Genomic DNA, 115064 nt, shown 5'->3' with positions numbered 1-115064 from the left:
GTCGCGCATGCGGTTTTCGAGGTAGCGCGTGTAGGAGTCGCTCACGTACTGGGGCAGGTTGCAGAAGAAGGCAAACACCGGGTTGTGGGTGGGCAGCTGCGTCACGTACTTGATGCGTACCATCTTGCCCTTCGTGGACGGTGGCTGGTGCTCCTCAATCACCTTGAGCATCACCTCGTTCAGCTGGGAAGTCGGGATTTTCATGGTTTTGTTCTCGTACACCTGAATGGCCGTTTCAATGGCTTTGTGCACGCGCTGCTTGGTAACCACCGAAGTGAAGATGATGGGCGGATAGGCAATGGGCGCTATCTTCTCCAGAATCTGCTCCTCGATTTTCTTGGTGGTATTGGTTTCCTTGTCCTCCACCAGGTCCCACTTGTTCACCAGAATCACGATGCCTTTGCGGTTTTTGTCGGCCAGGGCAATGATGTTCACGTCCTGGGCCTCAATGCCGCGCGTGGCGTCGAGCATCACGATGCAGACGTCGGATTCTTCCATGGCCCGAATCGAGCGGAGCACGGAGTAGAATTCGATGTCCTCTTTCACCTTGGTCTTGCGGCGCAGGCCGGCGGTGTCAATCAGGATAAACTCGTTGCCGAAGGCGTTGTAGCGCGTCTTGATGGCGTCGCGGGTGGTACCGGCAATGTCGGTCACGATGGTACGCTCCTCGCCCAGCAACAGGTTTACCAGGCTCGACTTGCCCACGTTGGGGCGGCCGACCACGGCAATCTTGGGCAGGCCTTCGTCCTGCACCTCTTCCCACGGGTCTTCGAAGTGCGACACCACCGCGTCGAGCAGGTCGCCGGTTCCGGAGCCGCTCTGCGACGAGATGGTGAAGATGTCGCCGTCGCCCACGCCCAGGGCGTAGAACTCGCCGGCCGCGTGGGCCCGGGCGTTGGTATCGGCCTTGTTACCGACCAAGTAAATCGGCTTTTTGCCCTGGTAGCGGCGCAGGACGTTGGCAAACTCCTCATCGAGGCCGTGCATGCCCGCATCCACGTCGACCATGAACAGGATAACGTCGGCCTCATCAATAGCCAGCTTTACCTGGCGGCGGATGCTTTCCTCAAACACGTCGTCGGAGCCGTGCACGTAGCCGCCGGTATCAATGACGGTAAAGTGCTTGCCGATCCACTCGCCGTAGCCGTAGTGCCGGTCGCGGGTGACGCCGCTCTGGTTGTCCATGATAGCCTTGCGGTGACCCACGAGGCGGTTGAACAGGGTGGATTTGCCCACGTTGGGGCGGCCCACAATTGCAATGGTATTCTTCATGCGTCTGACTCCAGCCGCCGGCCCGACCAGTTTCGGCAGTGCCCGGAGTAGTTAAGTAAGTGTGAGGTCGGAAGATCTATGAGTTGGTGATTTAGTGATTTAAAGAGTTTGATGTTTGACCTGCGCCATTTGCGCGTTTAGAACGAAAAACTCACTAAATCACCAACTCATCTATTGGCTGTACCCAAAGCGGTTCAGGGCTTTGGGGTCGGTGCGCCAGTTTTCGTTGACTTTAACGTGGGTTTCGAGGAAGACCTTCTTCTGGAAGAACTTCTCCATTTCCTCCCGGGCCCAGGTGCCGACTTTTTTCAGCGCCTCGCCCTTGTTGCCGATGATGATGCCTTTCTGGCTGGCCCGCTCCACGTAGATGGTGGCCCGGATGCGGATAATGTCTTCTTCCTCCTTGAACTCCTCAATGCCGACTTCGCAGCTGTAGGGAACTTCTTTTTTGTAGAGCTTGAAGATTTTCTCCCGAATCATCTCGGCGGCGAAGAAACGCTCGGGCTTGTCGGTGAGTTCATCTTTGGGATAATAGGCCGGATGCTCAGGCAGGTAGCCCAGCACCAGATCCAGCAATTCACCGGTGCCGAACTTTTCCAAAGCCGAAATCGGCAGCACGCGGGCCGCATTGGGCAGCTGCTCGCGCCAGTACTCCACTTTGGCTTCTACCTCAGCCTGGTCGGCCTGGTCGATTTTGTTGACCAGCAGCAAAATAGGCGTGTTCACCATTTTACGCAGACGCTCCACTACCGGCTCCTCGTCGTGCTTCTCGTAGATATCCGTTACGAACAGGACGACGTCGGCGTCTTCCAGGGAGCTATACACGAACGACATCATGGCGTTGTGCAGCTCGTACTTGGGCTGAATGATACCGGGCGTATCGGAGTAGACCAGCTGGAAGTCGTCGCCGTTCAGAATGCCCAGGATGCGGTGACGCGTGGTCTGGGCCTTGCTCGTGACGATACTGAGCCGCTCACCCATCAGGGCGTTCATCAGCGTCGACTTGCCCACGTTGGGTTTGCCGATAATGCTCACAAAGCCAGCGCGGTGCGGTTTAGGTTCGGGATTCACAGTGTTTTCAAAATAAGTCTGCAAAGGTACCGCTTTATGGGCAGATGCGCACGGTATCTGGCAAAAGCAGGCAGGTGAGAGGCCTGAGAGCGGCGCAGATTTTCGTTTTCGGTCAATCAGATTGCGGAAATGGTCAGCAATGCGGGCCGCTACTACGCAGACCTTTGTGAGGTACTCAACCCACTTCACTTCCTAACCTCTACCGCAATGTTTATTGGTCACTACGGGCTGGCTTTCGGGGCCAAAGCCACCAAACCGCAACTCTCGCTGGGCCTCCTGTTTATGGCCGTGCAGCTGGCCGATTTGCTCTGGCCCACGCTGCTGTTGCTGGGCCTGGAACGAGTAGAGCTGCAGCCCAGTGCCGGGCAGGCAATTACCTTTTCGCACTACCCGATTTCGCACAGCCTGTTGATGAGCGTCGTGTGGAGCCTGCTACTGGGCCTGGGCTACTGGGTGCTGCGGCGCGACAAGCCGGCCGCCCTGCTACTGGCCTTCAGCGTGCTCAGCCACTGGCTGCTCGACGCGGTGGTGCACGGCCCCGACCTGCCACTCTACCCCGGCCACTCGCCGCTGGTCGGGCTGGGACTGTGGAATAATCTGCTGTTGAGCCAGGTTCTGGAAGTGCCGATTTTCGTGGCGGGGCTCTATATGTACCTGCGGCGGACCCAGGCCATAAACAAGACGGGCCGCTACGCGCTGTGGTCGTTGGTGGCGTTCCTGGTGCTGGTCCACTTTGGTAACTTCTTCAGCCCAACGCCCGGCAGCATCACCGAACTGGGTTGGGCAGGGCAGCTGATGTGGCTGCCGGTGCTCTGGGCCTACTGGGCCGACCGCAACCGCACCGTGCGCACAGCAGGGCTGGCTATTTCCGAAACGCGCCCGGCGTCTGCCCCGTCCATTTCTTAAAGGAGCGCACAAAGGCGCTGGGTTCGGAATACCCCAGCAGAAAGGCAATGTCGGTGGTGCTGAGCTGGGCATCGAGCAAGTGGCGCCGGGCCAGCTCGTGGCGCACGGCGTCGAGCAGCTGCTGGTAGGTATGGCCGGTTTCCTTGAGCTTGAGCTGTAGGGTACGCACGCCCATCGTGAGCCGGTCGGCCACGGTGGCCAGGGTGGGCTCGGCACCTTTGAGCAGCTCCACGATTTCGCGCTTCACCCGGTCGGGCAGGCTAGGTGTGCGCAGACGGGCCAGCAGCGCCGCCGCGTGCTGCTCAAACAGCGGAAACAGCACCGGATTGGCGTTGATAACCGGCAAGTCGAGTAGGGTTGCATCGAAGCCGATGCTGCTCTTAGTGGTGCCGAACACTAGCTGGGCCGGGGCAAAAACCCGCTCGTGCTCCTGGATATCGGCGGGCCGGGAATAAGCTAAATGAAGTATCCGCGGCACCAATGTCTGCCCCGTTAGCGCCCGGAAGGCGCTGAGGTAGGTCGAAAATTCGGAATTGATGACGTAATCCGGGTAAATAATGGCGGCGCTGGTAATTTCCATATCCAGCCAGCACAGGTCCGCTTCCCGGCGCAACGTGAGCTTTACGCCGGAGCACGCCACATCCTGGTAGCGCACTAGCTGGCTCAGGGCAGCGCCCAGCGTGGGGCAGTGTAGCAGCACGTAGCCCAGAATACCGATGGCCCCTAGATTTATTTTCTCGCCCAGGTGCAAGGCCAGGTGTGGGTCATTGGTGACCTGCACGGCTTCGCCCCACAGCTGCTGAATGGTAGCAATGGGTACCCGGGCGTCGGGGTCGGCCAGCTCGGCGGGGGTCACGCCCAGCTTCTGGCAGAGGTCGGCATAGTTGGCCCCGGCCTGGGTAGTAGCCCAGAGCATCACGTTGAGCATTCCCACGGACAGGGTGTCGGCGGGCGGGCCAGAAAGAGAGACAGTTGTCATCAGCGGAAAAATACGGGCTTCCACCCAAACCCAAGAGGCCCTACCTTTGTCTATGACGGACGACCGTTCTTTTTCTATGCCAACTCCTGCCTCCCCCCAGCGCCGTATCGGCGTGCTCCTCGTGAATCTGGGTACGCCCGACTCACCTCAAACGCCTGATGTACGCCGCTACCTCAACGAATTTCTCACCGACGGCCGGGTTATCGACATGCCCGCGGCGGTGCGCTATCCGCTGTTTCAGGGCCTGGTAGTGCCCTTGCGCGCGCCCAAGTCGGCCAAAATTTACCAGCAGCTCTGGACCGAACGGGGCTCTCCCCTGCTCTACCACGGCCTTGATTTGCAGAAGCTGGTGCAGGAAAAGCTCGGCAAAGATTACGTGGTGGCTTTCGGCATGCGCTACCAGAACCCCAGCATTGAAAAGGCGCTGGAGGAGCTGCGCGAAGCCGCCGTCGACCGTATTATCGTGCTGCCGTTGTTTCCGCAGTACGCGGCGGCCAGCACCGGCTCGGTGCAGGAAAAAGTGATGGAAATCGTGAGCAAGTGGTGGGTGGTACCTAGCATTTCGTTTATCAGCACCTTCACCGACGACCCGGGCTTTATCGGCACCTTCGTGACTCTGGGCAAGGAGGAAATGGCCAAGCACGACTACGACCACGTCGTGTTCAGCTACCACGGTATTCCGGAGCGCCACGTGCTCAAAGGCAGCCACAACAACTACTGCAAGCTGGGCACCTGCTGCAATAGCTACAACAAGAACAACCGCTACTGCTACCGCGCCCAGTGCTACGAAACCTCGCGGCAGCTGGCCGCCGGCCTGGGCCTAGCGCCCGACCAGTATACCACCACCTTTCAGAGCCGCCTGCAAAGCCGCCTGCGTGACCCGTGGCTGCAGCCCTACACCGACGAAGTGCTGAAGGAAATGCCCGCCAAAGGCATCAACAACGTGCTGGCCTTTAGCCCCGCTTTCGTCGCCGACTGCCTCGAAACCACCATTGAAGTGGGTACCGAGTTTAAGGAAATGTTTGAAGAAGCCGGTGGCAAGCACTGGCAGCTGGTGCCCAGCCTGAACTCGCACCCGCAGTGGGTGGAAGGCGTGGTAAACATGATTCACCGCAACTAACCTGTTTCAAGCAGCCAAATAGCATCCAAGTAAAAGGCCCGTGGAGATTTCCACGGGCCTTTTACTTGGATGCCTAGCCAATACGCCGGCGAAACGTGTCGTTGTCGGTGGCCCGCCGATTCTGGTAAAAGCGCTGCTCACTGTAGGAATCCTGGTCGTAGAAGCTGCCGGTGCCGGCTTCGGGCAGCGGCAGGCGCAGGCTGCGCAGCATGGCTTCCTCGTATTCGCGGGTAATCTGAATTTCCGCGTACGGCGGGTATTCCAGCACCGATTCCTTGGTTAGGGAAGGCACAAATACGTTGTCGCCATCTTCATCCAGAGCAGCTACGCCCACCGGAATCAGGATGTGGCGCTCGTGGCGGTTCACGTTCAGCGAAGCGTCCAGCTCGACATCGAGGTAGCGCACTTTCAGGGCTTCCTCTTCCACAATCAGCTCCGACACGTCGCCGAACTTGTGGCCGTCGCCGCCTCGCACGGCCCAGCCGCGCACGTCGGGGCTACCATCGGCTACTTCAAATTCGGTCAGGTCGCGCAGGCGGCGCAGGTGCATGCCCTCGGCGGAGGGAATCGGGGAGGAAGTCGGTTCCATAACAGAAGTAGAAGACAATTAGAGCAAACGGGCGGCGCAGCTTATCTATTTACGAGGCCGGCTCATTCAGCGTCCGCACGATTTCGGCGGCCCGGGTGAAAAACGCCTGCAGGGCGGGCTGGTCGGCGGCCGTGCTGCGCCCTGTTAGCTGCCGGGCCTGTTCGCTGAGTTCCGCCACCGGCTTTTCCAGGTTCGGATATGCTTTTTGCTGCATGGCCTGCAGCAGGCCGACCACGGCCACAAACCCGGGCCGCAGGCTGGCGTTGGGCTCCGAGGTGCGGCTGATGGCACTGGTCAAATCATTGCGCCGCTCACTGACGGTAGCATCGCGCAGGTCGGCGCGGTCAGCCAGCTCGCCCAAGGTGGCGCTGAGCATGTGCAGGCCGCGGCGGCCGTAGTCGGGGCTGTCGGCTTCGTTGGCGGCAAAGCTGGCCAGTTCCTCGGGGGTAGCAGGAGCTTCCTCGGCGGCCATGTCGGCTACGGCCGCATTGCTGCCCGTGCCATCGGCCGGGGGCGGGGTGGCGCGGGCCATGGCATCCGCTTCCGCATCCGATACCGGCGCCGCGCTGGTGGCCGGCAAGGCTGGTTGCGTAGCCTGATCATCCGGCGAAGGACGAAACAGAAAATAGCCGATGATGCCCAGCGCGAGCAGAGCGAGCAGGACCAGAATCCAGGGACTGGGGGAAGATTTTTTACGCTGAATATTGATGTCGGCCATACAAATCAGATGCGGTTTTGCCACTGAGTACGCAAGGCAAGCAAAATAGATAGGCCAAGTCTATATAGCAGCAGTTGAACCCTAAGGCGGACTTGGAAGCCGGTATATGCCGCCAGCGGCCTGCAGCACCATCCGGTACCTGGGCACAGGCAGATATCAACGGAAATGCTACGAAGCCCAAAAGCTCCGGCCCGGCGCCTCATTAAATGAGCACGCACTGGGCCGGAGCTTTATTCAGAGAGGAATCCGGCGTGCTTAAACCGTCACCTTGCGGTACATCTTAGCCAGTTGCTCTACGGCGTAATCCACTTCCTCGGCCGTGTTGTATTTGCTCATGGAGAAGCGAATCGCGCCGCGCTGCGGGTCGCAACCCAGCGCCTTGAGTACGTGCGAACCGGCATCGGCGCCGCTGCTGCAGGCTGAGCCCCCCGACACCGACACGCGGTTGATGTCGAGGTTGAAAAGCAGCATCTCACTGTTAGCCGAGGGCGGCAGGCTCACGCTCAGCACCGTGTAAAGGCTCTGATCGGCGTGGGCCGATAACCCGTTGAACTGTACGTCCTCAATCTCCGAGGTCAGGCGGGCAATGAACCGGTCTTTCAACCCCTGGATATGCTGGTGATGCGTGTCCATGTCCCGACAGGCAATTTCCAGAGCCTTGGCCAACCCCACGATGCCGTACACGTTTTCGGTACCGGCCCGCACGTTGCGCTCCTGCGACCCGCCGTGAATCAGGGGGCTTACCTGCTCGCCGGGCCGGCGGTAGAGGAAGCCCACACCCTTCGGACCATGAAACTTGTGCGCCGAACCCACCAGGAAGTGGTTTTTGAGCTGCTGCACGTCGTGCTTGTAGTGGCCCATCGTCTGCACCGTATCGGTGTGGAAAATGGCTTTATGCTCTTGGCAGATGTCGCCGATGGTGGCAATATCGTTCAGGTTGCCGATTTCATTGTTGGCGTGCATCAGGCTCACAAACGAGCGGCTGTTGGTTTTCAGCAGCTCCTCCAGATGCGCCAGATCTAGGCGGCCCTGCTCGTCGTGCTGCACGTAGCTCAGGGTGATGTCGCCGTTTTTTTCCAGCGCTTGCAGCGTGTGCAGCACCGCGTGGTGCTCCAGCTTGGACGTAATAGCGTGGCGCAACCCCAGCGTGCGGATGCTGCCGAAAGCGGCGTAGTTGTCGCCCTCGGTGCCCCCCGAAGTAAAGGAAATTTCGGCCGGGGCCGCGTTTATCAGGTGGGCAATGGTTTTGCGGGCATTCTCGATGGCGGCGCGCACCTTGCGGCCGTGGCCGTGAATGCTGCTGGGATTGCCGAAATGCTCGCGCATGAAGGGCAGCATCGCATCCAGAACGTCCGGATCGAGAGGCGTGGTCGCCGCATTGTCAAAATACACGGCCATGGGTGTGGCGGTGGATGCGTGCGAATCGGGGTGGAGAGGCATACGCGCAACTAAGGTGGAGAGGTGGATGGCTACGAGAGAGAATATAGCCACACAAAAATAAAGGATTCCAGCGTGGCAGCCGGAATCCTTTATAACTAAGCGTGAAAAAGGCGCTTAGCTCTTCACGGAGATAATCTCCTTAATGTCAGCAATGATCTTGTTGGCCAGATGGTCGGCCGTGGCATTGGAGTCCGATTCGGCATAGATGCGGATGATGGGCTCAGTGTTCGACTTGCGCAGGTGCACCCACTCCTTATCAAATTCGATTTTTACGCCGTCGATGGTATTTACCGGTTGCTTGGCGTAGCGCTCCTTCATCTGAACCAGTACTTGGTCGGTGTTGATTTCCGGGGTCAGCTCAATCTTGTTTTTCGAGATGAAGTAGCCCGGATACGAAGCCCGCAGGCGTGTCATCGTCAGGTTGGACTTGGCCAGGTGGCTCAGGAAAAGCGCAATGCCCACCAAAGAGTCGCGGCCGTAGTGCAGCTCGGGGTAGATGATACCGCCGTTGCCTTCCCCGCCGATAATGGCATTGGTTTCCTTCATCTTGGTCACCACGTTCACCTCGCCCACGGCGGCGGCGGCGTAGTTACCACCGTGCTTCTCGGTTACGTCGCGCAGGGCGCGGGTGCTGCTCAGGTTGCTCACCGTGTTGCCACCACCATTTTGCTGGAGCACGTAGTCGGCCACAGCTACCAGCGTGTATTCTTCGCCGAACATGGTGCCGTCCTCATTCACCAGGGCCAGGCGGTCCACGTCAGGGTCAACCACAATGCCGAGGTCGAAGGAGCCTTTTTCGAGCACCCGGGCAATGTCGCGCAGATTTTCGGGCAGGGGCTCGGGGTTGTGGGCAAAGTCGCCGGTTGGCTCGCAGAACAGCTTTTCCACTTTCTCCACACCCAACGCTTCGAGCAGCATCGGTACTACAATGCCGCCGGTCGAGTTCACGCAGTCGATAACTACCCGGAAGTTTTTGGCCTTGATAGCCTCCGCATCCACCAGCGGCAGGGCCAGAATGGCTTTGATATGCTTCTTAAAGAAGGAGTTGTCGGCCGTATACTGCCCCAGCTTGTTGACGGGGGCAAAATCAAAGGCTTCGTTATCGCCCAACGACAACACCTGCTGGCCTTCCTCGTCGGAAATAAACTCGCCCTTGTCGTTGAGCAGCTTCAGCGCATTCCACTGCTTGGGGTTATGCGAAGCAGTGAGAATAATGCCGCCACCCGCTTTTTTAGCCGGCACGGCTATTTCCACGGTGGGCGTCGTGCTCAGTCCCAGGTCGATGACGTTGATGCCCAAGCCGCGCAGGGTGCCTTCCACCAGCTTACTGACCATCTCACCCGAGATGCGTGCGTCGCGCCCGATTACAATCGTATTATTCTGCGTTTGCTGTAGTACCCAGGTGCCAAAAGCCGCCGCGTACTTCACTATGTCAATGGGGGTCAGGCCCTCGCCTGCGGCGCCGCCGATAGTACCCCGAATGCCGGAAATTGATTTGATCAGTGCCACGAGCAATGTTTGATTTGAGGTGCAAAAGTAGAGAAATGACCCTGCTTTTCTACGAAAGTATTTCCGAGTGGTGTAGGCGCCGCAGGGGCGGCCATGCTTACATACGTATAGCCCCGGCGGGTTGGGCACCGTATATTTGACCAAATGGAAACACAACCCACCCTGCCCCACCGGCGCGCCGAACAGCTGGCCGCCTTTGGTCGCCTCCTCGACGTGCTGGACCGCCTGCGGGCCGAATGCCCCTGGGACCGGAAACAAACCATGCAGAGTTTACGTCATCTTACTATTGAAGAAACGTACGAACTCTCCGATGCCATCCTGCGGGATGACCTAGCAGACGTGAAGAAGGAGCTCGGCGACGTGATGCTGCACCTCACGTTCTACGCCAAAATAGCCTCTGAGACGGGCCATTTTGATATTGCGGACGTCCTGAATGCCCAGTGCGAGAAACTCATCTTCCGTCATCCCCACATCTATGGCGACACCACCGTGACGAGTGAAGAAGAGGTGAAGCGCAACTGGGAGCAGCTGAAATTGCAGGAAAAAGGCAACTCCTCCGTGCTCGGAGGCGTACCAACGTCCCTACCGGCCCTGGTAAAGGCGATGCGCATTCAGGAAAAGGCGCGGGGCGCGGGCTTCGATTGGGAAAAACCCGAGCAGGTATGGGAGAAGGTACAGGAAGAGTTAGGAGAATTCGGAGTTGAGTATGCCCACACTAACCCCGAAAGCCGCAACCAGGAACGAGCGGCAGCCGAATTTGGCGACCTGCTTTTTTCTCTCGTCAACTTTGCCCGCTTCGCCGGCATCAACCCCGAAGAAGCCTTGGAGCGCACCAACCGGAAGTTCATTCAGCGCTTCCAATACCTCGAAACGGAGTCGGCCCGCGACGGGCATCGTTTAGCCGATTTGAACCTGACCCAAATGGACACCTACTGGGAACAGGCCAAAAAACTGAACTTAAACAAGCAAGAAAACGAAGACGCGAAATAGCCTTTTTTTAAGGCCCTACCCGTTTTAAAGCGTTTAAACGCATTTTTCATTTGGCAGCACGTAGGTTTTTATTTAGGTTTGCCAAGGATACTCTGATTTCCTAACGGCCCCGCGCACGAGCAGACCCACACTTTCCGTTGTCGAAACGGGCCCAGTGTGCGGGTGAGCGGGGCGCTGCTGTCTTTGGGGTATTCACGTTTAACATCTTCACTTTTTTACCTTCAAGTTCAACCTTTCACCACCAACCCACTAATTCTCCGGAACAATGGAACAAAAGAATGCCATGAATAAAAACGTGCGGCCCACCGCTCCCGCTGCTCCCAAGGGTGAAGCGAAAGGCGGTTCCGCGTTTGCCGCCATCGTGATTCCCCTGGCGTTGATCGTATCGATTATCATCTACAAATTTGTTTTTGGTAGCCCCGCTAACTTCCAGGGCGGCAATCCTGAGAATAACCCCCTGCCAGGTAACTACCTCGGCATCATTTACAAAGGTGGTGTCATCGTACCCATCCTGCTGACGCTGTTCCTGTTGGTAATCACCTTCTCGATCGAGCGTTTCCTGACCATCAGCAAGGCTAAAGGCACCAAGAGCATTGAAGCCTTCATCCGCAACGTCCGTCAGAAGCTGAACGTGAACGACATCACTGGCGCTCTGGCCGCCTGCGACCAGCAGAAAGGCTCGGTAGCTAGCGTAGTAAAAGCCGGCCTGGGCAAGTACCAGGAGATGGCCCGTGACCGTAGCCTCGACAAAGACCAGAAAATCTCGGCTATCCAGAAAGAAATCGAGGAATCGACGGCTCTGGAACTGCCTATGCTGGAAAAGAACCTCGTTATTCTGTCGACCATTGCTTCGGTAGCAACCCTGATTGGTCTGCTCGGTACGGTATTCGGTATGATCAACGCCTTCTCGGCTCTTGCTAACGCTGGTGCTCCTGACGCAGTAGGTCTGGCCAACGGTATTTCGGAAGCTCTGATCAACACGGCACTGGGTATCTTGACCTCGGCCCTGGCTATCATTGCCTACAACTTCTTCACCAGCAAAATTGACGAGCTGACTTACAGCATCGACGAAGCTGGTTTCAGCATCATTCAGACGTTTGCTTCGCAGCACGGCGAAAAAGAAACTTATACTGCTTAGTCTGCGGTTTACGCACTAAAGCAGCGTTTCTAAACGTTTCTGAATAAAGCTCTTTAACCACGCTCGCAATGCCAAAAGTAAAACCGCATAGAACGTCCCCGTCGTTGGATATGACTCCGATGGTGGACTTGGCATTCCTGCTGGTGACCTTCTTCATGCTCACCACCAAGTTTGCTCCCGAGGAAGCTGTGGTGGTGGACACGCCCTCATCTACTTCTGAAATTCGCCTGCCCGAAAGCCACGTTATTACGATTTCGGTGGATAAGGACAAGCGGGTATTCTTCGGTATGGATGACGCCAAACCCAAGCTGGACCTGTTGACCCGAGTAGGTGCTAAGTACGGAGTAAGCTTCACTGCTTCCCAGGCTAAGACCTTCTCCAACCTGTCGAGCTTTGGCGTACCGGTACAACAGCTTCCCGACTTCCTGAGCCGCGACAACGAGCAGCGCAAAGCCATCAAGCAGCCCGGCATTCCCGCCGACTCCTTGAACAACCAGTTTATCGACTGGGTGGTAGAAGCGCAGGCCGCCAGCCGCAAGGAGTTCGGTAAGCCCGCTTTCATCGCCATCAAAGGCGACGGCAACGCGGACGTACCAACCGTGAAGAGAGTCATCAAACTGCTGCAGGATAAGAACATCAACCGTTTCAACCTGATTACCGACTTGGAGTCTAAGCCGGTAGCCGGGAACTAACCGACGCAGAGAAATGGCAGAAATACAACAACAAGCCGACTCCGGTAAAGGAGGTAAGAAGCGGGCCAAAAAAATGTCGACCAAAATCGACATGACACCGATGGTGGACTTGGCCTTTTTGCTGCTGACCTTCTTTATGCTGACGACGACTTTCAGCAAGCCGACCGTAATGCAACTTACGATGCCGGTGAAGCCCAAACCAGACGATCCGCCCCAGGAGCTTAAGGCTTCGAATGCTTTCACCATCCTGATGGGTGAGAACAACAAGATTTACTATTATGAAGGCCTGCTGGCCGATGATGTAAAGCCTGAGTTGAAAGCATCCAGCTACGATGCGAATGGCATCCGGAAGACTTTGTTGGAGCGGCGCCAGCGCGACCCTAAAACGGTTGTTCTGATTAAGCCGGCCGATAAGTCGAATTACAAGAACATGGTTGACATCCTCGACGAGATGAATATCACAGACCAGAGAAAATATGCTCTGGTTGACATTTCGAAGGCGGATGAGGAACTGATTAAAACCTCAGGGCTATGATGGATAACACGCAACTGGCCAAAGCGACTTTCAACGACATCGTCTTTGAAGGTCGTAATAAGGCCTACGGAGCTTACGTGCTCCGGCGGTTGTACAACAAGCACGTTACCCGGGCTCTTCTCATTGCCGTTGCTCTCTTAGCTCTTCTAGTAAGCTTCCCGCTTATCGCGCGGATGTTTGCTAAGGACGAAGTAGTAAATACTGAGAAGAACCTGAAGGTGAACGAGCTGATGGAGGCACCGCCACTGGACGAAACCAAGCCCCCACCACCACCGCCACCACCGGAGGCACCACCACCGCCCCCACCGAAGCTCTCTACCATCAAGTTCACCCCGCCCGTCGTTAAGAAGGATGAGGAGATTAAGAAGGTAGAAGAGATTCCGGATCAGGAAGAACTGAAGGAGAAGGTAGTTGCTACCGAAACCGTAAAAGGCAATACTGATAACCCTGCCGACCTGACGGGTCTGGAAGGAACCGGTAACCAAGTGGTAGAAGAGGTAGTAGAGAATAAGGTCTACACGTACGTAGAACAGATGCCTACTCCTCCCGGCGGTATGGAAGGTTTGCTCTCTTACTTGGGCAAAACCATCAAGTACCCCCCACTGGCGCTGCGTAACCAGGTTGAAGGCAAGGTATTCATCAGCTTCGTGGTAGGCCCAACGGGCGGTATCACGGATGTGAAAGTGACCAAGGGCATTGGTGCGGGTTGCGACGAAGAAGCAATGCGCGTAATCAAAGCCATGCCAGCCTGGACTCCTGGTAAGCAGAACGGTCGTCCGGTAAGTGTTTCGTACACGGTTCCGGTAACCTTCGCTATCAAGTAGTAATGTTTACCTGATTTAGGTCAGGTCACAAGAGAAGCCCGAATTGAGCAGTTGCTCGGTTCGGGCTTTTTCGTGCAAAAAGAATTCGGCTTGCCGCATACTTTTCTATTCTGACTTGTCGTTTTGAAGTTGAAAGCCAGGAGGATGAAGCACTAGTGAAGGGTAATGGCTTGGGTAGTACGTGCCAGGGAATTCCGTTTCACCTTTAGCTTATACCGTACCCATGAACACCACCAACCTGCACACCGCCTCCTTCGACGACATCATCTTCGAAGGCCGCAACAAAGCCTATGGCGCCTTCGTCCTGCGTCAGCTCTACAACCGCCACCTGGCCCGGGCCCTGGCCATTACGGTGGCTTTGAGCCTGCTGCTGGTTAGCATTCCGCTGGTAATACAGCGCGTATGGCCAACGGTAGCTCCCGTTATTAAAGATCCGAATGAAGTCGTTGCAGAGCCCCAGGTGTACATTATGCCGCAACAGGAAGCTACTCCCGCGCAGCCCCCTGTCGCGCATCATCAGCCCGTAGTCGTAACGCCCCGTACGGACGTTGCTCCTATTGTGGTAAAAGACGAACTGGTAACGAAGCCGGTGCCAAATATTGAGGCCTCGTTACCGAATGACAATACCCTAACAAATGTGCAGCCCGGAGAAGGTGTAGCAGGTCCAGGAACAGTAAGCGGCCCAAGTACTCTAGGCAGCGACACCGGCGTAACCACGCCGGCGCCACCAGCCAAACCCTTTACGCACGTGGAGGTAATGCCCGAGTTTGCGGGTGGCATTGGTGCCCTGCGGCAGTACATGCAACGAAACCTGCGCTACCCCCGACAGGCTTTGTCGGCGGCCATATCGGGCAAAGTGTTCGTGTCATTTACCGTGCAGGCCGATGGCTCCATTGCCGACGTTCAGGTAATAAAGGGCCTGGGCTATGGTATGGATGAAGAAGCCGCCCGGGTAGTCAGCAAGATGCCTTCCTGGACGCCCGGCAAGCAGAACAGCCAAGCCGTGGCTGTACGCTATACTATGCCCATCACCTTTCAGTACGAATAAGCAGTGCCGATAAACGGCCTTACCTCCTCAGCTTGAGAACATTAGTAAAATACAGAGTTTATATATAGCCAAAAATCACCCGGTATACGTTATACCGGGTGATTTTTGGCTTTTTTTGTGGGTTGCCTCCTGCTTTCTGCGGCATGCGGCTAGCCTGAGCGAACGAGGGAGCGGTATTTTTTTGTTCTAACCGCAGACCTTTCTTCTTTGAATACCTATGCTGAACCGTTCAACCACCGACGAGCGTCTCAATACGAAGTCACCCCAACGACTTGTACAGTACTTTACGTTGATGATGGCCATCATCTATATGGGCCTGGGCGTGATGATGTGGCTACCGATGGCAAATGTGTTTGCCTTGCCCTCTACTGCCCGGCGCGTATTAGGAGCAGTTTTCATCTTTTACGGAATTATTAGATTTGCTCGCACATACCGTCAGCACTTCCAACGCAACAAAACCCATGATGCGCGCTAACATAAAAAACGTAGGTACGGTGCTGGCAGCCGGCAGCTTGCTACTGGCAGGTTGCAACCAATACCAGGGCCCACCCGATACCGCTACTGATACGCCTACCAGCGGAACGGTCAGTATCAGCGTTGATGAGACATTTGAGCCCATTCTGAAGTCCCAGGTCGATACGTTTCAGAAGCTGTATCCTGCGGCCCGCATCACGGCAACTTACAAGCCGGAGGAGGAAGTGATGCAGGATTTGATGACGAATAAAGTACGGGTAGCCGTGGTGTCGCGGCAGCTGAACGCGGCTGAGCAAGCTGAGTTCGACCGGCTGAAAATTGTACCCCGCACTGCCCGGCTTGCTGTCGACGGCCTGGCCATCGTCATTCACCCCAGCAATCCGGACTCTTTGCTTACCGTAGCCAAGCTGCAGGACATCTTCACGGGCAAAGCTCAGGAATGGGCGCAGGTGAGCGGTAAGAAGGGACTGGGCGCCATAAACGTAGTTTTTGACACCAACCATTCCAGCACAACCCGTTACGTTCAGGACTCTCTGACGAAGGGCGCGGCCCTGACCAAGCGAGTTTTTGCCGCCAAATCGAACCCTGCCTTATTGGATTACGTTGCTACTCATCCCAACGCTATTGGCATAATCGGCGTTAATTGGATCAGTGACCGGGACGATGCGGCAGTACAGAAATTTCTGAACAAAGTGCGGATTGTAGGCATCAGTGCTCAGCCCAACCCGCAGAAGCCAGATGACTATCTGCAACCTTACCAGGCCTACCTGGCCCTGAAAACATATCCCCTGCGCCGGGAGGTTTACCTGATCAGCCGGGAGGCCCGCGCTGGGCTTGGCACCGGTTTTGCATCCTTTGCCGCAGGGAATAAAGGTCAGCTGATTGTCCTCAAGTCTGGATTAGTACCGGCCACTGGCCAGATGCGAATCATCGACACGAATAAGCGCTAGCCTTCCTTTTGTCTTTCCATTAAACGCTTTCCACCAAATCTTTTGCTCATGAACTTCAAGCCCTGGAAGCTCTCGCTCCTCGCTGCCTTGTCTGTTTCCGGCTCTGCCGCTTTTGCTCAAACGACTCCTCAGAAATCGATTGAACTCGGACGCTACAACGAAGCCCGCGCGGCTTTGCTACGTCAAGGGGCTTCAAACGAAACTTCGTTCGAACTGGGCCGTCTGTATCAGATGCGGGAAATGCCCGACTCGGCAGCTTACTATTTCAACCGTATTTCGCTGAATTCCAAAGATGCTTCTACGATGGTAGCAGCAGGCCGTGCGGCGTTGGCCCAGGGCAAAACGGCGGAAGCTGAAATTCAATTCGACAACGCGGTGAAAGCCACCAAAGGCAAAGATGCTAAGGTGCTGACCATGATTGCTCAGGCGTATGCCGAATCCAACGTTAAGGACGTATCGAAAGCCCTTTCGTACGTGGAAGCCGCTCATAAGGCCAACAAGCTGAAGGACGAGCCGACCCTGATGATTGCCCGCGGCGACATCTACCTGAAGCAGGAAAATGGCGGTGGCGAAGCCATGAACAGCTACGACCGCGCGATTATGGCCGATGCCAACAACGTATTGGCTTACTACCGCAAGGGGCAGCTGAACGTACGCTCGCGCAACTACAACGAAGCCCGGACGGCGTTTGACAAGGCTATCAGCCTGGATGCCAACTACGCGCCGGCCTACAACGCCCTGGCCGAAACGTATTTCTACGCCGGTAAGTACGACGACGCTCTGAAGAACTTCCAGAAGTATACTTCCTTGGCGGAAAAATCGTCGGATACGGATGCCAAGTACGCTTCGTTCCTTTTCCTGACCAAGAAGTACCCCGAGGCGCTGACGGAAGTACAGAAAGTACTGGGCCGTGACCCCAACAACGTGACCATGAACCGTCTGCAGGCTTATACTTTGTATGAGACCGGCAAGAACGATGAGGCCATTGCCGCCATGGAGAAGTATATGAAGACCACTCCGGCCGACAAAGTCATCAAGGAGGACAACGTGTATTACGCCAAGATGCTGGCCAAAGGTGGCAAAGGCGAGCAGGGCATTGCCATGCTGCAAAAAGCCATTGCGGCTGACCCCACCAACGCGGATCTGCAGAACGACTTAGCTCAGGCTTACCTGTCGTCGAAAAACTACCCGATGGCCATTTCGACCTTCAAGACGAAGATGAAAGCCAAAGGCGGTGGAGAACTGACGGATCAGGTGCTGCTGGCCCGTGCTTACACGCTGAACAAGCAGTATACGCAAGCCGATAGCCTGTATAACATCGTACTGACGGCCCGCCCCAGCTACGTGCCCGGCTACCTGATGCGCGCACAGGCCAACTACGGCCTTGATCCAGACTCCAAGCAAGGATTGGCTAAGCCTTTCTATGAGAAGTATGTAGAAGTGGCCAAGGCTGACCCCGCCAAGTATAAGGATGGCCTGGTAGAAGCTAACAGCTACCTGGGCTACTACTATTACCAGAAAGGCGACAAGACGGCTGCCCTCCCCTATTACCAGCAAGTACTGGCTCTGGACCCAAACAACCAGAACGCCAAGTCGGTAGTGGATAGCATGACGGCCCGTCCTAAAACGGCTACCAAAGCTCCTGCCAAGAAGAAATAAGCTTCTTGACACCAATACAAAAAGGCCTGTCGTGTACACGACAGGCCTTTTTTTGCGGCATCCACAAGCAAGAGCTTATTCCTGTGGCGTAGCATATTGCTCCCACTTAGCTAAGGCAGCTTCAAAGTCAGCGGGCAGCTCAGCTTCAAAGTGCATGTGGTCGTGCGTCACGGGATGCACGAAGCCCAAGGACTTGGCATGTAAAGCCTGCCGGGGCATTACCTGAAAAGCCGCTTCTACAAAAGCCTTATAGGCGCCGGTGCGTTGGCCGTACAGCACTTTGTCGCCGCCGTAGGTGGCGTCGGAAAACAAGGGGTGGCCAATGTGCTTCATATGCGCCCGGATCTGGTGGGTGCGGCCCGTTTCCAGGTTGCACTGTAGCAGTGCTACGTGCTGAAACGTTTTGAGCACCTTATAATGCGTCACAGCGTGCTTGCCTTGGTCGCCCTCGGGAAATACTGCCTGCACCTTACGATCCTTCAGGCTACGGCCGATATGGCCTCGTATGGTGCCTTCTCTTTCCTTAGGAATACCCCACACAAGCGCCAAGTAAGTCCGCTCGATGGTATGGTGGAAAAACTGCTGGGACAAATGCGTCATGGCCCACTCCGTTTTACCAATTACCAGCAGGCCCGAAGTGTCCTTATCGATACGGTGCACGAGGCCAGGCCGAATCTCCCCGTTGCGGCCGGTAGGCAGGTTGCTCAGGTGATACGCTAGGCCATTGACTAGGGTGCCATTCCAGTTGCCGAAAGCCGGATGCACCACTAACCCGGCGGGCTTGTTGACGATGAGCAAGGACTCGTCCTCATAGCGAATGTCCAGGTCCATGGGCTCGGGCACCACTTTCACGTCGCGCGGTGGCTCGGGCAGCGTAATGGTAATGACGTCGAGCGGCTTGATGCGGTAGTTGGATTTCACCACCTTGTCGTTCACCTGCACCGCTTCAGCCCGAATAGCATTCTGGATCTTGGTCCGGGAGGCATTCGACAGCCGGTTCATCAGGAACTTGTCGAGCCGCAGCAGCTCCTGGCCCCGGTCGACGCGGATTCGGTGATGTTCGTAGAGTTCGTCGCCTTCCTCGTTGTCATCATCGGGCAGGTCGGGGTCGGGCAGCAAAGAGTCGGGAACAGAGGTCATGGCTGGCATCTGGTGTGGCGGAATGGAAATAAGAAAGCCGGAGCATAATGCTCCGGCTTTCTGTTTACGAAAAGCGGGGGTACCTACTTTTTCGTTTTAGTCTTGGTTTTGGTGGTGTTAGCCGGAGTAGCCGGCGTCGCAGCTGGGGCTACGGCTGGGCTGGCCTTGGCAGCAGCACCGGGCGTTACACCCATTTTCTTTAGCACCAAGTCCGAGATGTCGCCTTCTTTGGGACCGTGCAGTAGCACTGGGCTGGCACCATCCGAATTCAGCACGTACGTGTAGCCATTCTCTTCGGCTACCGCATCAATGGTCTTCTGCAGCTTGTCCAGAGCAGGCTTCAGCAGGGTCTGCTGCTTCTGCTGCAGGCTCTGGTCGGCGCTGCGCTGAAACTCCTGGATGGAGGTCTGCAGGCCAGTCAACTCTTTCTCTTTATCGGCGCGTACTACTTCCGTCATCGTCGAAGCACCTTTCTGGTACGCTTCTGCTTTGGCCTGATAGTCGGAATACTTGCTCTTCAACTGGGCCTCGAGCTGGGTGCTGTAAGCTTTCAGATCCGACTCGATCTGCTTGCTCTCGGGCATCTGGCTCAGCACGTACTCTACGCTGGTATAGCCGATTTTGAGAGGGGCTTGCGCCAGTGCCGTGGTAGCCGTGCTGAACGAGAGGACGGCCGCAGCCAGGGCAAGACGGATTTTGTTCATGATGTTCATTAAGGGGAAACTTTCAGAAAGTAGGGTTACAAAAGCAAAGTTAATTTTTTCGGCTAGCCGGACGCGTATTTGTTGGCTTAGCCGGCTGCCGGGTTTTGCTGGCCGGAGCAGCACCAGCATCCGTGTCGGTATCCGTGTCCGTATCACCGGTCGGCGTCTTGGGCGTCGTCACCGTGCGAGCGGCGCCTTTCTGCCCGGGCTGGTTCCGGTCTTCAGATGCTAAACCCAATTCTTCCAAGACAAATTCCGTGTAGTCGTGGGTTGGGTTGGTATAGAGCATCGTCAGGTCGCCGGCCTTATCGAATACGATGGCCAGCTGCTTTTTCTTGGCCACTTTTTCAATGGCTTCGAACACTTGGTCCTGCACAGGCTTGGTCAGCTCCTGGCGCTTTTTGAACAGTTGCCCTTCGTAACCAAAGATTTTGTTCTGGTAGGCTTTCACGTCCTGCTCCTTCTTCAAAATCTCATCCTGACGCTTCTTTTTCATTGGCTCGGTCAGGAGTACTTCTTCGGCCTGGTAGTTCCGATACAGCTTATCGAGGTCCTTTTTCTGGCTTTCAATTTCTTTCTGCCAAGTGCCCGAAAGCGTGTTCAACTCCTGCTGTGCCTGGGCAAATGCCGGCATCTTGCCCATTACGAACTCCGAATCGACGTACCCAAACTTCTGGGCCAGCGCGGCCGGCCCCGTGAGCAGCAGCAAAGCACCCAGCAGAAGAGAATGTAGCTTTTTCATGTCAAGTAGATAAAGTAGCTGGCGCAGCAGGCGCCGAACAATTAGCGGATCTGCTGACCAATGATGAAGTGGAACTGGCCTTTGTCCTGTTTCGCCTGAGTAGCCGAGTATTGCGGTACCGTATCGAAACCGTAGCCATAGTCGAAGCCAAGCAAACCGAATGCCGACATGAAAATACGAGCCCCAACACCGGCCGAGCGGTACAGTTTGTAGGGGTTGTACTCTTTGTAGCTTTCAAAGGCATTGCCGGCTTCAGCAAAGCCCAGCACGTAGACCGTAGCCGCTGGGTTCAGCGAAACCGGATAACGCATTTCCAGCACGTATTTATTGTAGGCTACCCCACCGCTGGAAGATGGGTTCTGCACCGCGTTGGCAGCATTGGGGTCCTCATAGCCCCGCAGGCCGATGTATTCGGTACCCACCAGGAAGTTAGACGAGCCCCCGTAGCCCAGACCAGCTCCCCCGAGCTTGAACCGCTCGAAAGGTCCGATTTCGCGGCTGGAGTTGTAGGTACCGATGAAGCCGAAGTGGGCCCGCGTGTTCAGTACCAGCTTGCCCACGATGGGCGTAAACCAGGAAGCATCGAACATCCACTTGTGGAATTCCACCCACTCGTTCACGTTCGGGTGCGCCCCTTTGAAGATGGAGTAAGGCGGGGTCAGGTTAACGCTCAACGCCAATGACGAGCCCCGGCGCGTGTAGGTCGGGTTGTCGATGCTGTTGCGCGACAGTGTAGTGTTGAAGGTAATGTTGGCCGCATTGCCGGTACCGTTGGCAAAACCCTGGATATAAGGGTAGTTTTTCAGCTTGTACTGGCTCACCGACAGCGAGTTGCTCAGGGTGAAGTAATCATCCGGCACGCGCAGGCGGCGACCCAGGCCAATAGTGGCGCTGTTCACCTTGATGGACTGGTCGTTGCTGGCGTCGAGGCTGGTACCGACGCGCTGAATGCTCTTATTCAGGCTAAACGACAGCGAGTTTGGCTTGCGGCCACCGAGCCAGGGCTCCGTAAACGAGAAGGAATACGCTTGGTACTGCAAGCCGTTGGCCTGCACGTTTAGCGCCAGGCGCTGGCCATCACCGGCCGGTACCGGCGTCCAGTTGCGGAAGCTGCCGGCTTTGCGCAACGAGAAGTTGTTAAATACCAGGCCCACCGTACCGATAAAGCCGGCGTAGCCACCCCAGCCGCCCGAAAGCGTGATTTGGTCAGATGGCTTCTCGACTACGGTGTAGTTGATGTCCACCGTACCCTCAGCCGGGTTGGGCACCGGGTTCAGACCAATTTTCTCCGGGTCAAAGTAGCCGAGCGTGGCAATCTGGCGCTGGGAGCGAATAAGCAGCTCCCGGTTGAATTTGTCGCCGGGCAGGGTCTGGAGTTCCCGCCGCAGCACATGGTCACTGGTTTTGGTGTTGCCGGCAATGTTAACCTCCTTGATGCGGGCCTGCACACCTTCGCTGATACGCATCTCAATGTCGATTGAGTCGCCTTCCACCTTGGTTTCTACCGGCTCGATGCTGAAGAACAGGTAGCCATCGTTCATGTAGAGCGACGTGATGTCCTGACCGGTTGGGTTGTAGTTCAGGCGCTTGTCAAGCGTTTCCTTACTATAGGTGCTGCCCTCCTTGATGGCTAGCACCGACGCCAGCGTCTTGTCATCGTAGAGGTAGTTGCCGTTCCAGGTAATGTTGCGGAAGTAGTACTTCGGACCTTCATCCACGGTAATGCGCAGCGCCAAACCGTCGTCGGTCCGCATCAGCGTGTCCGATACAATGGCCGCGTCGCGGTAACCCTGGGAGTTGTAGTACTCCAGCAAGGACTGCTTATCCTCTTCGTATTCGGCTTTCTGGAATTTGGCGGCCGTCAAAAACTTGTAGGGCTTGCGCTCCTTGGTTTTCTTCAGCTTGCCCTTCAGCTTCCGGTCACTGAAGGCTTGGTTACCTTCAAAGGCAATATCCTTAATCCGGATTTTGTCGCCTTTATCTACGTTGATGTTGAGTACCACGCTGTTCGGCAGGCTCGAATCCGGGGTTTGCACGATGGAAGCCTTGGCATCCAGAAAGCCCTTGTTGGTATAAAACTTCCGGACCTGCGCCTTCGTATTGTTGAGTAGCGCGTCGGTTACCACTTTGCCGCGAATGAGCTTGATCTTGTCTTTCAGATCGTCAGCCTGTCCCTTGCTGATACCCGAAAATTCAAACTTGGACAGGCGCGGCCGCTCTTTCAGGTTGAAGTCCAGGAAAATCTTATTGCCTTCCGTGCGCGTTATCGATACGCTTACGTCGCCCAGAATACCCTGGTCCCAGAGACGGCGAATGGCTTTGCCTATTTCTTCGCCGGGAACAGTAATTGGGTCGCCTATTTTCAGACCCGATAAGCCAATAAGCGTATTTGTATCCAGATACGTAGCACCACTTACCGTAATACCACCCAACTCATATCGTTGGGACTCGGTACCACTGGCAGCCTGGGCCCATGCCTCAGACGAGGACACACCGCCGGACAAAGCCAGTGCTGTTAGCAGCAGAAAAAATTTATTGCGGAAAGAAATCATTCGAAAGACTTACGAAACGGTTAGCTGCTCACTAGTTTTGCCAAAGCGCCGCTCACGGCGCTGATAGGCTTGGATGGCATCATAGAAATGCTCGCGCCGGAAGTCGGGCCAGAGTATTTCCGTAATGTAAAGTTCGGTGTAGGCTAACTGCCACAGCAGAAAGTTGCTGATGCGTTGCTCACCACTGGTCCGGATCAATAGCTCAGGGTCCGGCATGCCGGCTGTCGTCAGATAGCCCGCAAGGGTCTGCTCACTTACCTCCTCTGCCCGCAGCTTACCCGCTGCCACATCCGTGGCCAGGCGTTGCGCGGCCTGCGTCAGGTCCCACCGGCCACTGTAGCTCAGGGCCAGCACCAAGGTCATTCGGTTGCCCGCTTTGGTCAGCTCCATGGCCTCGCGCAGCTCCCGCTGGCAGGACGCGGGCAAATTTTCAATTTGTCCCACGGCTTCCAGCCGAATGCTGTTCTTCAGCAGCGTGGGCGTCTCCTGCCGAATCGTGTGCACCAGCAGCTGCATCAAGGCCATGACCTCGTGCTTGGGCCGGCCCCAGTTTTCGGTCGAAAAAGCGTACAGCGTCAGGTACTGAACGCCTAATTCAGCCGCTCCTTCCACCGTGTCTCGCACGGCGGTAATAGCGCTTTGGTGCCCAAAAATGCGCAGGCCGCCTTTCTGTTTTGCCCAACGGCCATTGCCATCCATAATGACGGCAACGTGGGCAGGTATATTCTGAGTGTCTAGTTCGGACCGGGCGGCCATCAGTACTTTTTGCGTAAAGAGGCTGCAAGTTACGCAAATGGTTGCATTAAGCCCGGCCCTATCCGACTTCTACCGCAGCAACTTAGGATTGGCCTTATAGGAATCGGGGCAATTAATTTTATAGAATGTATAAGAGATACTCAGCCCATTATAGAAATACCAGTCTTGGTCGTGGGTGTTCACGAGCAACGGGCTCTGGGTGCCTAAACGGTCCAGTTCGTCGGTGAAAGCTTTACGGGCTCCCACTTCCAGCCCCAGATTCCACCGGGGCGACAAGGCCAGCTTCATACCAATACCTGCCGGAATGGCAATACCCAGCGTACTCCCGCTCTGCTCTAACTGGTCCAGGCCAGCGTTGCTGATGGTGCGGGTACGGGCTAGAAAGCCAGCCAGCCCTACAAATACATAGGGCGTGAAGTGGACCTTCTCTTTGCGGTTGCGGTAGTCGAAGAAATTATACTCTACAGTGCCCGCCGCTTCCAGAATATTGCCTTTCACATTGGTTTGCCGGTAGGCATGCAGCGGGGCGGTGTTGCCATTCACGCCGGGCACGTTCGCATCGTCGGCCCGCACGAGCCCCCACAGGAAGCTGCCTCGTAGCGTGATGGGCGCGGAAATATCTTTGCGGTAAAAAATAGTGGCAGCCGGGCGGTTATTCTCAAACCGATAGGCCGGGGCAACTTCTCCTTTGTACACCATTCCTCCTACACCAATGCCCAGCTCACTGGTATTCTGGGCGGCAGCGGAGAAAGCAAAAAAAACACTCCCTGCTTGCACAAAGCAAACAAGGAGTGTTTTGAAGAGATTCGAATGCGTCATTAGACTAGCTGTAAGTGAAACTTGACAGCCAGCCCAGCTGGCTATCGGAATTTGGGGCTTTTAACGCGGGGAGCGAGAATGTAGTTTACATTGAGACCCGTAACGATGTACCAGTCTTTCTCATTGCCCTTGCCGCGCATTTCGCCGGGGTTTCTAAAGTTGATGAAGGTACCATCATCCGTACGGGTGATGCCGCCACCGAAGTATTTTGCCTCAGCCGTAGCCAGCGTAGCTGGGTCAACATATACGCCGCTTACGTCGTCCAGGTAGTCGGTGAACGTCTTGCGCCAGCCGATTTCCAGGCCAATATCAAAGCTTTTGTTGAGTTTGTAGCGAACACCGCCACCAAAAGGCAGAGAAAAATTGGTCAGTGCGTAGTCAACACCCTCGGTACGCAGGGGCTGCAGGTTCACGATAGAGCCCGAGGCCAGATCACCAACGGCACCGCCGCGTACTTCGCCTTTAGGGTTGTGGTGGAACACAGCAACACCGGCGAATACGTAGGGTACAAAGTCCGGACGCTTGATGTAGTTGTTACGGTTAGCAATCAGGTCGAATACACCCACGGCCGACAGTTCGAAGATGTCGTTGCGGAAGTTCATGTTCCGGTGGTAGCGGAAACGTGCATCCGGATCCGATTTATCAGCGGCTTTCTCATCATCGCCCGTGATACGGCCGTAGGCCAGTGCTACGCGGGCCGAGATGCGGGGAGCGAAGCGGTGCGTGGCGTTGAGGCCTACGTTGAGGCGGGTAGCGGCAAAACGCAAGCTTGGGATGCTCACTTTGGGCACGATGTCGCCAAAGTAGTTCATACCATTGATGCTGATGCCAACGGAGTTGTACTGCTTCCGCTTACTGAACTGTTGCGCATTTGCCTCCGAGGCAACTAGCGAAACCACTAGTAGCAGAGCCAAAATGTGGGTGAAGAATTGCTTCATATTGAGCGAGATTAAGGATATGCGAGGGTTAGGAGCGTCGTGAGACCAGTACGGGCACGAGTTCAGTTAGTGACAAAAGTAGAGGTTGCCGGGAACTTAAAAAAGAAATACAAGAAAAAGTCAATGTATTAGAGCGAGATACCGACCGGATTACGCTTGTCGAGCCCCCAATTCAACTTACTGCGTAACGTAGTCAGAAAGTTAACATGGTTGAGCTTAACCAGACGTACCGCAAAGTTTTCGCGGCGGACGGCAATCTGAATACCTGCGTCGACGGTAACCGAGCGTGAATCGAGGGAAAGCAGGAAGTTGTTGCTTCGGCCTTCAATCTCGAAGGAAATCACGCTACGGTCAGAGACGATGAGCGGGCGAACATTCAGATTGTGCGGACATACGGGAGCAATGATGAAATTGTTGGTTTGGGGCAACATAACTGGTCCGCCGCAGCTGAGTGAGTAGCCGGTAGAACCCGTGGGCGTAGCCACAATGAGCCCGTCAGCCCAGTACGAATTGAGGTATTCGCCGTCGATATACGTGTGCACCACAATCATGGAGGACGTATCGCGCTTCAAAATTGAAAATTCGTTGAGCCCAAAATTTATGCCATCGAATACTTCGGGGTCAGTGTCGACCCGAATCAGGCTGCGCTCTTCAAGCACGAAATGCCCTTTGAACAGGGCATCAATGGCCTGCGAGATCTTTTCGACGGTGATGGTGGCCAGAAAGCCCAGCCGGCCGGTGTTGATGCCCAGAATGGGAATCTGCAGGGCGCCTACGTAGGTTACGGTATCGAGCAGGGTACCGTCGCCGCCGATACTGAAGACGAACTGCACGCCGCGCAGGGAATCGCCGCGGCGGAAGGTACCGATGCCAGGGGGCAGGGTCAGGCGGTTATCGAGATAGGTGTGAAACGACTCGACAATGATGACTTCGGTCTGGCGCGCGACAAGGTCGTCGAGGAGGGCCTGCAGAAACGGGACGGTTTCTTCGTCGAAGGGTTTGCCGAGGATTGCGATTTTCATAGCAGAAATGTAGCCGGACGGGAAAAAGCCCGGATCAAATGGGGAATTCGGTACGCAGAAAAAAACCGCCCTGCCCGAGAGCGTTGCGGGTGTACTCCAGAGTAAAAACCCGGTCGTAATACGTGACAAGGTGCAAACCGATGCCTAGAGCAGCTTGCAGCTCGTTGGGCAGCCGGCTGCCACGCTCGGCGGCGCGGCTGGCCACGTAACCGGCATCGGCAAAGGTATTTAAATACAGCACCAGCGGAATACTGTTGATTTTCGGATTGCTGATTCCCCTCAGTTTAATCCGCCCGGCATCGAGCAGCCGGTAGGAAACGCCCTGCTGCAACAGCCCATAGTGGCGCCCATCGACGACGTAGGGGTCGTAGCCGCGCACCAGATAGGCATAGCCCAGGGCCCGGTTGTCGGCGTAGGCCAGGCGGCGGCTCACGCGCACCTGCCCTTGCAGGCCGGCACTGTAGTAGAAGCCCCCGCCCAGCGCCACATACTTGGCCATCTGCGCCCGGAACGTGGTAATGGGCGGAGCCGAGCCGGTAAAGACCCGCTGCACCACTCCTACCTGCAGGTAATGCCCGGTGAGCGGATAGGCAAACGTGTTGCGGTGGTTGAAGATGGTCGTCAGGGCCACATCGACGTAGCGGCGGCGGGCGGCCCCCAGGAAATAGTCGGGGTTGCGGCGCAGCACCGAGTCAGAAATGGCCTCGCGGTGGTAGGAAACATCCAGCAGCGTGCGACGCTGCACAGTGTAGCGCCAGCGCAGGCCGGCCGTCAGGTACTGCCGCTCGATGGGAAACCCGGTGTCATCCCGAAAGTTGACGAGCTTATCCTCTACGGTGGCGTAGTCGAGGGCGTGGCTGCGGTAGTAGGAGGCGCCCACGCCAAAGCCCAGCCGCCGCAGCCTGCCATAGCCGGGCGTGTCGTAGAACAGCTCGTACTTGCGGTTGAAGCCCAACTGCAGGTTGCCCCGGATTTCCTCGTTGCGGCCCCGAAAGTTTTTGCGCTCCACGTGCAGGCCGTAATCTACGCGGCGCCACCGGTCGGGCCGGTCGAGCCAGGAGCGGAAGTTACGGTCGGCCAACGACAGAATGGGAATGGGAAAAGTATACCAACGTTCCTGCACACTGAAGAGCACCGTAATTTCGCCGTTGCGGCACACCGTTTGGGTGAGCACGCCGTGGAAAAGCTGCAGGTTAAACATGCGCAGCCGGTTGGCTTCCAGGCGGCGCGCCAGGTTAACGGCCGTGATGGTGTCGCCTTCCCGAAAGTCCAGCTCGGCACGCAGAATTCGCTCCTTGGTGACTTCGTTACCCACAAACAGGATGGTAGCCACCCGCAGCACGGCGTACTCGGGACACTGGGCCCGCACGAGACTATCGAGCGGAGCGCGCCGGATGGAGTCGGGAGTAGTAGCAGCAGCGGACGCAGAGGCCGATGGCAGCCAGCCTAGCAGCAAAACGAGCAAGGAGGCAAGCACCGGGGCGTTGGAATTATAAGCTCAGGTATTTGAGCAGGCCATCGAAGCGCTCCTGCTCATTCTCCCCTACCTCGCCGGCCCCGCTGAACTGGGCCGTAATAACGTAGCCAAACCGCTCGAGCGTAGCCGTAATGCGGGCCATGTTGGGCGTGTTCAGCTTCAGGGTCAGCCGGATTTTGTAGGGGTCGTGCTCGTCCTGAGCCACGTGGGCGCTGAGGACTTTGGCGTTATTTTCCTCCACGTAGCGGCTGATCTGAGTCAGCGAATAGTCGCGCTCCTCCATCGACAGCACCAGAATACCGCCCTGACCGGCCGCAATAGGCAATTGGCCGAAAGCCGCCAGCGTATCACCCACCGTCACGACGCCCAGGTATTCCTGCTTGTCGTCGAGCACGGGCACCAGCTGCAGCTTATTCTGAATAGCCAGCTCCATAATGCTGTAAAAATGCTGGTCGCGCTGCACATGTACTTCCGCAAAGCCGAAAGCCACATTGGTCAGGGGTTCGTCGGGGTGTTCGTGGTCGAGCAGGTCGGCTTCGGTAATCAGGCCGCGGTAGAGGCGGTTTTCGAGCACGGGAAGCTGGCCAACGTGGAATTCTTCCAGCCATTTAGCCGCTTTCCCGGCAGAGTCCGACACCTTGAGGGGCGGAATCATTTGGTTGAGCAAGTCTTCAGCAATCATCGAATGCATGGGTGGAAAGAACTGAAAGCCAGAAATAAACTACGGGAAGTTGGGCGACCAATAAGCTCCCGCGGGCCTGATTTGTTTAAACACTTGCCGTAAGAGCCGGCTCCGGGGCCGTACGGCGCAGAAACTGACGCAGCAGGCGGTTGAAGTCCTGGGGCCGCTCCATCATGGGCACATGGCAGCAATGGTCGAGGAAGTGCAGCTCAGCGTTGGGCAGCAGCCGCTCAAACTCGTGGGCCACCACCGGCGGCGTAATCGTGTCGTTCAGGCCCCAGACCAGCAGCACGGGCACCGTAATCTTGGTTAGCTCCTTACCCAGGTTGTGGCGCTGGGCCGAGCGGGCAATGCTGATGATGCGCAGCACCTTGGTATTGGAGTTAGTGACGTTGAACACCTCATCCACCAGGTCTTTAGTGGCAATGGTGGGGTCGTAGAAGGTGTAAGCCACGCGCTCCTGCACGAAGGCGTAGTTACCGCGCTTGGGGAACGAGCCGCCCATCGAATCCTCGAACAGGCCGCTGCTGCCGGTAAGCACCAGGCGCTGCACCATCCGCGGGTTGCGCAGGGCATACACCAGGGCAATGTGGCCACCCAGGGAATTGCCGAGCACCGTCAGGGGCTCGTTGAGGCGCATCTGCTTGAGAAAGTCCTCCACGTAGTTGACTAAGCCCGGCACGCCGGCCTGGGTCAGAGGCATGTCGTAGATGGGCAGCAGGGGAATAATTACGTGGTGGTCGGTGCTGAATTCCTCAATGACGTCTTCCCAGTTGCTGAGGGCGCCAAACAACCCGTGCAGAAGCAGCAGCACCTTGCCGGAGCCGCCTTCCACATATTGAAAACCGTTCTGTTCCTTAATCTGCAATTCCATCTTCTCGGGAGATTTCGCGGCCGGCAAAGGCTGAATGACCATCCTTTGCAATGATACAACACTTGACCCAATTGCTGAGTAGGGCCAACCCGTGGGTAGTGAGCAGCGCTTCGGGATGAAACTGGACGCCATACACGGGGTAGGTACGGTGCCGGAATACCATCAGTTCGTGCGCAGCATCGGTGGTGTAAGCCAGCGGCTTTAAATCAGGGGGTAATAAATTGATAATCAGTGAATGGTAGCGCGTCACGAAAATCCGGGCCGGCAAACCGTCAAACAGTGGGTCGGCAGCTTCCGTGCAGGCCACCTCCGACACTTTGCCGTGCATGGGCCGCGCCGCCCGCTCCAGCCGGGCCCCGAAGAACTCGCCCAGAGCCTGGTGGCCCAAACACACGCCCAGCATCGGGACCCGCTGGTGATACTCCCGGATAATCTCCATCAGGCAACCCGCCTGCGCCGGCGTGCCGGGCCCGGGCGACAAAACGATGGCGTCGAACGAGTATTGCCGGAGGTCGGCCAGCGGCACGTCGTTGCGGACAACCTGCACAGTAGCGCCTAGCTGCTGGAAGTAGTCCAGCAGATTGAACGTGAAGGAGTCAAAGTTGTCGAGCAGCAACAGATGCATAGCAGCGTACTGAGCAGAATTTCTACGCAAAGGTTGGCAGCCTTACCGCGCGGCAAGGACTTTTGAGCGAGTAACTCAGGCGGCAGCTTCCGGCTGGGCTAGAATACGCCGCGCAGCTGCTCCAGCAACGTGGACGCAAACGGCATGATAAAGCCCACGATTTCCAGGGCAAACGGCGTGGCCTGCTGCACCACGGGCAGCACCTGCGAATCGGCCACGATGGCCGGCGAAATGAGCTTAAGGCCCGCAAAACCGATGCCGTGAAGCAGCAGGCTTATCCCCAGCACCCACTTCAGGGCCCCGGCCGCCCCGCCCAGCAGGTTGTCGAGCACGCCCAACGGGGTGAGGTGCACGGCGGTTTTGACGAAGCTGCCCGCCAAGTGCACGCCCCAGGTAATAAGCACGAACACCAGCAGAAACGACACAATGGGCAGCAGCCCAAACGCCTCGCCCACGTAGTTGCGCACCAGCGGAATAGCGTCGTTCAGCAGAGCCAGCCCACCGATAATGCCCAGCACGAAAGCCAAGAGCGAAGCTGCCTCCAGCACGAGGCCGCGCCGAAAGCCCTTTACCGCGCCCACGGCCAGCGGAATCAGCAGCAGAATATCAAAGCCGGACATATGTGAGGTGGTGAGCTAGCGACGTAGTGAGTTTTATGTTCCGTTTGCACAGACTCGCGCCATTCGCGCGGCCCGAACCACACTCACTAAATCACTAAGTCGCTAAATCACTGCTTAGACATTCGTGTTGTTGAGCAGGTTGCTGACGACCTGGGAAATCATGCGGCCGTCGGCTTGGCCTGATAGTTCCCGGGCCGCCAGGCCCATTACTTTGCCCAGGTCGGAAGGGCCGGTGGCGCCCACGCGCTGGATGATGTCGACGAGCTTTTCTACCAAATCGGCTTCGGAGAGCTGCTGGGGCAGGTACTCCTCGATGATAGCCAGCTCGGCCAGCTCGATTTCCTCCAGATCGGAGCGGAACTGCTTCTGGTACATCTCGGCGGCTTCGCGGCGCTGCTTGGCGGCTTTGGTCAGCAGCTTGATTTCGGCATCGTCGGTGAGGGCCGCACCGTGGGCACCTTCGGCCGTTTCGGCCAGCATGATCTGGGACTTGATGCTGCGCAGAGCCTGCAGCCGCACTTTGTCCTTGGCCAGCATAGCCTTTTTGATATCTGCGTCGATGGTTTCCTTCAGAGCCATAAGTTTGTAGTAGTAAATGTCTGGAACCCGTAGATTCCGACTGGCCGCGTATTGATGACCCACGCTGGCCGTTCTGGAGTCAGTTTTTCGCCTTCTCTCATGACGAAACTTAGCGTAAACATAAATAAAATCGCCACGCTGCGGAATGCCCGCGGCCACAACCGCCCCGACGTGCTGCAGGTAGCCCGTGACTGTGAGCGGTTTGGCGCCCAGGGCATCACGGTGCACCCGCGCCCCGATGAGCGCCATATCCGCTACCAAGACGTGCGCGACCTGCGTCAGATCGTAACCACTGAGCTGAATGTGGAGGGCAACCCGACCCCGGATTTCATGGACTTGGTGCGCGAGGTGCGGCCCAAGCAGGTGACCCTGGTGCCCGACGCGCCCGACGCCATTACCTCTAACGCCGGCTGGGACACCATCACTCACCAGATTTACCTGATTGGCGTGGTCACGGAGCTTAAATCCATCGGCTGCCGGGTGTCTATCTTCCTGGACCCCGACCCGGCCATGGTAAAAGCCGCCGTAGCCACCGGCACCGACCGAATTGAGCTCTACACCGAAGACTACGCCCGCCAGTACCCCCAGGACCCCGCCAAGGCCATTGCCCCCTACGCGGCGGCGGCGGCAATGGCCCAGCAGCTGGGCCTGGGCCTGAATGCCGGCCACGACCTCGACCTGGAAAACCTGGCCTACCTCAGGCAGAACTTACCCGGCCTGGAAGAGGTTAGCATCGGGCACGCTCTGGTGTGCGACGCGCTGTACTACGGGCTGGAAAACACGATTCAGCTCTACCGGCGTCAACTGGTGTGATGTAGCGACGTAGTGAGTTTGCTGTTCGGCTTGCGCCACTTGCGCGGTACTGGACATCAAACTCACTACGTCGCCACATCACCATCTCACCACCTCAACACTGCTCCTTTGCCCCGTATTCCGCTTCCCGAGTTTCTGGCCGGTCCCGCCGACATCCCCATCTTGGATGTTCGTGCGCCCATTGAGTATGCCCACGGCCATATTCCGGGGGCCCTGAACCTGCCGCTTTTCTCGGACGAGGAACGGGCCCGAATTGGCACGGCCTACAAGCAGGTCAGCCAGGACCGCGCCATTCACATCGGCCTCGACTTCTTCGGGCCCAAGATGAGCCGCATGGTGAAGCACGCCCAGAAGCTGGCTCCGAACAAGGAAGTGCGCCTGCACTGCTGGCGCGGCGGCATGCGCAGCGGCGCCGTGCACTGGCTCTTGGAGCTGGCCGGCTTCAAGGTGCATCTGCTCGACAAGGGCTACAAGGACTACCGCCGCTGGGCGCTGGCGCAGTTCACCGAGCCCCGGCCCATGCTCATTCTGGGCGGCCTCACGGGCTCGGGCAAAACCGATGTGCTGCACGAGCTGGCCCGCCGCGGCGAAACCATCGTGGACCTGGAGGGGCTGGCCAACCACAAGGGCTCGTCGTTTGGCGCTATTGGCCTGCCGCCCCAGCCCACGCCCGAGCAGTTCGAGAACAACCTGGCCTTGGTGCTCAACCAGCTGCCGACGGGCGTGACGCCGTGGCTAGAAGACGAAAGCCTGACCATCGGCCGCCTCACCATCCCCAAGCCGCTGTTTGAGCAGATGCGCGCGGCCCCGCTGCTGGTGCTCGACATTCCGCGGGCGGTGCGTACCCGCAAGCTGGCCGCCGAGTACGGTAAGGAAGATCCGCAGCAGCTCGCGGAAGCCATTCAGCGCATTAGCAAGCGCCTGGGTGGCCTGGCGACCAAGGAAGCGTTGGCCGCCATCGAAACCGGCGACATGGAAAGGATGGTGGATATTGCCCTCTCCTACTACGACAAAACCTACGGTTTCGGGCTCGACAACAAAGCCAACAGCCGCGTCATCCGGATTCCGTCCGATACCTGCGACCCGCAGGTGAATGCCGACCTGGTGCTGGTCGCCGCGCAGCGGGAAGGGTTACTCACCCCGGCTTCTAGCTCCTCGCTTCATGCTGGCACCTAAGCTGCGGGTGGCCCGCCCCACAAACCAGCTGCCGGCCCTGATTCACTTTTACAAAGACGGATTGGGGCTGAGCACCCTCTGCTCGTTTGAAAATCACAATGGTTTTGATGGCGTCATGCTGGGCCACCCGCAGGCGCCCTACCACCTCGAATTCACGACCCAGGCGGGTCATGTTGTTGAGCCAGGCCCAAACCCCGAGCATCTGCTCGTGTTTTACTTACCCGATAAGGTCCAATGGCAGGCAGCAGTGGACCGCCTCCGGCAACACGGCTACGTCTCATTACCCGCTTATAATCCTTACTGGGACCACCTGGGCCTTACCTTCAAAGACCCCGACGGCTACCACGTTGTTTTGCAGAACGCCGACTGGCAGTTCTAGTCCCATTTAGCCTAACGGCTTTTTCTTTGCCCTGATGAACACGAACGAAACCACCGCCACCGAGCCTATCCGCCTGACCCAGTACAGCCACGGCGCGGGCTGCGGCTGCAAAATCGCGCCCAAGGTGCTCGACCAGATTCTGCACACCAGCATTGCTCAGCCCCAGCACGACAAGCTGCTGGTGGGCAACAGCAGCCGCGACGACGCGGCCGTGTACGACATCGGGGGCGGGCAGGCCATCATCAGCACCACCGACTTCTTCATGCCCATCGTGGACGACGCCTACGACTTCGGGCGCATTGCCTCGGCCAATGCCATCAGCGACGTGTATGCCATGGGTGGGCGGCCCGTGATGGCCATTGCCGTGCTGGGCTGGCCCATCGACAAGCTGGCCCCCGAAGTGGCGCGCCGCGTGATTGAGGGCAGCCGCAGCATCTGCGCCGAAGCAGGGATTCCCTTGGCCGGCGGCCACAGCATCGACTCGCCCGAGCCAATTTTCGGCCTGGCCGTTACGGGCATGCTCGACATCAAGAATTTGAAGCAGAACGACACGGCTACGGCCGGCTGCGAGCTGTACCTGACCAAGCCCTTGGGCGTGGGCATGCTCACTACCTCGCAGAAGCGCGGCATCCTGCTGCCCGAGCACGAGCAGATTGCGCCCCAAAGCATGATGATGCTCAACAAAATTGGCTACGACCTGGGCCAGCTGGAAGCCGTGCGCGCCATGACCGACGTAACGGGCTTTGGCCTGCTGGGTCACCTGGCGGAAGTGTGCGAGGGCAGCAACCTGACGGCCGAAATAAAATTTAGCAAAGTGCCGCTGCTGCCCGAGGCCGAAATGTACCGCCAGCAAAAGGCCATTCCAGGCGGCACCGTGCGCAACTGGGACAGCTACGGCCACAAGGTCGGCCAGATTACCAACGAGCAGCGCCACTGGCTCTGCGACCCCCAGACGTCGGGGGGCCTGCTGGTGTGCGTGGAGCCCGGCGGCCGGGCCGCGGTGCAGGCCGTGTTCGAGCAGTATGGCCTGGCGCTGGAGCCGTTTGGTACGCTGCGGGCCCACGCGGCCGGGGAACCCTGGATTGAGGTGAAGTAAGCAGTGAAGCTGTTTCCTTTTTTGCGGCCCATTCTGGAAATTACGGTGGCTATCTGCGCCATCGTGTTTGGGCTGCGCTTCATCACCAGCTTCTTCACCCAGGCCAGCCGGGTGTATCGGCCCACGTTTCTGCGCCAGTTTTACCTGCTATTCTGGCCCTTGCTGTGCATGAGCGTGGGCCTGCCCTTCCTCATTTCCTTTTTCTACCTGGGCACGCTGTCGGGCTACGAGGTGGTGCTGCTGACGGCCATGGCGGCCGTAATTCTGAGCTTTTCGGTGCCCGCCCTGGTGCTCCACGCGCAGTACTACGCCCACAACCTGCACACCACCCTGGTATTCGATCCTAAGCAGAACAAGCTGGAAGTGTACGAGGGCCGCGTGCTGATTCCCTTTGCCCAGCGCGACCTAGTGCGGGTAGAATACGTGACCTGCCGCTCGAAGCGGGCTTTCTGGAGCAACTATAACTTTCTGCGGCTGCACCTGCGCTCCGGCCAGGTTCTGGTGCTGACCTCGCTGCTGACCAATCTGGAGCCGGTGGCGGAGTTTCTGCGCAATTCCAACCTGGAGCCGCAGCAGCGCTGGGCCTGCTTTCTGTAAATCAATTTTTGCTCAGCTTTTTCCAACGCTTTTTTCCAAAGCTATACCCATAGCTTATACTCAGCCGGTAGCCATTACTTTTGCGCTATACTTTCCTGTGCCTGACCTGATGCGGCGACTTTCCCTTTTTTGGCTGCTGACTTTCTTATTGGCCTCACCACTGCAAGCCCAGGAAAGGGCGGTAATACAAAGCCTGCAGCGGCAGTTGCCCCACTTGGCGCCCACTCCGCAGCGGGTACGGGTGCTCGACTCGCTGAGCTATGCCCTGCACGATATTGCCCCGGACACGGCCCGCCGCTACGGGGAGCAGGCCGTAGCCCTGGCCCGGCAATTGCGCGACCAACGCGGACTGATGCAGAGCCTGTGCACGCTGGGCAGCTGCTACGCCGTGCTGTCGGATGGCGCCCACGCCCTAGAGCTGTATTCCCGGTCGCAGCGCATTGCGCGCCAGTTCAACGATGCCGACGGCCTAGTGCGCAGCTACACCACCATGGCCGCCGTGCATCATGAGCGCAGCGACACGGTGAATGCCTGGCGGCACTACAAGCAGGCGTTGCAGCTGGCCCACCGCCGGGGCGTGCGCGTATCGACGCTGCTCAACCTCTACGGCAACCTCTCCAGCCTGTTCTTTCACTTGGGCCAGGATGCCAAAGCCCTGCGCTACACCGAGCTGGCCCTGCGCCTGGCACGTAGCAGCGGCAACCGCATGAATGAGTCCATTTATCTGGCTAACCTGGGCACATACTACTTCTACAAGCAGCGGTACGACCTGGCCGAAAAGCTGATCCGGCAGTCGTTGGCCATCACCCAGCAGGCCGCGCAGCCCCGCTACGAAGCCGGCAACCTGACCCTGCTCAGCATGGTGCTGCTGGCCACCGGCCGGCCCGAGGAAGCCGCCGACCTCGCCCAGCAGTCGTTGCGGCAGGCGCGCCGGGGTCACAGCCAGGAGCGGGTACTGGATGCCTACAGCATGCTGGCCGAAGTCAGCGCCCGCCGCAACCAATATCCGCAGGCTTACCAGTGGCAGGAGCATTACGTAGCCCTGAACGACTCGCTCAACAACGGCCGCCGCCTGGCGACGCTTACCGCCCTGCAAAGCCGCTACGACAGTGAGGACAAGGAAAAGCAGATTCAGCTGCTGACCCAGCAGGCCGACCTGCACCACATGCGCAACCGCCTGCTCTGGGGCGCTATTGCGGCCCTGGTGCTGGGCCTGGCGGGCTTTGGGCTGCTGTACTGGCAGCTGCGCCGTAGCCGGGCGGCCCTGGCGGCCAACAACGTGGCGCTGCAGGAAACCACCGCCGAGCTGCGCCAAGTGGCCGCTTCCAAAGACCGGCTCTACGCCATTGTAGCCCACGACCTGCGCGGCCCGGTCACGTCCTTCGTGGGCGTCACCGAGCTGATTGGCTTCTACCTCAAGCGCGGCGACGAGGAAGGCCTGCAGCGCCTGCCGGCCCTGGTGCGGCAGTCGGCCCAGAGCCTGAACAACCTGCTCGACAACCTGCTGAACTGGGCCGTGAGCCAGACCGGGGAGCTGGCCTACCGCCCCGAGCGGCTGGCCGTAGCCGACCTGTTTGCCGAAAACCGGGAGCTGTACCAAACCACGGCCGAGGCCAAGCAGATTACGCTCGAAGCCACCCACCCCGCCGACCTCACGCTGTGGGCTGATCAGAACATGGCGCGCACTATTCTGCGCAATCTGGTGGGCAATGCACTCAAGTTTACGCCCCCCGGCGGCACCGTGCGGTTTTCGGCCGTGCCCACGGCCCAAGCCACCGGCGTGCTGCTCACCGTCACGGATTCGGGCTATGGCATGCCGGCCAACCTGGTAGCCGAAGTACTAAGCGACAGTCCTCTGACGACTCCCACGGGGCCGCTCGGGCCGCGCACCGGCACGGGCCTGGGGCTCTTGCTGTGCAAGGCCTTCGTGCAGCGGCACGGCGGCACCCTCGACATTCAAAGTGTTCCGGGCGGCGGCACCAGCGTTATCGTCCAGCTCAACAACTAAAACCCAGCCCATCAGCGGCATGACTACTTGGAGAGGCAGCTGATGTCAGCTCATTAATTACGAGAGCCTGCTTGCGGAGGCAAAGCCTCAATGCTATACCTTTGACGCTGGCCTAAGCTGGCTCTAACAACTTATTCATGTTTATATCACTACCCTCTCTGCCCCGCCCGCTGGGCGTCTGGCTAACCTGTATGCTGTTGCTGCTCAGCGCCGGCAGCTTTGCCCAAACCTGGGAAATGGCGCAGTCCCTCGGCACCTCGGCCTATAACGGGCAAGCCTCCGCCCGCCATACCGTTGCCGATGGGGCCGGCAACCTATATATCAGCGGTATTATAGATGGTGAAATCAGCCTGGGCGGCCGCACTCTGAGCAGTCCCAGCAGTGAACCCAGCGGCTTCATTGCCAAAATAAACGCCAGCACGGGCCAGTGCCAGTGGGCCTTCGTTACCCCGGCCACCGTGCTCGACCTGGCCCTAGACGCCAGCGGCAACTTGCTGACCGCCGGCTACTTCACCGGCCGCAGCCTCACGCTGGGTGCTACCACGCTTACCAACAACGTACCTAACTTCTATGGCTCCGACCTGTTCGTGGCTAAGATTTCGGCGGCTGGCCAATGGCAGTGGGCATATCAGGCTAGCGGCCCTGGCAGCAAGCAAGCAACCAGCATTGCCTTCGACGCCAGCGGCAACGCCTACGTAGCCGGCACCTTCGGCGGCGGCAGCGCCACCTTCGGCACTACCACCCTCACTGCTGCCGGCAACGGCGTATTCGTGGCCAAGCTCTCGGCTACCGGCCAATGGCAGTGGGCCACCAATGCGGGCAGCGACAACGCCAACTCGGCCGCCGACCTGGCCCTCGATGCCAGTGGCAACGCCTACCTGACCGGCTACTTCAGCGGGGTCAGTGCCACCTTTGGCAGCTTTACGCTGAACAATACGTATCCTGTAGCAGGCAGCGGCCTGACTGATGCCTATGTGGCCAAGCTCTCGCCCGCCGGCCAATGGCTGTGGGCCAGCAAATCGGAGGGCCAGAACAGTGAGGAACCCAGCAGCCTGGCGCTCGACGCGGGCGGCAACGTGTACGTAGCCGGCGGCTTCAGAGGCTTTTCGGCCGGCTTTGGCACTACCCGGCTTACTAATTCGGGCAGTACCGATGTGTTCGTAGCCAAGCTCAGTACCAGCGGCCAGTGGCTGTGGGCTACCCAAGCTACCGGCGCAGTCAATGAAGACTTTGCGAGCCTGGCCGTAGATGCCGCCGGCAATGCCTACCTCACCGGCTCTACCAACAGTCCCCGCACCACGTTTGGCGGCATTATCCTGACCAACACATTCCGGGATAATTACGCCAGCGCCGTGTACGCGGCCAAGCTTAATAGCAGCGGCCAGTGGCAATGGGTAGCCCAGAGCAGCGGCCAAAGCGCCGTGTATCCCGGCACCCTGACCCTGGACGCATCCAACAACATCTTCCTGGCGGGCTTCTACCAGACGGGCAACCTCACGTTCGGCTCTACCACGCTCCGTAACAGTGGCGTTTCCGACCTGTATGTAGCCCGCCTGACCACGGCGGGCCAGTGGCAGTGGGCCATGAACAGCGACGGAGGCAGCCGGTCCAGTGTGAGCAACGTGGCCGTGGATGCGGCCGGCAACGTCTATAGCATCGGCATTTTCAGCGGCAGCCTCACGCTCGGCAGCACGACCCTGGTGGGCAATAACAACAACGACCTGTTTGTGGCCAAGCGCAGCCCGGCGGGCCAATGGCTGTGGGTAGCACAGCCTGCCGGCACGGCCCGTTTTGGCGGGGGCTACTTCGAATCAAAACCGAGTCTGGCACTTGATGCGGCGGGCAACGTGTACATAACCGGCTGCTTCAACGGAGCCGACGCCACTTTTGGCACCAACGTATTGAGCAGCACCGCCGGTGGCTACCTGGGCTACGATACTTTCGTGGCCAAGCTGAGCACCAGCGGCCAGTGGCAGTGGGCTACGGCTGGTGGTGGCGACGGCGACGATTACGGGTCCAGCATTGCGGTAGATGCCAGCGCCAATGCCTACGTCGCCGGCTCCTTCCAGAGCTCCACGCTCGGCCTCGGAGCTACCACCCTCACGAACTCGGGCAGCCTGGGCAGCTCGGAAATATTTGCCGCCAAGCTCAGCGCCAATGGCCAGTGGCAGTGGGCGGCCCGCGCCGGGGGCACCGGCGACGAGCAAGGCAGCGACCTGGCCCTGGATGCGGCGGGCAACGCCTACGTAGCTGGCAACTTCAGTGGTGGCAATGCCGCCTTTGGCAGCACCACACTCACCACTCCGGGGTACAACGCCTACGTGGCCAAGCTGAGCTCCACGGGCCAATGGCAGTGGGCTACGGCCGGTGGCTCGGGCTACGCCGGGGCCAGCGCTATTGCCGCCGATGCCACCGGCAACACGTACGTAACGGGTTTCTTTGGCGGCCCGGGCAGCTTTGGCAGCCTGACGTTGAACAGCACCGACAGCTCCGATGTGTTCGTGGGTAAGGTTACGCCGGCCGGCCAGTGGCAGTGGGTAGCGCAGGGCGGGCTGCGCGGGTCCAACTCGGCGTACGACGTGGCGGTGGATGGCACCGGTAGCGCCTACGTGACGGGTAGTTTCCGCAGTGCCGGGGCCATTTTCGGTACTACCACCCTGCCCTACAGCCGCCGCAGCTACTACGATACGTTCGTGGCCAGCCTCACGCCCACTGGCCAGTGGCAGTGGGCTACCAAATCTGCGGGCACCAACTTCACGCACACCCTTGCCCTGGGCGGCGGCGGCAGCATCTACGTCGGCGGCGAGTTTTCGGGGCCTTACGGGGATATCCGGGCGACTTTCGGGCCCCACACGCTGACCACGACGGGCCGGGTGCATCAGATAGGCTATCTGGCCCGCCTCTCCTTTGTCATTACGGCCAACCAACTGCCAAGCAAGACGCTGGCCATGGCCCAGGCCGTGCCCAACCCGTTTGCGGCGGCTCTGAGCCTGCATCTGCTTTCGGCCCAGCCCGGCCTCGTCGAGCTGACGGCCCACGATGCGACTGGCCGCCAGTGGCTGCGCAAACAGGTAACGGTGCAGGCCAACCAAGGGAGCTTGGAGCTGCCCGAAGCAGCGCAGTGGCCAGCGGGTCTCTACCTGCTCACGGTGCGGCAGGGCCAGCAGCAGCAGGTTCTGAAAGTGGTGCGCCAGTAGCTTTCTGCCGCGTTTCAGCCGGGCCAGCCTCTTTGCGGGGGCTGGCCCGTTGCATTTGCCGGCTTCTTCCGACCTTTGCCCTTATGCAACTCCACTACCGCGAACTGGGCGCGGGCAACCCGCTCGTTATCCTGCACGGCCTTTTCGGCACCTCCGACAACTGGCAAACTCTGGCGAAGCGCTGGGCCGAAACGCACCGCGTGATTGTGGTGGACCTGCGCAACCACGGCCGCTCGCCCCAAACGGCCGAGCACACCTATGAGCTGATGAGCCAGGACGTGCTGGAGCTATTCGACCAGCTGCAGCTGCAGCACGTGACCCTGATGGGCCACAGCATGGGCGGCAAGGTGGCCATGCGCTTCGCCCTCGACCACCCCACCCGCCTCGACAAGCTCATTGTGCTCGACATTGCCCCGCGCCTGTCGGATATGCGCCACCAGGACGATATTCTAGCCGGGCTGCACGCCGTAGATCTGGCTTCTATCGAGTCGCGGCAGCAGGCCGATGACGCCCTGGCCCAGCATATTCCGCAGCTGGGCGTGCGGCAGTTTCTGCTCAAGAATCTGTACCGGCGCGAAGACAACTCCTTTGCCTGGCGCCCCAACCTGGCGGCCCTCACAGAGCACATGCCCGCCATTGGCGCCGAAATCAGCAGCCCGGTGCCCTTCGTGAAGCCGGCCCTGTTTGTGCGCGGCGGCAAGTCGGACTACATCTCCACTGAAGACAAGCTCTACGGTATTCCGGCCCTGTTTCCCAACAGCCAGGTCGAAACCGTGGTGGATGCAGGCCACTGGTTGCATGCCGAAAAGCCCGACGAAATCTACGCTCTGGTCGAGGCCTTCGCGAAAAGCTAGTTGCCGTTTTTAGTTGTCAGTTGCTAGTTGTCAGTTACTAGCTGTGCTGTTACCTGCCCCTAACAACTGACAACCAGCAACTGACAACTATACATGAAGGGCACCCTCTATCTTATTCCCACCGTGCTGGCCGACGACACGGCCGCGCAGGTCTTGCCGGCCCAGGTGGCTACGCAGGTCGCGGCGCTGTCGTATTTCCTGGTGGAAAATGCCCGCACGGCCCGCCGCTTCATTAAAAGCGTGGCCCCGGCCCAGGTAATTGAGAGCCTGCGCATCAGCGTTATCGACAAGGACTCGACCGAAGCCCAGATTCAGGAGGCGCTGAAGGCCGTGGTGGCGGGGCAGGATGCGGGCGTCATTTCCGAAGCTGGCTGCCCCGGCGTGGCCGACCCCGGCGCCGAAGTAGCCCGGCTGGCGCATAAGCTCGGCATTCGGGTGGTGCCGCTGGTGGGGCCCTCGTCGCTCTTGTTGGCCCTGATGGGCTCGGGCATGAACGGGCAGAGCTTCGCCTTCCACGGCTACCTACCCATCGAGCGGACCCAGCGCATTGCAGCCATCAAAACCCTGGAAAAGCAGGCCCTGAGCCAGCACCAGACCCAGCTGTTTATCGAAACGCCCTACCGCAACATGCAGCTGCTGGAGGACCTGCTGGCCCAGCTGCAGCCCGCCACCCGCCTGTGCATAGCGGCCAACCTGACGGCACCCGACGAGCTGGTGCGCACCGACACGGTAGCCAACTGGAAAGGCAAGCTCCCCCAGATTCATAAGCAGCCCGCCGTATTCCTGATTGGAAGGTAAAAAACCCGTGTCATTGCGAGGTACGAAGCAATCCGTCCGCCGCAATGTACCCAGCCTTCTAAACTAAAAAGCCCTTTCCTGCTCGTGCGGGAAAGGGCTTTTTAGTTTAGAAGGCTGGGGCGTACTGCGCGGCGGACGGATTGCTTCGTACCTCGCAATGACAGGCTTTACTTGAACAGCTGGTACACAATCAGCGAAGACACGTAGGCCAGGCCCGTCATGTAGAAGAGCTGCATCAGGGGCCATTTCCAGCCTTTCGTTTCGCGGTATACTACGGCCAGGGTGCTCATGCACTGCATGGCAAACACGTAGAATACCAGTAGGGAAAAGGCCCGGGCCGGGGTAAAGAAGGGCTGGCCGTTTTCGTCTTTTTCGGCCGCCAGCTTCTGCTGCACCGTGCGCATATCCGCATCCTGGCCCACGCTGTAGATGGTGGAAATCGTGCCCACGAATACTTCCCGGGCCGCAAAGGAGGTAATCAGGGCAATGCCGATTTTCCAGTCGAAGCCCAGGGGGCGGATGGCGGGTTCCAGGGTGCGGCCAAACAAGCCGGCGTAGGAGTTCTCCAGCTTTTCGGAGGCAATCCGGATGTCGGTTTCCTCGGCCGACAGCTGCTGCTGCGCGGCCGTGGTCCGGGCGCGGGTTTCGGCCTGCTCCAGCGCGTTGCCGGGCCCGTACGAAGCCAGCACCCACAAAATCACGGATATGGCCACAATCACCTTACCGGCCTGAAACACGAAGGTTTTTACCTTCTCCACGATGGTAAGACCCACGTTTTTCCAGCGCGGCCAGCGGTACACCGGGAACTCCATGATGAAGTAGCTCTTGTTCTGGGTGCGCAGAATCAGCTTCAGGACCCAGGCCGAGAAAATAGCCGCGAAAAAGCCCAGCAGGTACAGGCCCATCAGCGCTATGCCCTGCAGATTAAAGATGCCCAGCACTTTCGTGGGGGGCACCACCAGGGCAATGAGCACCGTGTAGACCGGAATCCGGGCCGAGCAGCTCATCAGCGGCGTCACGAAGATGGTGATGATGCGGTCCTTCCAGTTTTCGATGGTGCGCGCGCTCATAATGGCCGGTACGGCGCAGGCCACGCCCGAAATCAGAGGTACGATGCTTTTCCCGTTCAGGCCAAACTTGCGCATGATGCGGTCCATCATGAACGTCACGCGGGCCATGTAGCCGGTTTCCTCCAGCACCGCAATAAAGGCGAAGAGCAGGGCAATCTGGGGAATGAAAATCAGCACGCCGCCCAGGCCGGCCAGCACGCCTTCGGTGAGCAGACTCACCAGCGGCCCGTCGAAGTTGGTTTGCACCAGCTGATTAATCCACGTCACGCCCTCGTCAATCAGCTCCATGGGGTAGCTGGCCCAGGCAAAAACGGCCTGGAACATCAGAAACAGGATGCCGAAGAAAATCAGGTAGCCCCACACCTTGTGGGTCAGCACCTTGTCGAGCTTGTTGCTGTAGGGCTCATTCTTTTCGGTGCGCACCACCGTCACGGTATTCAGCAGAATATCGTTGACGCGGGCATACCGGTCGATGGTTTCCTGGGCCTGCCGGGGCGTGGGCTGGAAATCGTACTTCTCCACCAGCTCGGCAATGTACGTCTTGTCGTCGGCCGTCAGGAAGCTGATCTGCCGGAACTGATGCGCGTAGTGCAGCGCCAGGTAGTCGTTGTGCAGGTTGAAATAGTAGCGGATCTGCCGGATCATGGGCAGCAGGTCCTCGCCGGGCTCGTAAAAGCTCTTCGTTGGCGCGCCCAGCTGCCGCGACATCACGATTTTAAGGGCCGCAATGCCCACGCCCTTGCGGGCATTCATCGGGATAATCGGCACGCCCAATTCCTGCTGCAGGGCCATGATGTCGATTTGCACCCCGTGCTGCTCGGCCACGTCCATCATGTTCAGGGCCAGCACGGCGGGCAGGCCCAGATCGGCCAGCTGGGTAAACAGCAGCAGGTTGCGCCGCAGATTCGAGGCGTCCACCGTCACCACCACGAAGTCCGGGTACTGGTCCGAAGCCTGGTCGTAGAGCAGGTCGGTTATCACCTTTTCGTCGAGGCTCTTGGGGTAGAGCGAGTAAGTGCCGGGCAGGTCGATGATTTCGGCCCGGTGCTGGGCCGTAAGCTGACTGATGCCCGTTTTACGGTCCACGGTGACGCCGGGAAAGTTGCCGACTTTCTGGTTCAGGCCGGTGAGCTGGTTGAACAAGGACGACTTACCTGAGTTGGGGTTACCAATCAGGGCAATGCGCGTCAGCTCGCGGTGACTGCGCGGCGGCACATCACGCAGGGCTTCCAGCGTCAGCGCCGAGGCGGCCGCTCCGGTAGGGTCGGATATGAGAGTTGCGCGGGCCATACGGCAGCGGCTAGTCTTTCAAAAGAATGGTGGCCGCCTCACTTACCCGCAACGACAACGTGTAGTCCTCATTGCCGACGACCAGCGTAATGGGGCAGCCCAGCGGGGCCCGGCTGTTGAGGCGCACTTCGGTACCGGGGATGCAGCCCATTTCCAGCAGCTTAAGCGCCATTTCGGGGTCCTGCAGGCAGCAGATCGTGCCGCTTTCGCCCAGGCGCAGGTCTTTCACGCTGCGGGGTGCATGGGGCTGGGCTTGGGCGGGACGAATGGACACGGGCAGGGGCGTTATTTAGATTCTGTTCAAACAAAGGTACTACCCATTTAGGTTTCGGCCAAAACGCAGATTATAGTATCTGCTCCGGTAAAGCCAAGCCCCGAAAAACATATAAGTATTTGATTTAGAATTATTCCGAAATGCAATTGCATATTTATAAATATTCAGGGAGGTATTGCTTTTCTTCGCCCTTTTCATTGTAGTTTTGGGATATAATTAAGAGTCTGCCTACCTATGCTCCAACGCTTACTTACTCTTTTCGCCTTCGTTCTGCTGTTTCCAGCGCTAGGCTTTGCCCAAGAAAATAAAATCTCGGGCCGCATCGTAGACCAGAAGACCAAGGAACCCATTCCTTTCGCGTCTATTGGCCTGAAAGAGGAACAAAGTGGTGCCCTCACCAACGAGTACGGCTTCTTCCAGATGCCGATGCCCGAGAAAAACGCCCAGGACTCCCTGGTTGTGTTGGCCCTGGGTTACTTCCGCAAGGCCATCCTTATTAAAAAAGGCACGAACGTGCAGGACCTCATCATCGAGGTACCCAAGCGCGTTATCGAGCTGAGCGAAGTGAAAGTGCAGGGCGGCAAGATCAAAGACCTGTCGCTGGGCTCGAAGGGCAGCACGCCCGGCGAGGGCATGATTCAGGGCTTGCCCGGTCAGCAGTACGCTTTCTTCGTGAAGAACGACAAGAGCAAGAAGCTCGGCAACGTGCGCTCCGTATCGTTTTACATCGGTGAGAACGGCTTTCCCCGCGAACCGTTCCGCGTGCGGCTCTACAAGGCCGACGGCAACTACAACTCGCCCAACACCGACATCCTGACCGACAACGTAGTGGTATCCGCTCCCAAAGGCGGCGAGTGGTACACCATCGACCTGACCCAATACAACGTGCCGGCCCCGGAAGAAGGCTTCTTCGTCGCCATGGAATGGATTGTGAGTGGTGATAAGTTCTACACCACCAACTTCATGGAAACCTACACGCCCTACGGTCAGATCATGCGTCCCACCTTCGAATTCAAGGAAAGCCGCACCTGGACCTACTCCATCGGCAAAGGCTGGAGCCTGATTACTTTGGCCAACAACGGCATGCGCTACAACGCCATGATCAAGGCCGAAGTAGATATGATCAAAGACTAAGCAAAATGCTTGAACACAAAAAAGGCCGCAACTCACGTTGCGGCCTTTTTTGTTGCAATAGAGGTGTAAAGCCGGAGTTTACTTGGTGCGGACGGCAATTTCGACGCGGCGGTTTTGCTGGCGTCCTTCGGCAGTAGCGTTGGAGGCGACCGGCTCACTTTCGCCCATGGGCTCCACGCTTACGCGCGAGGCATCGATTTTACCGTTCTGGCTCAGCCAGGCCTTCACCGCATTGGCCCGCTTCTCGCTCAGCTCGCGGTTGTAGCTTTTGTCGCCGCGGGAGTCGGCAAAGCCCATGATGTAGACCGGGCCGGTAGCGTAGCGCTGGCCGATAGAAGCCGAAATCTGCTCCAGGGCCTTGCTGGCGCCGGCTTTAATCTCGGCCTTGTCGGTATCGAACAGGACGGCTTCTTCCACACCGTACACGCTGTATTCCTCGTTGCCGCGCACCGACACGTCGGCCACGTTTACCTCGGGGTATTTCACGTCGGCCAGCTTCTGCTTGGCCAAGTCCCAGCCGCTGCCCACGGCATCGGTGGCGGCAGTAGCGGCGCCGGCGGCGGTTTCACCGTCCCGGTACACCACAGCAGTATCCTGGGTGGCTTCCTGGGGCTGGTCCTTGGTTTCGGGGTTCTTGAGATTATCGCAGGCCGTCAGGAGGGCAATGAGTGCTACGACGGAGAGAATATGCTTTTTCATGTGGCTGTGGAAAGGGAGGGATGGAAGCCCGCTTACGCAGAAACACTGCTCAGGTTTGTTTCTGGCCCTGCCGCCCACTTTTACTCGGCGAAGAAAATGCGCTTCACCCGCTCACTTACGTTGGTCAGCAGCTCGTAGGGAATCGTGCCGATGCGGGCGGCGGCTTCGCGCAGGGGCATTTCCTCGCCAAACACCACGGCCGAGTCGCCGGGCTGCACTCCGCTGATGTGCGTGACGTCGGCCATGCACATATCCATACACACGTTGCCTACAATCGGGGCCCGCCGCCCCCGGATGACCACCTCCCCTACCCCATTGCCGAAGCGCCGGTCGTAGCCGTCGGCGTAGCCAATGGCCAAGGTAGCAATGCGCCGCTCATAGTCCACCGGTCCGCCGCGGCGGCCGTAGCCCACCGTATGGCCCGGGGCCAGGGTTTTGATCTGGGAAATAGTGGTACGCAGGCTGCTGACCGGGCGCAGAGCATTGGGCTGCTGACCGCTGGCTTCCACCCCGTAGAGGCCAATACCGAGGCGCACCATGTCGTAGTGCGCCTCGGGGAAGCGCACGATGCCGGCCGAGTTCAGGGCGTGCTTGATAATGGAGTAGCCCAGCGCCGCTTCGACCTGCGGGGTCATGCGCTGAAACGCGGCCAGCTGCTGGCGCGAGAAATCGTTGTGCTGCTCTTCGTCGGCCCCGGCCAGGTGGGTAAGGGCGCTGGCCACGCGCAGGTGGGCGGCGTTGGCCTGCAACAACGCGCACAATTCGGGCAGGTCCTCTTCGGCGAAGCCCAGGCGGCGCATGCCGGTATCGAGCTTGAGGTGAATGGCGGGCATGGCCTGCTCCTGAGCGGCGCGCAGGTATTCCTGCAGCCGCTCGAAGGAGTAGATTTCGGGCTCCAGGTGGTACTGCCGCAGCTTCTGAAACGAATCCGGGGAGGGGTTCATCACCATCACGGGGAGACTAATGCCGTGCTGGCGCAGCTCCACGCCTTCGTCGGCGTAGGCTACGGCTAGGTAGTCGGCGCGGTGGAACTGCAGCAGATTAGCCACCTCGTAGGAGCCGCTGCCGTAGGCAAACGCCTTGACCATGACCATCAGGCGGGTACCGGGCTGCAGCCGGGCGCGGTAGAAGTTCAGGTTGTGGACCAGCGCGTCGAGGTTGACTTCGAGTACCGTACCGTGAATCTTCTGCTGGAAGGCCGCCACAATCCGCTCGAAACCGAAGCGCCGGGCGCCTTTTACCAGAATGGTTTCCTGGTGAAACTGCTCGGGCTGAAAAGCCGCCAGAAATGCTTCCGTGGATTCGTAGAATTCGGCTTGGGCCACGCTGAAGGCTGCCTGATGCGCACTGATTTCCGCCCCGATGCCGACCAGCCGCTCCACGCCGTGGGTGGGCAGCAGTGCAGCCACGTGGGCGTACAGCTCGGCAGCGGGCAACCCAGATTCGAGCACGTCGGACAAGATCAGGGTACGGCGGCCGCGGCGGGGTTGGCGGGCCAGCGCGTCGAGGGCCAGGCGCAGGCCGGCCAGGTCGTTATTATAGGTGTCGTCGAGTACGTAGCAGTCGTTCAGGGCCTGCTTCATTTCCAGGCGCATGGCCACGGGCAGCAGCCGGTCGAGGCGGCGCTGAATTTCCGGGGCCGGCACCTGCCGCCAGAGCAGCACCGCCAAGCCGTGCAGGGCATTTTCCACCGAGGGCTCATCGGCAAAGGGCAGCGTGAAGGTGTGCTCCTGCTTCAGGGGCCGCTCCAGCACCACGCGCACCACCGTGCGGCCCGCCGAAGCTTCCAGCACCGACACGGCCACGTGGGTATCGTAGCTGTGGTGGCGGCTCCAGGTGAAGGTACGGGCCGCCCCCAGCTGGGCCTGGGCTGCCGCGTGAATGGCCTCATGGTCGCGGCAGTAAAAGAGCGTGTCGACATCTTTAAACAGCTGCATCTTCTCGGCCACCTTTTCCGCCGGCGAGGCAAAGCCCGCGTCGTGGGCCGTGCCCAGATTGGTGAAGAGGCCCAGCGTGGGCTGAATAACGCGCTCCAGCCGTGCCATTTCGCCTTTCTCGGAAATACCGGCCTCGAAAATACCCAGCGTGTGCGAGGCATTCAGCTCCCACACGCTCAGCGGTACACCGACTTGGGAATTGTAGCTGCGCGGACTTTTGCACAGCAGCTCATCCGAGCTCAGCAGCTGGGCCAGCCACTCCTTGACGATGGTTTTGCCGTTGGAGCCGGTGATGCCGAACACCGGAATGCGGAACTGCCGCCGGTGCTGGGCCGCTATAGCCTGCAGGGCCGTCAGCGTGTCGTCAACCACCAAAAAGCCCGCTTCGGGAAAGGCCGCCGCGCCGCCCGCAATAGCCGCTGGATGGTCGACCACGAACTGGCGCACGCCCTGCCGGTAGAGGTCGGGCAGGTAGCGGTGCCCATCGTGCTGCGCGCCCCGGATGGCGAAGAACAGTGAGCCGGCAGGCTGCCCCACACGGCGGCTGTCGAGCAGCAGGTGCTGAATGCGGGCCCGGGAAGCCGGGGCCTGGAGCAGGGAGCCGCCGGTAAGGGCTGGCAGGTCGGAGAAAAGCAGCATAACGGAAGAGAAAACAGGGGCAAAGGTAGCAGGGTTTCGGGCCCTGCTTACGGGCCAGCCTCGCGCGGCGCGGCCAAGTAGCGTACCTTTGCGTTCTTTCTCAGCTCCCTATTACCTGTCTTGAAACTCTCCCCTCATCACCTGGCCGCGCTGGCCGCATTTCTCATCTGGGGCTTTTTCCCGATTCCGCTGCGCCTGATGGCTGGCTACAGCAGCGGGCAGATTCTCTTTTTTCGGGTCTTGCTTTCCCTGGCTTTGCTGCTGCTCATCAACCTGACGGCCCGCCGCGCCACGGTGCGCGCAACCTGGCAGCAGTGGCAGCGGGCCGGCGGTGTCGAGCGGCGGCGCGTGGCCTTCAGCACCGTGGTGGGCGGCGCCCTGCTCACCAGCAACTGGCTGCTGTTCATCTATGTCGTGAATAAGGTGAGCGTGCAGGCCGGCTCCTTTGCCTACCTCATCTGCCCCATCCTGACGGCCTTGCTGGGCTTCGTGGTGCTGGGCGAAAAGCTACGGCTAAACCAGTGGCTGGCCATCGGCCTCAGTGCCGTGAGCTGCGCCCTGCTGGGCACCGGCGCCTGGCAGAATGTGCTGATGAGCCTAGTGGTGGCCTTTACCTATGCTTCCTACCTCATTACCCAGCGCAAGCTGCAGGGCTACGACCGGCTGGTGCTGCTCACGGTGCAGCTGAGCCTGGCGGCCTTGGTGATTCTGCCTACGGCCCGCCTGCTGGGCGCCGACCCCGCGGCCGGCTTTCAGGACGGCTACCTGCTGCTGATGGCGGCGGTGCTGAGCGTGGGCTTCACGGTTATTCCCTTGTTTCTGAACCTATTTGCCCTTAACGCCCTACCGTCGGGCACGGTCGGCATCCTGATGTACCTGAACCCGGTCATCAGCTTTCTGCTGGCTTTTCTCTACTTCGGCGAGCAGGCCACGCTGCAGGAAGGCCTGGCTTACGGCGTGATTCTGCTGTCGGTGGTGCTGTATAACTCGGGCTGGAACGTAGGGCGGCGGGCAGCCTAGCCAGGCGCTACTCCCTACCCCGGCGCGCTTTTGTCCAATTTCACCCCCTTCCCTCCCGCCGCCGACTCCCTGTCTTGTCCAAACAAAGCCTAGAGGCAGCCTAGAAGCAGCCTAAAGGCAGTATGGCCCTACTCTCTATCTACCATCCGGGTATTATCCTACTTTGGTCCAGGCTGGCTGATCTGTGGAACCAGAGAGCCGCGGTGGGCTCCACCGGCCCTCTAGTAGCCACCTGGGGTTCCTGAAATAAAATAAACGGGCTACCTTCGGGCTACCTGACTGCCGGGTGCGGCAGGCGGGCCATTTTCCGACTCTTTTTTCGTCTGATGACTACTGTTTCTTCCCCGGCGGTGCCGCTGTGGCGCCGGCTGTTGCCCCATCTGCTGGCCGTCGTATTCTTTCTGGCGCTGGCCGCTCTCTACTTCTCGCCCATCCTGTTTGATGGCAAAACGCTGGCCCAGCACGACGTAGTGCAGTTCAACGGCGGGGCGCACGAGGCCCAGCTCTACCGCGAAGCAACCGGCAAGGAAGCCCTGTGGACCAACTCCATGTTTTCCGGCATGCCGACCTACCTGATCAGCACCCGCTTCCCCGGCGACCTGTCGATCTACCTGCACCAGATTTTCACGCTGAACCTGCCGGCCGTCGTCGCCAACCTGTTTCTGGCCCTGGTGTGCGGCTACGTGCTGTTTGTAGCCCTGGGGGTGCGGCCGCTACTGGCCACCATCGGTGCCGTGGCCCTGGGCTTCAGCAGCTACAACCTGATTATTCTGGCCGCCGGCCACAACACCAAGTCGCTGGCTTTGGCTTACGCGCCGCTGGTTCTGGGGGGCCTGCTGGTCACGTTCCGGCGCAACCGCTGGCTGGGCGCGGCCCTGTTTGCGCTGGGCCTGACGATGAACGTGCGCTCCAACCACCTGCAGATTACCTACTACTTGCTCCTTCTGGTCGTGGTGTTCGGCATCGTGGAGCTGATTGCCGCCTTGCGCGAAAAGCGCCTGTCCGACTTTCTGGGTCGCACGGCCCTGCTGGCCGCTGCCGCCGTGCTGGCCGTGGGTGTCAGCTTCGGCCGCCTCTACGTCACGGCTGAATACGGCAAGTACTCCATCCGGGGCAAGTCGGAACTGACCACGCCCGCCCCGACTGCCCCCGGCGCTCCGGCGGCGGCGGCCGGCGAAGACGGCATCGGCAACGGCCTCGACCGGGACTATGCCTTCGGCTGGAGCTACGGCGTGGGCGAAACCATTACCCTGCTGATTCCCAACTACTACGGCGGCGCCAGCGCGGGTTCCCTGAGCGAAAACTCGGCGACAGGCAAGGCTCTGGCCGGCCTGGGAGTACCGCCGGTGCAGCTGCGCGAGTACCTGCAGCAGCTGCCCCTCTACTGGGGTGCCCAGCCCGTCACGAGCGGTCCGGTGTACATCGGGGCCGTGGTGTGCTTCCTGTTTGTGCTGGGCTTGTTTGTGGCCGACCGCCGCACGCGCACCTGGCTGCTGGTGGGCACTATCCTGTCGATTCTGCTGGCCTGGGGTAAGAACTTCGAGACGTTCAACTACCTGATGTTCGACTACTTCCCGGGCTACAACAAGTTCCGCTCGGTGAGTATGGCCCTCGTTATTGCCCAACTGGCTATGCCGCTGCTGGCCGTGCTGGCCCTGGCCCGCATCCTGCGCCCGCAGGCCGCCGTGGTACCGACGGCCGGTGCCAGCACCCACCCGAGCCTGGCGGCCCTGAGCGGCCAGAGCACTACCTCACCCGAGTCGGCGGAGCTGAAACGCAAGCTGCTGTACGCCGTGGGCATCACGGCCGGCATCTGCGTGCTGGCCTGGCTGGCCGGCATGGGCGCCGACTTTGCCGCGCCGGTGGATGCGCAGATGCAGCAGCAGGGCTTCCCGCTGGATGCCCTGCGGGCCGACCGCGCCAGCCTGATGCACACCGACGTACTGCGCTCCATCGTCTTCATTCTGCTGGCCGGCGGCGTGCTGTATTTCTACCTGCAGCGCAAGCTCTCGGTTACCGTCGCGGCGTTGCTGATGGGTGCCCTTACCCTGGTTGACCTCTGGGGCGTGGACAAGCGCTACCTGAACGATAATAACTTCCAGCGCGAAACCATTGCCCAGCAGTTTGTACCCACCGCCGCCGACCAGCAGATTCTGCAGGACACGGACCTAAGCTACCGGGTGCTGAACCTGCAGAACCCGTTCAACGAGGCCAATACCTCCTATTTCCACAAAAGCATCGGGGGCTACCACGGGGCCAAGCTACGCCGCTACCAGGATCTGATTGAGCGCCAGATTTCGGCCAATAACCCGCAGGTGCTGGCGATGCTCAACACCCGCTACGTTATTACCGGCGACCCGAAGCAGCCCGTGCAGCGCAACCCCGGCGCCCTGGGCAATGCCTGGTTTGTGAGCGAAGTGCAGAAAGTGCAGAATCCCGACCAGGAAATTGCGGCCCTCACCAACCTGAACGTCGCCACCACGGCCGTCATCGACGCCTCGAAGTTCAAGCTCGATAAAACGGCCTACACCGCCGCCGGCTCCACCATTGCCCTGACCGGCTACCTGCCCGACGAAATGAACTACCGCGCTACGGCCGTGCAGGATGGCTTCGTGGTGTTCTCGGAAATCTACTACCAGGACGGCTGGAATGCCTACCTCGACGGCAAGCCGGTGCCGCACATGCGCGTGAACTACGTGCTGCGGGCCCTGCCCGTACCGGCTGGCACGCACACCATCAAGTTCAAGTTCGAGCCCAAGGAGTACGCCATCGGCAACACGATTTCGCTCGTGTCGTCGGGCCTGCTGATTCTGGCCCTGCTGGCTACCATCTTCTACGCCGTGAAGCGCAAGCCCACCGCGCCGGTAGAAGAAGTACGCATGGCTGCCTAGCGGGGCTTGGTTGCCTTAGCCTGTCCTTGCGAGGTGCAGGATATTCCGCACCTCAAGCGGCGGCAATCCATCCGCTGAAATGTAGAAAGCCGACTAAAATAAAAAGCCCTTTCCTGTTCGTGCGGGAAAGGGCTTTCTGCTAAAAGGTAATTACGTACTGCGCAGAGGACGGAGTGCCACGGCCTTTGGCCTCGCCATGACACGGGTTTTGCCTTTTACCTTCCCTATGCTTATTCAGGAAATCAACGAGCCAATAGCATCCCAGCGTGGCATCCGCCTGCTGCTATGCCGCGACGACCTGACCCATCCGGAGCTACCGGGCAATAAGTGGCGGAAGCTTAAGTACAACCTGCAAGCCGCCCAGGCGCAGGGCCATGATATGCTGCTGACCTTTGGTGGGGCGTTTTCCAACCACATTGCCGCCGTGGCCGCAGCTGGCCGTCTGCAAAACCTGCGCACTATCGGCCTTATTCGCGGGGAAGAAACGCTGCCGCTGAACCCGACCCTGGCCCGGGCCGTGGCCGACGGCATGGAACTGCGCTACCTCGACCGGGAAACCTACCGCCGCAAGCACGAGCCCGAGGTATTGGCCGCAATTCTGACCCAAACCGGCCCGGCCTACGTGCTGCCCGAAGGCGGCACCAACGCCCTGGCCCTGCCAGGCTGCGCCGAGCTGATACCCGAGCTGGCCGCGCACACCGACTTCGATGCCGTGGCAGTAGCCTGCGGTACGGGCGGCACGCTGGCGGGGATGCTCACCGGGCTGGCGGGGCAAAAAACGGCCATCGGCGTAGCGGCCCTGAAGAACGGCGGCTTTTTGCGGGAAGAAATAGATGCGCTGACCCGGGAGGCCATGGGCCACACCTATAGCAACTGGCAGCTGCTGACCGACTACCACTTCGGCGGTTACGCGCACTTTTCGCCCGAGCTGCTGGGCTTCATCCGCGAGTTTCAGGCCCGGCACGGGGTGCTGCTCGACCCTGTATATACCGGCAAGCTGCTGTTTGCCCTGCTCGACCAGATTCGGCAGGGCTGCTTTGCGGTGGGCAGCACGGTGGTGGCGGTGCACAGCGGCGGCCTGCAGGGGTGGCTGGGGTTCCGGCAGCGGTTTGAGCAACGCAGCCAGTGGTGGCCGGAACTGCCGTAATTTGGCAGCCAAAGGTTCAGCTGAGCCGTACTTCTCCTAACCTCTGTCGTTCCGCCTTTCCCGCCTATGCCCCTTGCCCGTTTGCTGCGCCGCCTGCTGCCCCTGCTGTTTCTGGTGGGCCTGGGCTGGTTTCTCTGGAAGAAAGTACAGCCCGCCTTATTCGACTTTGAAAACCCGCTGGCCCCCGAGCCGCGCATCACCGTGACGCACAACACGGTGCTGACCAAGATTGAGGCCCTGGGCCGGCTGGAGCTGGTGCGCTACCAGTTCAAGGACGTGGTGGAGTACCGCAAGAGCACCTACCGGTTTCTGCCCGACTCGAAAGTGGCCCTCATCGTGGCCGGCAACGCCATCGGCTGCCTGGATCTGCGCAAGGTGAAGCCCCAGGATGTAGTGTTCGAGGGCGACTCGGTGGTGCGCGTGGCCTTGCCCGTCGCCGAGCTGTGCACCTGGCAGGTCGACCATAGCCAGAGCCGCGTCTACAGCACCCAAAACTCGTTTTTCAACGATGCCGAGCTAGTAGACGAAGGCTACAAATACGCCGAAAAGAACGTGCAGCGCGCCGCGTTGCAGTCCGGCATTCTGGCCCAGACGACGCAGAACGCCGAGCAGATTCTGCGCCCCATGCTCGAAACCATGACCGGCCGCCGCGTGGTGCTTACCCAGCAGACCGCTCCGCCGCAGGTGCCGCCGCGGCGGTAAAGCAAAAAAGGAGTCATGTCGAGTCTTAGCGAGACATCTCGCGTGCAGTGGTATTGTCATGCTGAGCGCAGCCGAAGCATCTCTACCGCTTCGTTGTTTTATCAGTTGAATAGCATTGCGGTAGAGATGCTTCGGCTGCGCTCAGCATGACGCTCAATATAATTAATCCTCCCCTTCCGGCTCTTTGCCCAGATCATCGAGGGCCATTTTGATCAGGTCGTTTTCGTAGCCTTTCACCGTCAGGAACATGGTGAGCTTCTGGCGGCGCAGGCGCTGGTTGCTTTCCTTTTCCACCCGGTTGCGCTTTTCCAGGGTGTCCACCAGGTTCTGGTAGTACACGTCGCCGTCAATTTCCTTCATGCCGGCCTTGATGCAGTAGTCCGACAGGCCCTTTTGCTTAAGCTCCTGGGTGATGCGGCGGCGGCCCCACTTCTTGATGCCGACTTTGCCGCGCACGAAGGACTTGGCAAAGCGTTCCTCATCGAGCAGCTTTTCCCGGCTCAGGCGAATGATGATTTCGCCGGCTTCGTCTTCGTTCAGCCCGTATTCGCGCAGCTTGGACTCTACTTCCTTGGTGGTGCGCTCCTGGTAGGCGCAGTAGGCCGCAATTTTGGGCAGGGCCTCGCCGGGCGTGTAAAACTTCTTCTTGGGTTGGTCTGGATACATAATCGGGGGCGGCGCGGGTTACCAACGGCCGGTGTAGTACAACGCACGGGTGCGGTTTGTCGTTCGGCTGCAAGCTACCGTTTCCCATCTTTGCCGCGTGAAAGAAAACCGCCGGGCCCTGCGCTTTTTGTTTACTGCCAACGCCATTTCGGGCTTTGCGCAGGGCATTTCGATGCTGGCCGTGCCCTGGTACTTTGCCCGGCAGGGAGCCTCGGGCACTTTCAACCTGCTGTATGCCCTGGTCACGTTTGCCTCCCTGTTCTGGGGCATGTACGCCGGTGCCCTGGTCGATAGGTTCGACCGGAAGCGGGTGTTTCTGGTGACCAACATCGTGGAGGGCGCCATTCTGCTGGGCGTGGCGGCCTACGGCTTCTGGAACGGTTCCTTGCCCACGGCCGGGATTATGCTGGCTTTCACCACCACCGTGTTCGGCTACGGCATTCATTACCCCAACCTTTATGCCTTCGCCCAGGAAATCAGCCGGCCGGAAGACTACGGGCGCATCACATCCACCATCGAAATTGTGGGGCAGGCCACGTCGGTAGTGAGCGGGGCGCTGGCCGCGCTGCTCATCGAGGGCCTGCCGCTGAACGGGCAATACCAGGTGCTGGGCACCACCGTTACGCTGCCTTTCGCGGTAGAAGCCTGGCCCATGCACCAGATTTTCCTGCTCGACGGGCTGACCTACGTGGTGGCCGTGGCCCTTATTGCCGCCATCCGGCACACGCCGGTGCTGCTTACGCAGGTCGAGCTGGGCACGCTCTGGAAACGGCTGCGCACGGGCATCACCTACCTGCGCGAGCACCGCACCATCTGGGTGTTCGGACTGTTTTCCTTCTCGGTGTTCGTGGGCCTGCTCGTCGAGCTGAACGCCCTGATGCCCATGTACATCCACAACCATCTGCGGGCCGGGGCCGGCGCTTTCGGGGCCGCCGAGGTAGCCTACGCGCTGGGCGCTTTAAGTGCGGGCCTATTTGTGCGGCGTGTGTTTCTGCGGCAGCCGCCGGTGCGCTCCATCATCCTGCTCATGCTGGTGGCGGGCCTGGGCTTTGGCGGGGCGGCGGCTACCCGCTCGGTGAGCTTGTTTCTGGCCTTTCACCTGGTGCTGGGCTTCACCAATGCCGGCACCCGCATTCTGCGGGTGAGCTACCTGTTCACCCACGTACCCAACGAAGTCAGCGGGCGGGTAAACAGCATTTTCAATGTGGCCAACGTGCTGCTGCGCACCGGCTTTATTCTGCTCTTTACGCTGCCGTTTTTCACCCGCGGGGCCAACGTGGTGTGGGGCTACGCGGCGCTGGGCGCCTTTATTGTGGCCTCGGCGCTGGTGCTGGTGGTGCGCTACCAGGAGCTGGCCGCCCCGCCCACCCCTGCGCCCGAGCAGGCCCGGGCGTAAGCAAACCGGCCGTTAGCTTTGTTCTGCTGCTGTTCTTCCCCTCGCTACGCCTATTGCCCCACCCTATGCCCCTGACCCGAGGTGCCCGCTACATGCTGCTGTCCACGCTGCTCTTCGCCCTGATGAACGTGTGCGTGAAGCTGCTGACGCACTTGCCGCCCCTGGAAATCATTCTGTTTCGCAGCATTATGTCAGTAGTCTTGAGCTATATGATGCTGCGAGCCCTGCGCATCCGGCCCTGGGGCTCCAACCACTTTTACCTCATTGCCCGGGGCATTACGGGCGTATTGTCGCTGATTCTCTACTACTTCACCCTGCAGAAAATGCCGTTGGCCACGGCCGTTACCATTCAGTACCTGGCCCCGATTTTCACGGCCGTATTGGGCATTTTTATCGTGAAGGAGAAAGTGCAGCCCTGGCAGTGGCTGTTCTTCCTGCTTTCCTTTCTGGGCGTGCTGATTGTGGAGGGCGTCGATACGCGCGTCGACCCGCTCTACCTGGCGCTGGGCGTGGCCTCGGCCCTTTTCGCGGGCTTTTCCTACAACTCCATCCGTAAGCTCAAGGGCAAGGAAGACCCGCTGGTGGTCGTCTTCTATATGCCGCTGGTGGCCCTGCCCATTGCCGCCGGCGCCTGCCTGTTTGAGTGGGTGCCGCCCCGGGGTCAGGACTGGTTCTGGCTCGGCCTCACGGGCCTGTTTACCCAGGGCGCCCAGCTCTGCATGACCAAAGCCTACCAGGCCGAAAAGCTTTCCAGCGTGGCCAACCTCAACTACCTCGGCATTCTGTACGCCGTGGGCCTGGGCCTGATTTTCTTCCAAGAAACCTTTCCCGTGGCCTCCTACCTGGGCATGGCTCTGGTGCTGGTAGGCGTGGTGCTGAACACGTGGTATACCAGCCGGCAGGCCAAGGCCGCGCCCGTGGCGCCGACCGAGGAGGTGGTAGCCTAGCCAGGTTTGGACGGAGAAGTCGAAGTACGGAATTGGCCCCACTTTTGGATTGGCGATAAACCCAGATTTTGCCCTCCGTACTTGTTACAAGTCAAGTAGAGTCTATACTTATTTTGCCCGCACAAAGACGTATTTAGGGTTGTTTTCTGGGCAGTGGAGGCAGTTATAGGCGTAGGTATCAAGCAGTTTATCACGCTAACTACCACAGCCATTATGACCAAAAAAACTAACCCTGTCCCGGCGGAAGTCCAGCCCGCCGCCGGACTTTTCGGGGCGTTGCCGCGCCGCGACTTTTTGCGCTACACCGGCGCGGGCCTGGCCCTCACGAGCCTCGTTCTGACCGGCTGCGACGACGATGACAACAACGAGGTTGACCCCAATGCCGATACCGTCAACGTCGGCAGCGGCGACACTGGCGTGCTCAACTACGCCTACGCCCTCGAGCAGCTCGAAGCCGCCTTCTACGCCCAGGTTATAGCGGGCGGCACGGGCACGTATTTCGCCAGCCTGGGCGCCAACAGCGCCGAACGCCAGATTCTGTCGGACCTGGCCCTGCACGAAAAAGCCCACCGCGACTTTTTCAAAAACGCCATACCGGCCGGCAGCATCATCAAGGATCTGGCCCCGGATTTTTCGACTATCGACTTCAACGTCGGCCGGCGGGCAGCCGGGGCCCCAGCCGGTACCAAGCTAGGCGTGCTCGATGCCGCTATGGCCTTCGAAGACCTGGGCGTGGCCGCTTACAACGGGGCGGGGCGCTACATCACCAACCCGGTGAACCTGGCCCTGGCGGGCAAAATCGTGTCGGTAGAGGCCCGGCACGCGGCGCTTATCCGCGACCTGATGAGCTATAACACCTTCGTCGACAACGATGTGGTAGAGCTGTTTACGCCCACCGGCAGTGCCTCGACGCCCGGCGTGGGCTCGGGTTCGGGGCTGGAAAGATCGAAGAAACCCTCTGAGGTAATCGTCGTGGCCAACCAGTTTTTGCAAACCGGTTCCAAGCTCAACGTGAGCGGACTGGGGTAGTGGTTATTTTCTCGTTTTAATCAGACTTGCCGTTATGGATCTGTTCCAAATAATTACTGAAATCGAAAAGGTAGACCCCGAAGTCTACGAACGGTTTGACTCCCGCCGCCGCGTGTTTAAGCACCTCACGGGCATAGGCAAAAAGCTCACGGCCGCCGCTATGCCCGGCTTTGTAGCCGCCCTGTTCAACAAAGCCTATGGTCAGACGGCCGGCCCCTCGGTGAACGACGTGCTGAACCTGGCTCTGAGCCTGGAGTACCTGGAATTCTACTTCTACGATACGGGCCTGAGCGTGGCGGGCCTGATTCCGGCGGCCGACCGCGCAGCCATTGAGAAAATCCGCAACGACGAGAGTGGCCACATCAAAACGCTGCGGACGGCCCTGGGCAGCGCCGCTATTCCGGACCCCGGCCGGGCCGCCTTCGACTACAGCGGCGGCCGGGGCAGCCGCACGGGTCCCTTCGCGACGGCGCTGCTGCCGGGTGGCACGGCCCTGTATTTCGGCGTCGCGCAGTCTTTTGTCGATACCGGTATCCGGGCCTACAAGGGCGGGGCTCCTTTCCTGATGACCAACAAGGACGTGCTGGAAACGGCCCTGAACATTCATTCGGTCGAAGCCCGGCACTGCTCCCACATCCGCACCATCCGCCGGGGCCTGGCCGCCGGCGCGACGGGCGCTGCTGCGGCTACCACCCTGCCCGGCACCGACCCCCGCGTGTCGCCCAAAAGCTGGATTTCGGGCCTTGATAATGGGGGGCCCTCCCCCGACACGAACCCCTCGACCCGGGACGTATACGGGCCCGGCACCAACCCGCCCCCGGCGGGCGTGCCCACCGGCATCACCTTCCCCGGCGAAGACAACCTGGTACAGGCCGGCCGTACTATCTCCACCGACAGCGCAATTTCGGCGGCAGCCGCCTCGGAAGCTTTCGACGAGCCGCTGGACTACGTGAAGGTCAAAGCCATTGCCCGCAACTTCGTGGACAACGCAACCACCCTGTTTGTGTAAGGCGGCTGGCACCGACTACTCTTGAAAAAGGACGACCCATGGGTCGTCCTTTTTTGTTTGGGGTAAACCAGCAGCTATTTTCCCCAAACCTGAAGGACAAATGCATGAGGCGGGCCAGGGCGCAAAGCAACCTTCCCATGCCGGATTTCATCTACCTTCACACCTACCGCGCGAAGTATTCAGCTATGCCCCGATTTCTACTATTGCTTGTTCTTTTCCTGAGTGCCATGCCTGCCTGGGCCGGCGTCGTGCGGGGCAAAATAACCGACCCCAACGGCGACCCGCTGGCCTTTGCCAACGTGGCCGTGCGCGGCTCATCTACCAGCACCGCCTCCAACGACCAGGGCAACTACCAGCTGCGCCTGGAAGCCGGCCGCTACGAAGTCGTGTTTCAGTACGTGGGCTTCAAGCCCCGCATCGAAACCCTGACCGTGGCCGGCGGCGACACGGCCACGGTGCTGAACGTGACGCTCACGCCCGAAAACTACAACCTGGGCGAGGTGCTCATCCGGGCCTCCGACCGAGACCCGGCCTACGCCATCGTGCAGCACGCCATCGACTGGCGCAAGTACCACCGGGCCGAGGTGGCGGCTTTTACGGCTCGTATGTACATCAAGTCCATTATCCGACTCACCGATGTGCCCAACAAGATTCTGGGGCTGATGAAGGTGGGTCCCGACCTGAAGCCGGGCGTGGTGTACCTGTCCGAATCGTTGTCGGATCTGACCTTCCGGCAGCCGGGCAAGATTCAGGAGCGCATGATTTCGTCGCGGGTGAGCGGCAGCAGCAAGGGCTTCAGCTTTAATAGGGCCTCTAAGAGCTTCAACTTCTACGACAACCTGCTCCAGTCGGGCTTTTCCGAGCGGGGCTTCGTGTCGCCGGTGGCCCAGAATGCCATGCAGTTTTACCGCTACGAGCTGGTAGGCACCTCGCAGCAGAACGGTATTACCATCAACAAAATCCGCGTGACGCCCCGCCACCGCATCGACCCGGCCTTTACGGGCTTCATCTACATTGCCGAAGACGGCACCTGGCGCCTGCACAGCCTCGATTTGAGCCTGGATTCCAACTCGGGCATTGAGTACGTGGATAAGCTCCGGGTCGAAATCCTGTACGCCCCGGCGCCCGGCCACCCCCAGGCCTGGATTATTCAGTCGCAGAAAGTAAATCTGACGGCCGGCGGCCTGGGCTTCAAGGGCAACGGCAGCATCAACGCGGTGCTGTCGAACTACCGCGTGACGCCCACCTACCCTGCCCCGCCCGTTATTGCCGCCACGCCCCCGCCCGCCGCCGAGCCGGCCCACCGCGAAACCGTGGCCGAAGCCAAGCAGCAGCGGCCTCAGCTGCGCGGCCTCACTCGCACTATCCGCCGCGACGCCCGCGCCAAGGCCCAGGAGGAAATTCCGCTGCCCGAGGGCGGTATTGCCTTCGAGCCGATGGCCAAAGGCCAGGTGATGCTGATTGAAAAAGGCGCCAACGAGCGGAATCTGGCTTATTGGGACTCCATTCGGCCCATTCCGCTGAGCGAGGAAGAGGTGAAGGACTACCGCGTGAAAGACAGCGTGGAAGTTATTCAGAAGTCGAAGCCCTACCAGGATTCGATGGACCGGATTCGCAACAAGCCCGACTTTACCTCTCTGCTGCTGGGCGGCTATACGTATAGCAACACCTACCGTCGCCGCTTTATCTCTGTTGACTCGCCAACCGATAAAATGGTGTATAACACGGTGGAAGGCGTGGTTATCAACCTGAATGCCACCCTGACCCAGACCTACGAGGACCGCCGCAGCTACATGCTGGAGCCGGCCCTGCGCTACGGGTTTTCGAGCCGGCAGTTCAGCCCCAGCCTGCGGGGCAGCTACACGTTCCGGCCCGAGTCGTTCAGCCGCGTCGGGTTTGCCGTGGGCCGCACCATCCTGGATTTCGACCCCTACAACAACCAGCCCCACGCGCCCTTCAACTCTCCGCTGATCAATACCACTTACACGCTGCTGGCCAACCGCAACTACTACAAGTACTATCAGAACGATGGCCTGGAGCTGAACTACCGCATGGAGCTGGTTAATGGCCTGTTCATGAACCTGGCCGCGGGCTACGCCGACCGGCGCGAGCTATACAACACCACCATCGGGGTGCTGCGCGACGTGCCGGGCCGGGCCCTCACGCCCAATCGGCCCGAAGCCGCCGAGCTGCCTCAAGGTACCGGCTTTGGCCGCAGCCAGGCCCTGACGCTGGACCTGAGCCTGAACTGGCAGCCGGGCCAGAAGTACGTTACCCGCCCCGACGGCAAGTTCAACCTCTACAACTCCCGCTACCCGCGCCTCACGCTGGGTCTGCGCCAGGGCCTGCGGGGCGTGCTGGGCTCCGATGTGCGCTTCACCCGCCTGGAACTGGGTGTGCGCAAGGAGCTGGGCTTCGGGCTATTCGGCGAAACCCGGCTTAGCGGCACGGCCGGCGCCTACCTGGGCAACACCGACCTGAGCTTCGTCGACTACCGCCACTTTGCCGGCAACCGCACGGCCCTGACCATCAGCTTCGAGCAGCAGTTCCAGCTCCTGGACTACTACCGCTACAGCACCGCCGACCGGTACGCCGTGGGCCACTTCAGCCACCATTTCAACGGGTTCTTCTTCAATAAAATCCCGCTGTTCCGCCGCCTCAAATGGCAGGAAGTAGCTACCCTGAACTACCTCTACACGCCCACCGCCGGCCACTATGCCGAGCTGGGCGTGGGCGTCGAGCACATCTTCAAGGCCCTGCGCGTCGACTTCTTCACCGGCCTGCAGTCGGCGCGGCGCCTAGATTCAGGTATCCGCATCGGCATCGGCATTTAGCTTCTGGTGCGGTAAAAAGCCAAGGCCCCGTGGTAGTGCTACCACGGGGCCTTGGCTTTTTTTATAAACAGAGTGGGGCTTATTTGACCTCCTCGAAATCAACGTATTCGCCGCCCTGAAACTCCTGGGGCTTGCCTTTCGGCGCTTTGGGTGGCACAAAATCGACCTGCACGTTGCCACCCGCCGGTGAGGGGTTGCGCGGGGGCGGCGGGGTGCCAAAGGCGGCTTCGAACGGCGAGCCGCTGCCAAACTGCTGCCCGTAGCGCCGGGCCTGCTTCTGCACGAACCGGCCCACGAGAAACCGCAGGAGCACCGGCAGGATAAAGCGCACGGTAAGGGAAAGAACGAGGAAAATAAGCAGAAACTTGACGATCATCAGGCTTAGGCAGTAGCAGTGGGTTGAAAGTAAAAGTCGGCCGTAACGGGGCTGCGGAGCTGCTCGTCGGAGCAGGGCACAAGCTCCAAACGCGCGGACAGCACAAATGGTTTATAGCCTAGGCCGGCCAGCAGATTGACCACGGTCTGGCGGTTTTCCAAACCGTTGAGCTCGGTTTGAATCAGGGGCCGGAAGCGGCGCAGCGTAGCTTGCATGTTGCGAAACACCTCCGACTCGAAGCCTTCCACGTCGCATTTCACGAAGTCGAGGCGGGACAAATCGGCCAGCAGCTCGTCGGGAATGCGCATGGGTACTTCGTAGGTGCGGGCGTAGGTTTCGGCCGTGTTGCTGGAAGCCACTTTGGTCATGCCGTGGTGCAGCAGGCCGTTGCGCTCGGGCGTGCCCATGCGCACGGTCATATTTTCGCCGCCCAGCGCGTAGGGCAGCAGCGTCACGTTGGCGTACCCGCTGAGCTGCACATTGTCGCGCCAGATTTTCTGAAATAGCGGAATCGGCTCCACGGCCAGCACCTTGCCCTCGGGGCCGGCCAGCCGCGATAGGGCCACGGAATAGTAGCCCAGGTTGGCGCCGATGTCGAGGCACACGAAGCCGGGCTTGATAATCTGCTCCAGGAAAAACAGCTCCGGGTACTTCTCCTTTCCCCAGCCGGCACCCACCATGCGCAGGTATACGCGGCTGACCAGGCGGATATAACGCTCGAAGCCCAGGGCCCGAACCAGCAGTTTGCGGAGTTCTTTCATCAGGCTGCAAAGATGCGGCAAAGCGCGGAATCTACGACGCCCTTGCTCTCAGGCCTGGAGAGCCGGCCGCTTAGGAGCTTTGCTTGCTTCTTTTCCGGGCCCGGCTCCAGGCCCGCGAGGCGCCGGCCGCTGCCAGGCCGCCCAGCAAGTACCATGCGACGGTCATCAGCTGGGTTTGGCGGGTGCGGTTGCTGGGCGCTTCGCCCAGGCCCAGCGGCCCGGGCAGCACCACGCCGCCCACGCCGGCGGCCAGGCCCAGCAGAGTCCCGCGCCGCCACGCCTCTTTACCCCGGCCCACCAAACTGTAGTACAGACCATTGGATAAAATATCCCCGGCCATGGTCAGGTTGAAGAGCGTGTCGGGGGCAGGCTGGGGGGCGTGGGCTTTGCCCAGCAGCTTACGCAGGCCCCGCATGCCCAGCACATCCATACGGGGCGCGTCGGGCAAGAGACGGCGGGCCGTTTCGTGAATGGCCGTCAGGACCAGGGCGCCGGCCAGGCCACTGCCCAGGGCCTGCGGAAGAGCGGAAGGCTTAGTGGTTTTCATAGCGGGTAGAAAGGGGTTAGAGCGTTGTTGGGCCCCCGGGAGGCAGGGCTGCTCTGCAAACGCCAAACGCCGGAAAGGGGTTGTAACCAGAAAATCGGCGGCGGAGCGTAATTTTTTACGGCTACTACTTGCGCCTTGTTCCCCAGGCTTCCTATCTTTGCCACCCCAACCCCGCAAGGAACCTTGGGAAATGCCTCTTTAGCTCAGTTGGTAGAGCAGCTCATTCGTAATGAGCAGGTCGTTGGTTCGAGTCCAATAAGAGGCTCATAGTAGTGATTAGAAAGTCCGAAAGACCCTCCTCGCGTAGCGAATGGCGTTTTTCGGACTTTTTGCATTTTAGCCCGGCAGTGGCACTTGCCAGGTAATAGCATCCTCGCCTTTTTGCCATAGCCGGCCGGGAAACGAGCGAAGCTACGCGCTAGCTACCCGGGCCGCTGAGCCGGCGTACCGATATAAAATTTCTTGTGCCGCAAAGGTTGTACCTTACGTGGCTTTCAGCTCTCTAAGACGAATTTCTTAGACCACAGATTGTACTCAGAGAAGTTTCACCCGGCTTAACCACGTGAGCCTGACTTCTTTCTGCACGTCATGTAAACTCAGGCACCCCGTAAGACCTGAAGCTTGCCTTTGGAGTCAGTATCACTACTACTATGAAGGAAAGCGAAAAGAGGTATCAGCGCTTGATTGAAGCCAGCCAGGATTTACTGGTAACCGTGAATCTGCGGGGCGCTATTATCGATACGAATGAGGCGGCGGTAAAAATCACGGGCGTCGACCGCGAAACCCTGCTGGGCTCCGACTTCTTCAACTACTTCACCGAGCCCGAAGCTGTCCGGGAAGTGTACCAGGAGGTTATCACCCAGGGCGCGGTGACCAACGTGCCGCTGACGCTGCGCCACACCAACGGCGCCCTGACCGAAGTGCTCTTCGATGGCTCGGTATATAAGGACGACCAGGGCGCGCTACTGGGCGCCGTTATCGTGGCGCGGGAAATTGCCGAGAAGAAGTGGGCCACCGAGCTAGGCATTGCCAACAAGGAACTGGCCTTCCAGCACAATGAAAAGGAAAAGCGGGCCGACGAGCTCAGCATCGCCAACGAAGAGCTAGCCTTCCAGAACGACGAGAAGGAAAAGCGTGCTCAGGAACTGAGTGTAGCCAATAAGGAGCTGGCTTTTCAGAACGATGAGAAGGAGAAACGGGCCCAGGAGTTGAGCGTTGCCAACAAGGAATTGGCCTTTCAGAACGACGAGAAAGAGAAGCGGGCCCAAGAGCTGAGTATAGCTAACAAGGAACTCGCTTTTCAGAACGACGAGAAAGAAAAAAGAGCGGCCGAGCTCAGCATTGCCAACGAGGAATTGGCCTTCCAGAACAACGAGAAGGAAAAACGCGCCCAGGAGCTGAGCGTTGCGAATAAGGAGCTGGCCTTCCAGAACGACGAGAAGGAAAAGCGCGCCGCTGAGCTGAGTATCGCCAACATTGAGCTGGCCTTTCAGAATGATGAAAAGGAAAAGCGCGCCGCCGAGCTGGTGCTGGCCAACAAGGAACTGGCCTTCCAGAACGACGAGAAAGTGAAGCGCGCGGCTGAATTGCGCGTGGCCAACTACGCCCGCGGCCTGATTGAGGCCAGCCGCGACCCGCTGGTAACCATCAGCCCGGAGGGGAAGATAACGGACATGAACGAGGCCACGGTCAGCATCACGGGTATGGCCCGCGAGCAGCTCATCGGCTCCGATTTCTTCGTGTATTTCACCGACCCGCAAATGGCGCGCGAGGTCTACCAGGAAGTGTTTGCCAAGGGCACCGTGGCCGATTCGCCCCTGACGCTGCGCCACAAGGAAGGCAAGCTCACGGACGTGCTCTTCAACGGCTCGGTCTACAAAAACGACCAGGGCGTAGTGCTGGGCGTAGTAATCGTGGCGCGCGACGTAACCGACCAGAAACGCATTGCCACCGAGCTGAACGAAGCCAAAACTGCCGCCGAGCGGGCCACCGTGCTGGCCGAGGAAGCCCAAGCCAAAGCCGAAACCGCTACGGCCATTGCCGAAAATGCTGTAAAAGCCAAGCAGCAGTTTCTCAGCAACATGAGCCACGAAATCCGGACGCCCATGAATGCCATCATCGGGTTTACGAAGGTGGTGCTGAAAACCGAGCTGACCGACAAGCAGAAAGAGTACCTGACGGCCATCAAGCTCAGCGGCGACACGCTGATTGTGCTCATCAACGACATTCTGGACCTGGCCAAGGTGGATGCGGGCAAGATGACCTTCGAGAAGATTCCATTTAAGCTCTCCTCGTCGGTGGCAGCCATGGTACACCTGTTCGAAACCAAAATTCAGGAAAAAAACCTGGCCCTGGTGATGGACTACGACACCAGAATCCCGGAAGTGCTGGTGGGCGACCCGGTGCGCCTGCACCAGATTATTCTCAACCTAGTGAGCAACGCCGTCAAGTTTACCAGTGAAGGCAAAATAACCGTGGGCGTGCGCATGCTGGTGCAGGACAGCGAAAAGGTCATCCTGGAGTTTGCCGTCACCGACACCGGTATTGGTATTGAGGAAGCCAAGCTCAGCACCGTGTTCGACGATTTTCAGCAGGCTACCAGCGGCACCAGCCGCCTGTACGGCGGCACCGGGCTGGGCCTGGCCATCGTCAAGAACCTGGTGGAGCCCCAGGGCGGTACTATCAACGTGAAGAGCAAGGTGGGCGAAGGCTCGACGTTCAGCTTTATCCTGAGCTTCAACAAGACCCAGGAAAAGGCCGAAACCGACCTGGGCCTCATTATCGAACTGGAGCCCGGCTTTAAAGACGTCAAGATTCTGGTGGTGGAAGACATTGCCCTCAACCAGCTGCTGATGAAGACCCTGCTGGAAGACTTCGGCTTCGAAATGGAAGTGGCCGGCAACGGGAAAATAGCCGTCGAGAAGCTGCGCACAACCAGCTACGACGTGGTGCTGATGGATTTGCAGATGCCGGAAATGAACGGCTTCGACGCCACGGAGTACATCCGCACCCAGCTCCACCTAAAGGTGCCCATCATTGCCCTGACCGCCGACGTGACGACCGTGGACGTGGAGAAGTGCAAGGCCGTGGGCATGAACGACTACATTTCCAAGCCCATTGATGACAAGCTGCTTTACAGCAAAATCATCAAGCACCTGAAGAACGGCGACTACGACAAAAACGCCGTGGTGCCCGTGCGTGAAAGCCTGAAGCCCGCACCGGCCGCCTGCGTCAACTTCGACTACCTGAAGCGCATTACCAAGAGCGACGCGCGCATGGCCGAAATGATTCGGCTCTACCTGCAGGAGATTCCGCAGCTGGTGCAGACCATGAAAAAAGCCATTGCCGAGCGGGAATGGAAAACGCTGAAACGCGCGACGCACTCCATTATTCCCACCTTCGCCACCATCGGCATCGACCCCGAATTCGAGGACGTCGCCAAAGCCATTCAGGCCCTGGCCGTCAACCTGATTCCCACGGATGCCGGCGACGGTGCCAGCGCAGAAACCATGACTACGCTGCTGGGCCTCTACGCCAAGATAGAAACCGTGTGTGCCCTGGCCGCCCAGGAGCTGGAGCAGAAGCTGGTTTCGCTCTCGCAGGGCGTTTAGTAGGACTTTGCCCGGCCGGGGTACCTTTTAGACCGGCCCCTGCTCCCGCATGTACGCCTGAATAACCGGCAGAAACAACGGCACGGCGGCCGCCAGGTAGTCCCGCTCGGCCACGGTCCAGTGGCGGGGGTGGTCGAACAGGCAGGGCTGCAGAATCCCCCAGAGCTGGCCCTGGGTATCGTTGATATGGGCATGCACCAGGGCCCGGTGCCCAAACGTGCGGCGCTCAAATTCCTGATTGAGCACCTCGGGACCGGCCTGCCGCACATCATCGATATACACCGAGGGCTGCGCCGCCAGCGCCGCCCGAAACAAGGGGTCTTCCCGGGGCAGGTCGCCGGTGTCAGGCTGCCAGTCGTGACGCGGGTCAGGTACGGCCTCGTCCAGCCGCCACACGAGAGCTATGCGGCCACGCTCCCGGGCCGGGTCGCGGACGTACAGAAAGCACCGGTCGGCGCGCAGGTGGGGGCCCACCAGGTCGAGGGCCTGTTGCAGCCGCTCGGCGGGCGGGGCACTGGCTGTCAGCACTGCGGTAAGCTCGGCAATAGGCGTAGCAGTCATAGCTTGGTAAGGCGGGGTGGCAGAACTCGTAACCGGGGCGCAGGCAAGATGACGTGAGCCTCGGCACCCGGGATTTCGGGGTATACGGGGAGGCCGCCAAAGCGGTGAAACAGGAGGTTGCGCTACAATGGTGTGCCACCGTGGCTAGGCAGGCAACCCCACAATAAACTCCGTGCCCTGCCCCTGCTGGGTTTCCAGCTGCAGCGTGCCCCCGTGCGCTTTAATAATGTCAACACTGAGTGACAACCCCAGGCCGGTGCCTTCCCCAACCGATTTGGTCGTGAAAAACGGTTCAAACACGCGGGCCCGGACACTCTCCGGCATGCCGGTGCCATTGTCGCCCACCCTGATTTCCACGGTTCCATCTGGCAACGACCTCGTGTGTATGCTCACGGTGGGCTGGTAGGGCGCATCGGTTTGCCGCTGCCGCTGGCGCACGGCGTGGAAGGCATTGGTGAACAGGTTCAGCAGCACCCGGCCCATATCCTGGGGCACCAGGCTGACCAGCGGCAGGGCTGGGTCGAGTACGGTAACCAGCTCGGCCCGGAAGCTTTTGTCCTGGCTTTGCAGGCCCTGATACGCCAGGCGCAGGTATTCCTCTACCAAGGAATTTACATTGGTCGGCGCGCGCTGCCCGGTGCCGGCCCGCGAATGGTCGAGCATATCCTTGATAATGGACGAGGCCCGCACGCCATGCTGGCTGATTTCCTGCAGGTTCTGCTTGAGGCCGGCCACAATCTCCTGCTCCAGTCTATCGGATGAGGCCGATTGCCGGGGCATATCCTCCAGCATGGCCGAACTGACCTCGGCAAACTTCTTCATAAAGCTCAGCGGGTTCTGCAGCTCGTGGGCAATACCGGCCGACAACTCACCCACAAACGCCCACTTTTCGGAGGCTATCAGCTGATTCTGGGTTTGGCGCAGCTGCCGCAGCGTCCGCTTGTTGCGCCGTAGCTGCCAGTACACCAGCCCACCCAGCCCCGATACCACCACGATGGTCAGCAGGGCGCCGAGCAGCAGCTGGTTGCGCCGGTGCAGGTGCACGGCCTGCACCGCCTGGGCCTGCCGCAGATTGGCTATCTGCTCGCTCTGGGCATTTTCCATCCGCTCGCCCTCGTACTGAGCCAGATGGTAAGCGCCCTGGGCCTCACTCATCGAGTCGGCCAGCGCCATGTAGGCCCGCGAGTATTGCTGGGCTTGCCCGGGCTTGTTGCGGGCATCGTAGAAGCTGGACAGCTCATGCAGGTAGTTCTTTCTCAGCACGCTGAGCTTGCTGGCGCGGGCTTCCTGATATGCCTGTTGCCAGAGCTGCTCAGCCCGCCCGTCATCCCCTAGTATCGTGTAGTAGCGTGCCCAGGCCGCGGTTAGCTCAAACTCGCCCTGGCGCCGGCCCATAAGAGTCAGGTGCAGGGAATCGGCCAGACGCTGGGCTTCCTGCAGAATCGGCAGCGCCCGGGCTCCTTTTTTCATGGCCAGCAGCACCAGCCCACTCTGCACCAGCCCGTAGGCGCGGTCTTCCTGCTCGTTCATGGAAGCCCGCCCCCGCACGGCCAGTGAAAGCGTGGCGTAGCGCCGGGCAGCAGCCGTATCCTGCTGCACCAGATACAGCCTGGAAATGCTCCGGAGCGTATAGGCATCTACTCCGTACCCACCCCGCAGGGCGTAGCGGTTGGCCAGGCTCACGGACTGACGTAAATAGTGCAGGGCCTTGGTGCTGTTGCCCCACTCGGCGTAGTTGGCCCCGGCTACTTTCAGCTCGGTAATGTAGTAGTGCTGATCGAAATGCCTGAACAACTCGGCCGCCCGCAGAAAGTTGCTGATGGCCTGGTTGTAGGCCCCTTTGCGCCGGTAATAGCCCCCGATGGAGAGGTAGCAGGCCGCAATATTTTCCTTACTGCCTTTGATGCGGTAGTACGCCAGCTTGTCGCGGTAAAAGGCGTAACGTTCCTCTATCTGGTTGAGCCGGTTGTAGAGGGGTGCTACTTCCACCAGCAGCCGCGGCACCGGCCGGCCCACCTGATCAAACAGGTAAATAGCTTTTTTCACTGCTTCCAGGGCTTGCTCGTTGTGGTTGCCCTGCTCCCAGAAGCCCGCTCCCTGCCGCAGCACCCGGTACGGCGCCTGCTCGAAGGCCTGCACCCGCTGATTCAATACCAGCAGCTCATCCAGGAACCCCAGGGCGTAGCGCCGCTCCCGGGCTTCGTCCAGCCGGGTCAGGTCCAGCAGATGCACCAGGGTGCGCAGGCGGGTGGTATCGGTTTGCTGCCGGTTTAGTACCAGTCGTAAAGAGTCGTAATCGGCATCCCAATACCGGTGCTGGGCCCTGCCCGGCAAGCCGAGCAGCACCAACAGAACAAGCAGAACCCGGGCGACGACCAGCGGCACTAGAAGACGGTAAATGAAATTTCAAAACCAAGGAAAATCCAGGCGCGCCCCATCCACAAATGCCGGCAGCAAACCCTAAAAAATGTAGCGGGCTAGCACTGGTCACGCAACCAGACGGGAAGATACATTACCGCCGGGTAGCAGCCACTGCCTGAGGCAGAAGTAATCTATATATGAAAAGTTATATAATTTAAGAATCGGACTGTTTCCAGGGCACGCCAGCCGGATCTTCTGCTCTACCTGACCGACACGCAGCAGCAGCAGGCACAGAATAGCTGGTTCCAAAGTGTAAGCCGACGTGCGCCCCGCTACTCAGCTGACTGGTAGTCACCAGCGCATTTAACTACCCGACTGCCGACTGGGGTGGCCGCATAAAAAAGGGCCAGGAGCATTTGCTCCTGGCCCTTTTCACAAACGGAGCCTCAATTAGAGGTTGCCGCTGTAGTCATCATCACCGAGACTCGACGAACTGCTGGTGTTAGCGCTGCCGCTACGGTAGCCAGAGTTACCGGAGCTGATATCCTTGCTGGACGAAGAGCCCGACGAGCGGTAGTCCGAGTTGGAAGCGGAGGAGCCATAATCGGAACCGTAGCGACCCGAACGGCTTTCGGGCGTGCTGCTGCTGCGGCCCGAGCCGTAGTTGGCCAGATACTCTTTCTGACCGGCGCTGTAGGACTTACCCGAGCTATAGTCCGAATCCGACTTGGGCCGGTAGCTGCTGCGGCCTGACGATTTGCTGGTGTTGCCGCGCATCGACAGCCAGCCAATACCGCCCAGCAGCAGGGCACCGCCTACCACTTTTTGGGTCGTACTCAGCTTGTTTACCTGGTCGAGGGCTTTGGTGCCGAAGTCTTTTACCGACTGTGGAATTTCCTTGCTGCCATCCAGCCACGACGATACGTTCATCCACGACTGGTTGCCTTGCTGCTTGTTTTGATCCAGCTGGCTGCCGGTGCGCTCCTGGGCCTGGTTCTGAGCCTGGGTATTCATGCTGGCACTGGTGCGGTTCGTATCATTGGCAGACGACTCCGAAGAGGCCGTCCGGGAGTTGGCCGCGCCGCTGGAACTGGTGGAGGCAGATGTATTTTGAGCGCCCGAAGCACCTTGCGAAGAAGGAGTAGAAGCTGACTGGGCGGAGGAAGTAGAGTTCTTGTTGGCACCCGAGTTGGGCTGGTTCTGCTTGTTTTCCATGACAAATTCGTGGGTTAGTACGGAAAAAAAAGAGTCTTGACGATCAGGCCAAGTGTGTCTCTATTCGTAAACCATGCCCCCGAGGTTTCATAAAAAACCTCTTTTTATTAATAATACGCCGGCAACTTTTCCTTCAGGCAGTCAGTACGGTAGTGCTTACATCTGTATGTATTACCCTCTAAAAATCACTTGGTATGAAGCCCGATTCGAACCTTACCGTAGCGCTTATCACCGGAGCCGCCAGTGGCATCGGCCAGGAGCTGGCTCACCTGCTGGCCAAAGATCAATATGAACTGGTACTCGTCGACCAGGACACGGCCGGTCTGCAGCACTTTGCCGACCACCTGCGCAGCGTGCATAACATTACGCCCACGCTCATCACCCAGGAGCTTAGCCAACCCGACGCCGCCCAGCGCGTCTACGATGCCGTGCGGGCTAAGGGAATTCAGGTGGATATTCTCATCAACGATGCCGGCTTCGGCGAGTACGGCCCCTTCCTGGAGTCAGATGTGGCCCGCAACGTGGCAGTGGTGCAAACCAACATCACGGCCCTGATTGAGCTGACTTACCTGTTTGGCCGCGACATGGTGCAGCGTGGCAAAGGCCGGATTCTGCAGCTGGCCTCCACAGCCGCCTACACGCCCTCGCCCAAAATGGCAGTGTATTCGGCCAGCAAGTCGTTTGTACTGAGCTTCTCGGAGGCCCTCTATAAAGAGCTGCAGGATACCGGCGTCACGGTGACGGCCCTATGCCCTGGCGCTACCGACACCAACTTCTTCGAGCGGGCCGGCGCCGAAAACACCAATGCCGCCCACGGCGACTTAGCCGACCCCAAAGTGGTGGCCAAAGACGGCTACGAAGCGTTGATGAAAGGCGAGATGCGCGTGATTTCCGGCATTACCAACAAGGTGCAGGCCATGCTCAGCAACATTACCCCCGATGGCCTCGTGGCCGCAGGCATGGGTAAAATGTTTGACGAGAAGAAGTAGTAAACAGCTTCTCTACTTCATACGGCGCTCTTCAGAACACAACAAGCGGCGGGAAAGCAGATACGGTTATGGAAAAGCGTTTTCAGGATAAGGTGTGTTTTGTCACGGGGGCTACCTCCGGTATTGGTCGGGCCACGGCTCTGCAGCTGGCGCGCGAAGGCGGCAAAGTAGCCGTGCTGGGGCGCAATGCGGAAGAAGGCCGCGAGGTGGTGGCCCTGATAAAAGCCGAGCAAGGCGAAGCCATTTTTATCCGGACCGATGTAGGCAAAGATGCGCAGCTGCGCCGGGCCGTAGAGCGCACCCTGGCCACCTGGCAGCGCATCGACGTGCTCATCAACGGCGTGGCCATGATGACGTTCGAGCCCATTCTGAAGCTCGACCCCAAGCAGTGGGATACGCTGATGGCGGTGAACGTACGGTCTCTTTTCCGACTGTGCCAACTCTGCCTGCCCCACATGAAGGGCGGTAGCATTGTGGTCATCAGCTCGGTGCACGCCCACCAGACAACGCCCAACGTGGTGCCCTACGCGGCCAGCAAGGGCGCTATCGAATCCTTTGTGCGGGGCCTGAGCCAGGAAATTCCGCATACCAAGGCCCGCATCAACGCCGTGGCGCCCGGCGCCGTGGATACGCCCATGCTCTGGAGCAACCCCAACGTGAAGAGCGGCAAGGAGAAAATCACCGGCCAGGTGGGTACGCCCGAAGAGCTGGCCGCGGCCATCTGCTTTCTGGCCTCCGCGGAAGCCAACTTTATCAACGGCTCTACCCTGGCCGTCGACGGTGGCCGCCTGGCGGCGTTGTAAGCTTCCCGGCAAGCCGCGCCTCCGGGCTGTTTGCAGGTCTTTGCGTACAACCGCACCATTGGCGTTAGCACTTTACTCCTCCATAAAAAGCGCCCGATACAGCAAGTGGATCGGGCGCTTTTTTGTGGAGAATACTACCGAGTTTCGGTCCTCAGGCTTTCCTCGAAGGCGGCAAAGCCTACTTTTTCTCCAGGTATACGGTGCGGGTGTTGGTAGCCGTAGTACCCACGAAGACGCGCTTCAGCGTCAGCTTGCCGGCGCTAAGCTCGGTAATCTTCCACTTGTTGCGCAGCACCAGGCCGTCGCCATTCACTCCCGTAACGATAAGCGAGTCGCCGTTGGCGCGCATGGTCCAGGCCCCTGGCGAGGTGGCCCCGGCAGTTTCGGCAGTTTCGTTGGAACACCGCACGGTGCCCCGCTCCTCGCGGTAGGCGCCGCCATTTTTGAACCGGAACTGGTCGTCGTAGTCGCAGGGTATAACAAGCTCCATCGGGCCCTGGCCGGTGGTTTCATACATATAGCTGGTCACGGTCCGGGGTGGGCTCGTCTTCTTTGCTACAGGCCGCAACTAGGACGCCCACGAGCAGCAAGCTTGCCATTTCCAGGCATATACTTAGGAGTTGACTGGACCCTGAACATCTGTTTAAAAGCTGTTTCAAACCTCAAATTTCAGCTCTTCAGTCCCGCGTCATCATACCTATATCTGGGTATATTTCAGAGAGTACCTGGGCAGCCCATCCTCAAAGCACCGCCCAAATCACAGCAAAAAGCCCTTGCCGTAGCGCATGAACACTGCGGTAGGTGCGGCTTTTAATACGTGCAGAACGCCTGCTTAGAAAGACCAACCAGCAACCACATAGAATAAGAGGCCGCTCACGAGTTGGCCTTGGGCGTAGGATGCCGCTCCTCGGCACTGGGCAAGGGCAGGCCGCGGGCATACAGCAGGGCATCCCGCTCACCGGCTTCGCGGGCGGCCACCTCGAATGGGATATTATAGTAGCCGTAGCGCGCCCAGCCTACCAGGTAGCGCCACAGAAAGCCGAAATAGCCATACTGCTCGAACTGCCGCACGTGCTCCATCTCGTGGGCCACCCAATAAGGGTCGCGCAGAAACTGCTCGCGGGTAACCCCGCTCAGGTGAATGCGGTGGCCCAGTACCATGGCTACACTGCCCGCCCCCAGCTTCAAGCGGGCGATGCGCGCCAGGGGAGAATTCTCAATGATCCGGGGGGATTTCATGGGGCGTAAATAGCAGGGCGGAGTATACGCCTAATATTCAAGGGTAGTTGCAGGAAGCTCAACCATTATTTTTACAATATTTTTAACTTTATAAAGAATTTTTGGCCATTTAGGGGTAAAAACTAGGACCTTTAAAATTTTATGGACTAGCTTTAACAAATGACCAAAATAGAAGACATCTGTTTTTGGTCATTCTAACCCTTGATGCGCTTCCCTTTTTCGGTGGTTTAAGGACTCCAAACCTCACGAAAAAACAAAGTACTTCGGCTTCCTTGCTACTGCGGAAACGGAGATTTTGCCACCCTACGACGGACAATGAAAAACAGTATCCTGTATTGCCTCGCCGCTGCCTCGCTGGCCCTCTCTTTCTTCTTCGAATACACTCCCGATTCCCCTGCTTCCGCTGGTCGTGCTTATGCCGCCACGGCCTCCCTCCTGCCCGACTTCTCGGGCGACAATGGCGACGACACACGTCCGGCCACTTCCCGCGACTCACTCGCCTACGGCTACTACTCCCAGGCCCTGGGCCTGAAGCTGACCTACAACGAAGACCAGAACCTGCTCCGTACCGTCACCGATTGGATCGGCACGCCTTACCGCTACGGCAGCAACTCCAAATCCGGCACCGATTGCTCGGGCTTTGTGACCCGGGTATTCAAAGAAGTATACGGCATCACGCTGCAGCGCAGCTCCCGCTCGATGTTCGAGAAGGTGAAGCGCGTGGGCAAAGATGAGATGCAGAGCGGCGACTTGGTGTTCTTTCGCCGCGGCCCTGGCCAGCCGATTTACCACGTGGGCATTTACCTGCAGGACGGCAAGTTTGCCCATTCGGCTACCAACGGCGGCGTGATGATCAGCTCGCTGAACCAGGCGTATTACCACCGCAACTTTTACGCTGCCGGCCGCGTAGAAACCAACTAATCGGCCGCCGACCGTATCATTTCCAAAAGCCTCGTTCCTCCGAACGGGGCTTTTGGCGTTTACAGCCCTCCTGCTGCCACCTGCATAACCATTTCGGACCGATGTAGTATAGGGCTAATAAGATACGCCCGGTGGCTGTGAGGCCGCCGTTTTGTAGCTTCGCCCCGATTTTACAAACCCTCTCCACCCATGGATAAGAACAACCCCAAAGGCTCCGATATTGCCGGCTCCCCGCTCTTCAAGAAATTCGTTGGCAAAGCCGAGGAGTACATCAAGAAGCCTACGCGCGTGAAGCAGCTGCTGAACGATGCGTACCAAAAAGCCAGTAACAAGAACGACGTGGGCACAATGGCCCACGAGGCCTGGGAAAGCCTGCAGATTCTGTTTCGCCTGATCAAAACTTCGGTTTCGGGTGAGTACACGGGCTTGCCCACGCCTACTATTGTGGCGGCCATTGCCGTGGTAATCTACTTCCTGAGCCCCATCGACCTGATTCCGGACTTTATTCCGGTGCTGGGTCTGCTCGACGACGTGGCCCTGGTAGCCTGGTTTACTAGCACCCTGACCGGCGAGATGGACAAGTTCAAGGAGTGGGAACGGACCCGCCCCATCGTGGTGAGCGAAGCCACTGACATCAAGCCCGGCCCCGCCACCACCATGCACACCTCCGATGGCACCACGGCCAACTCCGGCCCCAAGCCCGAGAACTCGGTGGGTCAGACGTCGGATGCGGCGCTGATGGGCACCGAAACCACTGAATCGACGAAGCGGGCAGGCAAGGTTGACCTGGACCAGCCCACCAACAGCCGCCTCTCGGATACGGATTCGGGCATATCCTCGCCCGACAGCAGCAACCCCAATCCCAGCCTGACCGGCGCCACCGACCCGGCTCCTAAAACCGACGTGAAGCCTCGCACCGACGACGTAGCCAACCGCACCGACAGCAGCCGCCAAGGCAACGACGGCGCCCTGGATACCGGCGGCAACGTTCGGTAAAGCTGAAGCCAGATAGCACAAAAAAGGCTCCCAACCTGCGTTGGGAGCCTTTTTTATTGCATCATAAGCCTAGGCATTACGCGGCCCAGTCGTGGGAGGGCGTGTGCGTGGCGACGTAGGTTACGAAGTCGCCGACGGTGCTCAACGGAACTTCATCGGGGATGGTGATGTGGAAGTTACGCTCGATTTCGAGGATAATATCGACTACATCAACCGTGTCGAAACCCAGCTCCCCGCTCAGGTTGCTGCTCACGCGCAAACGAGTTGGTTTGATGGCTTTACGCTTGCTGATAATTCGCAGCACCTGCTGCTGAATGGACTTGGGGGCGGAAGTCGTTGAAGAACGCATAAGAAACGACGTTGAACCAAAAGATAAAGGGGGCCGGAAAAGGGTTATGCTTCGGCCAACACCTCTCTCCGTACTGGAGATTCGGTTTCAGTCGAATGGGTTGCATTAGCATCCGCCGAGCGGCCGGTTATTTTTTCCCGCAGCTTTTCGCTGAGCAGGTACATAACGGGCACAACCAGAAGGGTGATTCCGGTGGCAAACACCAGGCCGAAAATGATGGTCCAGGCCAGCGGGCCCCAGAAGGTTACCGACTCACCACCGATGAAGAAGTGGGGCTCGAAGGAGTTGAACAGCTCGTAGAAGTCTATGTTCAGACCAATGGCCAGCGGAATCAGGCCCAGCGTGGCGGCCGTAGCCGTCAGAATCACCGGGTTCAGACGCGTGCGGCCGGCCAGCACAATGGCCTCGCGCAGCGGCATGCCCTGGGAGCGAAGCATATCAGTGAACTCGACCAGTAGAATACCGTTTTTCACCACAATACCCGCCAGGGCAATAATACCTACGCCGGTCATTACGATACTGACGTTCATGCCCGTGATGGCCAGGCCCAGCAGTACGCCGATGATGGAGAAGATAACCTCCGAGAGGATGATAACCGGCTTGCTGAACGAGTTGAACTGCGTGACCAGAATCACAAAGATCAGGCCCAGGGCACCCAGACCGGCCAGCGGCAGGAAGTCGCTGGTTTCTTTCTGGTCTTCCTCGGCACCACCCATCTTCAGGGTGTAGCCCGCGGGCACGGGGTACGACTTCAGGGCCGTTTCTACCTGCCGGGCTACGTCGGGACCGGTGAAGCCGTTGAGCACGTTCGAGGAGATGGTAATGACGCGCTTCACGTCCTTGCGCTTAATGCCGCCGTAGGTCGTGCTGTACTTCACGTCGGCCACCGACGAAATCGGCACCTGGCGCATCTGGCCCGTCGCGTCGCGGAAGGTCAGCGGCGAGTTCATGATAGCATCCACGTCGGAGCGGTAAGGCTTGGCGTAGCGTACCTGAATCGGATAGTCATCATCCGAGGTTTTGAACTTGCTGGCTTCCGAGCCATAGATGGCTGTCCGGACTTCCACCCCGATCTGGGCGGTGCTGATGCCTTCACGATTGGCCCGGGTCCGGTCGATGTTCACCGCAATTTCGGGGTTCCGGTCTTCCAGGTTGGAGCGTAGCTGCTCTACGCCGCCAATGTTGAGCGAGTCGATGTAACGGGTCACGTCCTTGGAGAGCTTGGCCAGCGTCACGTAATCGTCGCCGATGACCTCGATAGCAATAGGCTTACCCTGGGGCGGGCCGCTGGATTCCTGGTCAACCGAGATTTCGGCGCCGGGAATGCCTTTCACTACCTCCCGGATTTTGTCCATGTACAGGCTGGTGGCCGGGCCGGTTCGCTCGCTGAGCTCCTTGAAGGCCACGCCAATCTTGGCCAGGTTCGACTGCGACGTACCGGCGGCCGAGGCTTCGCCAGGGTCGGCGGCACCGATGGCCACATTGGTAATGACCGATTCCACGTCGGGGTTGTTATTGCCAATCACGCCGTAGATGCGCTTCTCCAGCACTTTAGCCACCGAGTCGGTTACCTCTACCCGCGTGCCCACCGGCATTTTCAGGTAGGTGTACACGAATTTGGGGTCGCCTTTGGGGAAGAAGTCCACCTTGGGCTGACGGGCGGCCACGGCGAAGAACGAGCCGATGAACAGCACCACGATGCTGCCCATTACCAGCGCAGGATGGCGCAGAGCCCAGGCCACCAGGTTGGCGTAGCCATCCATGAAGCGGGGCAGCACCTTGGTCTGGAACCCAGCAATCATGTGCACGAACACAAACTTGTCGAGGAAGCAGAAGATGATGATGGTAATGAACAGGTTGCCGACGAACGTCGAGCCCGTGGCGTAGCCAATCAGGGCAACGAGCAGCAGCACACCTACCAGAATCAGAAAGTTCTTGGTCAGCTGGGGCTTTTCACCGCTGTGGTGATCTTCGCGCTCCATGAACGAGACGGCAAATACCGGGTTCATGATAAAGGCCACGACCAGGGACGACATCAGGGTGATGATAAGCGTCACGGGCAGATAGTACATGAAGCTACCCACGATACCGGGCCAGAACAGCAGCGGCACGAAGGGCGCCACCGTGGTCAGGGTACCGGCCAGCACGGGTACGAATACCTCGCCGGCAGCATACTTGGCGGCCTGGGCCGTGGTCAGGTTGGGATGCTCATGCAGCAGCCGGTGGGTGTTTTCGATAACCACAATGGCGTCGTCCACCACAATACCCAGGGCCAGCAAGAAGGCGAAGAGCACAATCATGTTCAGCGAGAAGTCGAACACGGGAATGAACAGGAAGGCCAGGAACATGGAAATCGGCACCGACAGCCCCACGAACAGGGCGTTGGTGGTACCCATGAAGAACATCAGGATCAGCGTCACGAGCAGGAAGCCGATGATGATGGTGTTGATCAGGTCGTGGAGCGTAACGCGGGTATCGTTGGAGGTGTCACCGGTGATGGTGATTTTCAGCTCCTTGGGCAGGGTTTCCCGCGCCTCATCCACAATCACCTTGATTTTGTCGGAGGCGTCAATCAGGTTTTCGCCCTGGCGCTTCACCACGTTCAGGGTAATGGCGTTCTTACCGTCGAGGCGGGCAAACGATTCCCGGTCCTTGAAGGCATCTTCCACGGTGGCAATGTCGCCGAGGCGCACGGCCGAGCCGCTCAGGTTCTTGATCTGAATGTCGGCAATGTCGGAGGCCCGCACGTACTGCCCGGCCACGCGCACGGCGCGCTTCTGGCTGCCCACGTCGATGGAGCCGCCCGAAATGGTGATGTTTTCGCGGGCAATGGCATTCTGAATGTCGCCGAAGCCCAGGCGGGCGGCGCGCAGCTTATACAGGTCCACGTCCACGTTTACCTGCTGCTCGAGGGCACCGATGATGTCGACCCGGGTAATTTCGGGCAGGGCCTCAATCTTATCCTGGAAGTCGTCGGCCAGCTTTTTGAGCTGAGCGGCGGGCAGGTTGCCGGCCAGGTTGACGTTCATAATCGGCAGCTCCGAGAGGTTTACTTCCTGCACGGTAGGCGGCGTGGGCAGGTCGTTGGGCAGCTCCGAGCTGGCCTTGTCCACGGCGTCCTTGATGAGCTGCTTGGCGTACTGCACGTCCACGCCCGAGTCAAACTCGACGTCCACGATGCAATAGTCTTGGTTCGAGGTGGAGTTGATTTTCTTCACCCCGTTCACGCTCTTGATTTCCTTCTCGAGCTGGCGCGTCACCAGGTTCTCAATGTCGGCTGGCGAAGTGCCCGGATAGATGGTGGCCACGATGATGCGCGGAATCACGATGTCGGGGAATTTCTCCTTGCCCAGCTTGATGTAGGCAAAAATCCCCGCCACGCACAGCAGCAGCGTGATGATGTAAATACTGGTCTTATTATTAATGGACCAACTGGTTGGTCCGAACTCTTTTTCCACGTCCTGCATGGCAGTTGGGCAGTTAAGTGTGGGAGGATATTTCTTGGCGTGGCAGCGGGCGGCCGGCCCGCCGCGGCACGCTACAGGGTTACTACCTGTCCTTCATTCAGATTCTGATACCCGGCGGAAATCACCTGGTCGTTGGCCGCGAGGCCCTGGGTCACTTCAATTTTACCGTTATAAGTAGCGCCGGTCTTGATAACACGCTTGGCGGCTATTTTCTGGCCATCCTTCTGCTCTACAACAAATACGTAGCTGTTTTGCTCATCTTTCTGCACCAAATCCACGGGCAAAATCATGGCATTGGCGCGGGTGTAGTTCTGGATGCGGGCCGTGGCCACCATGTTGGGCCGCAGCTGAGCCACGGCCTTGTTCAGGCGAAACTCCACGGCGAAGGTGCGGCTGGCCGGGTTAATCGTGCGGCTCACTACCCGCACGGAGGCCGGCACTTCCTCACCGCCGAGGTCGGCAATGCTGATCAGGGCCTGGTCGCCGACTTTGATCTGGCTGGCGTAGGCTTCCGACACGTCGGCTACGATTTTGCCGCCGCTGCCGCTCAGCAGGCGCACCACCGGCACGCCGGGGCCGCCGTTCTCACCCACTTTGGCCGGCACGTCGTCCACGATGCCGCTGAAGGGTGCCACCACGTTGTACTGGGCGCGCTGCCGCTGCTGGGTAGCCAGGCTGCGCTGCAGGGCTTCGTAGTTATTTTTGGCCTGCAGGTACTGAATTTCAGTCCCGATTTCCTGCTTCCAGAGGCGGGCCTGCTTTTCGTAGACCACTTTGGCCAGCTCCAAGCGGGTGCGCAGCTCGGCAATGCCCGATTCGAGCACGGCCGCGTCCTGGGTAGCCAGCACTTGTCCTTTGCTTACCCGGTCGCCGCGCTGCACGCGGATATCGGTGAGCACGCCCGGCACGCGGGGCGACACGTTGGCATTTTCGTCGAAGTCGACGCGGCCCTGCACCTCCAGGTAGCTCTTGAAGCTCTCGGGCTGCACTTTCAGCACACTAACGGGCGTGGAGCGTACTTCCGAGCTATCGGCGGCGGCACCGGTTTTGGCTTCCAGCTCGGCAATTTTGGCCTGGTTGGCGGCCTGCTCTTGTTTCAGCTTAGCCAACTCGGCGGCGGGGTCTTGCTTGCCACCGCAGGAAGCCAGGAAAGCCATTGCCAGCACGGCCGCAGAAGTAGTGTATTTCATGGTAGTGAAGCTATGGGCCAGCCCGCGGGGCAGACTAACCGAAAGGGAAGGGAGTTTCTTAGAAGATAAAAGCATCAGCACAAACGATTAGCGGCGGCCCAGCGTACCGGCGGCCTTGCTGTAGTCCACCTTGGACACCAGCGCGTCGTAGAGGGCCGAGTAGTAGTTGGTCTGGGCCTGGCGCAGGTCGGTTTCGGCCGTAATAACTTCCAGGTTGGAGCCGACGCCCTCCTGGAACTTGATTTTGGCGACGCGGGCCACGTTGGTGGCCAGCTCCAGGTTGGCTTTCTGGTTGCCGAGCACGGCCAGCGTGTTTTGCAACGACGCCGTAGTCTGCGCCCGCTCCAGGTCGATGCCCTGCTGCAGCGTCGTGAAGCCCTTGTTTACCTGCTCCAGGGCCAGCTTGCCCTGCTCGATGCTGTACTTCTTGCGGAAGCCGTCGAACACGGGAATGTTGAGCTGCAGGCCCACGTTGCCGAAGCCAAACCAGTTCTGGTTGATAAAGCCTTTGTCGCTTTTCGAGTTGGGGCCGCGGAACTCCATCAGGCCGCCGAAGCGGTTGTCGGAGCCGGTGAAGCCGTAGGCGGCAATCAGGTTCAGGGTGGGCAGGTAGCCCGAGCGGCGGTTGCGCACGTCGAGCACGGCCAGGTCGCGCTGGGTTTCCAGCACCGAGTACTCGATGCGGTTGCCGTAGTTGAACGAGTCGCTGAGGTTGATCAGGCTACCCCGCTCGGCTTCAATCACAGCCTCATCGAGGCGGTCGGTCAACTCCACGGGCTGGCGCTGGTCGAGGCCCATCTGGAATTTGAGCAGGGCCACGCTCAGGTCGATAAGCCGGGCCGCGTTCTGCTGCTCAATCTTGAGGTTGTTGACCTGCACCTGCAGGCGGTCCACGTCGAGCTTTTCCACGAAGCCCTCCTTATACGTCTGCGTGGTCTGGTACAGCAAGGTGTCGAGGCGCTGCACGTTGCGGGCCAGCAGCGCCAGCCGCTCGCGGGCCACCAGCGTGCTGTAGTAGGCTTTCGAAACCTGCTCCACCACCTCGATTTCGCTTTGCTGGGTTTGCTTCACCGACAGCTCCTTATATACGTTAGCGGCCTTCAGGCCCAGCAGGTAGGAGCCGTTAAAGAGCATCTGCGAAGCCGAAGCCGCCGCGTTGCCGGCATACTGCAGGCCAAACGCCAGGGGCTGCGGACCGGTAGCGGGCACGGGCGTGTAGGCCGGCGTCAGGGTCACGGTTTCGCCGCGCTGCACGCGGGCCAGTTGCTCCTGGGTCAGAGTAGTACCGTTCAGGGTGCCGGGGCCGCCGGCAAAGGCGCCGAAGTCGACCAGGGACTTCTGCAGCTTCAGGTTGTCGGTCAGGGCCGCCGATACGTTGATCTGGGGCAGTCCCGCCGAGCGAATTTCGCCCACGCGGGCCACGGCCACCTGCTCGTTGAGCCGCGCCGACTGCAGCGTCGATTTATTCTTCAGGGCATAGTCGATGGCCTGTTGCAGCGAGAACTGCACCGGCGTGTTGGTGGCCACGGGTTGCCCCGTAGAGGGCGTTTGCGCCAGAAGCTGCTGAACGCCGATGAAGGCCAAAGCCGCCAGCAGGCACAGAAAGCGAAGCATATTTTTCATCATGAAAACGCGAAAAACGATAAGCGGAAAGGGAATGAGAGCAGAGCAGTAAGTAAGAGTTAGGCTTCCGGTTCGGTGACGTTCCGGTATTTGTTGATGAGCTTATGGCCTTTCAGGGAGGAAATGCCGGCCAGGTAATGCTCCACGCAGGCAATGTGAATGCGCTGCAGGTCGAATTCTCTGGTCGGAAAAACTTTGGGGTCGAAGATGATTTCGATTTCTGCCAGCCGGATGCGGGCAATAACTTCCACGTCAATATCTGCCCGATACACACCTTCGCTGATACCCCTACGCAGGTTCTCGATGATTTTGCTCAGGATGAAGGTGTTCTTGTGCTGCTCGAACAGGGCCCAGGCCTGCGGATGGTATTTCTGCAGGTCGAAGAAGATGCTGGGGTGCACGTTGCTCAGGGTTTTCTTGTGCCAGTGCATCAGGTTGTACATCTCCTCCAGAGCGTTGGAGCCGGTAGCAAACACGTTTTCGCACTCGACCTCCTCCGACAGCAGATACTTCTGCATCACACCGTGCACGATCTGGTCTTTGTTTTCAAACCATTTATAGAGCGTTTTTTTCGACATGGCCAGCTGGGTGGCAATGTCGTCCATCGATACGCTGCGGATGCCGTTACGCATGAACAGCTCGACGGCAGCGACTAAGATCCGGTCCTTGATTTCCATACTCACGGGGCAAAGATACGACGGAAACTTTTAATGACTTCAAAGTTTCCATTAATTTTTTGCTATCCGTTTTCCGGCGCTCAACTTCCTTCCTGAAGGACGAATGGCCGCGGCGAATACTTTATGCGGGCCGCACTATATTTTCAAGAAGTTGCTGCTGAGCCTTCGTTTTCGGGTCGCGCCGGGCCGGCGTTGGGTGCGCCGGCTCTTCCAATCCGCAGCCGGCGTCGTACCTTGGGGCCAGTATTTTTCTGGCGCTACTTCCCCCTACCCTATGAAAATCCGCACTGGCTTCGGCTACGACGTGCATCAGTTACAGGAAGGCCTGCCTTTCTGGCTTGGCGGCATCCAGGTTCCGCACACCCACGGCGCCCTCGGCCACTCCGACGCCGACGTGCTCATCCACGTTATCTGCGACGCGCTGCTGGGCGCGGCCAACCTGCGCGACATCGGCTTCCACTTCCCCGACACCGACCCGCAGTACAAGGGCATCGACAGCAAGCGGCTGCTGGCCGAAGTGATGCGCCTGCTGCGCGAGCGGGGCTACAGCATCAGCAACATCGACTCGACCATCTGCCTGGAAGCACCCAAGGTGAACCCCCACATTGCCGAGATGCAGCGCGTGCTGGCCGAGGTGATGGGCATTCCGGCCGAAGACATTTCCATTAAAGCCACCACCACCGAGAAACTCGGCTTCGTGGGCCGCCGCGAGGGCGTAGCTGCCTACGCCAGCGTCCTGATTGTGCAACCTTAGTGGTGAGTTAGCGACTTAGTGAGTTAGTGAGTTGTGGTTCCATTGGCACGATTTGCGCCAGCGGCGTAGCAATTCCCCGTTTTATCCGCTTCCTCTCCTTCTTCCTCCCCCACTGCTTTTCATGAAAAAAACCTCTCTGTACGCGCTGCTCCTGGCCGCGTGCTGCGCCACCACGGCGGTAGCCCAGCAGGCACCGGAAAAAGTTAAAGTCAAGCGCAAGCGCGGCAAAACCGAAGCGGCCGCCACCCCGGCCCCGGCCGACACTACGCCGCCGATGACCCGGCAGGCTCCGGAAGAAGCCGACTGGGCCAACGTGTATGGCGCCACCATCACCCAGGCCGACCTGCGCGAGCACCTGACTATTCTGGCCTCGGATGCTTATGAAGGCCGCGAAACCGGCGAGAAAGGCCAGAAAATGGCCGCCGATTACCTTGCCAAGCGCTTTAAGGACCTCGGCCTGACCGGCCCCGTACAGAACTCCGATAACCCGTATCTGCAACACTTCACGATGGAGCGCTCCACCTGGACCGGGGAGGCAGCCCTGAAAGTGGGCGGCTCGAACTACGGCTGGCTGACGGACTTCTACGCCTACGGCAGCTCGCCCTTCCAGAACGAAACCACGATTCAGCCGGTGTTTGCCGGCTACGGCATCGAGCAGGAAGGCTACTCCGACTACGCCGGCCTCGACGTGAAGGGCAAGGACATTATCGTGCTGCTGGGTGAGCCGCTGAACGCCGCCGGCAAGCCGCTGCTGGGCAAAGAGGGCCAGGGCAGCAAGTGGGGTATGGATTTCCGGGCCAAGGCCGCCAAAGCCGCCGAGAAAGGCGCCCGCAGCGTGTTCTTCGTGGAAACCGCGCCCGGCAGCAGCTTTACCAAAGCCGCCGCCCGCATGGCACCCTACATCAGCCGCCCCACCGTCAGCTTCCTCGACAACAAGGAGGCCGCCCGCTCGGCCTTCTTCGTGTCGCCGGCCGTGGCCTACAAAATGCTGGGCACCACCGCAGCCGGCCTGGGCAAGTACCAGAGCGCCGTCAACAAAGCCGGCAAGCCGGTAGCCGGGCTGTTCAAGCCCGCCAAGGTTACCATCAAGGCCCCCAAGAAAAAGGAGCAGTTCACGACTGAAAACGTGCTGGGCTTCCTGGAAGGCACCGATAAGAAGGAGGAAATCCTGGTGGTGTCGGCTCACTACGACCACATCGGCGTGATTAACGGGCAGGTGCACAACGGCGCCGACGACGACGGCTCGGGTACGGTGTCGGTGCTGGAAATGGCCCAGGCGTTTACCAAAGCCAAAGCCGAAGGCCACGGCCCCCGCCGCAGCATGCTGTTTCTGACCGTGACGGGCGAGGAAAAGGGTCTGCTGGGCTCGGAGTACTACACCGACCACCCCGTTTTCCCGCTGGAAAGCACCATTGCCGACCTGAACATCGACATGGTGGGCCGCACCGACAAGGACCACGAGGGCAAGGCCGACTACGTCTACGTTATCGGCTCCGACAAGCTGTCGTCGGAGCTGCACGCCATCAACGAGGCGGCCAACAAGAAGTACACCCAGATTGACCTCGACTACCGCTTCAACGACCCCGAGGACCCAAACCGCTTCTACTACCGCTCCGACCACTATAACTTCGCCAAGCACAAGATTCCGGTGGCCTTTTTCTTTAACGGCGTGCACGACGACTACCACGGCGCCGGCGACGAAGTAGAGAAAATCGAGTTTCCGAAGATGGAAAAGCGGGCCCGCCTCGTGTTTTTCACGGCCTGGGAGCTGGCCAACCGCAACGACCGGATTGTGGTGGACTCGAACAAACCGTAGTTTCGGCCGAAACTCTAGCCTGAGCGTGGCAGTTGGTGAAGTATCCCGCACTTCGCTGGCTGCCACGCTTTATATTTGCTTATACCCCGCGCCCTCTCACACCCTACTGCTATGACCAAAGCTGCCCAGTTCCTGACCGACTCCGACCGCAAAGCCTTCGACCTGGAGCACCGGCGCAAGATTCGCTTCAACATCGGCAAGTACAACGCGGCCGTGCAGACCGGCCTGGGCTGGTACGACGACCACGAGCTGGCGCGGGAGCGGGCATCTTACCTCAAGGCCAAGGCCATCAACAACCTCGACCAGTACCTGCTGCAGTGGGAAGAAAACTTCACCAAACGCGGCGGCAAGGTTATCTGGGCCCAGAATGCGGATGAGGCCCTGACGGAAATCGGCAAGATCATGCAGCGCAAAAAGGCCCGCACTGTGGTGAAGGCCAAGAGCATGACCACCGAGGAAATTCACCTCAACAAGTACCTGGGCAAAAACGGTATCGACTCGGTCGAAACCGACCTGGGCGAGTTCATCGTGCAGCTCAACGGCGAGCGGCCCTACCACATCGTGACGCCGGCCATGCACCTGAGCAAGAAGGACATTGCCGACATCTTCGTCAAGCACCTCAAGATTGAGCCCACCGACGATGCCCAGAAGCTGGTGCTCACGGCCCGCCACCTGCTGCGCAGCAAGTACACCTCGGCCGAAGTGGGCGTCACGGGCGGCAACTTCCTGCTGGCCGACATCGGCGGCATTGCCGTGACCGAAAACGAGGGCAACGCCCGCCTCTCGGCCACGTTTCCCAAAACCCATATTGCCATTGTGGGCATTGAAAAGGTCATTCCCAGCGTCCACGACCTGGATTTGTTCTGGCCCCTGCTCAGCACCAGCGGCACGGGCCAGCAGGTCACGGTCTACAACACGATTTATACCGGCCCGCGCCAGCCCATGGAAAAGGACGGACCCGAGGAGATGTACGTGGTGCTGCTCGACAACGGCCGCACCAACCTGCTGGCCCAGCCCGACAAGCGCGAGGCCCTGCACTGCATCCGCTGCGGGGCCTGCCTGAATGTGTGCCCGGTGTATAAGAACATCGGCGGCCACACCTACGAGGCTACCTATTCCGGCCCCATCGGCTCGGTGATTACGCCCCATTTGTCGGGTCTGGAGGAAAACAAGCACCTGAGCTTTGCTTCGTCGTTGTGCGGGGCCTGCTCGTCGGTGTGCCCGGTCAAGATCAACATTCACAACATCCTGCTCAAAAACCGCCAGCAGAGCGTGCAGGCCGGCTATTCCGACAAGGAAGAGCAGCGCGCCATTACGCTCTGGCTGCACGGCATGAAGCACCGCTGGCTCTGGGACATGGCCCCCACGAGCGGTAAAAACTGGGTCCTGAGCCGCCTGCTGGGCCAAACCGGCTGGAGCAAGCGCCGCGAGGGGCTGCAGATTGCGCCTAAGTCGTTCAAACAGCTCTGGAAAGCGCGCAAGTAAAGCGCCTAAGCAGAATTTCCGAGCGGCCAAGCCCAACGGCTAATGCGGGAACCCAACCATTCCGGACGGTAAGAGTTAATACGCCCAGCGGGCACGATGCCACGCGGTTGCGTATTTTTTATGCTCGATTTGCTAGTGCGGGTGGCCGTTTTTCTGGGCGGCACTTTTCTGATTCTTACGGTTGTTTTATCCGCCATCCGCTCGTTTGTGCTGCCCCGCAATGAGTCGGTGCTGATCAACAACTGGGTGTTCATGACGGTGCGGTATTTTTTCAGCTTTCTGGCCGCCCGCTACCAGACCTATGCCAAACGGGACCGGATCATGGCCCTGTTTGCCCCGGTGGCCCTCGTCATGCTGCCGATTATCTGGCTGTTGCTGCTCTCCTTTGCCTACGCGGGCATCTACTGGGCACTAGGCGAGGGCGACTTTACCAAGAGCTACCTGCTCAGCTCCTCGTCCCTGCTTACGCTGGGCTCGGTGGAAGCCACCACCATTCTGATCAGCATCGTGACCTACTCCGAAGCCACGTTTGGCCTGCTGCTCATCACGCTGCTCATCTCCTACCTGCCCACCATGTACCAGGCCTTCACGCGACGCGAGCTGGTGGTGGCCCGCCTGGAGCTGCGCTGTGGCAACAACCGCACGGCTGCCGAGCTGATTGGCTGGCTGAACCGCACCGGCTCGTTGGCCGACGACGGCCCACAGTGGAAAGTCTGGGAGGAGTGGTTTGTGGAAATCGAGGAAACCCACACTTCCCTGCCGATTCTGTCGTTTTTCCGGTCGCCGCAGCCCGGCCGCTCCTGGGTGACGGCCGCCGACCTGATTCTGGATGCGGCGGCTGTCATTATCAGCAGCGTCGAGCAGAAGCGCGACCCGGATATGGAGCTGTGCTTTAAAGCGGGCTGCGTGGCCATCAACCGGGTATCACGCTACTTTGAGGAACGGGCCGCAGCCGAGCCGGTCGAGGCCCTGACCGAGGAAGACCCCATCGAAGACCCCACCCGCGCCGGGTTCTTCCAGACGTTCGACCAGCTCCGCGACGCCAACGTGTCGTTGGTCGACAACCGCGAGGAAGCCTGGAAGCGCTACAAAGAGCTGCGGATGCGCTACGCCAGCGCCATCGAGTTTCTGGCCAAGCTGACCATGGCTCCCGAGCTGAAAGCCATTGGCGGCAGCCGCTAGCTGGGCCGAACCGGAACAGAAAAGCCCCACCAGATCTACCTGGCGGGGCTTTTTTATTGGCTAATAAACAGGGGCTTACTCGTTGTCTTCGTCGGGCAGAATATTGACGTCCTGCACCAGCACCATCTTCTCGATTTCCCGGCCCCGGGTGGTGTTAGCCAGGCCACCGAGGGCCGTTTCCTTGTAGCGGGTTTCCATGCTCTGGCCCACTTCGCCCAGCGCCGCCACGCACTGATCCACGGGAATAACGGGGTCGACGCCGGCAATGGCAATCTGGGCCGAGGAGAAGGCAATGGCCGCCGCCGAGGCGTTGCGCACCACGCAGGGCACTTCCACCAGGCCCGCCACCGGGTCGCAGACCAGGCCCAGCATGCACTGAATGGTAATGGCTACGGCCGCAAACACCTCGTTGATGGAGCCGCCCAGGCAGTAGACGATGGCGCCCGAGCCCATAGCGGCGGCGCTGCCGGTTTCGGCCTGGCAACCGCCTACGGCCCCGGCCAGGGAGGCATTCTGCTCGATAATGAGGGCAATGCCGGCGGCCACGAGCAGGCCTTCCAGAATCTTGTGGTCATCGAGCTTGTGTAAATCCTGAATCGTGACCAGCACGCCGGGCAGAATGCCGGAGGCCCCGGCCGTGGGAGCAGCTACCACCCGGCCCATGCACGAATTCACTTCTTTGGCGCCCAGGGCGCGGGTGATGAGCTGCTTGAACTCGGGGGAAAGCACCGTGATGGGCGAGGCCGCAATCTTCTTGGCTCCGTTGTTAATCATACCCGAGCGGGAGGTCATATCCTCGGTCAGGCCGGTTTTCACCGCGTCACGCATCACGTCGTAGGCTCGTTGCAGACCGGGCCAGATATCGGCCTCAGCGCGGCCCTTCTGCTCGATTTCGTAGTCGAGCACAGGTTGGTAGAGGGCCTGGCCGGTGGCTTCGCAATGGGCCTGCCAGCTGGCAAAATCAGTGAACAAGAGCGACATGATGGGTGGGAGTACGGGGTGGGAGACAACTCAGAACACGGGCGCGGCGGCGGCGGTTCGCCGAAACGGGCCACGAAAATCGGGAGAAATTATTCGTCGGCGGCTATGGCTCCGGTATCTACGCCGAAAAGAGCCCTTCAGTGGTCTGCAAGCCCGGCCGGCCGGTTCCAGCCAATGCAAACAGCGCCCGACCTGCTGGGCAAATCGGGCGCTGTGCTGTGGTAAAGGCGGCGTTATGCTTCCTGCTGCTCCCCAACCAGCTTAATAGCGGCCGAGTTGATGCACAGGCGCAGGCCGCCGGGCGGCGGACCGTCGGGGAAAACGTGGCCCTGGTGGGCGTCGCAGACGTTGCAGAGCACTTCCACGCGGGTCATGCCGTAGCTCGTGTCTTTCTTGTAGCGGATGGCGCTTTCGTCCACGGGCTGAGTGAAGCTGGGCCAGCCCGTGCCACTCTCGAACTTGGTGCGCGAGTCGTAGAGCGGAGTGCCGCAGCACACGCAGGCGTAGAGGCCCGCTTCGTGGGCTTCGCAGTATTCACCGGTGAAGGCCCGCTCGGTGCCGTGCTGGCGCGTGACGTGGTATTGCTCGGCCGTGAGCTGCTGCTTCCACTCGGCGTCGGTTTTTTCTACGCGCCGCGCGGGCGCCGGGCTGCCATGGTTGGCCAGCCGGATAACATCGTTCCAGGTTTGCATATTTGGGTTGATTGTGAAGGCTACTAGCGTGTGAAGGGAAACGCCAAAACCCAGCGGTTAGTTTTCGGCGGCCAGCCCGGTGCTACTCTACCTCCGGCACGGGCTGCGCCGACCAGCGCCGCCACTGCTGCCGGGCAAAGCGCAGAAAAGCGGGCGGCGCGCCCCGGAAGTCCTTTTCGTTGTGGTAGCGCCCGTCGTAGATGGAATAGTCGCCCCGGGCCTCGGCCCGCTTTTCATCCACGGTGTCGAGGCAGCAGATGGTGGCCGGCATCCGCTTGCTGATGGGCAGCGAATCGTACTGCACCACGTTATTGCCGCGCAGGGCATATTTGGCGGCATCCTCGTGCAGAATAAGCTTCAACTCCAGCGGACTTACATCGCCGCGGCACCCCAGGGCGTAAACGAGCATCGTCTCGGTGTGGCCGTCATTGTCCAGGTCGGTAATGGCCGTAGAGCCGGGCAGCAGGCTGAGCGCCAGGTCGAGCGGGCAGTGGCCTACGTGGTCCTGCAGCTTCCACAGCAGTTGGTAGCCGCCCGGCCGACGCACGTATTGCCGGGCGTAAAGCTCCACGTGCCGCGCGCCCTCGGCCTCATCGGCCTCATCGGGCGCATTGGGCTCGTCCTGCTCGGCCGTGCGCGTCACGACCAGCACGTTGGTTCCGTTAGCATCTTCCCATTGCCTGGCTTCCTGCAGCTTGCCGGCGGGCAACACTACGCCCGCCGGCAGCTGGCTGGCTGTCAGCGTACGAACCTGGCTGGTTTCAAATGCGGCGGGCAACTCAATTTTGGGCCGTGGGGCTGCTGCTTCGGCGGGCTGCTGCCGGGGCTCGTCGGCGCAGGCGGCCAGCAGCAGCAGGCCGCCCAGCCAGGAAAGTTGACGCATGGTGTATCCGCTGGATTTGGTTTCAAGTATAGTCAACCATGCGCATTCTTACCGCCGCCCAAACCCGCCAGGCCGACCAGGCCACGCTACGGGAGCAGAATATAACTTCGGAAGCCCTGATGGAGCGGGCCGCTGCGGCCTTCACCCAGTGGCTGATGGCCCGCCAGACCCCAGCCGACGCCGGCGAAGTGCTGGTGTTCTGCGGGCCCGGCAACAACGGCGGCGACGGGCTGGTAGCGGCCCGCCTGCTACACCAGGCCGGCTACGCCGTGCGGGTGTTCGTGCTGCCGGCTACGAGTTATTCCACCGACTTCGAAGCCAACCGCCAGCGCCTGCCCCCGGCCGTGCCCCTGGCTACCCTGACCGCCGAGCTACCGCCCGTAACAGCCGGCGCCCTGGTTATCGACGCGCTGTTTGGCACGGGCGTGAGCCGGCCGCTGCGTGGGCTGGCCGCCATGGTGGTGAGCCACCTGAACCAGGCGGCCGCCCGCATCGTGGCCATCGATATGCCCTCGGGCCTGCTGGCCGATGCGCCCCAGGCCCCTGAAGCGCCTGTTATTCAAGCCCGGCACACGGTGAGCTTCGAGCTGCCCAAGCTGGCGTTTCTACTGCCCCAGAACGCACGTTACGTGGGCCAGTGGCATACCGTCCCGATTGGCCTGAGCCGGGAGTTTCTGACGGGCGCTGAGGGCACGATGCACTTCGTGGATGCCACTTTGCTGGCGGGTCGCCTGCCCAAACGGGCGAAGTTTGGGCACAAGGGTACGTATGGGCACGCGCTGCTGCTGGCCGGCAGCCGGGGCAAGCTAGGTGCGGCCCTGCTTGCGGCCCAAGCCTGTCTGCGCAGCGGTGTGGGGCTGCTTACGGTGCGCACCCCGGCCGTGGGCTACGACATTCTGCAAACTGCCGCGCCCGAAGCCATGGCCCTCACCGACCCGGCTCCGGATTTCATCAGTGAGCTGCCTGACTTGGGGCCGTACTCGGCCATCGGCATTGGGCCGGGCCTGGATAAAGCCGAGGCGACCAAACTGGTGCTGGAAAAACTGCTGCGCGAAACAAAAGTGCCGCTGGTCATCGATGCGGACGCGCTGAACCTGCTGAGCGCCAACCCCGACCTACTCCGGCTGTTGCCCCCGAATTCTGTCCTGACGCCCCACCCGAAAGAGTTTGAGCGCCTCGCCGGCCCGGCCCACGACGACTACCACCGCCTGGAGCTACTGCGCGCTTTCTGCCGGAAGCACCAGTGCTACACAGTGCTGAAGGGCGCCTACACCTGCCTGGGCACGCCTGCGGGGGAGCTATACTTTAACAGCACCGGCAACCCCGGCATGGCCACCGGCGGCAGCGGCGACGTGCTGACCGGCACCCTCACGGCCCTACTGGCCCAGCGGCTGCCCACGCTGGATGCCACCCTGCTGGGCATCTACGCCCACGGCCGCGCCGGCGACCTGGCCGCTCAGCACACGGGCGAAGCCGGCCTGCTGGCCGGCGACCTGACGCGCTACCTCGGTCCGGCGTTGCAGGAGCTAACCACGCCCGACGCGTTGTGAGCCTTGCGCCGCTTAGGCGGCCCAGTACACGGCCACAAACTGCACAATCATGATTCCGTCGGCCAGCAGGGCGAAGTAATAGTCGGGGCGGGTTTCGTCGGCAAACCAGATGATGAAGCCAGTAAGCAGCGTGGGCAGCGTGAGCACCAGCAGGTGGGCCGGTGCCACGCCCTGCGGAATAAGCAGCCCCGACACGGCCAGGCTCAGCAGGGCCAGGGCCTTAGCGGCCCGAATACCGAAGATGCCGGGAAACGTGCGCGTGCCGCTGAGCAAGTCTTTGGTGTAGTCGCGGATGTCGAAGACGAAGGCCAGGGCCAGGATAAAGAAGAAGCGCCGCCCGAACAGCACCAGCACCACCGGCGCGCTCAGGGCCTTGCCTAGATAGAGGGCCGGCACCCACACCGTAATGGCCGCCCAGACGTAGGCAATCAGGAATACCTTGAGCAGCGGCAAGTCGCGCAGGGCCCGCCACCGGCCGCGCCGCTTGATGATGGGAAAGGAATAGAGCAGCGAAATAGCGGCCAGGTGCCCCAGAAACAAGGTCAGGTGCCGCCAGCCGTCGAGCCAGAACAGCAGCGCGGCCACGCCCAACGCCCCCAGCGCCAGCAGAAACAGCTCGCGCCGGTGCTGAATCATCCAGCGCTTGCGCTCCGAAAGCACGGCCTGCTGCCGGAACTTGTAGGGCAGCACGCTGTCGATGTTGTAGAGAAAGAGCGTCGCCGTGAAAATCAGCGTGGCCAGCCGGAAGGGAATGTCGGTGCGCCAGAACAAAAAGGTGGCCCAGGTGAGACTGGTAGCGGCGGCGGCTACCAGCACACTGCTGTAGAGCGTGGCATCAACCCAGCGCTTCAGGCCGGAGGAAGCAGGGGAAGGAACGGCGGCCGCTGGTTTGTCGCTGACTTGGCGCATGGCTCCGGGCGTCTTGGAGGAAAAGGAAAAAAGCCACAACGCCGCGCCGCAAAGATAGGGTTCCGGCTGCTACTCGCCGGTTTCGTCGTGGCTGGCATCCACGGGCTTGGACTGCGGGGAGCCGTGCTGCCGCAGGAAAATGGACAGCCCCACGATGGCAACAATGGAGAGAAACTCGCTCTGCCAGTTCTGAAACGACTGAAACCAGAACCGCGACGTAGCCATAAACTCCAGCAACGACACGGTGGGCTCCCCGTGCTGCTGCTGCTCAATGTTGTACACGCTCAGGCCGCCACGGGCGTGCAGCCACACAGAGGCGAAAAACAGCAGAAAAAAGACGATGCTCAACGACTTCTTGTAGAGCTGCAGCTGCCAGCCGCCGCGCTTCACCGGGCCGGGCGCGCCTTCTTTGCCAGGGTCTGGCTCCCGGTCCACTTCTTCTTCCTCGTAGAGCTTTTTCGACTCGGACGAGCCTTTCTGCCGCAGCCAGATGGTCAGCAGCACGAAGAGGCCCATCTGCAGAAACTCACTTTCCCAGTTCTCGAAGGTGGCTTCCAGGAAGTGGCCCGAGGTCAGGTACTGACCCAGCGTGAGGGCGGGCAGCTGCAGGTCTTCCAGGTCCTGGTTGTATTCGTACCAGCCGGTCAGGGCCTGCCCCACCATGGTAATGAGCACCAGCACGGTGCCCACCAGCAGCAGGCTGTTTTCGTAGAGGAAGCGCAGAAACGGTGAGGACGCGGGTTGCTTGGGCATGTTGGCGCCTACGTAGCCCGCCGCGCATTAGGTACAGCCGAGCTTAGGATTCGGCTACTGCTCAGCCTGCTACAGAAAGTAACTGGGCGGTTCCTTACAAGCCATAATAAAAGAACGTCATGTCTCCCGCTGGGCGACATGACGTTCTAAAAATTGGGGACTCTTACGGCCAAAGCCGCGAAACGCTTTACAGTTCGACGCCGGCCGAAGTGGTAACGTCACTCTGCTTGAAGGTTTCGTTGTAGAGCTTGATGCTGTCCTCGATGATGCGGTAGGCATCTTCGCGGCCCAGGAACTGCTCCACCGTCACCTGCTTGTGCTCCAGGGCTTTGTAATCCTCGAAGAAGCGGCGCATCTCCAGCAGCGTGTGTGGAGGCAGGTCGGCAATGTCGTTGTAGTGGTTTACCGAAATGTCGTTGGCGGCTACGGCAATGATTTTGTCGTCTTCCTCGTCGCCGTCAATCATCTGCATCACCCCGATTACCTTGGCATCCACCAGGCACATGGGCACGATGTCGACCGAGCAGATAACCAGAATATCGAGCGGGTCTTTGTCGTCGCAGTAAGTCTGGGGAATAAAGCCGTAGGCGGCAGGATAGTGCACGGCCGAAAACAGCACCCGGTCCAGCTTCAGCATGCCGCTGTCCTTGTCGAGCTCGTACTTGCCCTTCGAGCCTTTGGGAATTTCAATGATGCCGTTCACAACTGCGGGGGCGTTTTCGCCGCGCTCCACATCGTGCCAAGGGTTAAAATGAGCCATTTGTTCGTTGTTGGTTATTAGTTACTCGTTGTTGGTGGTTGGTGCGGCGGGCTTGGCTTTTTGGGGGTTTGTCATCCTGAGCTTGCGAAGGACCTTATTACGTCTGAACTGCTGTTAATGGCTTCGTTCTGGCCTAATAAGGTCCTTCGCTTTGCGGACGTCAGATGAAGGATGACACGTAAAAAAGGTAAGACCTACCGGCCCAGCACTTCCGGCAGCGGGGTGCCGCTACTGCCGTTGGGCTCCTGAATGTGCAGCCAGCTGGCCAGCGTGGGCGCAATATCCGTGATTTTGGTGGGCCGCGTCGATTCGCCGCGCTTCACATGCCAGCCCCAGAACAGCAGCGGCACGTGGGTATCGTAGTTGTTCAGCGAGCCGTGAGTGGTGCCCTTGTTGATCGGGTAGGCATACGATTCGAGCCAGCCCGGCTCCAGCACCACGAGCACGTCGCCGCTGCGCTTGGGGTAGTAGCCGTTTTCCAGGTACATCAGCATCCCGCTTTCCCAGTGCGACTTCTGCAAATCGTCGGCTGTGATGGCGCGGGTGACGCCCGAAAGCGTGGTGGCAATATCGACCACCTCATCCTGCACCGTGCGCAGGTTGAGCTGCTTCTGGACAATAAGGGGCCGATTGAGGTACACCTGCTGGTTTTCGTAGCTCAGCACCCAGTTGCCGGCGCCGTGGCGCTTCACCAGGGCCTGCTGAATCGAGTCGCGCATGAGGCGCGGGCCCACCGAGCCGGCGGGCAGGTGGTGCTCCAGCATAAAGTTGGGCGACTGCGCCGCGGCGTGGTCGGCGGAGAGGAACACGAGGGCCTGCCCCTTGCCCACGGTTTTGTCGAGGTAGGTCAGCAGGCGGGCAATATCCTGGTCGAGGCGCAGGTAGGTGTCCTCGGTTTCGATGGCCGTGGTGCCAAACTGGTGGCCCACGTAGTCAGTCGAGGAAAAGCTCAGGGCCAGAAAGTCGGTTTGGCCGCGCTGGCCCAGCTGCTCGGCCCGCACGGCTTCCAAGGCGAAGTCCAGCGTAAGGGAGTTGCCGAAGGGCGTGGAGCGAATCAAGTCCAGGTTGCGGGGCGTGGCCACCGGCGCTTTTTCGCCTTCAGCTTTCAGGGCGCCCTGCACGGCCCGGGGCGCCAGGGCACTCAGGCGGGGCAAATCGTGGGGGAATACGGGCTTGTCTTCGCCCCGATACGCCGATTCCCAGGCCACGTCGTCGGCCGAGCTTTCGGTGTACTGGCCGATGGGCAGCAGCGTTTCCCAGGGCTTGTCGAGATATTTGGCCGCCCGCTGCTCACTGTTGAATTTGCTTACCCACTCGGGCAGGGCGTTCTGGTAGAAGGTGCTGGTAATGAAAGCGCCGTTGGTGCCGTCGTACCAGTAGGCGGCGTTGGCAGCGTGCCCGGCGGGCAGAATCGAGCCCCGGTCCTTGATGCAGACGCCGATAACCTTCGCCTGAAAGTTGGTAGCCAGGCGCAGCTCGTCGGTAATGGTGGTGGTCAGCATGTGGCGCGGCGACATCTGCCCTTCCGCCCCGGAGCCGCCCACCGACTGCACCGTTTTATCCTCGGTTACATAGGTGCCCTTGCCGGTTTCGCGCTCAAACCAGTTGTTGCCCACAATGCCGTGCATGGAGGGCGTGGTGCCAGTATAAATGCTGGCATGGCCCGGCCCGGTGTAGGTGGGCACGTAGTTGTAGTGGGTGTTTTCGTAGCTGAATCCTTCGCCCAGCAGGCGCCGGAAGCCGTCGGAGCCGTACTTGTTCCAGTAGCGGTACAGGTAGTCGTAGCGCATCTGGTCGACCACGATGCCGACTACCAGCTTGGGCCGGTCAATCGGCTTGGCTTTTTTCTGGGCAAAAGCGGGTACCGCCAGGGCGGCCGCCCACAACAGGAACAGGCTCTTTTTCAAATCAGTAACGCGTTTTTTCAGCCGAGTGGCGGCCGTTAGCAATCCGAACCAACAACAGCGGCCGCAAAGGTAACAGTCGGCGTCCGGAATCCCGGCGTCAGTAGCCAAAATAGCGGCCCGCGCGTACGTCTACTCCACCCGTCAGGCCAGCTCTGTTGCCCCTGCCTGTGGTTCAGTTTTCGTGTATTCCCTATCCTTTGTACGCCACTTATGCCCGCTTCACAACCTGCCTACGCCCTCATTTTCGACATGGACGGCGTGCTCATCAACAATACGCCCTACCAGGCCAAAGCCTTCCAGCTCCTGTTCCGCGACCTTGGCCTGACCACCAACGCCCGCCAGCTGCTTCGGCGCCTGAACGGCATGCCGGCCACCAACATTCTCAAAACCGTGTTCCGCCACCCGGTGCCCACCAAGCAGCTCAAGGAATACGCCGCCCAGCGCGAGTTTCTCTACCGGGTGCTCTACTGGGACAAGCGCAAGGAAACGGCGGGCCTCTCGCAGTTTCTGACGGCCGCCCGCGCCGCCGGCTTCAAAATCGGGCTCGGCACCGGCTCGGCCCCCGAAACCATCGGCTACATCATCGACCACCTGGATCTGCGCCGCTTCTTTGATGTGGTGGTGGGTAAGGCCGACGTGGAAAACGGCAAGCCCCACGCCGATACCTTCACGGTAGCAGCCCAAAAGCTGGGCGTGCCCCCCGAGCGGTGCGTGGTCTTTGAGGATGCCATTCTGGGGGAGCAGGCGGCCTACAAAGCCGGCATGCGCTGCATCGCCGTGAGCAGCGGCCTCAAACCCGAGCAGTTTCAGGCCCCGCTCCAAGTCATCAAGGACTTCACTAACCTCATGCCCGAGCAGGTGCGGGAGTTGCTGGCGCAGCACCCAGAGGTGCCCAAGCCGAGCAAGGAAATGGCCAAGCGGAACTACATGAAGCTCTAAATACTCTGCCGCAACACCTGCGCAACAGACACAGGTCGGCCACGGTGTAGGTAAACACGTATAGCGTATACAAGTACATTTTTACCAGATACCGGTAAACGCACACTGATATTATTGTATGGGGTTTACCAATATCAGGTAAACACCCATCTCACATGTACATCTGAATTTACCTGCCAAAACTCCGGCTGGCTACCTGGTGGCCCCGAAGATAAAATACTTTTTTGAGCTCTATGAATAGTTCTGCTTCAGAATCTGAGGTTACACTGATGGCGGCCGTGCGCGCCCATCTGGGTTTATCAGTGCGACAGCTGGCCAGCTACCTAGATGTGTCGGCCAGCTTTGTGGCTCACGTGGAAGCCCGGCGTAAAGGTTTGCCCCCGGCCTTGGCCCCGCGCCTGCAGGGGTTGAGCCGCCTGCTGCCCCCGCCCCTGGGCCAGGGCCCGGCCGCGCTGCCCGAGCCTCCACTCTACGACCCGCTGGCGGCCCTGTCCGCCCCCGATGCCCTGCTACAGGCCACCGAGCTGCCCACCGCGGCTACTCCGGCGGCTGAGCCGCTGCGCCAGCGCCTGCTCGACGGCCGCCAGCAGCTGCAGGAGTTGGGCCAGCGCCTGGCCCAGCAGCAGGCCCGGGCCGTGGCCCTGGCACGCCGCCGCCGGGGTCTGGCCCAACTCCAGACGGCCCCCTTCCCCACCGAGCCCGCCGAAACCGCCCGCTACGCCCGTTGGCTGGGCGCCCTGGCTACCGACCTGGCCCGCGACGAACCCGACCCGGCCGCTACGGCCGCGGCCCGCCTGCTGCTGGCGTGCCGCGTAGCCGCCCTGCGCGCCGAAGTAGCCCTGCTAACGCGGATAAGCCCAACTTCTTAGGCGGTAGCCGCTGTTATATCTGGCTTTTCGGCTTTATCTGTTAGAAGCAACTGAATTGCTGCACTAAGTGCCCGCTCCGGCTTTTCCGTTATTCATTCGCCTATCGCAACTACCAGAAACGCCCCACCCGGCTCCGTGTCAGGCAGGGCGTTTTCGATGCTACCAAGGATTGCTAGTAGCCAGAAGCATGGGCTAAAGGGGCTCCTACACACCCGCGTCGAGGCGAAGCTGCTTGATCATCTCCTCGCCCAACTTCCAGGCCTGGGGCCAGTCCTTCTCGGGACTCTCGAAGAGCAGTAGGTAAAAGGTATCGGTAACGGTGTTGGCAATAGCCCATTGCTGAATGATTTTGGCACCAGCCGCGCCGCCCGTTACGCGGTAGCGCACGCCATACAGACGCAGGGGACCTTGGACCTTGCTCTCCTGCCCCAGCACCTGCTGCCCGGCCTTACGCCCGCTGCTGGCACTGAAGGCCTGGGCATAGGCCGCAGCCGACTGCTTGGACTTGGCCTTCATTTGCCGCACCACGTTCAGTGACACGCCGGTCTGGAACTGGCCGCCGGGCACGATTCGCTCCCGGGTGAGGAAGTAGGCCTGGGCGTCGCGGCTGGTTTCGGCCTTGTAGCTCCAGGTGTAGGGCAGCAGCATAGCCGCTTTTACCTCCGGCAGTAGCTGCCATTTAAATCCCATGGGCGCCGCAACTTGGCCGGGGGCTGGCTTAGGGGTTTGGGCAGTAGCCGGGCCAGCCAGCAGCAAACTGTACAGAACAAGCAAAGAGGGACGGACCATAAGGCATTGAGCAGTAGTGGACCCTGCTTATACGGGGCAAGCCGGCAGTAGTGGCAAGCTGACGGTGGCTTGGGCCGCAGCTTTGCAGGAATACGCCCCCATTTCGTTTCCGCCTAACTGTTGGTCCGCACCAGTTGCTGCGCTATCCATGCGTTTATTGCAACTAGAAGAAATGCCCTACCCAGCTCCGAGCCAAGTGGAGCGTTTCGATAGAGGGAGGCGTGTAGCACCTGAGTGCAAAGACGCTGAAGCCGGTCGCTAATAAACGCTGAGGCGGCGCACCGCTACCTCATTGGCTGCCTGCACCCGTAGCATGTAGCAGCCAGGCTGCATACCGGCTACCCGCAGTTCCAGCGTGCTGGCTCTCGCGGGCAGCGGAAGAGTTTGAGTGCTGATTAACTGGCCCATGGCGTTATAGACCGTGGCCTGCACCTGCCGGGCACTGAGCGCAGCGGGCAAATCCAGCGTGACGTAGTCCGTCGCCGGGTTTGGATACAAACTGACAGCCCATGCGCTGACGTTTCCACTACCGGGCAAGGTGCTGAGCATCGGGGATCCTACCCGAGCCACAAACCCAGTGCGCATGTTGGTCACTAGGCTGTGAGTACCAAAAGTAGCTGTAGTGCCAAAAAGGGTACCGACCAGATAGGCTCGGCCTTGTACGTCGATAGTCACACCAGTGCCGGCATCGATACCCGTAGTACCACCACCCTTCAACGCCCATTGCCACGCACCATTGGGTGTAAGGCATGCTATAAAAGCGTCGATGTCCATATTGCCTTGATTGGCGAAGGAGTAAGCACCAAATCGGGCAGGCCCGTTGAAGTAACCACTTACATATACGTTTCCTTGTCTATCCAGAGCCACGCCGCTCGGCTCATCCCAGTAGTTGCCCCCGGCACTAGCGGCCCATTGCCAAACACCATCCGTGGTGAGTTTTGCCACGAATATGTCGGTACCATTAGTGCTGGGGGGAAGCAGCGTAGTACCAAAATAAGCCCCACCAGCTGCAAAGGCCGCATCGTATATTCCGGTTACATACACACTGCCAATAGCATCGGTTGTAATTGCCAGCCCAGTGTCAGAGTAGCCGCTCCCACCTTTCACAGCCCAGAGCCACGTTCCAGTCGGGCTTAGCTTAGTTACAAACACATCTTGGTTGATAACAGGAGTGGTGCTGGAAAGAATAGTTGATCCAAAAGTAGCCCGATTGTAAAAGCGCCCCGTTAAGTAAACGTTGTTACTAGCATCAAGTGCCACTCCCGTACTGATATCATGCTCCTCGCCGCCAGCCCGCGTAGCCCATAGCCACGTGCCAGTAGCCGAAAGCTTTGCCACGAAGACATCGTCTTTCCCATAACCACCAGCAGGATTTAATCTAAAAGTGCCCAAGCTTAGCGGACTTCCAAAGTTTCCCGTGACGTAAGCATTACCACTGGCATCAACCGCTAGGGCAGTGATAAGTAAACTATTTGCGGCGATGGCTGATTGCCAGACCCCGGCGCTACTGAGCTGGCCTACAAAGCCACTCTGAACACCAAAGCTGGAAATGGCCACCGTGCCCAGTTGCATGGTAATGCCATGAAAGTTGCCGGCAACATGAAGCATCCCCCTGGCATCAAGTGCTATACCTTCTGCTGCATCAAAGTCAGGGCCACCGGCTTGTACGGCCCACTGCCATTGACCTTCAGGACTAAGCTTAGCTACGAATATATCGGCCTCGCCAACGCTGGTCAGGAGTGAGTTTCCGAATCGAACGGAATCAAAAAAACGACCTGTAATATATATGTTGCCGTTGGCATCAGTAGTTGTGCTACTTATTTCGCTGTTGGCACGCGAAGTAGAGGTTCCAGCCAGCAACGCCAAATCGAAGGACTGACAACGGGCCTGGGTCAAACCTATTACCTGTAAGAAAAACAACAGGGCCATGGTGTATCGTAGCTGCTGACAGCTGTAGCTTCTCATGAAGCCGGAATCACGATGCATATATATGCGTTAGAGGTATAGGGTAAAATAGCTTCGCTCCTAGCGTTACTATCTTATCCCTGCTATTTTTTACTATTAACTGAGTGGCTCGGAGTCTGTAGAGACAGACAAGGTAAAGCTTTGTCAGCAGTGAACGAGACCATCAGGTGCTATAATTTCAGTTATCAACTCCTGACAACCAAACGAAAAAGGCCCGCCTCCTTGCGGAAGCGGGCCTTTCAGAAATTATATCAGCGTATCCCTAGCCGCGGCTGGCCGCCAGAGCTTCGGCACCACCCACAATTTCGAGAATCTCGGTGGTAATAGCCGCCTGACGCGTGCGGTTGTAAGTCAGCTTGAGCGACTTGAGCAACTCCCCGGCGTTTTCCGTGGCTTTGTCCATGGCCGTCATGCGGGCACCGTGTTCCGAGGCGTTGCTTTCCAGCACTGCCTTGTAGAGCTGCACCTTCAGCGACTGGGGAATCAGGGTCTGCACGATTTCCTCCTTCGAGGGCTCGAAGATATAGTCCGTGTTCGAGGCAGGGGCAGCCGTAGCAGCGGGAGCCTCGGCGGCTACCAGGGGCAGCAGCTGCTCGGCCCGCACCACTTGGGTAGCCACGTTCTTGAACTCATTGTAGACCATCGTTACCTCGTCGAACTGACCGGTGCGGAAACCTTCCATGGCCTGCTCGGCGGCTACGCGCACCGTATCGAAGGACAGCTGCCCGAATACGTGGGTGTAGTTGCCCAGCACGGGGCCGCGCTTCGAGAAGTACTCGTGGGCGCGCTTACCGATGGCCATTACCGTAATGGTGCCGGCCGCAGCCTGAGCAGCATACCGCTCCGCAATGAGGGCATTCACCCCCTTGAAGATGTTGCTGTTGAAGGCGCCCGCCAGGCCCCGGTCGGAAGTAATGGCGATAATCAGCACGCGGCGCACGTCGCGCTGCACCCCGTATTCGCTCACTACGTCGTCACCGGCCAGGCTGGTGAGGTTGCTCAGAATGCTGTTGAGCCGCTGGGCGTAGGGGCGCATGCGCAGGATGTTGTCCTGGGCGCGACGCAGCTTGGCGGCCGCCACCATTTTCATGGCTTTGGTGATTTGCTGCGTGCTTTGCACCGATACAATGCGGTTGCGGACTTCTTTTAAGCTAGCCATTCAGTTGGGTTATTTGTTTCTGGTTTTTGGTTTTTGGCGTCTGACCCGAGAGCCAAAAACCAAAAACCAAAAGCCAAAAACCAATTACTTATTAGCGTAAACCGCCGATAGGTCTTTGGCAACCTGACGGATGGCACCGGTGATGGTATCATCCAGCTTGCCGGCTTTCAGCGCTTTGAGCTCCTCGGGGTGGCGCGACTGCATCACCTGACGGAACTCAGTTTCGAAGGCCCGAACCTTGTCGACGGGCACCAGGTCAAGCAGACCGTTGGTGGCGGCGTAAATGATAGCCACCTGGTCTTCTACCTTCACGGGCGAGAACTGGGGCTGCTTCAGGATTTCGAGGTTACGACGGCCCCGCTCGATAGTGAGCTTGGTCGAGGCGTCGAGGTCGGAGCCGAACTTGGCGAAGGCTTCCAACTCGCGGAACTGGGCCTGGTCGAGCTTCAGCGTACCAGCTACCTTCTTCATCGACTTGATCTGGGCGTTACCACCTACGCGCGATACCGAGATACCAACGTTAATGGCGGGACGCACACCCGAGTTGAAGAGGTTGGTTTCGAGGAAGATCTGGCCGTCCGTAATCGAAATTACGTTCGTTGGGATATAAGCCGAAACGTCACCAGCCTGGGTTTCGATGATGGGCAGAGCCGTCAGCGAGCCACCGCCTTTCACCAGGTGCTTGATGCTGGGAGGCAGGTCGTTCATGTCGGCCGCAATCGTGTCGGAAGCGTTGATCTTCGCGGCACGCTCCAAGAGGCGGCTGTGCAGGTAGAATACGTCACCGGGGTATGCCTCACGTCCGGGAGGACGACGCAGCAGCAGCGACACTTCGCGGTAGGCTACGGCCTGCTTCGACAAGTCATCATAGACAACCAGGGCAGGACGACCCGTATCACGGAAGAATTCGCCGATGGCGGCACCAGTGAAGGGCGCAAAGAACTGCATGGGAGCCGGGTCGGAAGCCGACGCCGAAACTACCACGGTGTAATCCATGGCACCACCACGCTGCAGGGCGTTTACTACCTGCGCTACGGTCGATGCTTTCTGGCCTACGGCTACGTAGATGCAGAATACCGGCTCGCCGCGCTCGAAGAACTCGCGCTGGTTCAGGATGGCGTCAAGGGCTACTGTCGACTTACCCGTCTGACGGTCGCCGATGATAAGCTCCCGCTGGCCCCGACCAATCGGAATCATGGCGTCGATAGCCTTGATACCGGTCTGCATGGGCTCGTTTACGGGCTGACGGTAGATTACACCGGGCGCCTTACGCTCCAGGGGCATATCGAAGGTCTCGCCGGCAATAGGGCCGCGGCCGTCGATGGGCTGACCGAGCGTGTTTACCACGCGCCCGATGATGCCGTCACCAACCTGAATAGAAGCAATCTTATTGGTCCGCTTCACGGTGGCACCTTCCCGGATGTCGGAGTAGTCGCCGAGCATTACGGCACCTACGTTATCTTCTTCCAGGTTGAGAACCAGCGCCTGCAGGCCGTTTTCAAATTCAATCAATTCCCCCGACTGGGCATTGCCCAGCCCGTAGATGCGGGCTACACCGTCACCAACCTGGAGAACCGTACCAACCTCTTCGAGTTCGGCTTCGGTCTTGAAGTTGGACAGCTGCTCCCGCAGAATGGCGGATACTTCATCCGGACGCACGTCTGCCATGTTGTTAATTTATATGGTGTTGGTAGGGGTTCTCTTTAAAAGAATTGCGCAGCTTGCGCAAGCTGTTGCGCACCGACTCGTCGAGCTGACGGTCGCCGACACGCAGGATGAAGCCACCGATCAGCGACTCATCAACCGATTCCTGCAGCGTAACGTTCTGCAGACCCGACTGTTCGCGAACAATCGTGTTCAGCTGTTCGCGCAGGGCAGGAGCCAGCGGAGTCGCGGTGGTCACCTGGGCCACCTGCATGCCGCGCAGCAGATCGTACTGGCTTTGAAACTCAGTAGCGACCCACTCCAGGGCACTTTCGCGGTTGTGCTGGGTCACGATGGAGAAAAACTTCTCCGTGATATCCGACACCTTGCCGCCGAAGATTGCCTTCAGAATAGCCAGCTTCTTATCGTGCTTCACGATGGGATTGCGCAAAAGCAGGCGCAGGTCACGGTTTTGCTCCAGCGTCTTGCGGAACAGATCCATGTCTTGCTTTACTTGCTCCAGCGTTCCGCGCTCCTCGGCCAAATCCAGCAGGGACTTGGCGTAGCGGGAGGCAACTCGTTGTTCAGACATACTTGTAGAAGTTAAGGAGCCAGGAGGCAGAAGCCAGCCACGACGCGGGGTCAGGGCCGGCTACTAGCCACTAACTTCTAGTTCAGTTTAACATCCTTCAGGTACGAGTCCACGAGTTGCTGCTGGGAGCCGGAATCAGCCAGCTCACGGCGCAGGATGCGCTCAGCAATATCGATGGAAAGCTTAGCAGCCGTGTTTTTCACCTCGGTCAGCGCAGCTTGTTTCTCGTTCTGGATGGCTTCGCGGGCCTGCATGATCATGCGGCTGCCTTCCTCGGTAGCTTTGCTCTTGGCCTGCTCGATGAGCTGGTTGGCCATTTGCGTGGCTTCCTGCATCATCTTGTCGCGCTCCATACGGGCTTCGGCAATGAGTTTTTCGTTACCGGCTTTCAGCTGCTGCATTTCCAGCTTGGCCTGGTCGGCCATGCGCAGGGCGCTTTCAATTGAATCCTCACGCTCCTTAAGAGAGCCGAGAATGGGTTTCCAAGCAAATTTGGCCAGCAGGAACAGCACGATGAGGAAAATCACCAGCTGCCAGAAGATCAGGCCAATATTGGGGGTTATTAAGTCCATATACTCAGAGTAGGAAGTGGGAGTATCGAGGAGAAGAAAAGCGGCATTCGCACCTTTCCAGCAACCCAAAAAAGCCAAGTCAGCCCGCCGCGCCGTGCGCCGAAGCGATGCGCAGCGGGCTGCTTAGGCATTGCCCCTAGCTCTAGAGGTTGAACGAAATCAGCAAGCAAACTACTACTGCGAACAGACCCAGACCTTCGATCAGAGCCGCTACGATCAGCATAGCCGTTTGAATTTTGCCGGAAGCTTCTGGCTGGCGGCCGATGGCCTCCATAGCGCTACCACCGATACGGCCGATACCCAGACCAACGCCTAGAGCAACCAGACCAGCACCGATACCGGCACCCATTACAGCCAGACCAACAGAATTCGCAACCTGCAACAACAGAGAAAGAAGCATAAAACAGAAATTAGAGAGAAGTGAAAAACGAAAAATTCAGGGGTGAGAAAACTTAGTGGGCAGCGCGAGCTACGTGGGCCTCATCGGCACCGTCGCCGCCGCCCATCTGGTAGTCGGCATCGTGGTGCTCTTCCACAGCGCCACCGATGTACATGGCAGTCAGCAGAGTGAAGATGTAGGCCTGCAGAATGGCAACCAGCAGCTCCAGCACGTTAATGAACAGGCCGAAGGCCAGGGTCACGGGGCTGATAAAGATGCTCTGGAAAATGAAAATCAGGCTGATGAAGCTCAAAACCACAATGTGACCGGCCGTGATGTTGGCGAACAGTCGAATCATCAGGGAAAACGGCTTTACCACGATGCCAATCAGTTCCACGGGAATCATGATGAGCAGCAGAGGCTTCGGTACGCCGGGCGTGGCGAAGATGTGGTGCCAGTAGTTGGAGTTGGAGCTAGCCAGGGTAATAATCAGCGTCAGCAGGGCCAGGGTCATCGTCACGGCAATGTTGCCGGTGAGGTTGGCGGCACCCGGCATCAGGCCCAGCAGGTTGTTGAACCAGATAAAGAAGAAGATGGTCAGCAGGTAGGGCATGTAGCGCTCATACTTCGGCCCGATGGACTTCTTGGCTACTTCGTCGCGGATGAAGACCACAATGGGCTCGAAGAACGACTGAATGCCGCGGGGAGCACCACCGTGGTTTTTGCGGTAGCCACGGGCTACGGCCGTAAACACCAGCAGCAGAATCAGGGCGCTCAGCAGCAGCGAGGCCACGTTCTTGGTGATGGAGAAGTCGTATACTTTACCACCATCTTCGGCCACGAGGTGCTCGTGCTCCAGCTTCAGGCCGTTGTAAGCCTGGCCGTGGGCTAGGTTCGAAGAGGAGAAAACACTCAGGCCTTTGGTAGGCTGGTAGGCAATAACGGGCAGCGGCAGGGTCAGGTGTGTGCCGTGCTCCTCGTCGCCGAGGGTGGCGAAATGCCATTCGTGAGCGTCCCCGATGTGGTGCAGAATCATCTCGCCGGGGCTGAAGGCCTCCTTGTCGGTTGCTTCGGCCTGGGTTGCCGCGGGTTCGTTGGCAAACACAGGAAGCGAAAGAATGCAGAAGAGAGCTATCAGTAAACGCTTCATTCAAAGAGAGTTAGGGTGGTGCCTACAAAACCGTCAGATTTGGCTTTCACCCGGTTTTGAAAACGGGCGCAAGTTACTCAGGATGCTCCAGATTTCAAACCCGGCAAACAAGAAATACAGGAGGAAGAAGCTACCGAGGAAGGTCCAGGTGCCCGCGCCCTCTTTGGCACCTCCTTTATATAGGTATATCATCACCAAGGCAACCGACAGCAGCAGGCGCACCACCATGCCGCCGAAGAAGGCGACCATAAACCCGTCGGGGTTAGCTTTTAGCAGCAAAGCCGTCAGCCAGTAGGTAATAGCGGTGAGCACGGCAAAGAAGCCGAAGATGTAGTAGGCCAGCGGGTGAATGACGGCGGCGCCAAACTGCAGCTGCAGCCCATACATGAGAGCCCAGATGAGTACGCAGAAAATCAAAAAGTTGCGGAGAAACTGCACTGTTAGTTCTTAATCGTTACGGGAAAGAGAGCGGATAACCTGGTAGGTGGCGGCAATCAGGCCGAACACCATCAGGCCGATGGTATACCAGGGCTTGTCGTTGCCAACGTATTCATCGAGCTTGAGCCCGCCCCAGGTACACACCCCTATGATAGCGAGCATCTGGAAGGCTAGGCCGGAGTATTTGGCGAAGGCCCGCAGCCGGTCCGATTCGTTGGGGTCAGGGAGCTTGGGAGGAGCGGCGGCCATGAGGGAAGCAGGTTTGGGGGTGCGAAAGTATTGATTTTCCGGGCACTGGCGTCCAGGTAGATTGTCAGATACGCAGGCAAAGGGTGGCGGCTACGGAAAAACCGTAATTTTACCCAACCTGCTACGTTACAGAAGCAGCGCGGATGGGCTGAGCGAACGAATCAGCCGAGCATGCGCGTTTCAATCTGCAATCCGTGGCCCCGATCCTACTCTCTGCTTTGACGAAGTATCCGCTTTTCCGCCTGCTTTTCGCTTCTGCTGCCCTGCTGCTTGTGCTGTTCGGCGTCGGGGCCTGCTCTTCGGAACGTAAGTCCGTGGTGGGCCATGCCTATGAGAACATCGTGGCCCGCGACAACGGGTTCTTTCTGGCCCGCGAAAAGCTGCGGGCGGTGGAGGAAACCTTGTATAAAGCCCGCATCAACGACTACAATCGGATTCTGCCGCTGTTCCCGACCCTGGACGACGCCACCGTAGGCCGTGTGACAGCCGACCTGGACGATATCATCAAAAAGGCGTCCATTCCGATTCAGCACCGCCCGGGCAGCGACTGGACCGACGACAGCTACCTGCTGATCGGCAAGTCGCGCTATTATAAAAAGGAGTACGAAGACGCGGGCAAGACCTTTAAGTACGTCAATACCACCAGCAAGGACCTCAATACCAAGCACGAGGCGCTGATCTGGCTGATGCGCACGTTCCTGGCTCTGAAGGAATATGAAAACGCCGCCGCCGTGTCGGACATTCTGGACAAGGAACAGGGCGACGAGCGAAACGCCCGGGAGCTGTTCCTGACCCGGGCCGAGTATTTCCTGCTGACCGGCGACCAAAAACAGGCCATCGTGAACCTGGAGAAGGCTATTCCTTATATCTCGCCCAAGAATGAGCAGTCGCGCACGCGCTACATTCTGGCCCAGCTCTACCAGGCCAACGGGCAGGACAAGGAAGCTTACGCGCAGCTCAACAAGATTTTGAAGAAGAACCCGCCTTACGAACTGGACTTCTACTCGAAGCTGATGCTAGGCCAGGTTTCGGACCTGAACAACAATGACCGCGCCCGCCTGGACAAGTATTTCGCCAAGCTGCTGAAGGATACCAAGAACAAGGAGTATACCGACAAGATTTACTACGAAATGGCGCGCCTGGAGTACCGGCAGCAGCGCTACGACAACTCGTTGACTCTGCTGCGCAAAGCTGCCCGGGCCAACTCCAGCAACCGCGCCCAGAAGGCCTACACCTATCTGCTGGCGGGCCGCATCTACTACGAGAACCTGCAGAAGTACCGCCTGGCCGCCGTTTACTACGACAGCACGGTACAGAACCTAGCCCGCGAGGCGCCCGAATACGCGGCTACCGCTGAGCGGAGCGAAATTCTGAAGGAGTTTGCCAAGCAGATTACCACCGTGGAAACGCAGGACAGTCTGCAGGCCTTGGCGCGGCTCGACACGGCCGCACTGAGCACCCAGCTGCTGAGCTTTGCCAACGCGGAGCTGGCCGCCCGCAAGAAGGAAGCCGAGCGGCAAGCGGCCCAGCAGGAGCTCGTGGCCCGGCGGGAGCGGCAGGCCACCAACGGCAGTGCCAGCGCCCTACGCCCCGGCGACTCGAACATTGACCCACTCGCGCTGGCCAACGGCGCTACCGGCGCCCTCTTCTACTTCGATAACCCCACGGCGCTGAGCACGGCCAAATCGGACTTTATCCGCAAGTGGGGCGACCGACAGCTACAGGACAACTGGCGTATCAGCAGCCAGGCTTCGGCGTCGCCGACGACGGCTCAGGGCGGCAATGTACCGGTTTCGATTGCCGGATCGGGCAGCTCGGCGGTTAACCCGGCATCGGAAGCCACGCTGGCCGCGGCCATCGATCCGGCGGTGCAGGCCCAGCTGCTGGTGAAGCAGTACCGGCAGAACTTGCCCCTGACGCCGGCGAAACTGCAGGAGTCGCAGAAGCAGCTGGAGGAAGCCTTATTTGCGTTGGGCGGTATTTACAGCCAACAACTCAAGGAACAGGCGCGGGCCGCGGAAACGTATGAGAAGCTGATAGCGCGCTTCCCGCAGAGCAGCCATTTGCCCGAAACTTTTTACAGCCTGTACCTTATTTACAAGGAGCTGAATGACCCAAAGGCCGAAGCCTACGCCCAGCGGCTGCGCCAGGATTTCCCGAACTCATCCTACGCACGACTCGTGGCCGACCCAGAGTATCTGCGGCGGGCTTCCATTGCCAACGAGCAGGTAGCAGCGCGGGTTGATTCGGCGTTTGCCCTCTACAAGAAGCAAGAATTCAAGAAAGCTACGGCCGTGCTGAGCCGGGCCAAAAAGCAAAACCCCGTCAGTGACCTGAACGACCGGGTAGACTACTTGAGCATGCTGCTGGTTATCCGGACCCAGCCGCCGGCAACGGCCAAGGTGGCGGTGGAGAACTTCCGCAAAGCTTACCCCGAAAGCCCCTTGAGCCTGCAGGCGCGGGAACTGCTGAACAGCTACAAACGCTACGAGGAAGGCCAGATTGCCGGTGCCCTGGCCTCGACCGACAAGCCTTCAGTATCGATGTTTAAGCCGGGTGAGGTCGACAATCGTCTGCGCATTTTCTACGGCGCCGACGAAACGCCGGCCACTCTGGTCCCCCCGGCGCCGGCTACTATGCCAGCCACTACTCCGGCGGCAGCTTCTCCCCCGCCTGTGCCAACCGCGCCCGTACCAACACCTGCGGGCAAGGCTGTTTCCGGTAAGAAAGGGGTTCCGGCTTCCAAAGCCCCGGCCAAAGTTCCGGCCGAAACGCCAGCTCCCACAACGCCCGAGCCCGTTGCAACGCCACCGGTCAGCACGACGCCGGCCTCTCCTGCTGCTCCAGCGCCTGAGCCAGCCAAGCCCACGACGGCCTACACGACCAATCTGGCGGCGGGGCATGCGGTGGTGCTGGCTTTTCCGAAGGGTGCCGCGCCCGCGCAGACGTTGCCGGAACAGCTGGCAGCCTACAACAACCGCTTCTACCGCGTCAATAACCTGCAGGTGCAGCAAGTGGTGCTGGGCGAAACCATGGACCTGGTGGTGGTACAATCCTTGCCGGGCGCCAAAGTAGCCCAGAGCTACGCGCTGAAGCTGCGCGGCCCCCAGTCGCCGCTAAGCAAATTGCGCGGCGCGGGTTACCAAACCCTCATTATTGGTATTGATAACCTCCCGCTGTTGCTGCAAAGCAAAGATGTGGAAGAGTATCAGCGCTTCTACCAGCAAACTTACCGACCGTAGTACCTCTGCATGGCATATCCCGCCACTAAGTCCAAGACTTCCCCGCGCAAACCGCAACGTCCGGGCCGCTTTACCAACCTTACCCGCACCCTCTGGCTTCTGTTTGGGGGTGGCGTGCTGGGCCTGATTCTGTACATTCTGGCCGTCAGCGTCAATTTCCTAAACCTGTTTGGGCGCATGCCCAACCTGAAGACGCTGGAAAACCCGAAGAGTGAGCTGGCCTCCGAGATATACTCGGCAGACGGCGTGCTGATGGGCAAATACTTCCGCGAGAACCGCACTCCCGCCGATTACGAAGACCTGCCCCAGAACCTGATTGACGCTCTGATTGCTACCGAAGACGTACGCTTCGAGGGTCACTCCGGCATTGATTTCAAGGGGCTTTTTGCCATTCCCTATTACGTAGCCACTGGCCGCAGCCGGGGCTCCAGTACTCTTACCCAGCAGCTAGCTAAGGTGCTGTTCCGTACGCGCGGCGACCTCAACGACGGCAAGCTGAACGACGTGAGAGGTTTAGGTATGCTCATCATCAAAACCAAGGAATGGATAATGGCGGTGCGGCTTGAGCGCAGCTACACCAAGCGCGAGATTATGCGCATGTACCTTAATACCAACGATTTTGGCTCCAATGCCTTTGGTATTAACGTGGCAGCCAAAACGTTTTTTAATAAGTTACCGAAAGACCTGACCCTGGAAGAATCGGCGCTGCTGGTGGGCGTACTCAATGCCCCCTCGCGGTATAGCCCCGTGCAAAACCCCGACAAGGCCAAGGTGCGCCGCAACTGGGTGCTGTACCAGATGAAGAAGTACAACTACATCACCCCGGAGGAGCACGCCAAAGCCGCCGCCAAAGACATTGTGTTGCACTACAGCGTGGAGAACTCCAACAAAGGCATTGCCCCCTACTTCCGCACGGAGGTGAGCAAGTCGCTGCTGCAGTGGGCCAAGGAAACCGACCACGACCTCTACGCCGACGGCCTGAAAATCTACACAACCATCGACTCCCGCATGCAGAAGTATGCCGAGTCGGCGGTGGCGGAGCACATGAAGCAGCAGCAGAAGATGTTCGATGCCCACTGGAAAGGCCAGCTGCCCTGGCGCGACGAGAACGGCAAGATCATTCCCAACTTTCTGCAGACCTCCATCAAGCGTACGGAGCGCTACCGGTCACTCTCGAACCGCTTCGAGGGCAATCAGGACTCCATCAACTACTATCTGAAGAAGAAGTACAAGATGATGGTCTTCACCTGGAAAGGCGAAAAGGAGATGCTCATGTCGCCCCTAGACTCTCTGGCGTACTACAAGCGGTATCTGCACGCCGGCTTTATGGCTATGAATCCGCTGAACGGGCAGATCAAGGCCTGGGTGGGCGGTACCAACTTCAAGTATTTCAAGTACGACCACGTGAAGCAGGGCAAGCGGCAGCCGGGCTCTACCTTCAAGCCCATCGTGTACACCGCCGCCATCGACCAAGGCTACTCTCCCTGCTACCAGCGGCCCGACGTGGCCACCACGTTCCCCGCCGTGGCGGGTCGGGCCCCGTACACGCCCAAGAACTTCGAAGGGGGCTTCTCGGGCCGTACGTTTACTATCCGGCAGGCTCTGGCCCGTTCCATGAACTCGATTACGGCCTGGCTGGTGCAGAAGCTGGGACCCGAAACGGTGGTTTCCTACGCCAAGCGTCTGGGCATTACCTCTCCCATTGAGGCAGTGCCGGCCGTCGGTTTCGGCTCCAGCGACGTGAGCATTTACGAAATGAGCGGTGCCTACAGCACGTTCGTTAACAAAGGTGTTTGGACTGCCCCGATGATGGTAACGCGCATTGAGGACAAGAATGGCAACGTTCTGCGCGAGTTTGTGCCCCAGACCCGGGAAGCCCTGAGCGAGGAAACCGCCTACCTGATGACTTATATGCTGCAAGCCTCCACCACTGAGCAAGGCGGCACCTCAGTTATCCTGAAAACCGGCTTTAAATTCCCCTACGAAATTGGGGCCAAAACCGGCACCACCAGCAACTACTCCGACGCCTGGTTTATGGGCATCACTCCCGACCTGGTGTGCGGCATGTGGGTGGGAGGCGAAGACCGCAGCATCCACTTCCGGTCGGGCTCGTATGGCCAGGGCGCCCGGGCTGCATTGCCTATCTACGGCCTGTTTATGCGCAAGGTCTATGCCGATAAGAGCATTGGCGTCAGCACTGCGCCCTTCCCCAAGCCCGCACAGCCGCTGTCCATTGAAATTGACTGCAGCCGCTACTACGGCGGGCAGCGCGACACGATTCCCTACGACCAGAAGCTCAACCAGACCGATCTGCAGGACATCGACGACGAGGATATTTAAACCGGTGAGCAGTACTTCCGCCGGAGAGTAGCAGTGGCAGGTGAAAATCACCTGCCACTTTTCGTTTCCTGACGGGCCGGCTGCTCCTCTACTCGAATTATCCTAACCTGTATTCTGTTTTCAGAGTTAAACATACCTCCGCCCACGCCTACTTCCCTATGGCCGCTAAAGACCACCTGCAAGAGCAAATCCGGCATTTACCACACCGCCCGGGCATCTACAAATTCTTCGACGACGAAGGCATCATTTACGTCGGCAAGGCCATCGACATTCGTAAGCGCGTCAGCAGCTATTTCAATAAGCAGGACCACAACAAGAAGACCCAGCAGCTGG

General features: G+C 59.4%; 100 protein-coding genes, 1 tRNA gene and 1 pseudogene (2 of these 102 cut by a window edge). 46 read left to right on the top strand and 56 right to left on the bottom strand.

The window, feature by feature from the left end:
* Both der and era read right to left on the bottom strand, forming a co-directional pair.
* On the bottom strand, nt 1-1272 hold the 5' portion of the coding sequence (gene der / locus LGH70_RS14670; protein WP_226187019.1) for a ribosome biogenesis GTPase Der. 51 nt of this gene lie to the left of the window's left edge; the window shows 1272 of its 1323 coding nt (coding positions 1-1272); it begins with the start codon at nt 1270-1272; its stop codon lies off the left edge, out of view.
* 171 nt (nt 1273-1443) lie between these two features.
* Complete coding sequence (gene era, locus LGH70_RS14665; protein WP_135465136.1) at nt 1444-2343, bottom strand: GTPase Era; 900 nt, start codon at nt 2341-2343, stop codon at nt 1444-1446.
* A 207-nt stretch (nt 2344-2550) separates the two neighbouring features.
* On the opposite strand from era, the gene LGH70_RS14660 reads away from it, so the two are divergent.
* The gene (locus tag LGH70_RS14660; protein WP_226187016.1) at nt 2551-3249 is read left to right on the top strand and encodes a metal-dependent hydrolase; all 699 of its coding nucleotides are present in this window, start codon (nt 2551-2553) and stop codon (nt 3247-3249) included.
* Here the strand turns inward: LGH70_RS14660 and LGH70_RS14655 are convergent.
* On the bottom strand, nt 3206-4228 hold the full coding sequence (locus LGH70_RS14655) for an AraC family transcriptional regulator (RefSeq protein ID WP_226187013.1): 1023 nt from the start codon (nt 4226-4228) through the stop codon (nt 3206-3208). The two genes, LGH70_RS14660 and LGH70_RS14655, sit on opposite strands and share 44 nt — an antisense overlap.
* A gap of 76 nt (nt 4229-4304) precedes the next feature.
* Here LGH70_RS14655 and hemH point away from each other — a divergent pair, with 76 nt between their 5' ends.
* Complete coding sequence (gene hemH / locus LGH70_RS14650; RefSeq protein WP_226187010.1) at nt 4305-5348, top strand: ferrochelatase; 1044 nt, start codon at nt 4305-4307, stop codon at nt 5346-5348.
* Nucleotides 5349-5421: 73 nt separating this feature from the next.
* Here the strand turns inward: hemH and LGH70_RS14645 are convergent, their stop codons facing one another.
* The 4 genes from LGH70_RS14645 to glmM all read right to left on the bottom strand — a co-directional run bounded on the left by LGH70_RS14645 (nt 5422) and on the right by glmM (nt 9604).
* On the bottom strand, nt 5422-5937 hold the full coding sequence (locus LGH70_RS14645; RefSeq protein WP_226187008.1) for a PRC-barrel domain-containing protein: 516 nt from the start codon (nt 5935-5937) through the stop codon (nt 5422-5424).
* A 49-nt stretch (nt 5938-5986) separates the two neighbouring features.
* Nucleotides 5987-6655, bottom strand: a complete 669-nt coding sequence (locus LGH70_RS14640; RefSeq protein WP_226187005.1) for a hypothetical protein — start codon at nt 6653-6655, stop codon at nt 5987-5989.
* Nucleotides 6656-6910: 255 nt separating this feature from the next.
* Nucleotides 6911-8053: a cysteine desulfurase family protein gene (locus tag LGH70_RS14635; RefSeq protein WP_226187204.1), complete on the bottom strand. Its 1143-nt coding sequence runs from the start codon at nt 8051-8053 to the stop codon at nt 6911-6913.
* A gap of 156 nt (nt 8054-8209) precedes the next feature.
* Nucleotides 8210-9604 (bottom strand): phosphoglucosamine mutase, encoded by a 1395-nt coding sequence (glmM, locus tag LGH70_RS14630; protein ID WP_226187002.1) that lies wholly within the window; start codon nt 9602-9604, stop codon nt 8210-8212.
* A gap of 144 nt (nt 9605-9748) precedes the next feature.
* Between glmM and mazG the strand changes: the two genes are divergently transcribed.
* The 9 genes from mazG to LGH70_RS14585 all read left to right on the top strand — a co-directional run bounded on the left by mazG (nt 9749) and on the right by LGH70_RS14585 (nt 17914).
* A complete protein-coding gene (mazG, locus tag LGH70_RS14625; RefSeq protein ID WP_226187000.1) occupies nt 9749-10594 on the top strand; it encodes a nucleoside triphosphate pyrophosphohydrolase in 846 nt (281 codons plus the stop codon).
* Between the two features lie 265 nt (nt 10595-10859).
* Complete coding sequence (locus LGH70_RS14620) at nt 10860-11732, top strand: MotA/TolQ/ExbB proton channel family protein (protein WP_226186998.1); 873 nt, start codon at nt 10860-10862, stop codon at nt 11730-11732.
* Nucleotides 11733-11800: 68 nt separating this feature from the next.
* Complete coding sequence (locus LGH70_RS14615) at nt 11801-12424, top strand: ExbD/TolR family protein (RefSeq protein ID WP_226186996.1); 624 nt, start codon at nt 11801-11803, stop codon at nt 12422-12424.
* A 13-nt stretch (nt 12425-12437) separates the two neighbouring features.
* Nucleotides 12438-12959 (top strand): ExbD/TolR family protein, encoded by a 522-nt coding sequence (locus tag LGH70_RS14610; protein ID WP_226186994.1) that lies wholly within the window; start codon nt 12438-12440, stop codon nt 12957-12959.
* On the top strand, nt 12956-13783 hold the full coding sequence (locus tag LGH70_RS14605; RefSeq protein ID WP_226186992.1) for an energy transducer TonB: 828 nt from the start codon (nt 12956-12958) through the stop codon (nt 13781-13783). Before LGH70_RS14610 ends, LGH70_RS14605 begins: the two co-directional genes overlap by 4 nt.
* Nucleotides 13784-14006: 223 nt before the next feature.
* Nucleotides 14007-14831: an energy transducer TonB gene (locus LGH70_RS14600; RefSeq protein WP_226186989.1), complete on the top strand. Its 825-nt coding sequence runs from the start codon at nt 14007-14009 to the stop codon at nt 14829-14831.
* 292 nt (nt 14832-15123) lie between these two features.
* Nucleotides 15124-15306, top strand: a complete 183-nt coding sequence (locus LGH70_RS14595) for a hypothetical protein (protein WP_226186987.1) — start codon at nt 15124-15126, stop codon at nt 15304-15306.
* On the top strand, nt 15293-16255 hold the full coding sequence (locus LGH70_RS14590) for a PstS family phosphate ABC transporter substrate-binding protein (protein ID WP_226186985.1): 963 nt from the start codon (nt 15293-15295) through the stop codon (nt 16253-16255). Before LGH70_RS14595 ends, LGH70_RS14590 begins: the two co-directional genes overlap by 14 nt.
* A gap of 240 nt (nt 16256-16495) precedes the next feature.
* Nucleotides 16496-17914 carry a tetratricopeptide repeat protein gene (locus tag LGH70_RS14585; RefSeq protein WP_226186982.1) on the top strand — a complete coding sequence of 473 codons (1419 nt, stop codon included), beginning with the start codon at nt 16496-16498 and terminating at the stop codon, nt 17912-17914.
* Nucleotides 17915-17989: 75 nt separating this feature from the next.
* Here LGH70_RS14585 and LGH70_RS14580 read toward each other — a convergent pair whose 3' ends face one another.
* From LGH70_RS14580 to LGH70_RS14515, 14 genes are all read right to left on the bottom strand, one after another.
* On the bottom strand, nt 17990-19054 hold the full coding sequence (locus tag LGH70_RS14580; protein WP_226186979.1) for an RluA family pseudouridine synthase: 1065 nt from the start codon (nt 19052-19054) through the stop codon (nt 17990-17992).
* An 83-nt stretch (nt 19055-19137) separates the two neighbouring features.
* A complete protein-coding gene (locus tag LGH70_RS14575) occupies nt 19138-19758 on the bottom strand; it encodes an OmpH/Skp family outer membrane protein (protein WP_226186976.1) in 621 nt (206 codons plus the stop codon).
* A gap of 49 nt (nt 19759-19807) precedes the next feature.
* Complete coding sequence (locus LGH70_RS14570; RefSeq protein ID WP_226186974.1) at nt 19808-20500, bottom strand: OmpH/Skp family outer membrane protein; 693 nt, start codon at nt 20498-20500, stop codon at nt 19808-19810.
* Nucleotides 20501-20541: 41 nt separating this feature from the next.
* Nucleotides 20542-22992, bottom strand: a complete 2451-nt coding sequence (gene bamA, locus LGH70_RS14565) for an outer membrane protein assembly factor BamA (RefSeq protein WP_226186973.1) — start codon at nt 22990-22992, stop codon at nt 20542-20544.
* Between the two features lie 69 nt (nt 22993-23061).
* Nucleotides 23062-23808, bottom strand: a complete 747-nt coding sequence (uppS, locus tag LGH70_RS14560; RefSeq protein WP_226186972.1) for an undecaprenyl pyrophosphate synthase — start codon at nt 23806-23808, stop codon at nt 23062-23064.
* A gap of 69 nt (nt 23809-23877) precedes the next feature.
* Nucleotides 23878-24627, bottom strand: a complete 750-nt coding sequence (gene porG, locus LGH70_RS14555) for a type IX secretion system protein PorG (RefSeq protein ID WP_226186971.1) — start codon at nt 24625-24627, stop codon at nt 23878-23880.
* A gap of 41 nt (nt 24628-24668) precedes the next feature.
* Nucleotides 24669-25565, bottom strand: coding sequence for a DUF6089 family protein (locus LGH70_RS14550; protein ID WP_226186970.1), 897 nt, complete (start codon nt 25563-25565; stop codon nt 24669-24671).
* Between the two features lie 128 nt (nt 25566-25693).
* Nucleotides 25694-26587 carry an NAD kinase gene (locus tag LGH70_RS14545; protein ID WP_226186969.1) on the bottom strand — a complete coding sequence of 298 codons (894 nt, stop codon included), beginning with the start codon at nt 26585-26587 and terminating at the stop codon, nt 25694-25696.
* Between the two features lie 34 nt (nt 26588-26621).
* On the bottom strand, nt 26622-28064 hold the full coding sequence (locus LGH70_RS14540; RefSeq protein ID WP_226186968.1) for a BamA/TamA family outer membrane protein: 1443 nt from the start codon (nt 28062-28064) through the stop codon (nt 26622-26624).
* A gap of 13 nt (nt 28065-28077) precedes the next feature.
* Entirely contained in the window at nt 28078-28755 is a 678-nt protein-coding gene (locus LGH70_RS14535) for a CBS domain-containing protein (RefSeq protein ID WP_226186966.1), read from the bottom strand.
* 76 nt (nt 28756-28831) lie between these two features.
* Nucleotides 28832-29620, bottom strand: coding sequence for an alpha/beta fold hydrolase (locus LGH70_RS14530; RefSeq protein ID WP_226186964.1), 789 nt, complete (start codon nt 29618-29620; stop codon nt 28832-28834).
* On the bottom strand, nt 29604-30245 hold the full coding sequence (locus LGH70_RS14525) for an anthranilate synthase component II (protein WP_226186962.1): 642 nt from the start codon (nt 30243-30245) through the stop codon (nt 29604-29606). The genes LGH70_RS14530 and LGH70_RS14525 overlap by 17 nt, the downstream gene beginning before the upstream one ends.
* Before the next feature lie 98 nt (nt 30246-30343).
* The gene (locus LGH70_RS14520) at nt 30344-30865 is read right to left on the bottom strand and encodes a CvpA family protein (protein ID WP_226186960.1); all 522 of its coding nucleotides are present in this window, start codon (nt 30863-30865) and stop codon (nt 30344-30346) included.
* Between the two features lie 114 nt (nt 30866-30979).
* A complete protein-coding gene (locus tag LGH70_RS14515) occupies nt 30980-31444 on the bottom strand; it encodes a GatB/YqeY domain-containing protein (protein ID WP_226186957.1) in 465 nt (154 codons plus the stop codon).
* 99 nt (nt 31445-31543) lie between these two features.
* Here LGH70_RS14515 and LGH70_RS14510 point away from each other — a divergent pair, with 99 nt between their 5' ends.
* The 9 genes from LGH70_RS14510 to LGH70_RS14470 all read left to right on the top strand — a co-directional run bounded on the left by LGH70_RS14510 (nt 31544) and on the right by LGH70_RS14470 (nt 42362).
* Nucleotides 31544-32257, top strand: a complete 714-nt coding sequence (locus LGH70_RS14510) for a pyridoxine 5'-phosphate synthase (RefSeq protein ID WP_226186955.1) — start codon at nt 31544-31546, stop codon at nt 32255-32257.
* Nucleotides 32258-32365: 108 nt separating this feature from the next.
* Nucleotides 32366-33433: a tRNA 2-selenouridine(34) synthase MnmH gene (mnmH, locus tag LGH70_RS14505; RefSeq protein ID WP_226186952.1), complete on the top strand. Its 1068-nt coding sequence runs from the start codon at nt 32366-32368 to the stop codon at nt 33431-33433.
* Nucleotides 33420-33812 carry a VOC family protein gene (locus LGH70_RS14500; RefSeq protein WP_226186950.1) on the top strand — a complete coding sequence of 131 codons (393 nt, stop codon included), beginning with the start codon at nt 33420-33422 and terminating at the stop codon, nt 33810-33812. Before mnmH ends, LGH70_RS14500 begins: the two co-directional genes overlap by 14 nt.
* Nucleotides 33813-33846: 34 nt before the next feature.
* Complete coding sequence (gene selD / locus LGH70_RS14495) at nt 33847-34908, top strand: selenide, water dikinase SelD (protein WP_226186949.1); 1062 nt, start codon at nt 33847-33849, stop codon at nt 34906-34908.
* A gap of 3 nt (nt 34909-34911) precedes the next feature.
* Complete coding sequence (locus tag LGH70_RS14490; protein ID WP_226186947.1) at nt 34912-35505, top strand: PH domain-containing protein; 594 nt, start codon at nt 34912-34914, stop codon at nt 35503-35505.
* 214 nt (nt 35506-35719) lie between these two features.
* Complete coding sequence (locus LGH70_RS14485; RefSeq protein WP_226186946.1) at nt 35720-37513, top strand: ATP-binding protein; 1794 nt, start codon at nt 35720-35722, stop codon at nt 37511-37513.
* 137 nt (nt 37514-37650) lie between these two features.
* Nucleotides 37651-40710, top strand: coding sequence for an SBBP repeat-containing protein (locus LGH70_RS14480; protein WP_226186945.1), 3060 nt, complete (start codon nt 37651-37653; stop codon nt 40708-40710).
* An 83-nt stretch (nt 40711-40793) separates the two neighbouring features.
* Nucleotides 40794-41564: an alpha/beta fold hydrolase gene (locus LGH70_RS14475; RefSeq protein WP_226186944.1), complete on the top strand. Its 771-nt coding sequence runs from the start codon at nt 40794-40796 to the stop codon at nt 41562-41564.
* Nucleotides 41565-41657: 93 nt separating this feature from the next.
* The gene (locus tag LGH70_RS14470; protein ID WP_226186943.1) at nt 41658-42362 is read left to right on the top strand and encodes an SAM-dependent methyltransferase; all 705 of its coding nucleotides are present in this window, start codon (nt 41658-41660) and stop codon (nt 42360-42362) included.
* Between the two features lie 167 nt (nt 42363-42529).
* On the opposite strand, the gene feoB is transcribed toward LGH70_RS14470, so the two are convergent.
* Both feoB and LGH70_RS14460 read right to left on the bottom strand, forming a co-directional pair.
* Nucleotides 42530-44722, bottom strand: coding sequence for a ferrous iron transport protein B (gene feoB / locus LGH70_RS14465; protein ID WP_226186942.1), 2193 nt, complete (start codon nt 44720-44722; stop codon nt 42530-42532).
* Nucleotides 44723-44732: 10 nt separating this feature from the next.
* Nucleotides 44733-44996 carry a FeoA family protein gene (locus tag LGH70_RS14460; RefSeq protein ID WP_226186941.1) on the bottom strand — a complete coding sequence of 88 codons (264 nt, stop codon included), beginning with the start codon at nt 44994-44996 and terminating at the stop codon, nt 44733-44735.
* Between the two features lie 234 nt (nt 44997-45230).
* Here LGH70_RS14460 and LGH70_RS14455 point away from each other — a divergent pair, with 234 nt between their 5' ends.
* On the top strand, nt 45231-46130 hold the full coding sequence (locus tag LGH70_RS14455; protein ID WP_226186940.1) for a carboxypeptidase-like regulatory domain-containing protein: 900 nt from the start codon (nt 45231-45233) through the stop codon (nt 46128-46130).
* A gap of 78 nt (nt 46131-46208) precedes the next feature.
* Here the strand turns inward: LGH70_RS14455 and LGH70_RS14450 are convergent, their stop codons facing one another.
* Together LGH70_RS14450 and LGH70_RS14445 are read right to left on the bottom strand one after the other, a co-directional pair.
* On the bottom strand, nt 46209-46829 hold the full coding sequence (locus tag LGH70_RS14450; protein ID WP_226186938.1) for an OmpA family protein: 621 nt from the start codon (nt 46827-46829) through the stop codon (nt 46209-46211).
* 80 nt (nt 46830-46909) lie between these two features.
* A complete protein-coding gene (locus tag LGH70_RS14445) occupies nt 46910-49405 on the bottom strand; it encodes a bifunctional UDP-N-acetylmuramoyl-tripeptide:D-alanyl-D-alanine ligase/alanine racemase (protein ID WP_226186936.1) in 2496 nt (831 codons plus the stop codon).
* Between the two features lie 120 nt (nt 49406-49525).
* On the opposite strand from LGH70_RS14445, the gene LGH70_RS14440 reads away from it, so the two are divergent.
* From LGH70_RS14440 to LGH70_RS14425, 4 genes are all read left to right on the top strand, one after another.
* Nucleotides 49526-50425, top strand: a complete 900-nt coding sequence (locus LGH70_RS14440) for an EamA family transporter (protein WP_226186935.1) — start codon at nt 49526-49528, stop codon at nt 50423-50425.
* A 326-nt stretch (nt 50426-50751) separates the two neighbouring features.
* Nucleotides 50752-53316: a YfhO family protein gene (locus LGH70_RS14435; RefSeq protein WP_226186934.1), complete on the top strand. Its 2565-nt coding sequence runs from the start codon at nt 50752-50754 to the stop codon at nt 53314-53316.
* A 226-nt stretch (nt 53317-53542) separates the two neighbouring features.
* Entirely contained in the window at nt 53543-54463 is a 921-nt protein-coding gene (locus LGH70_RS14430) for a 1-aminocyclopropane-1-carboxylate deaminase/D-cysteine desulfhydrase (protein ID WP_226186933.1), read from the top strand.
* A gap of 66 nt (nt 54464-54529) precedes the next feature.
* On the top strand, nt 54530-55165 hold the full coding sequence (locus tag LGH70_RS14425; RefSeq protein ID WP_226186932.1) for a DUF4230 domain-containing protein: 636 nt from the start codon (nt 54530-54532) through the stop codon (nt 55163-55165).
* 162 nt (nt 55166-55327) lie between these two features.
* Here LGH70_RS14425 and LGH70_RS14420 read toward each other — a convergent pair whose 3' ends face one another.
* Entirely contained in the window at nt 55328-55831 is a 504-nt protein-coding gene (locus LGH70_RS14420) for a regulatory protein RecX (RefSeq protein ID WP_226186931.1), read from the bottom strand.
* A gap of 97 nt (nt 55832-55928) precedes the next feature.
* Here LGH70_RS14420 and LGH70_RS14415 point away from each other — a divergent pair, with 97 nt between their 5' ends.
* From LGH70_RS14415 to LGH70_RS14395, 5 genes are all read left to right on the top strand, one after another.
* Nucleotides 55929-57227: an MFS transporter gene (locus tag LGH70_RS14415; protein WP_226186930.1), complete on the top strand. Its 1299-nt coding sequence runs from the start codon at nt 55929-55931 to the stop codon at nt 57225-57227.
* A gap of 65 nt (nt 57228-57292) precedes the next feature.
* Entirely contained in the window at nt 57293-58174 is an 882-nt protein-coding gene (locus tag LGH70_RS14410; protein WP_226186929.1) for a DMT family transporter, read from the top strand.
* 213 nt (nt 58175-58387) lie between these two features.
* A complete protein-coding gene (locus LGH70_RS14405) occupies nt 58388-59203 on the top strand; it encodes a ferritin-like domain-containing protein (RefSeq protein WP_226186928.1) in 816 nt (271 codons plus the stop codon).
* Between the two features lie 34 nt (nt 59204-59237).
* Nucleotides 59238-60212 carry a ferritin-like domain-containing protein gene (locus LGH70_RS14400; RefSeq protein ID WP_226186925.1) on the top strand — a complete coding sequence of 325 codons (975 nt, stop codon included), beginning with the start codon at nt 59238-59240 and terminating at the stop codon, nt 60210-60212.
* Nucleotides 60213-60439: 227 nt separating this feature from the next.
* Nucleotides 60440-63046 (top strand): DUF5686 and carboxypeptidase regulatory-like domain-containing protein, encoded by a 2607-nt coding sequence (locus LGH70_RS14395; RefSeq protein WP_226186922.1) that lies wholly within the window; start codon nt 60440-60442, stop codon nt 63044-63046.
* Nucleotides 63047-63125: 79 nt separating this feature from the next.
* Here LGH70_RS14395 and LGH70_RS14390 read toward each other — a convergent pair whose 3' ends face one another.
* The 3 genes from LGH70_RS14390 to LGH70_RS14380 all read right to left on the bottom strand — a co-directional run bounded on the left by LGH70_RS14390 (nt 63126) and on the right by LGH70_RS14380 (nt 64730).
* Nucleotides 63126-63422: a DUF4834 family protein gene (locus LGH70_RS14390; RefSeq protein ID WP_226186919.1), complete on the bottom strand. Its 297-nt coding sequence runs from the start codon at nt 63420-63422 to the stop codon at nt 63126-63128.
* Nucleotides 63423-63427: 5 nt separating this feature from the next.
* Nucleotides 63428-64183 carry an FkbM family methyltransferase gene (locus LGH70_RS14385; protein ID WP_226186916.1) on the bottom strand — a complete coding sequence of 252 codons (756 nt, stop codon included), beginning with the start codon at nt 64181-64183 and terminating at the stop codon, nt 63428-63430.
* Between the two features lie 70 nt (nt 64184-64253).
* Nucleotides 64254-64730, bottom strand: coding sequence for a hypothetical protein (locus LGH70_RS14380; protein ID WP_226186913.1), 477 nt, complete (start codon nt 64728-64730; stop codon nt 64254-64256).
* A gap of 192 nt (nt 64731-64922) precedes the next feature.
* Between LGH70_RS14380 and LGH70_RS14375 the strand changes: the two genes are divergently transcribed.
* Both LGH70_RS14375 and LGH70_RS14370 read left to right on the top strand, forming a co-directional pair.
* Nucleotides 64923-64995, top strand: a tRNA-Thr gene (locus LGH70_RS14375).
* Nucleotides 64996-65380: 385 nt separating this feature from the next.
* Complete coding sequence (locus LGH70_RS14370) at nt 65381-68341, top strand: PAS domain S-box protein (protein WP_226186910.1); 2961 nt, start codon at nt 65381-65383, stop codon at nt 68339-68341.
* Nucleotides 68342-68368: 27 nt separating this feature from the next.
* Here the strand turns inward: LGH70_RS14370 and LGH70_RS14365 are convergent, their stop codons facing one another.
* From LGH70_RS14365 to LGH70_RS14355, 3 genes are all read right to left on the bottom strand, one after another.
* A complete protein-coding gene (locus LGH70_RS14365; protein ID WP_226186907.1) occupies nt 68369-68902 on the bottom strand; it encodes a GAF domain-containing protein in 534 nt (177 codons plus the stop codon).
* A gap of 144 nt (nt 68903-69046) precedes the next feature.
* The gene (locus LGH70_RS14360) at nt 69047-71287 is read right to left on the bottom strand and encodes an ATP-binding protein (RefSeq protein WP_226186905.1); all 2241 of its coding nucleotides are present in this window, start codon (nt 71285-71287) and stop codon (nt 69047-69049) included.
* Nucleotides 71288-71713: 426 nt separating this feature from the next.
* Nucleotides 71714-72478 carry a hypothetical protein gene (locus LGH70_RS14355; protein ID WP_226186904.1) on the bottom strand — a complete coding sequence of 255 codons (765 nt, stop codon included), beginning with the start codon at nt 72476-72478 and terminating at the stop codon, nt 71714-71716.
* 194 nt (nt 72479-72672) lie between these two features.
* Here LGH70_RS14355 and LGH70_RS14350 point away from each other — a divergent pair, with 194 nt between their 5' ends.
* Nucleotides 72673-73467 (top strand): SDR family NAD(P)-dependent oxidoreductase, encoded by a 795-nt coding sequence (locus LGH70_RS14350; RefSeq protein WP_226186903.1) that lies wholly within the window; start codon nt 72673-72675, stop codon nt 73465-73467.
* Nucleotides 73468-73535: 68 nt separating this feature from the next.
* Entirely contained in the window at nt 73536-74270 is a 735-nt protein-coding gene (locus LGH70_RS14345) for an SDR family NAD(P)-dependent oxidoreductase (protein WP_226186902.1), read from the top strand.
* 178 nt (nt 74271-74448) lie between these two features.
* Here the strand turns inward: LGH70_RS14345 and LGH70_RS14340 are convergent, their stop codons facing one another.
* Both LGH70_RS14340 and LGH70_RS14335 read right to left on the bottom strand, forming a co-directional pair.
* A complete protein-coding gene (locus LGH70_RS14340; RefSeq protein ID WP_226186899.1) occupies nt 74449-74787 on the bottom strand; it encodes a hypothetical protein in 339 nt (112 codons plus the stop codon).
* A 356-nt stretch (nt 74788-75143) separates the two neighbouring features.
* Nucleotides 75144-75509 (bottom strand): hypothetical protein, encoded by a 366-nt coding sequence (locus tag LGH70_RS14335; protein WP_226186895.1) that lies wholly within the window; start codon nt 75507-75509, stop codon nt 75144-75146.
* A 315-nt stretch (nt 75510-75824) separates the two neighbouring features.
* On the opposite strand from LGH70_RS14335, the gene LGH70_RS14330 reads away from it, so the two are divergent.
* Together LGH70_RS14330 and LGH70_RS23860 are read left to right on the top strand one after the other, a co-directional pair.
* Entirely contained in the window at nt 75825-76430 is a 606-nt protein-coding gene (locus LGH70_RS14330; protein ID WP_226186891.1) for a C40 family peptidase, read from the top strand.
* Between the two features lie 189 nt (nt 76431-76619).
* Nucleotides 76620-76973: pseudogene (locus LGH70_RS23860) on the top strand (YkvA family protein); the annotation flags it as partial.
* 529 nt (nt 76974-77502) lie between these two features.
* On the opposite strand, the gene LGH70_RS14320 reads toward LGH70_RS23860, so the two are convergent.
* The 5 genes from LGH70_RS14320 to LGH70_RS14300 all read right to left on the bottom strand — a co-directional run bounded on the left by LGH70_RS14320 (nt 77503) and on the right by LGH70_RS14300 (nt 84732).
* A complete protein-coding gene (locus LGH70_RS14320; RefSeq protein ID WP_135396222.1) occupies nt 77503-77775 on the bottom strand; it encodes an acyl carrier protein in 273 nt (90 codons plus the stop codon).
* 44 nt (nt 77776-77819) lie between these two features.
* A complete protein-coding gene (locus LGH70_RS14315; RefSeq protein WP_226186889.1) occupies nt 77820-81242 on the bottom strand; it encodes an efflux RND transporter permease subunit in 3423 nt (1140 codons plus the stop codon).
* Nucleotides 81243-81313: 71 nt separating this feature from the next.
* Nucleotides 81314-82432 (bottom strand): efflux RND transporter periplasmic adaptor subunit, encoded by a 1119-nt coding sequence (locus LGH70_RS14310; protein ID WP_226186887.1) that lies wholly within the window; start codon nt 82430-82432, stop codon nt 81314-81316.
* An 87-nt stretch (nt 82433-82519) separates the two neighbouring features.
* Nucleotides 82520-84046, bottom strand: a complete 1527-nt coding sequence (locus tag LGH70_RS14305) for a TolC family protein (RefSeq protein WP_226186885.1) — start codon at nt 84044-84046, stop codon at nt 82520-82522.
* 68 nt (nt 84047-84114) lie between these two features.
* Entirely contained in the window at nt 84115-84732 is a 618-nt protein-coding gene (locus LGH70_RS14300) for a TetR/AcrR family transcriptional regulator (protein WP_226186883.1), read from the bottom strand.
* A gap of 274 nt (nt 84733-85006) precedes the next feature.
* Between LGH70_RS14300 and ispF the strand changes: the two genes are divergently transcribed.
* The 4 genes from ispF to LGH70_RS14280 all read left to right on the top strand — a co-directional run bounded on the left by ispF (nt 85007) and on the right by LGH70_RS14280 (nt 89969).
* Nucleotides 85007-85486, top strand: coding sequence for a 2-C-methyl-D-erythritol 2,4-cyclodiphosphate synthase (gene ispF / locus LGH70_RS14295; protein WP_226186881.1), 480 nt, complete (start codon nt 85007-85009; stop codon nt 85484-85486).
* A gap of 121 nt (nt 85487-85607) precedes the next feature.
* On the top strand, nt 85608-87302 hold the full coding sequence (locus LGH70_RS14290) for a M28 family peptidase (protein WP_226186878.1): 1695 nt from the start codon (nt 85608-85610) through the stop codon (nt 87300-87302).
* A gap of 111 nt (nt 87303-87413) precedes the next feature.
* Nucleotides 87414-88787 carry a LutB/LldF family L-lactate oxidation iron-sulfur protein gene (locus LGH70_RS14285; protein WP_226186875.1) on the top strand — a complete coding sequence of 458 codons (1374 nt, stop codon included), beginning with the start codon at nt 87414-87416 and terminating at the stop codon, nt 88785-88787.
* A gap of 120 nt (nt 88788-88907) precedes the next feature.
* The gene (locus tag LGH70_RS14280) at nt 88908-89969 is read left to right on the top strand and encodes a hypothetical protein (protein WP_226186871.1); all 1062 of its coding nucleotides are present in this window, start codon (nt 88908-88910) and stop codon (nt 89967-89969) included.
* A 75-nt stretch (nt 89970-90044) separates the two neighbouring features.
* Here the strand turns inward: LGH70_RS14280 and sdaAA are convergent, their stop codons facing one another.
* The 3 genes from sdaAA to LGH70_RS14265 all read right to left on the bottom strand — a co-directional run bounded on the left by sdaAA (nt 90045) and on the right by LGH70_RS14265 (nt 92525).
* Entirely contained in the window at nt 90045-90950 is a 906-nt protein-coding gene (sdaAA, locus tag LGH70_RS14275) for an L-serine ammonia-lyase, iron-sulfur-dependent, subunit alpha (RefSeq protein WP_226186869.1), read from the bottom strand.
* 233 nt (nt 90951-91183) lie between these two features.
* A complete protein-coding gene (gene msrB / locus LGH70_RS14270; RefSeq protein WP_226186867.1) occupies nt 91184-91642 on the bottom strand; it encodes a peptide-methionine (R)-S-oxide reductase MsrB in 459 nt (152 codons plus the stop codon).
* 82 nt (nt 91643-91724) lie between these two features.
* Nucleotides 91725-92525 (bottom strand): M949_RS01915 family surface polysaccharide biosynthesis protein, encoded by an 801-nt coding sequence (locus LGH70_RS14265; RefSeq protein ID WP_226186864.1) that lies wholly within the window; start codon nt 92523-92525, stop codon nt 91725-91727.
* Nucleotides 92526-92563: 38 nt separating this feature from the next.
* Here LGH70_RS14265 and LGH70_RS14260 point away from each other — a divergent pair, with 38 nt between their 5' ends.
* Nucleotides 92564-94075, top strand: a complete 1512-nt coding sequence (locus LGH70_RS14260) for an NAD(P)H-hydrate dehydratase (RefSeq protein WP_226186861.1) — start codon at nt 92564-92566, stop codon at nt 94073-94075.
* 12 nt (nt 94076-94087) lie between these two features.
* Here LGH70_RS14260 and LGH70_RS14255 read toward each other — a convergent pair whose 3' ends face one another.
* The 4 genes from LGH70_RS14255 to pafA form a co-directional block, all read right to left on the bottom strand.
* Entirely contained in the window at nt 94088-94984 is an 897-nt protein-coding gene (locus tag LGH70_RS14255) for a UbiA prenyltransferase family protein (protein WP_226186858.1), read from the bottom strand.
* Nucleotides 94985-95053: 69 nt separating this feature from the next.
* Nucleotides 95054-95737: a DUF6766 family protein gene (locus LGH70_RS14250; protein ID WP_226186856.1), complete on the bottom strand. Its 684-nt coding sequence runs from the start codon at nt 95735-95737 to the stop codon at nt 95054-95056.
* 187 nt (nt 95738-95924) lie between these two features.
* Entirely contained in the window at nt 95925-96497 is a 573-nt protein-coding gene (locus tag LGH70_RS14245; RefSeq protein ID WP_226186853.1) for an inorganic diphosphatase, read from the bottom strand.
* A gap of 194 nt (nt 96498-96691) precedes the next feature.
* Nucleotides 96692-98404, bottom strand: coding sequence for an alkaline phosphatase PafA (gene pafA, locus LGH70_RS14240; protein ID WP_226186851.1), 1713 nt, complete (start codon nt 98402-98404; stop codon nt 96692-96694).
* Nucleotides 98405-98614: 210 nt separating this feature from the next.
* Between pafA and LGH70_RS14235 the strand changes: the two genes are divergently transcribed.
* Complete coding sequence (locus tag LGH70_RS14235) at nt 98615-99343, top strand: HAD family hydrolase (RefSeq protein ID WP_226186848.1); 729 nt, start codon at nt 98615-98617, stop codon at nt 99341-99343.
* 233 nt (nt 99344-99576) lie between these two features.
* Nucleotides 99577-100212: a hypothetical protein gene (locus tag LGH70_RS14230; protein ID WP_226186844.1), complete on the top strand. Its 636-nt coding sequence runs from the start codon at nt 99577-99579 to the stop codon at nt 100210-100212.
* Nucleotides 100213-100416: 204 nt separating this feature from the next.
* On the opposite strand, the gene LGH70_RS14225 is transcribed toward LGH70_RS14230, so the two are convergent.
* From LGH70_RS14225 to LGH70_RS14180, 10 genes are all read right to left on the bottom strand, one after another.
* A complete protein-coding gene (locus LGH70_RS14225) occupies nt 100417-101001 on the bottom strand; it encodes a hypothetical protein (protein WP_226186841.1) in 585 nt (194 codons plus the stop codon).
* Between the two features lie 258 nt (nt 101002-101259).
* The gene (locus LGH70_RS14220) at nt 101260-102930 is read right to left on the bottom strand and encodes a T9SS type A sorting domain-containing protein (protein ID WP_226186837.1); all 1671 of its coding nucleotides are present in this window, start codon (nt 102928-102930) and stop codon (nt 101260-101262) included.
* A 298-nt stretch (nt 102931-103228) separates the two neighbouring features.
* Nucleotides 103229-104125 (bottom strand): ATP synthase F1 subunit gamma, encoded by an 897-nt coding sequence (gene atpG / locus LGH70_RS14215; RefSeq protein ID WP_226186835.1) that lies wholly within the window; start codon nt 104123-104125, stop codon nt 103229-103231.
* Between the two features lie 84 nt (nt 104126-104209).
* Nucleotides 104210-105793, bottom strand: a complete 1584-nt coding sequence (gene atpA, locus LGH70_RS14210) for a F0F1 ATP synthase subunit alpha (protein ID WP_226186833.1) — start codon at nt 105791-105793, stop codon at nt 104210-104212.
* Nucleotides 105794-105797: 4 nt separating this feature from the next.
* Entirely contained in the window at nt 105798-106361 is a 564-nt protein-coding gene (atpH, locus tag LGH70_RS14205; protein ID WP_226186831.1) for an ATP synthase F1 subunit delta, read from the bottom strand.
* A gap of 77 nt (nt 106362-106438) precedes the next feature.
* The gene (locus LGH70_RS14200; RefSeq protein ID WP_226186829.1) at nt 106439-106933 is read right to left on the bottom strand and encodes a F0F1 ATP synthase subunit B; all 495 of its coding nucleotides are present in this window, start codon (nt 106931-106933) and stop codon (nt 106439-106441) included.
* 142 nt (nt 106934-107075) lie between these two features.
* Complete coding sequence (atpE, locus tag LGH70_RS14195) at nt 107076-107333, bottom strand: ATP synthase F0 subunit C (RefSeq protein WP_100338570.1); 258 nt, start codon at nt 107331-107333, stop codon at nt 107076-107078.
* Between the two features lie 52 nt (nt 107334-107385).
* A complete protein-coding gene (gene atpB / locus LGH70_RS14190) occupies nt 107386-108462 on the bottom strand; it encodes a F0F1 ATP synthase subunit A (RefSeq protein WP_226186827.1) in 1077 nt (358 codons plus the stop codon).
* A 33-nt stretch (nt 108463-108495) separates the two neighbouring features.
* Nucleotides 108496-108879 (bottom strand): hypothetical protein, encoded by a 384-nt coding sequence (locus LGH70_RS14185; protein WP_226186825.1) that lies wholly within the window; start codon nt 108877-108879, stop codon nt 108496-108498.
* A gap of 30 nt (nt 108880-108909) precedes the next feature.
* Nucleotides 108910-109149 (bottom strand): AtpZ/AtpI family protein, encoded by a 240-nt coding sequence (locus tag LGH70_RS14180; protein ID WP_226186822.1) that lies wholly within the window; start codon nt 109147-109149, stop codon nt 108910-108912.
* A gap of 218 nt (nt 109150-109367) precedes the next feature.
* Here LGH70_RS14180 and porW point away from each other — a divergent pair, with 218 nt between their 5' ends.
* From porW to uvrC, 3 genes are all read left to right on the top strand, one after another.
* Nucleotides 109368-112391 (top strand): type IX secretion system periplasmic lipoprotein PorW/SprE, encoded by a 3024-nt coding sequence (gene porW / locus LGH70_RS14175; protein ID WP_226187208.1) that lies wholly within the window; start codon nt 109368-109370, stop codon nt 112389-112391.
* A gap of 9 nt (nt 112392-112400) precedes the next feature.
* Nucleotides 112401-114731, top strand: a complete 2331-nt coding sequence (locus LGH70_RS14170; protein WP_226186819.1) for a penicillin-binding protein 1A — start codon at nt 112401-112403, stop codon at nt 114729-114731.
* Between the two features lie 158 nt (nt 114732-114889).
* Nucleotides 114890-115064 carry the 5' portion of an excinuclease ABC subunit UvrC gene (gene uvrC / locus LGH70_RS14165; protein WP_226186816.1) on the top strand. 1643 nt of this gene lie beyond the right edge of the window, so the window shows 175 of its 1818 coding nt (coding positions 1-175); the start codon lies at nt 114890-114892; the stop codon falls past the right edge of the window.

The sequence above is a fragment of the Hymenobacter nitidus genome (assembly GCF_020447315.1).
Classification (GTDB): Bacteria; Bacteroidota; Bacteroidia; order Cytophagales; family Hymenobacteraceae; genus Hymenobacter; species Hymenobacter nitidus.
Note: the sequence above shows the minus strand (reverse complement) of the source record. Positions and strands in the feature narration are given on the sequence as shown.

Excerpts from the sequence above, each read along its gene's own strand:
- LGH70_RS14370 (WP_226186910.1), top strand. The coding sequence starts at position 65,381 with ATGAAGGAAAGCGAAAAGAGGTATCAGCGCTTGATTGAAGCCAGCCAG.
- msrB (WP_226186867.1), bottom strand. The coding sequence starts at position 91,642 with ATGCAAACCTGGAACGATGTTATCCGGCTGGCCAACCATGGCAGCCCG.
- LGH70_RS14545 (WP_226186969.1), bottom strand. The coding sequence starts at position 26,587 with ATGAAAATCGCAATCCTCGGCAAACCCTTCGACGAAGAAACCGTCCCG.
- LGH70_RS14220 (WP_226186837.1), bottom strand. The coding sequence starts at position 102,930 with ATGGCCCTGTTGTTTTTCTTACAGGTAATAGGTTTGACCCAGGCCCGT.
- LGH70_RS14260 (WP_226186861.1), top strand. The coding sequence starts at position 92,564 with ATGCGCATTCTTACCGCCGCCCAAACCCGCCAGGCCGACCAGGCCACG.
- LGH70_RS14620 (WP_226186998.1), top strand. The coding sequence starts at position 10,860 with ATGGAACAAAAGAATGCCATGAATAAAAACGTGCGGCCCACCGCTCCC.
- LGH70_RS14430 (WP_226186933.1), top strand. The coding sequence starts at position 53,543 with ATGCTTATTCAGGAAATCAACGAGCCAATAGCATCCCAGCGTGGCATC.
- LGH70_RS14425 (WP_226186932.1), top strand. The coding sequence starts at position 54,530 with ATGCCCCTTGCCCGTTTGCTGCGCCGCCTGCTGCCCCTGCTGTTTCTG.
- LGH70_RS14230 (WP_226186844.1), top strand. The coding sequence starts at position 99,577 with ATGAATAGTTCTGCTTCAGAATCTGAGGTTACACTGATGGCGGCCGTG.
- LGH70_RS14435 (WP_226186934.1), top strand. The coding sequence starts at position 50,752 with ATGACTACTGTTTCTTCCCCGGCGGTGCCGCTGTGGCGCCGGCTGTTG.
- LGH70_RS14350 (WP_226186903.1), top strand. The coding sequence starts at position 72,673 with ATGAAGCCCGATTCGAACCTTACCGTAGCGCTTATCACCGGAGCCGCC.
- porG (WP_226186971.1), bottom strand. The coding sequence starts at position 24,627 with ATGACGCATTCGAATCTCTTCAAAACACTCCTTGTTTGCTTTGTGCAA.
- LGH70_RS14330 (WP_226186891.1), top strand. The coding sequence starts at position 75,825 with ATGAAAAACAGTATCCTGTATTGCCTCGCCGCTGCCTCGCTGGCCCTC.
- atpG (WP_226186835.1), bottom strand. The coding sequence starts at position 104,125 with ATGGCTAGCTTAAAAGAAGTCCGCAACCGCATTGTATCGGTGCAAAGC.
- LGH70_RS14450 (WP_226186938.1), bottom strand. The coding sequence starts at position 46,829 with ATGAAAAAGCATATTCTCTCCGTCGTAGCACTCATTGCCCTCCTGACG.
- LGH70_RS14640 (WP_226187005.1), bottom strand. The coding sequence starts at position 6,655 with ATGGCCGACATCAATATTCAGCGTAAAAAATCTTCCCCCAGTCCCTGG.
- LGH70_RS14345 (WP_226186902.1), top strand. The coding sequence starts at position 73,536 with ATGGAAAAGCGTTTTCAGGATAAGGTGTGTTTTGTCACGGGGGCTACC.
- LGH70_RS14365 (WP_226186907.1), bottom strand. The coding sequence starts at position 68,902 with ATGACTGCTACGCCTATTGCCGAGCTTACCGCAGTGCTGACAGCCAGT.
- LGH70_RS14520 (WP_226186960.1), bottom strand. The coding sequence starts at position 30,865 with ATGTCCGGCTTTGATATTCTGCTGCTGATTCCGCTGGCCGTGGGCGCG.
- LGH70_RS14335 (WP_226186895.1), bottom strand. The coding sequence starts at position 75,509 with ATGAAATCCCCCCGGATCATTGAGAATTCTCCCCTGGCGCGCATCGCC.
- LGH70_RS14300 (WP_226186883.1), bottom strand. The coding sequence starts at position 84,732 with ATGGAAATCAAGGACCGGATCTTAGTCGCTGCCGTCGAGCTGTTCATG.
- LGH70_RS14285 (WP_226186875.1), top strand. The coding sequence starts at position 87,414 with ATGACCAAAGCTGCCCAGTTCCTGACCGACTCCGACCGCAAAGCCTTC.
- LGH70_RS14660 (WP_226187016.1), top strand. The coding sequence starts at position 2,551 with ATGTTTATTGGTCACTACGGGCTGGCTTTCGGGGCCAAAGCCACCAAA.
- LGH70_RS14580 (WP_226186979.1), bottom strand. The coding sequence starts at position 19,054 with ATGACCTCTGTTCCCGACTCTTTGCTGCCCGACCCCGACCTGCCCGAT.
- LGH70_RS14255 (WP_226186858.1), bottom strand. The coding sequence starts at position 94,984 with ATGCGCCAAGTCAGCGACAAACCAGCGGCCGCCGTTCCTTCCCCTGCT.
- LGH70_RS14420 (WP_226186931.1), bottom strand. The coding sequence starts at position 55,831 with ATGTATCCAGACCAACCCAAGAAGAAGTTTTACACGCCCGGCGAGGCC.
- LGH70_RS14480 (WP_226186945.1), top strand. The coding sequence starts at position 37,651 with ATGTTTATATCACTACCCTCTCTGCCCCGCCCGCTGGGCGTCTGGCTA.
- LGH70_RS14470 (WP_226186943.1), top strand. The coding sequence starts at position 41,658 with ATGAAGGGCACCCTCTATCTTATTCCCACCGTGCTGGCCGACGACACG.
- LGH70_RS14380 (WP_226186913.1), bottom strand. The coding sequence starts at position 64,730 with ATGAAAACCACTAAGCCTTCCGCTCTTCCGCAGGCCCTGGGCAGTGGC.
- LGH70_RS14405 (WP_226186928.1), top strand. The coding sequence starts at position 58,388 with ATGACCAAAAAAACTAACCCTGTCCCGGCGGAAGTCCAGCCCGCCGCC.
- LGH70_RS14615 (WP_226186996.1), top strand. The coding sequence starts at position 11,801 with ATGCCAAAAGTAAAACCGCATAGAACGTCCCCGTCGTTGGATATGACT.
- LGH70_RS14250 (WP_226186856.1), bottom strand. The coding sequence starts at position 95,737 with ATGCCCAAGCAACCCGCGTCCTCACCGTTTCTGCGCTTCCTCTACGAA.
- LGH70_RS14610 (WP_226186994.1), top strand. The coding sequence starts at position 12,438 with ATGGCAGAAATACAACAACAAGCCGACTCCGGTAAAGGAGGTAAGAAG.
- LGH70_RS14445 (WP_226186936.1), bottom strand. The coding sequence starts at position 49,405 with ATGCTGCTTTTCTCCGACCTGCCAGCCCTTACCGGCGGCTCCCTGCTC.
- LGH70_RS14455 (WP_226186940.1), top strand. The coding sequence starts at position 45,231 with ATGCTCCAACGCTTACTTACTCTTTTCGCCTTCGTTCTGCTGTTTCCA.
- feoB (WP_226186942.1), bottom strand. The coding sequence starts at position 44,722 with ATGGCCCGCGCAACTCTCATATCCGACCCTACCGGAGCGGCCGCCTCG.
- sdaAA (WP_226186869.1), bottom strand. The coding sequence starts at position 90,950 with ATGTCGCTCTTGTTCACTGATTTTGCCAGCTGGCAGGCCCATTGCGAA.
- LGH70_RS14180 (WP_226186822.1), bottom strand. The coding sequence starts at position 109,149 with ATGGCCGCCGCTCCTCCCAAGCTCCCTGACCCCAACGAATCGGACCGG.
- LGH70_RS14595 (WP_226186987.1), top strand. The coding sequence starts at position 15,124 with ATGATGGCCATCATCTATATGGGCCTGGGCGTGATGATGTGGCTACCG.
- LGH70_RS14290 (WP_226186878.1), top strand. The coding sequence starts at position 85,608 with ATGAAAAAAACCTCTCTGTACGCGCTGCTCCTGGCCGCGTGCTGCGCC.
- LGH70_RS14200 (WP_226186829.1), bottom strand. The coding sequence starts at position 106,933 with ATGGACTTAATAACCCCCAATATTGGCCTGATCTTCTGGCAGCTGGTG.
- LGH70_RS14310 (WP_226186887.1), bottom strand. The coding sequence starts at position 82,432 with ATGAAATACACTACTTCTGCGGCCGTGCTGGCAATGGCTTTCCTGGCT.
- ispF (WP_226186881.1), top strand. The coding sequence starts at position 85,007 with ATGAAAATCCGCACTGGCTTCGGCTACGACGTGCATCAGTTACAGGAA.
- LGH70_RS14655 (WP_226187013.1), bottom strand. The coding sequence starts at position 4,228 with ATGACAACTGTCTCTCTTTCTGGCCCGCCCGCCGACACCCTGTCCGTG.
- atpA (WP_226186833.1), bottom strand. The coding sequence starts at position 105,793 with ATGGCAGACGTGCGTCCGGATGAAGTATCCGCCATTCTGCGGGAGCAG.
- LGH70_RS14355 (WP_226186904.1), bottom strand. The coding sequence starts at position 72,478 with ATGGAAAACAAGCAGAACCAGCCCAACTCGGGTGCCAACAAGAACTCT.
- hemH (WP_226187010.1), top strand. The coding sequence starts at position 4,305 with ATGCCAACTCCTGCCTCCCCCCAGCGCCGTATCGGCGTGCTCCTCGTG.
- LGH70_RS14400 (WP_226186925.1), top strand. The coding sequence starts at position 59,238 with ATGGATCTGTTCCAAATAATTACTGAAATCGAAAAGGTAGACCCCGAA.
- LGH70_RS14395 (WP_226186922.1), top strand. The coding sequence starts at position 60,440 with ATGCCTGCCTGGGCCGGCGTCGTGCGGGGCAAAATAACCGACCCCAAC.
- uppS (WP_226186972.1), bottom strand. The coding sequence starts at position 23,808 with ATGGCCGCCCGGTCCGAACTAGACACTCAGAATATACCTGCCCACGTT.
- LGH70_RS14510 (WP_226186955.1), top strand. The coding sequence starts at position 31,544 with ATGACGAAACTTAGCGTAAACATAAATAAAATCGCCACGCTGCGGAAT.
- LGH70_RS14605 (WP_226186992.1), top strand. The coding sequence starts at position 12,956 with ATGATGGATAACACGCAACTGGCCAAAGCGACTTTCAACGACATCGTC.
- LGH70_RS14500 (WP_226186950.1), top strand. The coding sequence starts at position 33,420 with ATGCTGGCACCTAAGCTGCGGGTGGCCCGCCCCACAAACCAGCTGCCG.
- LGH70_RS14590 (WP_226186985.1), top strand. The coding sequence starts at position 15,293 with ATGATGCGCGCTAACATAAAAAACGTAGGTACGGTGCTGGCAGCCGGC.
- LGH70_RS14340 (WP_226186899.1), bottom strand. The coding sequence starts at position 74,787 with ATGTATGAAACCACCGGCCAGGGCCCGATGGAGCTTGTTATACCCTGC.
- selD (WP_226186949.1), top strand. The coding sequence starts at position 33,847 with ATGAACACGAACGAAACCACCGCCACCGAGCCTATCCGCCTGACCCAG.
- LGH70_RS14265 (WP_226186864.1), bottom strand. The coding sequence starts at position 92,525 with ATGCGTCAACTTTCCTGGCTGGGCGGCCTGCTGCTGCTGGCCGCCTGC.
- LGH70_RS14575 (WP_226186976.1), bottom strand. The coding sequence starts at position 19,758 with ATGAACAAAATCCGTCTTGCCCTGGCTGCGGCCGTCCTCTCGTTCAGC.
- LGH70_RS14600 (WP_226186989.1), top strand. The coding sequence starts at position 14,007 with ATGAACACCACCAACCTGCACACCGCCTCCTTCGACGACATCATCTTC.
- LGH70_RS14170 (WP_226186819.1), top strand. The coding sequence starts at position 112,401 with ATGGCATATCCCGCCACTAAGTCCAAGACTTCCCCGCGCAAACCGCAA.
- LGH70_RS14570 (WP_226186974.1), bottom strand. The coding sequence starts at position 20,500 with ATGAAAAAGCTACATTCTCTTCTGCTGGGTGCTTTGCTGCTGCTCACG.
- LGH70_RS14235 (WP_226186848.1), top strand. The coding sequence starts at position 98,615 with ATGCCCGCTTCACAACCTGCCTACGCCCTCATTTTCGACATGGACGGC.
- LGH70_RS14225 (WP_226186841.1), bottom strand. The coding sequence starts at position 101,001 with ATGGTCCGTCCCTCTTTGCTTGTTCTGTACAGTTTGCTGCTGGCTGGC.
- LGH70_RS14515 (WP_226186957.1), bottom strand. The coding sequence starts at position 31,444 with ATGGCTCTGAAGGAAACCATCGACGCAGATATCAAAAAGGCTATGCTG.
- LGH70_RS14635 (WP_226187204.1), bottom strand. The coding sequence starts at position 8,053 with ATGGCCGTGTATTTTGACAATGCGGCGACCACGCCTCTCGATCCGGAC.
- LGH70_RS14320 (WP_135396222.1), bottom strand. The coding sequence starts at position 77,775 with ATGCGTTCTTCAACGACTTCCGCCCCCAAGTCCATTCAGCAGCAGGTG.
- LGH70_RS14245 (WP_226186853.1), bottom strand. The coding sequence starts at position 96,497 with ATGGCTCATTTTAACCCTTGGCACGATGTGGAGCGCGGCGAAAACGCC.
- atpB (WP_226186827.1), bottom strand. The coding sequence starts at position 108,462 with ATGAAGCGTTTACTGATAGCTCTCTTCTGCATTCTTTCGCTTCCTGTG.
- LGH70_RS14390 (WP_226186919.1), bottom strand. The coding sequence starts at position 63,422 with ATGATCGTCAAGTTTCTGCTTATTTTCCTCGTTCTTTCCCTTACCGTG.
- LGH70_RS14475 (WP_226186944.1), top strand. The coding sequence starts at position 40,794 with ATGCAACTCCACTACCGCGAACTGGGCGCGGGCAACCCGCTCGTTATC.
- LGH70_RS14645 (WP_226187008.1), bottom strand. The coding sequence starts at position 5,937 with ATGGAACCGACTTCCTCCCCGATTCCCTCCGCCGAGGGCATGCACCTG.
- LGH70_RS14550 (WP_226186970.1), bottom strand. The coding sequence starts at position 25,565 with ATGAAGCAATTCTTCACCCACATTTTGGCTCTGCTACTAGTGGTTTCG.
- LGH70_RS14305 (WP_226186885.1), bottom strand. The coding sequence starts at position 84,046 with ATGCTTCGCTTTCTGTGCCTGCTGGCGGCTTTGGCCTTCATCGGCGTT.
- LGH70_RS14525 (WP_226186962.1), bottom strand. The coding sequence starts at position 30,245 with ATGCATCTGTTGCTGCTCGACAACTTTGACTCCTTCACGTTCAATCTG.
- LGH70_RS14530 (WP_226186964.1), bottom strand. The coding sequence starts at position 29,620 with ATGGAATTGCAGATTAAGGAACAGAACGGTTTTCAATATGTGGAAGGC.
- atpE (WP_100338570.1), bottom strand. The coding sequence starts at position 107,333 with ATGCTTCTTTCTCTGTTGTTGCAGGTTGCGAATTCTGTTGGTCTGGCT.
- LGH70_RS14385 (WP_226186916.1), bottom strand. The coding sequence starts at position 64,183 with ATGAAAGAACTCCGCAAACTGCTGGTTCGGGCCCTGGGCTTCGAGCGT.
- LGH70_RS14315 (WP_226186889.1), bottom strand. The coding sequence starts at position 81,242 with ATGCAGGACGTGGAAAAAGAGTTCGGACCAACCAGTTGGTCCATTAAT.
- LGH70_RS14535 (WP_226186966.1), bottom strand. The coding sequence starts at position 28,755 with ATGCATTCGATGATTGCTGAAGACTTGCTCAACCAAATGATTCCGCCC.
- LGH70_RS14410 (WP_226186929.1), top strand. The coding sequence starts at position 57,293 with ATGCCCCTGACCCGAGGTGCCCGCTACATGCTGCTGTCCACGCTGCTC.
- mazG (WP_226187000.1), top strand. The coding sequence starts at position 9,749 with ATGGAAACACAACCCACCCTGCCCCACCGGCGCGCCGAACAGCTGGCC.
- LGH70_RS14280 (WP_226186871.1), top strand. The coding sequence starts at position 88,908 with ATGCTCGATTTGCTAGTGCGGGTGGCCGTTTTTCTGGGCGGCACTTTT.
- atpH (WP_226186831.1), bottom strand. The coding sequence starts at position 106,361 with ATGTCTGAACAACGAGTTGCCTCCCGCTACGCCAAGTCCCTGCTGGAT.
- LGH70_RS14585 (WP_226186982.1), top strand. The coding sequence starts at position 16,496 with ATGCCCGACTCGGCAGCTTACTATTTCAACCGTATTTCGCTGAATTCC.